The organism is Acidovorax sp. 210-6 (assembly GCF_010020825.1).
GTDB classification, from domain to species: domain Bacteria; phylum Pseudomonadota; class Gammaproteobacteria; order Burkholderiales; family Burkholderiaceae_C; genus Simplicispira; species Simplicispira sedimenti.
On the sequence record NZ_JAACJE010000001.1, the window covers coordinates 1751760 to 1863991 of the forward strand.

General features: G+C 64.8%; 104 protein-coding genes, 4 tRNA genes, 1 pseudogene and 1 other annotated feature (2 of these 110 cut by a window edge). Of the genes and pseudogenes, 64 read left to right on the forward strand and 45 right to left on the reverse strand.

All coding sequences use genetic code 11. The annotated features are described in order from the left end of the window. The 3 genes from GWK50_RS08045 to GWK50_RS08055 all read left to right on the forward strand — a co-directional run. Positions 1–769: the 3' portion of a DEAD/DEAH box helicase family protein gene (locus GWK50_RS08045; protein WP_162016021.1), read on the forward strand. The gene continues 1685 nt to the left of window position 1, outside the view; only the last 769 of its 2454 coding nucleotides appear in the window; its start codon lies beyond the left edge, outside the window; it ends in the stop codon at positions 767–769. Between the two features lie 89 nt (positions 770–858). Further along, positions 859–2337, forward strand: a complete 1479-nt coding sequence (locus tag GWK50_RS08050) for a class I SAM-dependent DNA methyltransferase (RefSeq protein WP_162016022.1) — start codon at positions 859–861, stop codon at positions 2335–2337. 11 nt (positions 2338–2348) lie between these two features. Then, positions 2349–4073, forward strand: a complete 1725-nt coding sequence (locus tag GWK50_RS08055) for a restriction endonuclease subunit S (RefSeq protein WP_162016023.1) — start codon at positions 2349–2351, stop codon at positions 4071–4073. A 12-nt stretch (positions 4074–4085) separates the two neighbouring features. On the opposite strand, the gene GWK50_RS08060 is transcribed toward GWK50_RS08055, so the two are convergent. Further along, on the reverse strand, positions 4086–4655 hold the full coding sequence (locus GWK50_RS08060; RefSeq protein WP_162016024.1) for a hypothetical protein: 570 nt from the start codon (positions 4653–4655) through the stop codon (positions 4086–4088). 79 nt (positions 4656–4734) lie between these two features. Between GWK50_RS08060 and GWK50_RS08065 the strand changes: the two genes are divergently transcribed. Both GWK50_RS08065 and GWK50_RS08070 read left to right on the forward strand, forming a co-directional pair. Beyond that, a complete protein-coding gene (locus GWK50_RS08065; protein ID WP_162016025.1) occupies positions 4735–6174 on the forward strand; it encodes a hypothetical protein in 1440 nt (479 codons plus the stop codon). Between the two features lie 9 nt (positions 6175–6183). Then, positions 6184–6627, forward strand: a complete 444-nt coding sequence (locus GWK50_RS08070) for a terminase small subunit (protein WP_162016026.1) — start codon at positions 6184–6186, stop codon at positions 6625–6627. Positions 6628–6642: 15 nt separating this feature from the next. On the opposite strand, the gene GWK50_RS08075 is transcribed toward GWK50_RS08070, so the two are convergent. The 8 genes from GWK50_RS08075 to GWK50_RS08110 all read right to left on the reverse strand — a co-directional run bounded on the left by GWK50_RS08075 (position 6643) and on the right by GWK50_RS08110 (position 12285). Further along, positions 6643–8241, reverse strand: coding sequence for a YfjI family protein (locus tag GWK50_RS08075; RefSeq protein ID WP_162016027.1), 1599 nt, complete (start codon positions 8239–8241; stop codon positions 6643–6645). Between the two features lie 6 nt (positions 8242–8247). After that, positions 8248–8796, reverse strand: a complete 549-nt coding sequence (locus tag GWK50_RS08080) for a bifunctional DNA primase/polymerase (protein ID WP_162016028.1) — start codon at positions 8794–8796, stop codon at positions 8248–8250. Further along, positions 8789–9088, reverse strand: coding sequence for a CHC2 zinc finger domain-containing protein (locus GWK50_RS08085; protein WP_162016029.1), 300 nt, complete (start codon positions 9086–9088; stop codon positions 8789–8791). The genes GWK50_RS08080 and GWK50_RS08085 overlap by 8 nt, the downstream gene beginning before the upstream one ends. A gap of 10 nt (positions 9089–9098) precedes the next feature. Continuing rightward, complete coding sequence (locus GWK50_RS08090) at positions 9099–9335, reverse strand: hypothetical protein (RefSeq protein WP_162016030.1); 237 nt, start codon at positions 9333–9335, stop codon at positions 9099–9101. A 387-nt stretch (positions 9336–9722) separates the two neighbouring features. Further along, positions 9723–10280 (reverse strand): hypothetical protein, encoded by a 558-nt coding sequence (locus GWK50_RS08095; RefSeq protein ID WP_162016031.1) that lies wholly within the window; start codon positions 10278–10280, stop codon positions 9723–9725. 12 nt (positions 10281–10292) lie between these two features. Beyond that, positions 10293–10580 carry a NadS family protein gene (gene nadS, locus GWK50_RS08100; RefSeq protein WP_162016032.1) on the reverse strand — a complete coding sequence of 96 codons (288 nt, stop codon included), beginning with the start codon at positions 10578–10580 and terminating at the stop codon, positions 10293–10295. Continuing rightward, entirely contained in the window at positions 10577–10924 is a 348-nt protein-coding gene (locus tag GWK50_RS08105) for a type II toxin-antitoxin system RelE/ParE family toxin (protein WP_162016033.1), read from the reverse strand. Before GWK50_RS08105 ends, nadS begins: the two co-directional genes overlap by 4 nt. A 23-nt stretch (positions 10925–10947) precedes the next feature. Beyond that, entirely contained in the window at positions 10948–12285 is a 1338-nt protein-coding gene (locus GWK50_RS08110; protein WP_162016034.1) for an integrase family protein, read from the reverse strand. Positions 12286–12425: 140 nt separating this feature from the next. Between GWK50_RS08110 and GWK50_RS08115 the strand changes: the two genes are divergently transcribed. Together GWK50_RS08115 and pcaF are read left to right on the forward strand one after the other, a co-directional pair. Further along, positions 12426–12496: transfer RNA gene (locus GWK50_RS08115), tRNA-Ser, on the forward strand. Positions 12497–12697: 201 nt separating this feature from the next. Next, complete coding sequence (gene pcaF, locus GWK50_RS08120; protein WP_162016035.1) at positions 12698–13900, forward strand: 3-oxoadipyl-CoA thiolase; 1203 nt, start codon at positions 12698–12700, stop codon at positions 13898–13900. 105 nt (positions 13901–14005) lie between these two features. Here pcaF and GWK50_RS08125 read toward each other — a convergent pair whose 3' ends face one another. Next, positions 14006–14812, reverse strand: coding sequence for an alpha/beta hydrolase (locus GWK50_RS08125; RefSeq protein WP_162016036.1), 807 nt, complete (start codon positions 14810–14812; stop codon positions 14006–14008). Beyond that, positions 14790–15800, reverse strand: a complete 1011-nt coding sequence (locus GWK50_RS08130; protein ID WP_242455464.1) for a M14 family zinc carboxypeptidase — start codon at positions 15798–15800, stop codon at positions 14790–14792. The genes GWK50_RS08125 and GWK50_RS08130 overlap by 23 nt, the downstream gene beginning before the upstream one ends. 177 nt (positions 15801–15977) lie before the next feature. On the opposite strand from GWK50_RS08130, the gene GWK50_RS20025 reads away from it, so the two are divergent. The 3 genes from GWK50_RS20025 (at position 15978) to GWK50_RS08140 (ending at position 17367) form a co-directional block, all read left to right on the forward strand. Then, positions 15978–16112, forward strand: coding sequence for a hypothetical protein (locus GWK50_RS20025; protein WP_277950293.1), 135 nt, complete (start codon positions 15978–15980; stop codon positions 16110–16112). Positions 16113–16189: 77 nt separating this feature from the next. Continuing rightward, positions 16190–16873, forward strand: a complete 684-nt coding sequence (locus tag GWK50_RS08135) for a transglutaminase family protein (protein ID WP_162016038.1) — start codon at positions 16190–16192, stop codon at positions 16871–16873. Further along, a complete protein-coding gene (locus tag GWK50_RS08140) occupies positions 16870–17367 on the forward strand; it encodes a PaaI family thioesterase (protein WP_242455330.1) in 498 nt (165 codons plus the stop codon). The genes GWK50_RS08135 and GWK50_RS08140 overlap by 4 nt, the downstream gene beginning before the upstream one ends. A gap of 17 nt (positions 17368–17384) precedes the next feature. On the opposite strand, the gene GWK50_RS08155 is transcribed toward GWK50_RS08140, so the two are convergent. From GWK50_RS08155 to GWK50_RS08190, 8 genes are all read right to left on the reverse strand, one after another. Beyond that, positions 17385–21074: a DNA methyltransferase gene (locus tag GWK50_RS08155; RefSeq protein WP_242455331.1), complete on the reverse strand. Its 3690-nt coding sequence runs from the start codon at positions 21072–21074 to the stop codon at positions 17385–17387. Positions 21075–21238: 164 nt separating this feature from the next. Beyond that, positions 21239–21436 carry an AbrB/MazE/SpoVT family DNA-binding domain-containing protein gene (locus tag GWK50_RS08160; protein ID WP_162016039.1) on the reverse strand — a complete coding sequence of 66 codons (198 nt, stop codon included), beginning with the start codon at positions 21434–21436 and terminating at the stop codon, positions 21239–21241. Between the two features lie 98 nt (positions 21437–21534). After that, a complete protein-coding gene (locus GWK50_RS08165; protein WP_162016040.1) occupies positions 21535–21750 on the reverse strand; it encodes a YjfB family protein in 216 nt (71 codons plus the stop codon). Positions 21751–21865: 115 nt separating this feature from the next. Further along, positions 21866–22468: a YigZ family protein gene (locus GWK50_RS08170; RefSeq protein ID WP_162016041.1), complete on the reverse strand. Its 603-nt coding sequence runs from the start codon at positions 22466–22468 to the stop codon at positions 21866–21868. Positions 22469–22503: 35 nt separating this feature from the next. Further along, positions 22504–23856, reverse strand: a complete 1353-nt coding sequence (locus GWK50_RS08175; RefSeq protein ID WP_162016042.1) for a phospholipase — start codon at positions 23854–23856, stop codon at positions 22504–22506. 16 nt (positions 23857–23872) lie between these two features. Continuing rightward, positions 23873–25435, reverse strand: a complete 1563-nt coding sequence (locus GWK50_RS08180) for an FGGY-family carbohydrate kinase (RefSeq protein WP_162016043.1) — start codon at positions 25433–25435, stop codon at positions 23873–23875. A 57-nt stretch (positions 25436–25492) separates the two neighbouring features. Beyond that, positions 25493–27103, reverse strand: a complete 1611-nt coding sequence (locus tag GWK50_RS08185; RefSeq protein ID WP_162016044.1) for a glycerol-3-phosphate dehydrogenase/oxidase — start codon at positions 27101–27103, stop codon at positions 25493–25495. Beyond that, positions 27091–28707, reverse strand: coding sequence for an FAD-binding oxidoreductase (locus tag GWK50_RS08190; RefSeq protein ID WP_162016045.1), 1617 nt, complete (start codon positions 28705–28707; stop codon positions 27091–27093). Before GWK50_RS08190 ends, GWK50_RS08185 begins: the two co-directional genes overlap by 13 nt. Positions 28708–28766: 59 nt before the next feature. Between GWK50_RS08190 and GWK50_RS08195 the strand changes: the two genes are divergently transcribed. From GWK50_RS08195 to GWK50_RS08205, 3 genes are all read left to right on the forward strand, one after another. Next, positions 28767–29795, forward strand: a complete 1029-nt coding sequence (locus tag GWK50_RS08195) for an AraC family transcriptional regulator (RefSeq protein ID WP_162016046.1) — start codon at positions 28767–28769, stop codon at positions 29793–29795. Positions 29796–29902: 107 nt separating this feature from the next. Next, positions 29903–30823, forward strand: coding sequence for a restriction endonuclease (locus GWK50_RS08200; RefSeq protein WP_162016047.1), 921 nt, complete (start codon positions 29903–29905; stop codon positions 30821–30823). Positions 30824–30996: 173 nt separating this feature from the next. Then, positions 30997–31635, forward strand: coding sequence for an N-acetyltransferase (locus GWK50_RS08205; RefSeq protein ID WP_197904991.1), 639 nt, complete (start codon positions 30997–30999; stop codon positions 31633–31635). Positions 31636–31652: 17 nt separating this feature from the next. On the opposite strand, the gene GWK50_RS08210 is transcribed toward GWK50_RS08205, so the two are convergent. Then, on the reverse strand, positions 31653–32249 hold the full coding sequence (locus tag GWK50_RS08210; RefSeq protein ID WP_162016048.1) for a DUF502 domain-containing protein: 597 nt from the start codon (positions 32247–32249) through the stop codon (positions 31653–31655). Between the two features lie 150 nt (positions 32250–32399). Between GWK50_RS08210 and GWK50_RS08215 the strand changes: the two genes are divergently transcribed. From GWK50_RS08215 to GWK50_RS08230, 4 genes are all read left to right on the forward strand, one after another. Beyond that, positions 32400–34805, forward strand: a complete 2406-nt coding sequence (locus GWK50_RS08215) for a YgiQ family radical SAM protein (RefSeq protein ID WP_162016049.1) — start codon at positions 32400–32402, stop codon at positions 34803–34805. A gap of 263 nt (positions 34806–35068) precedes the next feature. Further along, positions 35069–36991, forward strand: coding sequence for a PrkA family serine protein kinase (locus GWK50_RS08220; RefSeq protein WP_162016050.1), 1923 nt, complete (start codon positions 35069–35071; stop codon positions 36989–36991). Between the two features lie 190 nt (positions 36992–37181). Beyond that, positions 37182–38447 (forward strand): YeaH/YhbH family protein, encoded by a 1266-nt coding sequence (locus GWK50_RS08225; protein ID WP_162016051.1) that lies wholly within the window; start codon positions 37182–37184, stop codon positions 38445–38447. After that, positions 38444–40072 carry a SpoVR family protein gene (locus GWK50_RS08230; protein WP_162016052.1) on the forward strand — a complete coding sequence of 543 codons (1629 nt, stop codon included), beginning with the start codon at positions 38444–38446 and terminating at the stop codon, positions 40070–40072. Before GWK50_RS08225 ends, GWK50_RS08230 begins: the two co-directional genes overlap by 4 nt. A 154-nt stretch (positions 40073–40226) precedes the next feature. Here GWK50_RS08230 and merR read toward each other — a convergent pair whose 3' ends face one another. Next, positions 40227–40682, reverse strand: a complete 456-nt coding sequence (gene merR / locus GWK50_RS08235; protein WP_162016053.1) for an Hg(II)-responsive transcriptional regulator — start codon at positions 40680–40682, stop codon at positions 40227–40229. 71 nt (positions 40683–40753) lie between these two features. On the opposite strand from merR, the gene merT reads away from it, so the two are divergent. The 3 genes from merT (at position 40754) to merA (ending at position 43176) form a co-directional block, all read left to right on the forward strand. Continuing rightward, positions 40754–41104, forward strand: a complete 351-nt coding sequence (gene merT / locus GWK50_RS08240) for a mercuric ion transporter MerT (RefSeq protein ID WP_162016054.1) — start codon at positions 40754–40756, stop codon at positions 41102–41104. Between the two features lie 15 nt (positions 41105–41119). Next, the gene (gene merP / locus GWK50_RS08245; RefSeq protein ID WP_162016055.1) at positions 41120–41419 is read left to right on the forward strand and encodes a mercury resistance system periplasmic binding protein MerP; all 300 of its coding nucleotides are present in this window, start codon (positions 41120–41122) and stop codon (positions 41417–41419) included. Positions 41420–41490: 71 nt separating this feature from the next. Next, complete coding sequence (gene merA, locus GWK50_RS08250; RefSeq protein ID WP_162016056.1) at positions 41491–43176, forward strand: mercury(II) reductase; 1686 nt, start codon at positions 41491–41493, stop codon at positions 43174–43176. Positions 43177–43202: 26 nt separating this feature from the next. Here merA and GWK50_RS08255 read toward each other — a convergent pair whose 3' ends face one another. Next, complete coding sequence (locus GWK50_RS08255) at positions 43203–44102, reverse strand: CaiB/BaiF CoA-transferase family protein (protein ID WP_162016057.1); 900 nt, start codon at positions 44100–44102, stop codon at positions 43203–43205. A gap of 123 nt (positions 44103–44225) precedes the next feature. After that, a complete protein-coding gene (locus tag GWK50_RS08260) occupies positions 44226–45422 on the reverse strand; it encodes an amino acid aminotransferase (RefSeq protein WP_162016058.1) in 1197 nt (398 codons plus the stop codon). A gap of 102 nt (positions 45423–45524) precedes the next feature. Between GWK50_RS08260 and uvrB the strand changes: the two genes are divergently transcribed. The 11 genes from uvrB (at position 45525) to GWK50_RS08315 (ending at position 54262) form a co-directional block, all read left to right on the forward strand. Continuing rightward, positions 45525–47624 carry an excinuclease ABC subunit UvrB gene (gene uvrB / locus GWK50_RS08265; protein WP_162016059.1) on the forward strand — a complete coding sequence of 700 codons (2100 nt, stop codon included), beginning with the start codon at positions 45525–45527 and terminating at the stop codon, positions 47622–47624. A 228-nt stretch (positions 47625–47852) separates the two neighbouring features. After that, complete coding sequence (gene iscR, locus GWK50_RS08270) at positions 47853–48389, forward strand: Fe-S cluster assembly transcriptional regulator IscR (protein ID WP_162016060.1); 537 nt, start codon at positions 47853–47855, stop codon at positions 48387–48389. A gap of 116 nt (positions 48390–48505) precedes the next feature. Continuing rightward, the gene (locus GWK50_RS08275; protein WP_162016061.1) at positions 48506–49726 is read left to right on the forward strand and encodes an IscS subfamily cysteine desulfurase; all 1221 of its coding nucleotides are present in this window, start codon (positions 48506–48508) and stop codon (positions 49724–49726) included. 39 nt (positions 49727–49765) lie between these two features. Continuing rightward, complete coding sequence (gene iscU / locus GWK50_RS08280; RefSeq protein WP_162016062.1) at positions 49766–50164, forward strand: Fe-S cluster assembly scaffold IscU; 399 nt, start codon at positions 49766–49768, stop codon at positions 50162–50164. 6 nt (positions 50165–50170) lie between these two features. Continuing rightward, a complete protein-coding gene (iscA, locus tag GWK50_RS08285; protein ID WP_162016063.1) occupies positions 50171–50494 on the forward strand; it encodes an iron-sulfur cluster assembly protein IscA in 324 nt (107 codons plus the stop codon). A gap of 18 nt (positions 50495–50512) precedes the next feature. Further along, positions 50513–51031, forward strand: coding sequence for a Fe-S protein assembly co-chaperone HscB (hscB, locus tag GWK50_RS08290; protein ID WP_162016064.1), 519 nt, complete (start codon positions 50513–50515; stop codon positions 51029–51031). Positions 51032–51099: 68 nt separating this feature from the next. Beyond that, positions 51100–52962, forward strand: a complete 1863-nt coding sequence (hscA, locus tag GWK50_RS08295; RefSeq protein ID WP_162016065.1) for a Fe-S protein assembly chaperone HscA — start codon at positions 51100–51102, stop codon at positions 52960–52962. Between the two features lie 24 nt (positions 52963–52986). Next, positions 52987–53325, forward strand: coding sequence for an ISC system 2Fe-2S type ferredoxin (gene fdx, locus GWK50_RS08300; RefSeq protein WP_162016066.1), 339 nt, complete (start codon positions 52987–52989; stop codon positions 53323–53325). Continuing rightward, positions 53325–54038 (forward strand): DNA polymerase III subunit epsilon, encoded by a 714-nt coding sequence (gene dnaQ / locus GWK50_RS08305; RefSeq protein WP_162016067.1) that lies wholly within the window; start codon positions 53325–53327, stop codon positions 54036–54038. Before fdx ends, dnaQ begins: the two co-directional genes overlap by 1 nt. A gap of 37 nt (positions 54039–54075) precedes the next feature. Next, positions 54076–54150 (forward strand) — tRNA-Val (locus tag GWK50_RS08310). A gap of 37 nt (positions 54151–54187) precedes the next feature. Next, a tRNA-Val gene (locus GWK50_RS08315) sits at positions 54188–54262 on the forward strand. Between the two features lie 239 nt (positions 54263–54501). On the opposite strand, the gene GWK50_RS08320 is transcribed toward GWK50_RS08315, so the two are convergent. The 4 genes from GWK50_RS08320 to GWK50_RS08335 form a co-directional block, all read right to left on the reverse strand. Next, positions 54502–54591: transfer RNA gene (locus GWK50_RS08320), tRNA-Ser, on the reverse strand. A gap of 102 nt (positions 54592–54693) precedes the next feature. Beyond that, a complete protein-coding gene (locus tag GWK50_RS08325; RefSeq protein ID WP_162016068.1) occupies positions 54694–55917 on the reverse strand; it encodes a diguanylate cyclase in 1224 nt (407 codons plus the stop codon). 86 nt (positions 55918–56003) lie between these two features. Then, the gene (locus GWK50_RS08330) at positions 56004–56918 is read right to left on the reverse strand and encodes a stomatin-like protein (RefSeq protein WP_162016069.1); all 915 of its coding nucleotides are present in this window, start codon (positions 56916–56918) and stop codon (positions 56004–56006) included. Between the two features lie 43 nt (positions 56919–56961). Further along, positions 56962–57387, reverse strand: coding sequence for an NfeD family protein (locus GWK50_RS08335; RefSeq protein WP_162016070.1), 426 nt, complete (start codon positions 57385–57387; stop codon positions 56962–56964). Between the two features lie 142 nt (positions 57388–57529). Here GWK50_RS08335 and GWK50_RS08340 point away from each other — a divergent pair, with 142 nt between their 5' ends. Next, positions 57530–59899: an arginine/lysine/ornithine decarboxylase gene (locus GWK50_RS08340; RefSeq protein ID WP_162016071.1), complete on the forward strand. Its 2370-nt coding sequence runs from the start codon at positions 57530–57532 to the stop codon at positions 59897–59899. 117 nt (positions 59900–60016) lie between these two features. On the opposite strand, the gene GWK50_RS08345 is transcribed toward GWK50_RS08340, so the two are convergent. Together GWK50_RS08345 and fabI are read right to left on the reverse strand one after the other, a co-directional pair. Continuing rightward, positions 60017–60925 (reverse strand): DNA ligase, encoded by a 909-nt coding sequence (locus GWK50_RS08345; RefSeq protein WP_162016072.1) that lies wholly within the window; start codon positions 60923–60925, stop codon positions 60017–60019. Between the two features lie 20 nt (positions 60926–60945). After that, positions 60946–61746, reverse strand: a complete 801-nt coding sequence (gene fabI / locus GWK50_RS08350) for an enoyl-ACP reductase FabI (protein ID WP_162016073.1) — start codon at positions 61744–61746, stop codon at positions 60946–60948. A 101-nt stretch (positions 61747–61847) separates the two neighbouring features. Between fabI and GWK50_RS08355 the strand changes: the two genes are divergently transcribed. Genes GWK50_RS08355 through GWK50_RS08375 form a run of 5 tightly spaced genes read left to right on the forward strand, consistent with a single transcriptional unit; the run spans position 61848 to position 68265 of the window. Further along, positions 61848–63644 carry an extracellular solute-binding protein gene (locus tag GWK50_RS08355; RefSeq protein ID WP_162016074.1) on the forward strand — a complete coding sequence of 599 codons (1797 nt, stop codon included), beginning with the start codon at positions 61848–61850 and terminating at the stop codon, positions 63642–63644. Between the two features lie 57 nt (positions 63645–63701). Beyond that, positions 63702–64547 carry a GIY-YIG nuclease family protein gene (locus tag GWK50_RS08360; protein ID WP_162016075.1) on the forward strand — a complete coding sequence of 282 codons (846 nt, stop codon included), beginning with the start codon at positions 63702–63704 and terminating at the stop codon, positions 64545–64547. 4 nt (positions 64548–64551) lie between these two features. After that, on the forward strand, positions 64552–65586 hold the full coding sequence (locus tag GWK50_RS08365; protein WP_162016076.1) for an ABC transporter permease subunit: 1035 nt from the start codon (positions 64552–64554) through the stop codon (positions 65584–65586). Positions 65587–65599: 13 nt separating this feature from the next. After that, on the forward strand, positions 65600–66652 hold the full coding sequence (locus tag GWK50_RS08370) for an ABC transporter permease (protein ID WP_162016077.1): 1053 nt from the start codon (positions 65600–65602) through the stop codon (positions 66650–66652). After that, positions 66649–68265 carry a dipeptide ABC transporter ATP-binding protein gene (locus GWK50_RS08375; protein ID WP_162016078.1) on the forward strand — a complete coding sequence of 539 codons (1617 nt, stop codon included), beginning with the start codon at positions 66649–66651 and terminating at the stop codon, positions 68263–68265. Before GWK50_RS08370 ends, GWK50_RS08375 begins: the two co-directional genes overlap by 4 nt. Before the next feature lies 1 nt (position 68266). On the opposite strand, the gene GWK50_RS08380 is transcribed toward GWK50_RS08375, so the two are convergent. Then, positions 68267–70876: a cation-translocating P-type ATPase gene (locus GWK50_RS08380; RefSeq protein ID WP_197904992.1), complete on the reverse strand. Its 2610-nt coding sequence runs from the start codon at positions 70874–70876 to the stop codon at positions 68267–68269. 163 nt (positions 70877–71039) lie between these two features. Between GWK50_RS08380 and GWK50_RS08385 the strand changes: the two genes are divergently transcribed. The 13 genes from GWK50_RS08385 to typA all read left to right on the forward strand — a co-directional run bounded on the left by GWK50_RS08385 (position 71040) and on the right by typA (position 84583). Beyond that, entirely contained in the window at positions 71040–71378 is a 339-nt protein-coding gene (locus tag GWK50_RS08385; RefSeq protein ID WP_162016079.1) for a helix-turn-helix domain-containing protein, read from the forward strand. Beyond that, positions 71375–71803 (forward strand): DUF2703 domain-containing protein, encoded by a 429-nt coding sequence (locus GWK50_RS08390; protein WP_162016080.1) that lies wholly within the window; start codon positions 71375–71377, stop codon positions 71801–71803. Before GWK50_RS08385 ends, GWK50_RS08390 begins: the two co-directional genes overlap by 4 nt. Next, positions 71803–72303 (forward strand): arsenate reductase ArsC, encoded by a 501-nt coding sequence (locus GWK50_RS08395; RefSeq protein WP_162018059.1) that lies wholly within the window; start codon positions 71803–71805, stop codon positions 72301–72303. The genes GWK50_RS08390 and GWK50_RS08395 overlap by 1 nt, the downstream gene beginning before the upstream one ends. Before the next feature lie 14 nt (positions 72304–72317). Continuing rightward, complete coding sequence (arsD, locus tag GWK50_RS08400; RefSeq protein WP_162016081.1) at positions 72318–72683, forward strand: arsenite efflux transporter metallochaperone ArsD; 366 nt, start codon at positions 72318–72320, stop codon at positions 72681–72683. A gap of 46 nt (positions 72684–72729) precedes the next feature. Beyond that, positions 72730–74508 carry an arsenical pump-driving ATPase gene (arsA, locus tag GWK50_RS08405; protein ID WP_162016082.1) on the forward strand — a complete coding sequence of 593 codons (1779 nt, stop codon included), beginning with the start codon at positions 72730–72732 and terminating at the stop codon, positions 74506–74508. 1 nt (position 74509) lies between these two features. Next, complete coding sequence (gene arsB / locus GWK50_RS08410) at positions 74510–75526, forward strand: ACR3 family arsenite efflux transporter (protein ID WP_162016083.1); 1017 nt, start codon at positions 74510–74512, stop codon at positions 75524–75526. A gap of 68 nt (positions 75527–75594) precedes the next feature. Further along, positions 75595–76005 (forward strand): thioredoxin family protein, encoded by a 411-nt coding sequence (locus GWK50_RS08415; protein ID WP_162016084.1) that lies wholly within the window; start codon positions 75595–75597, stop codon positions 76003–76005. Positions 76006–76174: 169 nt separating this feature from the next. Next, complete coding sequence (gene rimP, locus GWK50_RS08420) at positions 76175–76756, forward strand: ribosome maturation factor RimP (RefSeq protein WP_162016085.1); 582 nt, start codon at positions 76175–76177, stop codon at positions 76754–76756. An 83-nt stretch (positions 76757–76839) separates the two neighbouring features. Continuing rightward, a complete protein-coding gene (nusA, locus tag GWK50_RS08425) occupies positions 76840–78324 on the forward strand; it encodes a transcription termination factor NusA (protein WP_162016086.1) in 1485 nt (494 codons plus the stop codon). A gap of 24 nt (positions 78325–78348) precedes the next feature. After that, complete coding sequence (infB, locus tag GWK50_RS08430) at positions 78349–81222, forward strand: translation initiation factor IF-2 (protein ID WP_162016087.1); 2874 nt, start codon at positions 78349–78351, stop codon at positions 81220–81222. Positions 81223–81390: 168 nt separating this feature from the next. Beyond that, complete coding sequence (gene rbfA / locus GWK50_RS08435) at positions 81391–81768, forward strand: 30S ribosome-binding factor RbfA (protein ID WP_162016088.1); 378 nt, start codon at positions 81391–81393, stop codon at positions 81766–81768. 2 nt (positions 81769–81770) lie between these two features. Further along, positions 81771–82763 carry a tRNA pseudouridine(55) synthase TruB gene (gene truB / locus GWK50_RS08440; RefSeq protein ID WP_162016089.1) on the forward strand — a complete coding sequence of 331 codons (993 nt, stop codon included), beginning with the start codon at positions 81771–81773 and terminating at the stop codon, positions 82761–82763. Further along, positions 82760–84583, forward strand: a complete 1824-nt coding sequence (gene typA / locus GWK50_RS08445; protein WP_162016090.1) for a translational GTPase TypA — start codon at positions 82760–82762, stop codon at positions 84581–84583. Before truB ends, typA begins: the two co-directional genes overlap by 4 nt. 33 nt (positions 84584–84616) lie before the next feature. Here typA and GWK50_RS08450 read toward each other — a convergent pair whose 3' ends face one another. Beyond that, complete coding sequence (locus tag GWK50_RS08450) at positions 84617–85579, reverse strand: IS110 family transposase (protein ID WP_162016091.1); 963 nt, start codon at positions 85577–85579, stop codon at positions 84617–84619. A 388-nt stretch (positions 85580–85967) separates the two neighbouring features. Between GWK50_RS08450 and GWK50_RS08455 the strand changes: the two genes are divergently transcribed. Next, positions 85968–86864: a DMT family transporter gene (locus GWK50_RS08455; protein ID WP_162016092.1), complete on the forward strand. Its 897-nt coding sequence runs from the start codon at positions 85968–85970 to the stop codon at positions 86862–86864. Continuing rightward, on the forward strand, positions 86861–87952 hold the full coding sequence (locus GWK50_RS08460) for an enoyl-CoA hydratase/isomerase family protein (protein WP_162016093.1): 1092 nt from the start codon (positions 86861–86863) through the stop codon (positions 87950–87952). The genes GWK50_RS08455 and GWK50_RS08460 overlap by 4 nt, the downstream gene beginning before the upstream one ends. A gap of 6 nt (positions 87953–87958) precedes the next feature. Here GWK50_RS08460 and GWK50_RS08465 read toward each other — a convergent pair whose 3' ends face one another. The 4 genes from GWK50_RS08465 to smpB all read right to left on the reverse strand — a co-directional run bounded on the left by GWK50_RS08465 (position 87959) and on the right by smpB (position 90239). Next, entirely contained in the window at positions 87959–88753 is a 795-nt protein-coding gene (locus tag GWK50_RS08465; RefSeq protein ID WP_162016094.1) for an anti-sigma factor, read from the reverse strand. A 13-nt stretch (positions 88754–88766) separates the two neighbouring features. Continuing rightward, positions 88767–89276: an RNA polymerase sigma factor gene (locus tag GWK50_RS08470; protein ID WP_162016095.1), complete on the reverse strand. Its 510-nt coding sequence runs from the start codon at positions 89274–89276 to the stop codon at positions 88767–88769. 17 nt (positions 89277–89293) lie between these two features. Continuing rightward, positions 89294–89659 carry a hypothetical protein gene (locus GWK50_RS08475; protein WP_162016096.1) on the reverse strand — a complete coding sequence of 122 codons (366 nt, stop codon included), beginning with the start codon at positions 89657–89659 and terminating at the stop codon, positions 89294–89296. Positions 89660–89765: 106 nt separating this feature from the next. Further along, a complete protein-coding gene (gene smpB / locus GWK50_RS08480) occupies positions 89766–90239 on the reverse strand; it encodes an SsrA-binding protein SmpB (protein ID WP_162016097.1) in 474 nt (157 codons plus the stop codon). 118 nt (positions 90240–90357) lie between these two features. Here smpB and GWK50_RS08485 point away from each other — a divergent pair, with 118 nt between their 5' ends. Continuing rightward, on the forward strand, positions 90358–90798 hold the full coding sequence (locus GWK50_RS08485; RefSeq protein WP_162016098.1) for a type II toxin-antitoxin system RatA family toxin: 441 nt from the start codon (positions 90358–90360) through the stop codon (positions 90796–90798). Further along, positions 90791–91138 (forward strand): RnfH family protein, encoded by a 348-nt coding sequence (locus GWK50_RS08490; protein WP_162016099.1) that lies wholly within the window; start codon positions 90791–90793, stop codon positions 91136–91138. Before GWK50_RS08485 ends, GWK50_RS08490 begins: the two co-directional genes overlap by 8 nt. A gap of 3 nt (positions 91139–91141) precedes the next feature. Here the strand turns inward: GWK50_RS08490 and GWK50_RS08495 are convergent, their stop codons facing one another. Further along, complete coding sequence (locus tag GWK50_RS08495) at positions 91142–91645, reverse strand: DUF4124 domain-containing protein (protein WP_162016100.1); 504 nt, start codon at positions 91643–91645, stop codon at positions 91142–91144. 78 nt (positions 91646–91723) lie between these two features. Here GWK50_RS08495 and guaB point away from each other — a divergent pair, with 78 nt between their 5' ends. Both guaB and guaA read left to right on the forward strand, forming a co-directional pair. Further along, complete coding sequence (guaB, locus tag GWK50_RS08500; protein WP_162016101.1) at positions 91724–93199, forward strand: IMP dehydrogenase; 1476 nt, start codon at positions 91724–91726, stop codon at positions 93197–93199. 77 nt (positions 93200–93276) lie between these two features. Continuing rightward, on the forward strand, positions 93277–94893 hold the full coding sequence (guaA, locus tag GWK50_RS08505; RefSeq protein ID WP_162016102.1) for a glutamine-hydrolyzing GMP synthase: 1617 nt from the start codon (positions 93277–93279) through the stop codon (positions 94891–94893). Between the two features lie 24 nt (positions 94894–94917). Here the strand turns inward: guaA and GWK50_RS08510 are convergent, their stop codons facing one another. Continuing rightward, positions 94918–95778, reverse strand: a complete 861-nt coding sequence (locus GWK50_RS08510) for a hypothetical protein (protein ID WP_162016103.1) — start codon at positions 95776–95778, stop codon at positions 94918–94920. 239 nt (positions 95779–96017) lie between these two features. Between GWK50_RS08510 and GWK50_RS08515 the strand changes: the two genes are divergently transcribed. Further along, positions 96018–97706: a long-chain fatty acid--CoA ligase gene (locus tag GWK50_RS08515; RefSeq protein ID WP_162016104.1), complete on the forward strand. Its 1689-nt coding sequence runs from the start codon at positions 96018–96020 to the stop codon at positions 97704–97706. A gap of 86 nt (positions 97707–97792) precedes the next feature. Here GWK50_RS08515 and GWK50_RS08520 read toward each other — a convergent pair whose 3' ends face one another. Continuing rightward, complete coding sequence (locus tag GWK50_RS08520) at positions 97793–98155, reverse strand: PilZ domain-containing protein (RefSeq protein ID WP_162016105.1); 363 nt, start codon at positions 98153–98155, stop codon at positions 97793–97795. Positions 98156–98382: 227 nt separating this feature from the next. On the opposite strand from GWK50_RS08520, the gene GWK50_RS08525 reads away from it, so the two are divergent. Then, a complete protein-coding gene (locus GWK50_RS08525) occupies positions 98383–98820 on the forward strand; it encodes a universal stress protein (protein WP_162016106.1) in 438 nt (145 codons plus the stop codon). Positions 98821–99010: 190 nt separating this feature from the next. Here GWK50_RS08525 and GWK50_RS08530 read toward each other — a convergent pair whose 3' ends face one another. Further along, entirely contained in the window at positions 99011–99769 is a 759-nt protein-coding gene (locus tag GWK50_RS08530) for an SDR family NAD(P)-dependent oxidoreductase (protein ID WP_162016107.1), read from the reverse strand. A 144-nt stretch (positions 99770–99913) separates the two neighbouring features. Here GWK50_RS08530 and GWK50_RS08535 point away from each other — a divergent pair, with 144 nt between their 5' ends. Both GWK50_RS08535 and GWK50_RS08540 read left to right on the forward strand, forming a co-directional pair. Beyond that, on the forward strand, positions 99914–101095 hold the full coding sequence (locus tag GWK50_RS08535) for a DUF917 family protein (protein WP_162016108.1): 1182 nt from the start codon (positions 99914–99916) through the stop codon (positions 101093–101095). Between the two features lie 15 nt (positions 101096–101110). Beyond that, complete coding sequence (locus GWK50_RS08540; RefSeq protein ID WP_162016109.1) at positions 101111–102121, forward strand: sensor domain-containing diguanylate cyclase; 1011 nt, start codon at positions 101111–101113, stop codon at positions 102119–102121. On the opposite strand, the gene GWK50_RS08545 is transcribed toward GWK50_RS08540, so the two are convergent. The 3 genes from GWK50_RS08545 to GWK50_RS08555 form a co-directional block, all read right to left on the reverse strand. Further along, a complete protein-coding gene (locus GWK50_RS08545; RefSeq protein WP_162016110.1) occupies positions 102099–102779 on the reverse strand; it encodes an RluA family pseudouridine synthase in 681 nt (226 codons plus the stop codon). The genes GWK50_RS08540 and GWK50_RS08545 overlap by 23 nt on opposite strands. After that, entirely contained in the window at positions 102766–104757 is a 1992-nt protein-coding gene (locus tag GWK50_RS08550; protein ID WP_242455465.1) for a PAS domain-containing sensor histidine kinase, read from the reverse strand. Before GWK50_RS08550 ends, GWK50_RS08545 begins: the two co-directional genes overlap by 14 nt. A gap of 223 nt (positions 104758–104980) precedes the next feature. Continuing rightward, complete coding sequence (locus GWK50_RS08555) at positions 104981–105382, reverse strand: FKBP-type peptidyl-prolyl cis-trans isomerase (RefSeq protein ID WP_162016112.1); 402 nt, start codon at positions 105380–105382, stop codon at positions 104981–104983. Positions 105383–106065: 683 nt separating this feature from the next. Here GWK50_RS08555 and GWK50_RS08560 point away from each other — a divergent pair. The 3 genes and pseudogenes from GWK50_RS08560 to GWK50_RS08570 form a co-directional block, all read left to right on the forward strand. Further along, positions 106066–106593, forward strand: a pseudogene (locus GWK50_RS08560) (IS110 family transposase); the annotation flags it as partial. 56 nt (positions 106594–106649) lie between these two features. Further along, positions 106650–107884, forward strand: a protein-coding gene (locus GWK50_RS08565) for an IS3 family transposase (RefSeq protein ID WP_162014894.1) whose coding sequence is annotated in 2 segments (ribosomal slippage) — positions 106650–106938 and positions 106938–107884 — 1236 coding nt in all. Because the reading frame shifts where the segments join, the coding sequence is not laid out codon by codon here. Beyond that, positions 106928–107044: a sequence feature (AL1L pseudoknot), on the forward strand. Its footprint overlaps the gene before it by 117 nt. Next, on the forward strand, positions 107799–108362 hold the full coding sequence (locus GWK50_RS08570) for an IS110 family transposase (RefSeq protein WP_242455332.1): 564 nt from the start codon (positions 107799–107801) through the stop codon (positions 108360–108362). The genes GWK50_RS08565 and GWK50_RS08570 overlap by 86 nt, the downstream gene beginning before the upstream one ends. A gap of 401 nt (positions 108363–108763) precedes the next feature. On the opposite strand, the gene GWK50_RS08575 is transcribed toward GWK50_RS08570, so the two are convergent. Both GWK50_RS08575 and GWK50_RS08580 read right to left on the reverse strand, forming a co-directional pair. Further along, positions 108764–109102: a DUF1010 domain-containing protein gene (locus tag GWK50_RS08575; RefSeq protein WP_162016113.1), complete on the reverse strand. Its 339-nt coding sequence runs from the start codon at positions 109100–109102 to the stop codon at positions 108764–108766. A gap of 79 nt (positions 109103–109181) precedes the next feature. Further along, complete coding sequence (locus GWK50_RS08580; RefSeq protein WP_162016114.1) at positions 109182–109934, reverse strand: hypothetical protein; 753 nt, start codon at positions 109932–109934, stop codon at positions 109182–109184. A 203-nt stretch (positions 109935–110137) separates the two neighbouring features. Here GWK50_RS08580 and GWK50_RS08585 point away from each other — a divergent pair, with 203 nt between their 5' ends. Next, entirely contained in the window at positions 110138–111121 is a 984-nt protein-coding gene (locus GWK50_RS08585; RefSeq protein WP_162018060.1) for an integron integrase, read from the forward strand. A gap of 70 nt (positions 111122–111191) precedes the next feature. Here GWK50_RS08585 and gcvP read toward each other — a convergent pair whose 3' ends face one another. Then, positions 111192–112232, reverse strand: partial view of an aminomethyl-transferring glycine dehydrogenase gene (gcvP, locus tag GWK50_RS08590; RefSeq protein WP_162016115.1) — the final stretch only. 1854 nt of this gene lie beyond the right edge of the window; only the last 1041 of its 2895 coding nucleotides appear in the window; the start codon falls outside the window, past its right edge; the stop codon is at positions 111192–111194.

Sequence of the window (112232 nt, forward strand, 5' to 3'; positions counted from 1 at the left end):
CAAGCGCGCCACGGAGCTGTTCGCCGACAAGGACTTCGATGGCGAGCCGGTGCAGGTCTATGAACCCCAGCCCGGCGATCCGGTCCAGCCGCCGGAGCCGCCCCCTGCGCCACTGCACCCTGCCGACGACCCCTCCGCACTGGAGCCCACCGATCCGCTGGGCCCCCTCGTTACAGGGCCTAGCGGTGACGAGCCCAAGAAATACATCGTCGGCGGCCAAGTCACCGTGGCCGTGGCCCGCGAGCGCGTGCAGTACCTCAACGCCCAGGGCAAGCTGGTGACGGAGAGCCTGCGCGACTACACCCGCATCAACCTGCTGAAAAAATACGACTCGCTCGACCGGTTCCTGCAAACCTGGCAGCAGGCCGACCGCAAGGCCGCTTTGCTGCAAGAACTCGAAGGGCAGGGCGTGCTGCTCGACGCTCTGGCCGATGAAGTGGGCAAGGACCTCGATCCGTTCGACCTGCTGCTGCACGTCGCCTACAACCAGCCCCCGATCACCCGCCGCGAGCGCGCCCAGCGCGTCAAAAAGCGCAACGCGTTCACCCAGTACGGCCCCGTGGCCCGCAAGGTGCTCGACTCCCTGCTCGACAAATACGCCGACGAAGGCATCACCACCATCGAGAGCAACGAAGTCTTCAAGCTCCAGCCCTTCACCGACCTGGGCAGCCCCGTGGAGCTGGTGCGCAGCTTTGGCGGCCGTCCGCAGTACCTGAGTGCGCTCCAGGCGCTGCAGCAGGAGCTGTACGCTACGCACCCGGCCACCTGAGCATGCGCCGCTGAGTACTCTGTTTTTGATAGCTGCTAGCGCTTATCCATCAAGCGCTAGAGCCCGTTTTTGTCTGAAGCCTGCATTCCATGTCCAACCTCACCCCCGTCATCAAATCCATCCAAGACATCATGCGCCAGGACAGCGGCGTCGATGGCGACGCCCAGCGCATCAGCCAGCTCACCTGGCTGCTGTTCCTCAAGGTGTTTGACGCGCTGGAAGAAGAACTCGAACTCACCCGCGACGACTACCAAAGCCCCATGGCCGAGCACCTGCGCTGGCGCCACTGGGCGGCCGATGCCGAGGGCATGACCGGCGACGCCCTGCTCGACTTTGTGGACAAGCAGCTCTTCCCCGCCCTCAAGGGCCTGAGCGCCGACCCACAACGCAACCCGCGCGGCTACGTGGTGCGCGGCGTGTTTGAAGACGCCTACAACTACATGAAAAGCGGCCACCTGCTGCGCCAAGTGGTCAACAAACTCAACGCCATCGACTTCAACCGCCAGGCCGAACGCCACCAGTTCAACGACCTGTACGAAAAGATCCTGCGCGACCTGCAAAGCGCAGGCAACGCGGGCGAGTTCTACACCCCCCGCGCCGTCACCCAGTTCATGGTGGACATGGCCAACCCCCAGCTGGGCGAAAGCGTCATGGACCCGGCCACCGGCACCGGCGGCTTCCTCGTCTGCGCCATCGAGCACCTGCGCAAACAGGTGCACAACGCAGAGCAAGAGGCCGTGCTGCAAAACAGCATCCGCGGGGTAGAGAAAAAGCAGCTCCCGCACATGCTGTGCGTTACCAACCTGCTGCTGCACGGCATTGAAGTGCCCAGCCAGATCGTGCACGACAACACCCTGGCCCGCCCCCTGCGCGACTACACCGCGGCAGACCGCGTCAACGTCATCCTCACCAACCCGCCCTTTGGCGGCGTGGAAGAGCCCGGCATTGAGCAAGGCTTCCCCGCCGACGTGCGCACCAAGGAAACCGCCGACCTCTTCCTCGTGCTCATCCAGCACCTGCTCAAACCCGGTGGCCGCGCCGCCGTGGTGCTGCCCGATGGCTTTTTGTTTGGCGAAGGCGTCAAGGCCCGCATCAAAGAACAACTGCTGCAGCACTGCAACCTGCACACCATCGTGCGCCTGCCCAACGGCGTCTTTGCGCCCTACACCGGCATCAAAACCAACCTGCTGTTCTTCACCAAAGGCCAGCCCACCCAGCACATCTGGTACTACGAGCACCCCTACCCCCAGGGCGTCAAAACCTACAACAAGACCAAGCCCATCCGCATCGACGAGTTCGACGCCGAGAAAGCCTGGTGGGGCACCGAGGCCGACGGCTTTGCCGCCCGCGTGGAAAACGAACGGGCCTGGAAGGTCGGCATCGACCAGATCAAGGCCGCCGGCTACAACCTGGACCAGAAGAACCCCCACATTGGCGAACAGCAAAGCCACGACCCCGACGTGCTGCTGGCCGACTACGCCCGCCTGCAGGCCGAAGCCCAGGCCCTGCGCGACGAGTTGAAAGGCATCCTCGCCCAGTCTTTGACAAAAAAAGCCGCTAGCGCTTGAGGGATAAGCGCATGCTGCTATCAAATATGGAGCTACTCGCCACCGCCCCCGGTGGCGTCGCCAAACTGCGCGAACTCATCCTCACCCTGGCCGTGCAAGGCAAGCTGGTGCCGCAAGACCCGGCCGATGAACCGGCGGGCGTGCTGCTGCAGAAGATTCGGGCGGAGAAGGATCGGTTGATCGCTGAAGGCAAGATCAAGCGGGACAAGCCGTTGGCGGAGATTGGGGAGGAGGAAAAGCCGTTTGAGTTGCCGCAGGGGTGGGAGTGGGTGCCACTCGGCGAAGTCGTTGAGATCATCAGGGGCATCACCTTTCCAGCGAGTGAAAAGACAAAAGAGAAAGCGCCAGGACGAATCGCTTGTCTGCGCACTGCCAACGTTCAAGAGCAGATTGAGTGGGACGACTTGCTTTTTATTGGGGAGTCATTTGTCGGGCGCGAAGATCAACGGCTTCAAATCCACGACATCGTGATGTCGATGGCCAACAGTCGCGAGTTGGTTGGTAAGGTCGCTCTTGTTGAGCATATTCCGCATGAAGCGGCGACCTTTGGAGGGTTTCTTGGCGTACTGCGCCCCTGGTTCCTAGAGCCTCGCTTTGTGATGGCGCTCCTGCGTACGCCGTATGCACGAGCTTCGCTGATAGACAGCGCAAGTCAGACAACCAACATCGCAAACGTTTCGCTTGGCAAGTTGCGTCCCTTGGCATTCCCGCTCCCACCCCTCGCCGAACAATCCCGCATCGTCACCCGCGTCGAAGCCCTCATGCGCCTGTGCGATGCGCTGGAGGCCAAGGGCCAGCTGGAGGCCGCGCAGCACGCCCAACTGGTCAGCACCCTGCTGGGCACGCTCACCGCCAGCACCACGCCCGAAGAGCTGGCCGCCCACTGGCAGCGCGTGGCCCAGCACTTCGACCTGCTGCTGGACCGCCCCGAAGCCATCGACGCCCTGGAGCAAACCCTGCTGCAACTGGCCGTGCGCGGCCTGCTCGTGCCCCAAGACCCCGCCGACGAACCCGCCAGCGCCCTGCTGCAACGCATCCGCGCTGAAAAAGACCACCTCATCGCCACCGGCGAGATCAAGCGTGACAAACCCCTGCCGCCCATCACCGACGAGGAAAAGCCGTTTGAGTTGCCGGTGGGGTGGGAGTGGGTGCGGATCAATGACCTAGCGGAAGTCCAAGGGGGAATTCAAAAGACTCAATTGCGAACTCCCGTAAAGCAGCACTTTCCTTACCTGCGTGTCGCCAACGTGCAGAGGGATGCTCTGCGGCTGGAGGAAATCGAGCGCTTTGAATTGACTATGGAAGAGTTGGAACGCTGGCGACTCGTCGCTGGGGATCTTCTAATCGTTGAAGGGAATGGCAGTGCGGAGGAAATTGGGCGGTGCGCTGTATGGACCGGTGCCATTGACCCCTGCGTTTACCAGAACCACCTCATCAGGGTGCGCTGCTTTCAGCAGGAGTGCATGGCATTCATCAAGCTCTTTTTGAATGCGCCTAGCGGTGCGGAAGAGATGAAGCGGCTTGCGATCACAACCAGCGGGCTATACAACCTCAGTGTTGGCAAGATTCGAAACTACGCTGTGCCGATGCCTCCGCTCGCCGAACAATCCCGCATCGTCACCCGCGTCACCGCCCTGCGCCGCCTGTGCGCCGACCTGCGCCAGCGCCTGGCCGAACGCCAGTCCGTGCAGGCCCGTCTGGCCGAGGCGCTGGTGGGGCAGGCAGGGAGTACGTAGAGCGTTCACACCCTAGGGCGCGCGCTCCAGGCAGCGCACCATGACGTGCTCGTCGGCGATTTTCAGGCACTGCTCCACGGTGCGTGGCTTGCTCGGTTTGGGCGGGGGCTTTTTCGCTGTTTTCGCAGCGGCGGGTGGCGCAGTGGGCTTGGCGGCCTGGGCGGCTGCCGGGGGCGCCGTGGCCTGAACGGGCTGTGCCGGGGTGGCAGGCGTCCAGAACTTGATGGCTAAAAACCCGGCCACGACCACGACCACGACCACCAGGGCGTTTTTCAAGAATTGGTTGCAGGCCTTGTCCCAACGCGCCTGGGCTTCCTCGGCCGCAATGCGGGCCAGACGCCGCCGCTCCAGTTCTTCGGGGCTGCGTGGCAGCGGGGTCTTGGCGATGTTCCAGGAGATGTACAGGGCGAGCGCAACGGCCAGCAAGTCCACTCCCACAAAGGCGGGGTTGCCAGTCAGCAGCCCCAGGGTGGCCGCAACGATGGCTGCGGCGACGATAGCGGCTTTGTTGCGCGTTGTCTCTGCCACCACCACCACGGCAACAGCAGGCAATGCGGCGATGAGGAATACCACGAGCGACATGCAGGGCCTGGGCGTTGGGTTTCAGGGGTTAAAGTGCAATGCATTATTTCAAAATGCAACAACATCCTATGGAGACGGCATGGCGAGTGCGTTTTCAGAAGCCAGGCGCCTGGCAGGCAAGGCGTTGAAGACCAGCAGTGATGCGTTGCGCACGCTGGCCGAGCAGGGGCAGGCCCACCGCCAGGACGTGGCCAAGTTGACCGGTGATGCGGTGGACCGGGCGGGCAAGGCCTTCCAGTGGGCGGGCAGAGCGGGTGCCGACGCAGCCACGGCGGCGGCCAAGGGTTTGGGCGGCGCGCAGGTGGCCGGCGCTTCGGGTCGCTCCAAGGCGGCGGCGGTGCGTGCCGGTGCATTGCTGGCGGGTGCAGCCGGTGCAGCGGGTAAGGCCGTGGCTTGGGCCGGAGAGAAGGCCCAGGCAGGCGCACCTGCCGTGGGTCAGGCGGCGGCGGGGGTGGTGTCTGGGGTGATCAGTACGGCATCGAATGTGCTGGATGCGCTGGCCATTCGTGAGCAGGAGCTGGAGCAGTTGCAGGTGCGCTTGCGGCGGGCGGGCAGCAAACTGCAGGCCAGCGCGCGCTTCAAGCAGGAGGCGATTGCCCGCGCGGTGCGGACGAGCAGCAAGGCACGCTTGCTGGATTTACTGGCGGTGGGCGGCGTGAGCCTGGGCGCGATGGTGGCCCACCCGGCACTGGTGCCGGCCGAGGTCGAGCGTGCCTTTGCGCTGGCCTACCCTGGCCTGGCGGCCAAGGGGATGAGCTTTGTCGATGCGGTGCAAGACAAGACAAGCGCAGAGTTGCTGGGCCTGGTCAATGGCGTCAAGGGCAAGCTGTTTGAGCTGGACCTGGTGACGCACCTGAACGATGGTGGACTGCCTGCGGGCTTGAAGGCGGCCTTGGCTCCATCGGCGACGCAGCCGGGGTATGACCTGCTGGTGACGGACCCGAGTGGCGCGGTGGTAGATCTGCTGCAGGCCAAGGCGACGGATTCGGTGGCGTATGTGCAGCAGGCGTTGCAGCGTTACCCCGATATTGACGTGATGACAACCACCGAGGTGCATGCACGCCTGCTGGCGCTGGGGGCGGGCGACCGGGTGACTGATTCGGGCATTAACGAGGCGGCGTTGCAGCACAAGATCGAAGCCGCAGCGGGCATGGCCGACCCTGGGAATGCGGTGGACTGGCTGCCGGGCAGTGCCAGCGTGGCTTTGATTGCGTTATCGGCGTTGGTGGATCGCTCCGTCAGCCTGGAGCAGCGCAGCGCGCAGGCGGGCGAGCGGATGGCGGCCGTGGGCGTGACCGGGGCTGCCGGCAAGGCCGCGCTGATGGCCACTGGGTACTGGTGGCTGGGCCTGGCGGCGGGGATGGGGTCGAAATTTCTGGCCGACCACGGCGGCACCAAGCGCGAGCGGCTGGAGGCTCTGCGCCGCGCAGTGACACTTGCGGAGCGGCAAGCTGCTGCAACAAGGCCTGCCGTCATACCGGCTTTGAAAAGACTGCCTAAAAATCAGTCAATTGATTAAAATTTGGGCATGCTGCATGCCCCTACGCTATCGGACCGCCAGGTGCGGTTTGTTGCCGAGTACTTGGTTGATGCCAATGGCACCCAGGCCGCCATCCGGGCCGGGTATGGCGCCGCCGGTGCCCGCGTGGCTGCGCACCGCCTGCTAACGAATGTAGCCATTTGCAGCGCCATAGAAGCCCGCCAGCGCGCCGATGGCGAGCGGCTGGGGGTGCGGCGCCAGGATGTGCTCAAAGGCCTGCTGGAGGCCGTTTACATGGCCCGGGATCAGGCGAACCCGGCAGCCATGGTGGCAGGGTTGCGGGAGATCGGAAAGCTGATGGGGCTCTACGCGCCTGAGCGGGTGAAAGTGGCGGCGGATGCCGGGCAGGCGGCTGAATTGCGGCGGCTGGAGGCTATGAGCGATGGGGAGCTGGCCGCCCTGATGACGCAAGACGCAGCCAAGATCCCATAGCTTGGTGGTGTGTTTTTAGGCGGATTTTTTCTTTCTGCTTTTTGTCGGTTTTGTCAGTACGGTTGCCGCGTCTGCGGGTGTGAAGATCACCGGATTGATGGCGTATGTCTGCAGGGGAGGGCGGCCTGCGGCGCGTTTAGGCAGAGGATTGCCGCGTATCCAGTTCGCGTGCTCCAGTTCCTTGCATGCCCCCTTGACCTCCATGGGGTCGGTCAGGCCAGACCAGCCCTTGCGTTCAATATCGCGGGTGCTGAAGCCCTCCAGCAGGGTGCCTGACTGCAGTTTCTTGCTCAGGAGCAGCGCCGCGCGGCCCTGGCGGTTGGTGGTGATGGCGTAAACCCGCCGCGCGTGCGCCTCAAGATATTCGGCATAGGCCAGGGCTCGGTTCAGGCTGTCTTGCTGCACATTCTTGCCGCTGGGTATGCGGCCAGCGGCCATGCCTACGAGGTGGTCGATCAACGCCAATGCCGGTACGAGCTTTTTGTACTTGGCCAAGTGTTCAGCCATGAGTGGCGCTTCTTCCTTCTGCACCCGTCCCTCGTTGGTCAGCAGCCACTGGTAGAAGTGCGGTTGCACCCGGCTGTCGAACTGGAAGAAGGGGATTTCGCTCGCCTGCCCCTGCTGCGGATGGAGGGTGTCGATGTGGTGCGCTAGGGTGTCTGTGATGCCGTCGATCACGCGTTGTGCATTGAAATCTGGTGCGTCATCGACGATGCTGGTGATCTCGACCGGATCGGGGTACACCATGATCTGCAGGCGCTGCATGAAGCCGTCGTTGCCAAAGCTGTGCTGAGTCTGTGACAGGAACTCCTCCAGCTTGTCGGGCTGAATGCCGCCCAGGATGGATACCGCGAAGCGCGGAATGTAGATGACCCCACGCCCTACACGGTCCACGCGGTGGCTTTGCAGGCCGTTCCACGCGGTCAGGTAGCCTTGCCGCTCGCCTTCGCGTCCGGCGCGGTCAAAGCCCGCCAGCAGGCTGGTGAGCTCGTCATGGTTGACCAGGCAGCCACGTGGGTTGCCCGAGAGCATGATGCCCAGGGCCTCGAAGGTGCAGTCGTTGGTGTAGTAGCGTTTGCACACCGGTTCGTCGGGCGGTGGGCCGGGGTGTGTGGCAGGCTTTCCATGGCTGCCCTTGAGCTGTTTTTTGTAGTTTTCCAGAGCGGCTTTGTGCTGGTCCATCGCGATGCTGTGTTGCAGTCGCGCGCTGGCGTAGTCTTGCTGGGCAGCATGGTCAAGACTGAAGAGAGGTTTCATCGCCTGACTGAGTGCAGGGGACTTCTTGCTGCCCGGTGGCCCCACGACTGCACCCCAGAGGTTGGGGATTTCCGTCCAGTTGTCCTTCTGTTTGGGCCGTATGGCACAGCCGGTGCCAATGACCGAGCCCAGCATGACGATAGCGCTTGCTGCAACGTAGTCGATGGGGCACTGCAGCCGGCGCGCGATGTCACTGACCCAGGGCCAGAGTTCGAGTGGCAACATGCTGGGCGCCAACGCCGGTACGGGCGGGAGCTTGTGGCCCAGGGGGTCGGGTTGACCCCACGCGGTCATGGCCTCGTTCTGCGCCATGCCGAGGAGCTGGTGGATGGAGGAAGGGACGTCGATGATCTTCATGGTCTCTCAGGAGATGAATGTGTAGGGCTGGCGGGTATCGGGGTGGATGCTGGGAGGCAGGACGACGTTCTTGCCGGTGGAGAGCAGTTCAATCAGCCATGCAGGGCGTGCGCCTTGAAGGCCTGCGGGACATAGCTTCCCGTCCGGGTCGATCGACACATCAGATTGGCGCAGCGTGGTCGCAGCAGATGCCGGGGAACCGCCCAGTGGGAAGGCGAGGAAGCGGTGCCTTCCCACGCCGGAGCCGGAGATGACGTCAAATTCCTTGCTGCCCAGCATGGCCGCTGCGGCGCAGTAGGCTTCTTCGGCAAAGGTGGGACCGCCGCGCACGTCCACGTCAAGCACGCAGATTTCACGGCCGTTGACGATGCTCCATTTGCCGGGCCTGAACCCGACGTTGTAGCCCACGCGGTAGCTCTTTTTCAGCTCCTCAACAGGCATTACGGGAGCTTCGGCCCATCCGTCGCTGATGGGGCGCTTTTCTCCGGGCACCAGCCAATGGATGGCAAAGCCCAGTTTGCGCAGGCGCACGGCTTCCTTGAGCATGTCAGCCATAGTGCTCCTCCAGGTATTCGCGCGCTTCGCGGTACTCAAGCCCGAGATGGGCACCGACAAAACTGACGATATTCGAGCCATGTGCGCCGCAACTGGACGAGTGGCACTTGTACCAACCCGTCTCCAGATTGACGCACAACGAGGGGTTGTGGTCATCGTGAAATGGGCAGCAGGCCCAGCCAAAGCCGTTGCTGTACTCACGCAGGTCGGGCAGCAGATCGTCAAAAACCAGGGCAGGTTCGGGCAACTCGCGGTGCTGTGGCTTACGCGAATAGGTAGATTTTTTGCGCATGACGACCTCTTCACTGCACCTGGGTCAGACCGTAGGCCTGAGCCTCGGCTTCCATGGTGTCTTCGATCTTGGCGAGGGTGTCAGGCGGCAGACCATCGCCCTGGCGCAGCGGGGCGCTGCAGTGCTTGCACAGCACATAGGACAGCGCTGCATGAGGGCGCACCAGATACAGGCACAGATGGCGCGTGTGCTTCACCCGCGCGCCGCATGCGGCGCAATGGGTCATCGCGGTGGGGTAGGTGGTCATTGCGCGCCCTCCACCAAGCGACGGATGTCGGATACGCGCCATGCCAGGCGGCCATTGATGCGCAAAGGGCGGAGGGGACCGCTCTCACGGCAGGCCCAGAGGCGGAGGGTCTGCTCGGCGCGATGGAGGTGGCGTGCCGCCTCAGGGGTGGGGAGGGTTGTGCGTGGCTCTTGGGCCAGCGGGGTCAAAGAAGGTTGTTGAACCATCTCGAATTCCTTGCGGAAAGTGAAGATGGTTCCTGATTCTTGTCATTGGCCAGAAATGGCCTAACCCGGCGTTTCGGCGGGTGTTGGTGGGTATTGCGCTCTGTTGCGGCCGGGGCAACTGCGGAAAATTCCGGGCAAATCTGGACAAATGCGGGCGGTCTTGCCGAAAAGGAATGATTCCTTACGTTGGGAAAAAGCTTTGCGGCTGGATGCCAGATGCTCCCGAGGTAGTGAGCTTGCCATTTTTCTCAGCCCAATCCATTGCCAAGGCCTCATTCCAGAAGCCGTGATTTCCAGTATGGGCAACGCTCAATCCGTTTGTCCCCGCTCGCTTCAGGTCTTCTTGAATCGTGGGCCATGCCCGTTCATGACGCTTGACCAGCACCGTTTTTTTCACAAGATTTTCTGGCTTGGGTGCGTGCAGCGATCTGTCTAGGTTATCGGCGAGCACGGCGTAGCCGTGAGCTCTCAACCATTGGCGAGCGCTGTCAGTGTTGACGACGGTGTTTTTCGTCGGCGGGAACTCCTCATATTTGCCGGGCTGGAGGGTGCCTGCATGAATGCCCGAGATGAGCTGATCTAGCTCGGTGCTCAGGTCGAGAGCATCGCCGTCGCGGCCTACAACATCACCCATTGCCCATGCTCTGGGGTCTACCCCGTTCATCAAAGCCGCCAATTGCCAAATGGCGAGTGTGTCAAATTGGCGCCAATCGGGGAAGTTGGGGAGGATTCCAGACATGGTGAATCTTGCTTACACAGCCAATGCCTCGATCACCGCTCGCGGGTTGTGCTGAATCACATTCAGTAGAACCAGTGAGGCGCCATGCGGCTTGCGGTCTCCGCGCTCCCAGTGGCGCAGGGTGGCGGTGGAGAAGCCGAACTTGGCGGCAAACTCTTCCTGGGTCATGTCCACCTGGGCGCGCAGGGCCTTTACATCCACCGGGCGGGGGCGATGCACGCGTACGCCCCGGCCGCGCCCCTCCGCATGGGCGATGGCTTCCTGCAAGCCTTGTTTGATGCTGTCGAATGTGGTGCTCATTTCGTCCGTCCTTTCCTCTTCCAGAGACCGACCAGCAATTCGGTCAGCTCTGACAACTCATTGCGCTCGGCCTTGCTCAGGTTGGCCTTGTCGCCCTTGGCGAACAGGGTCAGCAGGTATAGCGGCATCTGCTCGTCGTAGTAGTAATAGATGACGCGTACGCCGCCGCTCTTGCCGTGGTCACCCCGGCGCCAGCGCAGTTTGCGCACACCGCCCGTGCCTTCCATCAGGTCGCCGGCCTTGGGGTGCAGGGCCAGATAGCGGATCAAATCCTGCCGCTCGGTGAGGCTCAGCAGCTTGTCGGCCGTGCGGATGAACTCAGGCAGCTCGGCGACGGTTTGCATGGGTTTGAGTGTAATCCATTGGATCAGTTCCGTGGGCTTTCATGGGCACTGGGAGCAGGTAGGTGAGGGATGCCTGCCTGTTCCAGTATCCAGGCTTCGATGCGTTCGTGGTGTACACGCAGCATGTCGAGTGGCCGGACGCGGTAATGCTTTTCGGCCGTGGCGCTGGGCTTGTGGCCCTGAATTTGTGCGACCACGCCCGCGGGAACCTCCAGCCATTCCGACAGGGTGCCAAAGCTGCGCCTCAGGCCGTGCAAGGTCAAATGTTCTATGCCGGCCGCCTGGCAGGCCTGCTCGTGTGCGCGGTGGGGCTTGCTCATGGGCTGAGGTTCTGAGCCGGGTGGGGGCTGCCTGCCGGGGAAGACCCACGGGCTGTGCACGGGGAGTTGGCTCAGCAGTGCCTTGACGTGGGGGGTGAGAGGAATTTGCCTTTCGCCCTCCACCTTGTCCCGGATCGTCAGGCGGTTCCAGCGGAAGTCGATATCTCTGCGCTGCAGCGTCAACACCTCGTTGGGGCGCGCGCCGGTCAGCAGCAGCACTTGGAGATAGGCGCTCTGAATGGGGTTGGACAATGCACGCACAGCGTCGAACCAGGGCCTGAGTTGCTCACGCAGCAGGGCATCGTCTTTCGTGCGCGCCTTGCCCAAGGATTCGCGGGTGGTGCGGGTCTTGGCGGGATTGTTGGCGGCAACGATGGAGGCGTAGGCCGGTTGCTCCGCGCACCATGACAAAAAGGCCTTAAGGAGGCGCCAGGCCAGTCTGGCCACGGTGGGGCGCAGGGCTGCCTCATGTGCGGCCCATTCCTCAATCACCTGGGGGGAGAGGGCGCTGAGACGCATGTCCAGTAGCCTGTGCAGGGGGCCGGCAATGGTGACGCCACGGCCACGGGTACCGCGCTGTGCTACCTGTCCACCAGCCTGGCTGAGGCGAATATGGTCTGCATAGTGTCTTTCACCCCAGTGGGGGCGGCGCGCTTGCAGGTAGGCAGCCCAGGCATCGGCAGCGAGTATGGCGGCCTGTCTTTCGTTTTCCGCCTTGGCGCGGGCTTCTTCCTTCGCGGCAGCCTGTGCCGCGATGGCGTCGCGCTTGAGCTGTCGGGGGTCCATGCCCTGGTCGATCAGGCGCTGGAACTCCCGTGCCTTGCCGCGTGCCTGTTCAATGGACCAGTCTGCAGGGCGGCCGATGGTCAGGCGTACGGTGCGGCCCTGGTAGAGGCCCTGAAATATGTAGGTGGGTTTGCCTGAGGGCGTGGCTCGCAGTCCCAGTCCCTTGGCTACGGTATCCCAGAGGAACGCCTGGGGGCGGTCGTCGGGGCAGGTGAATGATTGGACTCGCCCAGCGGTGAAGGATACTTTGGCCATGCTCTGTTTCTCTTACATCGACAGCCGATGTAACGGCGAATGTAAGAGAAATTTTAGAACATTCACGAATTTTGATCATCAAAAATCAACGAGCTTATTTATAAGCTATTGATCTTAAAAGGTAATTATTCGTGGCTCGAGAGTGGTTGGTGGGTAAGTATTCGGACTTTTAATCCGTTGGTCGCGTGTTCGAGTCACGCACGACCCACCAAACTGCATAAGGAAACCCCGCTATCAAATCGGTAGCGGGGTTTTTTATTTTTTGTTGCTTGTATGCAAGCTGCAGGCACTGTGCCCAAATACAGCGCCAGCAGGAGAAAATCCGCCAAGGCGGGGGGCTGTTGGGCTTATGGATGTCACTGTCTTGCTCCACCAAGGCAAACCGCCCAACACCATCCAAACAGAAGCTGCCATGACCCACGCCTTCATCTGCGACGCCATTCGCACCCCCATCGGCCGCTACGGCGGCGCGCTCAGCAGCGTGCGCACCGACGACCTGGCCGCCATCCCCCTGCGCGCCCTCATGGCGCGCAACCCCCATGTGGATTGGGAGGGCATCACCGACGTGCTCTACGGCTGCGCCAACCAGGCCGGCGAAGACAACCGCAACGTCGCCCACATGGCCAGCCTGCTCGCGGGCCTGCCCCTGGAAGTGCCCGGCGCCACCATCAACCGCCTGTGCGGCTCCGGCCTGGACGCCGTGGGCACGGCCGCGCGTGCCATCAAGGCCGGCGAGGCCGGGTTGATGATCGCCGGTGGCGTGGAAAGCATGAGCCGCGCCCCCTTCGTCATGCCCAAGGCGGAAAGCGCCTTCAGCCGCAGCAACGCCGTCTATGACACAACAATAGGCTGGCGCTTCATCAACAAGCTGATGAAGGAAAAATACGGCGTGGACTCCATGCCCGAGACCGCCGAGAACGTCGCCCAGGAGTTCGAGATCGAACGCGAAGCCCAGGACCGCATGGCCCTGGCCAGCCAGCTCAAGGCCGTCGCCGCCCAGAAGGCCGGCCACCTGGCCCGTGAAATCACCCCCGTCACCATCCCCCAGAAGAAAGGGGACGCCATCGTCGTGAGCCAGGACGAGCACCCGCGCGAGACCAGTCTCGAGGCCCTGGCCAAGCTCAAGGGCGTGGTACGGCCCGATGGCACGGTGACGGCAGGCAATGCCAGCGGCGTGAACGACGGCGCCTGCGCCCTGCTGCTGGCCAATGAGGCCAGCGCCGCCAGGAACGGCCTCACGCCCAAAGCCCGCATCGTTGGCATGGCCACGGCCGGCGTGGCCCCGCGCATCATGGGCATCGGCCCGGCACCGGCCACGCAGAAAGTGCTGGCGCAGACCGGCCTGAGCCTGGAGCAGATCGACGTCATCGAACTCAACGAAGCCTTCGCTGCGCAGGGCCTGGCGGTGCTGCGCCTGCTGGGCCTGCAGGACGACGACGCACGCGTCAACGCCTGGGGCGGCGCCATTGCGCTGGGCCACCCGCTGGGGGCCTCGGGCGCGCGCCTGGCGACCACGGCCGTCAACCGCCTGCACGCCACGGGCGGGCGCTACGCGCTGTGCACCATGTGCATTGGCGTGGGGCAGGGTATTGCTGTCATCTTGGAGCGGGTCTGAACCAGGCCCACAAGAGCATGTACACAAGGCGATGAGCAGACGCTGTGGCCTTGCTCATGTACCTTCGCCCCGTCTGGACGCACAGTTCCAGCACTGAAGTCAACATCACCCGCCCGTTGCTTCCAGCACCTGTTGCACCACCCATTGCGGATCGTCCAGCGGCAGGTCGTGGCCTGCGTGGGGGTGTTCCACCAGCGCGCAGCGCCAGGCGCGCGCCAGGGCGCGCGAGCATGCGCAGCGCACCAGCCGGTCGTGCGTGCTGGCCAGCAGCAGCGTGGGCACGGGCGGCGGCGTAGGCGGGGCGCGGTAGCGGGCTGCGGCGGCCAGTTGGCGCAGCACATTGGCGGCGCGCACCGGGCGCTGTTGGCGCGCCAGCACCCACTGGGGCAGCACCTCGGCATGGGCGGCGGGGTGGTTGCTGGTCATGCGCAGCACGGTGGTTTCGATCTGCAGCGGCGTGTGCGGCCACAGCAGCAGGCGGGCCAGCGTGGGCCAGTGCTGCGGCTGCATGCGGTGGTGCACCGGGCTGAACGGGCGCATGCTGGTGTTGATGAGCACGCAGCCCGCCACCTCTTCGGGTGCGCTGTGGGCCCATGCCGTGGCCACCATGGCGCCCAGCGACATGGCCAGCAGATGCACCGGCCCGCGCACACCCTGCGCGGCCAGCGCCTGGCGGCAGGCCTGCGCCATGGCGGGCACCGACCAGGGCGATGCCTGCGCGTGCAGGTGGCCGTTGCCGGGCAGGTCCAGCGTAAAGATGCGGTCGTGCGGCAGGGCCTGTGCCAGCAGCGGCACAAAGCGGCCCCAGTGCGTGGCCTCGCGCGTCAGGCCGCGCAGCAGCACCCAGGTGCGGGGGGGGCGGGTGGCCGCAGCCTCCGTCGGGGGGGCTTCAGTACCAGGCGTCCAGGGCATGGCGGTGGTGGTGTTGGCGTGCCTCGCCCTGGGGCAGCCACTGGCTGTGGCTGGCGGCGGCGCGGGTCAGAAAGTCCAGCAGGCCCAGGTGGCGGCGCAGCACACGCTGGTGGCGGTGGGTGATGAGCGGGTTGAAGATGCCGTTGCGCGAGAACAGTTGCTGCGGGTTCTTCTTGATCCACAGCCACGAGCCCATCTCCAGCGTCAGCGGCAGAAACACCGTGCCGCTTTGCTGGCAGGCCTGCAGGTACAGGTGGTCCCACAGGTCGCCATGCGCCAGGTACTGTGCGCTTTGCGGCTCGATCACGTAGGGGTGCTGGCTGTGTGCCTGCAAAAAAATGTGCTGCAGCGCGTGCACTTCGGCCAGGTGCGCCATGGGTTCGCGCGTGTGGGCGTAGGGAAACCACAGCCGATCCGTCACGCCAAAGCCCGAATGGCAGTCCAGCGCCAGGCTGAAGGGGCGCCCCAGCAACTCGGTCTGCACCACGCTGCACAGTGCCTGGCTCTCGGCCTCCATGGGGTCGCCCAGGCGGCCCCGGTACCAGGGCAGGCCGCTGCTCAGGCGCTGGCCGCCCACCAAAAAAGGCACGCGGTCCCTGGCGTCCACCGGGGCATTGCGCATCAGGTCGATGCCGCGCGGGTTGGCCCTTGTGGCGGCCCACATGCCGCCGGGGTTGACGATGGGCATGAACACCAGGCGTACCCGTTCCAGCAGGTGCTGCAAGGTGCTGTCCCACGGCAGGCGGTGCAGCACGCTTTGCAGGAAGGCAATCACCACCTGCGCACCAATGCGCTCCAGCCCGTGCACGCCACCAAAAAAGCCTGCCGCCGGGGCGCCGGGGTCGGTGCTGCCCAGGCCGATGGCATACACCGGAAACGCGGGCGCCTGCGGCAGTGCCACGTGGCAGACCTGCTGCACATGCAGGTGCTGCGCGTGCTGGGCCAGCAGGCGTTCCAGGGCGTCGAGTTCCGGCAGGTCGCGGGGCAGCACGGTGGCAGTGGGGCAGGTGGTCAGACGGGTGGCAGTGCAACGGCCCAGCATAGCGCCGCAGCCTGCGCCGACAAGGCCTGTGTTGTGGGCGGGTGCAGGGCTGGGGGTATGTCGCGCTGCTGTCATACAGGCACGCTACGGTGGCGGTTCCCATCGCCTTGATTGGAGAGCACCATGCAAGCACACCACCGCCGCACCCGATCGCGTGGCCTTTGGCCCCTGTTGCTTCTGGCCGCCGCGCTGGCTGGCGGCTTGATGGAGTTGCTGGCGCTGCAGCGCTCGCGCCTGCTGCATGGCCGGTTGCGGTGATTCGCACAGTCACCCATGCGACATTCCTTGCGCAACCGCATGTAACACCGCTGACTGCGGTTTGCTAAGGTGCGGGCATGCCCCACCGCCCCGCACGCCCCCAGCACCTGCAGCCCACCCCCAGCATCGACAGCGACCACCCCGCCGTGCAGGCCTTTGCCTGGCAGCACGCCCAGGGGCAGGACGAGCGCGAACGCGCCGTGGCCCTGTACCTGGCGGTGCGCGACGGCTTTCGGTACGACCCCTACCGCATCGACCTCTCGCCCAGCGGCATGCGCGCCAGCACCGTGCTGGCGCAGGGCCACGGCTGGTGTGTGCCCAAGGCCGTGCTGCTCACCGCCGCCTGCCGCGCGGCGGGCATACCGGCGCGGCTGGGCTTTGCCGACGTGCGCAACCACCTGAGCACCGAGCGCATGCGCCAGACCATGCAGACCGACCTGTTCATCTGGCACGGCTACACCGACCTGTGGCTGGGCGGGCGCTGGGTCAAGGCCACACCGGCCTTCAACATCGAGCTGTGCGAGCGCTTTGGCCTGCTGCCGCTGGAGTTTGATGGCCGCACCGACTCCCTCTACCACCCCTACGACCGCGCGGGCCAGCGCCACATGGAATACGTGCACCAGCGCGGCACCTTCGACGACCTGCCGCTGGACGCCATGGTGCAGGACTTTGCCCGCGTCTATGGCCCCGGCCTGAGCGACAGCGCCGCGCTGCAGGGCGCCAGTTTTCAAGACGACGTACAACAGGAGACCGGCGCATGACTGCCCCCACCACGCCCACCGCCGCGCATTCCATGGCCCAGTCTCTCGCGCACCCTGCGGCAGACGTTCCGCCCGGCTTTGTGCCCTTTCCCGCGGGCGGCAACTTCATGCACATCAACGGCCCGCTGTACCTGCTGCACCAGGGGGAGGTGGTCAAATTCGGCATGCGCGTGCAGGAGCGCCACATCAACCCCATGGGCAACCTGCACGGCGGCATGATGGCCAGCTTTTGCGACATGCTGCTGCCCCTGTCCGTGCACTACCAGGACGCCGCCCTGGCCCAGCGCTTCTTGCCGACCATCAGTCTTCAGATCGACTACCTCGCCCCGTCTCCCCTGGGCTGCTGGCTGGAGGGCACGGCCCAGCTCCTGCGCGCCACACGCTCCATGGTCTTTGCGCAAGGCCTGGTCACCGCCGACGGCGTGCCCTGCGCCCGCGCCAGCGGCGTGTTCAAGCTGGGGCCGCAGCGCCCGCAGGAAAGTACCGCGCCCTGAGGCGGTGCTGGCTGGGCTCAGCGCCAGGCCGTACCCTGGGGCGTAAGTACGGGCTGCGCGCGGCCCAGGGCTTCCAGGGTTTGCAGCAGCGTGGGCAGGCCTTTCTTCCAGGGGCCCCGGCCCTTGAAGCGCGCCTCGATGGCGGGCAGGGTCAGCGGCGCGGCGCTGGCGGCCAGCACAGCGGCCACGGCGCGCACCTGTTCGGGCAAGGTGGCGGGCCAGGGCTGGGCTGCGGGTTGCTCTGCTTTTGATAGCGGTCTTTCAATATCAAAATCAGGCTCTGGCGCTTGCTGGACTTGCGCTAGATGCTCTTGAATTTGTAGCGAATTTTGCGGATTTTGAAAGGCCGGGCGCAGCCAGCGCACGCGGCCCTGGGCTTCTTCCTGGGCGCGCTGGGCGTTGAGCTGCACCAGGTGGGCCAGGATGTCGTCGGTGCTGGCCGCGGCGGGCAGGCCGTAGGCTTGCAGAACGGCGGCGTCCAGTTCGTCGTGCAGTTCGCGCAGCACACCCACCAGGCCCTGGGTGTGGATGGCTTTTTCCTTCGGTGTCAGCGGGCGGCCTTCGCGCAGGGCTTGCAGGACGTTGTACAGGCCTGTCAGCGTGAGTGGCGTGGTGGTTTGGGGTGGCGCTGTGGGTGTGGCTGTGGCTGTGGCTGTGGCTGTGGCTGTGGCTGTGGCTGTGGCTGTGGCTGTGGCTGTGGCTGTGGCGGGTAGTGCCGGGGCAGGCGGGGTCTGCGGGGCGCTCATACGCGCTTCGCTTGCGAAATCGCGCCCCGCAGACCCCACCTGCCCCAGCACGCGCTTGCGGTGTGCGTCGATGTGCTCGGCCAGATGGGCGATGCGCTCGCGCAGTTGCGGGGTCAGGCCGGTGTCTTCGGCGGGGAAGGGGAATGCCTCAAAACAGCGGGTTTTGACATACACCGGGTCATTGCCTACACCCAGCCACGAACCCGCTGCCAAAGCCCATTCAATGTGCAACTGGCTGGACAGCACGCCCAGGCTGTAGGCGTCGTCCAGAGCGATGGCCACCAGCTTGTTGTCCGGCAGGATGCTGGCATCCAAGAACTGGAAAGTGCGGTGTTTGCTGGTTTCCACCGTGGCGATATAGCGGCCCAGGCCAGCGAGTTGTTTGCGTAGTTTTGGATTAGTTTCGCCAAACAACCACCAGTTCTTTCGGCGGCTCTCGCGGTTGTTCTGGTCGCGTTCGGGTTTGACCTTTTCCAGCAACCACTGGTAAGCCGCCGGGTATTGCTCGCGCATTTGTTCGGCGCTCAGGCCAAAGGCATCAATAACCATCACGCCACGCGGCTTGTCGGTCAGGTCACGTCCATTGCGGTAAGGGCGCACGAGGGCGGGGGCGTTCAAGTGGGCCGCCTCTTCGGCTGTGACGATAAAGCCCGCACCGAAAAGCTGTACGCCCCGGTTGCCAAGGTTCTGATTGGCCTGCAATGCCTGCGCTGCTGCCACGTTGGCACCCACGCTCAGGTCGGCATGGATGAGGCCGGGGCGTTCGGCCAGGGTTACGGCCACTTCGCCATGCTCGCCGGGCTGCTCATCCGTTACCGTGAGCACTTGCCCTTCGCCCGCGTCGGGTGCCAGCACCGTCATGGCAATGCGCACAGCGGCACCGTTGGCGCTGTCCACCCAGGGGTGATCGGGAATGGCCATCTTCAAGTGCGTGCCTTGATCCAGCGCGGCCTGCACCACGCGCCGGTTGAAGGTTTGGCGCAGGCTGTTGGTGGTAATCAGCCCCATGCGCTGCGCCTGCCCGCTGGCCACCTGCTGGGCGGCGTGGTGCCACCAGAACATCACAAAGTCGGCGCTCTCGGGCACTTCGGGCCAGGCGTCGCGCAGGGCTTGTACGTAGCCATCGCCCAGGGCAGCGCGCATGCTGGCGGCGCCAATAAACGGCGGGTTCCCCACAATGAAATCCGCTTGCGGCCAGTCGGCCTTGCGGGCGCCGATGTAGCGCCACTGGGGTACCTGGGCTGCCTCGTCGGGGACGGGTTCGCCGGTCACGGGGTGGGGTTGGTAGCTGCGGCCGTCCCAGCGGCTGAGCAGGCGGCCGGCGTCGTCATACGCCAGTTCCTGCGCGTCCCAGGCGAGCACGGCGTCGCGGCATTCGATGTTGCCGTAGTTGTGCACCACGGGCGTGGCCACGCTGGCATGGCCGCGGGTGCGGATGTGCCATTGCAGGTAGCCAATCCACAGCACGAGTTCGGCCAGGGCGGCGGCGCGTTCGTTCAGTTCGATGCCGCGCAGTTGCTGCAGCGTCACGGTTTCGCCTTCAAAGCCCAGGCGGCCCTGCAGGTGTTCGTGGGTGGTGCCCAGCTCCTGCAGTTGGTTGATGACTTCGCCCTCCAGGCGCTTGAGGTGCTCCAGCGTCACGTATAGGAAGTTGGCGCTGCCGCAGGCGGGGTCCAGCACGCGCACGGTGCACAGCCGGTGGTGAAAGCGCAGCACTTCGGCGCGGGCGGCTTCGAGCTTGGCTTGCTGGGCCTTGCCTTCCAGCTCGGCGGCTTCGCGGGCCAGCACCAGGGCGGCGGCGCGGGCGTATTCCCATTCCTGGCGCAGTGGGGCGATCACGGTGGGTTGCACCAGGCGCTCCACGTAGGCGCGGGGCGTGTAGTGCGCGCCCAGGGCGTGGCGTTCGGTGGGGTCCAGGGCGCGTTCGAGCAGGGTGCCGAAGATGGCGGGTTCCACTTCGCGCCAGTTGGCGCGGGCGGCTTGGATGAGCAGGTCGATTTGCTCTTCGCTGAGCAGCAGGCTGTAGTGCACGTGCTCTGCGCCCTTGAAGAGTTTGCCGTTGAAGTGCAGCACGTTCTTGGCCAGCGCGGCGCAAAAGCCGCCCCGGTCCATGTCGGCCCACAAAATGCGCAGCATGTGTTGCAGTGCCACGGGGTCGCCCCGGTGGGTTTGCAGCAGGCCCTGGAAAGCGCCTTTGGGCAGCAGTTCCACGTCTTCGGCAAACATGGAGAACAGGCAGCGGGTGAGGTAGGCTGCTACGATTTCAGGAGCTGCTTGCGCTTGTGTAACGGGCGCTGGAGCCATATTTGGCATCAAACCCAGGCTGGCTTCGAGCGACTGCGAAAGGCGCGCCAGCAGCGCGGCCACGTCGCGCGTGACCTGGGCGCTGATGCGTGCGGGGTTCAGGCTGTCGGGGTCGCACCAGATGCGGCGCAGGCGCTCGCGCACTTCGGGCCGGGCCAGGTCGGCCAGCAGCAGGCGGTGGCTGCGCGGGTCGGGGTAGGGGGTGTAGGTGGCGCCGCTCTGGCTGAATTCGGCATAGACCTCGATGACGTTGCCCACGTCCACCACCAGCACAAAGGGCGGGCGGCCTTCGGTGGCGGGCAGGGCGCGGGCGTAGCCCTCGGCCTGGCTGCGGGCGCGCAGCAGGCCGTCGTCAAAGCCTTTGGTGTGGGTGGGGGTCTTGAACTTTTTGGCCTCCAGCACAAAGTGGCCGCGCCGGTAGCAGTCAATGCGCCCAGGGCTGGTGCTGCCGTCGCCATGCGCAAAGGTGATGGGCCGCTCGAACATGTAGCTCTGCTCGGGCGTGGGGTGGGGCTTGTCCACACCCAACAGCTCGCACAGGTCGATCACAAAGCTCTGCGCGCTGGCCAGTTCACTGGCGGTGCTGCCGCTCCAGCGGGCGATGAAGGCATGCGCTGCGGTGGTGGCAGCGTCGGTGTTGGTGGTGCTCTCTCCCATGCGCTGGATGATAGCGGGGTAGGGGTCGTGCTGAGGTGCCTGTCAGGTGCGGAGCTGGGTATGGGGGCGCAGCATTGGTAGGGCTCGCGGCGTGTGTTGGCAGCAATCGTGAGTTATTTCGACCCGTCAGGATGCTTGGCCAATGAGCGCGAAGTTTCGCTGCCTTAGGGTGCGAATTCATCGTCTGCAGGGCTGGTTGCGTCTGAAGTCGGTGCAAAGGGCGAAAGCAGCAAACCATCGGCAGATGTGGTCAGGAACATCGTGTCGCCTACTTTCAGATTCATGCGCGCCAGCGCCTCATCAGGCAGGATGATGCCTACGGAGTCCCCGAGGGGAATGGGGGCGGTTTTGAAGGTGTTCATGGCAAATGCAGAGCGTGGTGCTGCGTTTGTAAAGCCAGGCGGCTATTTTGCCAACGGAAGTTCTGCGTCAGGCGCAGTGCCCCCAGCGGTGGGGCTGTTCAGGCAAAGGTATTGACCTGCGTGCCCAGCGTGCCCGAGGTGGCAAGCTGGGGCTGGGGCATGGACTGCACCATGGTGTCGAGCATGGTGGCGGCGGCGGTTTCCTGCAGGTCCAGCGCTTTTTTCAGCATGGCGATGTTGACGGCGTCCGACTGCTTGGCGCTGGCCAGGTGGGTGGCGGTTTGGATGATGGCATTGGAGAGGGCGACGTCCATGGCAGGGCTCCAGGGGTGCAACAGCTAGTGCAGTGTTTCACTCTGAAAGTACCAATCAGAGTGAAACACCGCACTAGGTATCGGCAGACGGCCCGCTTTTCTGAAGCGAAATCGCTCAGGCGGCAATGCCGGGGGCGTCTTGCCAGCCCACGCGGCCCTGGCCCTGGTCGTTGATGCGCTGCACAAAGGCTGCGGCCTGGGCTGCGGGCAGGCGCAGGTGCAGGGTGACGAGCTGGCCGTGTTGCACCTCCAGCAGCTCGGCATGGGCGGCGTCGATCTCGCGGCGCAGCAGGCCTTCCAGGGCGTAGGGCACGAGGCATTGCAGGTGGGTCATGCGTTGCAGCGGCACCTTGGTGGCGGTGAGCAGGGCCTGGGCCACGGTGTCGGTGTAGGCGCGCACCAGGCCGCCCGCGCCCAGCTTGACGCCGCCAAAGTACCGCACCACGGTGGCCAGCACGCCTTCGAGGTCCTGGTGGCGCAGCACGTCGAGCATGGGGCGGCCGGCGGTGCCGCCGGGTTCGCCGTCGTCCACGGCGGCAGACTGACCGCCCGCGAGCAGCGCCCAGCAGATGTGGGCGGCGCCAGGGTGTTCTTTCCACAGCGCATCGACATGCGCCTGGGCGCTGGCGCGGTCGGGCATGGGTTGCACGCAGCCGATGAAGCGGCTTTTCTTGATGATGAGTTCGCTGTGCGCGGGGGCGGCCAGGGTGTGGGGCATGGGGGCAGTAGCTTACCCCCACTGCGGCATGGCGATCAGCGTGTGTCAGTGCTGGCCAGGATGCCGCGCACCATGTTGCGGCTGTGCGCGCCAAAGTTGCGCATCAGCGTGGCGATGGTGGACTCCAGCACCTGGCGCTGCGCTTCGCCCTGGCTGGCGACTTCGGCCACCAGGTCGATGGCCTTGGCGTGCACGCCGAAGTCGAAGCTGGGGTCGTTGACGTAGCCGGGCTGCACGCTGGCCAGCATTTGCTCGGTCACGGTGGGGCCCAGGGTGTGGGCCTGCTGGGCGACGGTGTGGCGGACGTAGGTTTCGCTCCAGGCGGGATGGCTCGCGTCGGTGCTGGTGTCGCGCAGCGCCTGGTCCACGCTGCCGCTCTGGCGGGCCTGGGCGCTGGCCTGGATCATCTGGCTCTCATAGCGTTCCAGCACGAAGTGGCGGTTGGACAGCAGGATGACCATGTCGTTCTTGGCGCCGGGCATGCCCAGCATGGCCAGCAGGTTGATGCCGATGAGCCGCGCAGACGAGAATCCCGGCGCCAGGCTGGCATGGTAGGGCTGGGTCAGGTCCTGCAGGTAGTGCAGCGCCAGCCCGGCAAAGCGCCAGCCCCAATAGGGGTGCCCGGTGCGAAATGCCAGTTCCGACAGCCCTGCGTACTGGTGGATGCGCAGCATCGGGTAGGTGCGCTTGAGAAAGCCCGCCGCCATGTAGATGACCGGAGCCTCGTGGTAGTAGCCCATGTGAAAGGGCGCCTGGGTGGAGAAGTCCAGGTTGGGGTTGCCGAAGGGAATCTTGCCGAAGCCGTAGCCTGGGCCCCAGTCGGAGGGGCTGTCTTCCCACAGGTTCAGGTCCATGCCGTAATCGGGCTCGTCGCTGGCCGATGCCAGCACGGCCAGGGGCGCCACCATCTCGCCTGCGCGCAGCGCCACGAAGTGGTGGCCGCCGCCGTCCTTGTCGCGCGCGGGCAGGGCGCTGACGAGGTCGTGCGCCATGCGTTCGGCCTGCGGCGGCGCGGCCCAGGGGTCGGGTTGCACGTACAGCGCAAACCGGCTTTGGGGCGAGATGCGCAGCGCCGTCAGAAAGGCTTTGCGCAGGGCCTGCGGCCCCTGGGCGGCCACGGCGGGATCGAAACGCAGCGCCGTGGGCAACGGCGGGTAGGTGGCGATGTGCTGCTGGGCCCAGGCGTCCTGTGCGCTCAGCAGTTGCGCAAGGGGCTGGGCTTGCGCGGCCAAAAAGGCTTCGAGCGGCTCGGCCGCCACGGGCGCGGCCTGGGCCACCTGGGGCATGGATTCAAAGGCTCGGTAGCTGGCCAGGGCGTGGTTGCTCCAGGCCCAGGCGGGGCTGGTGGCGCTCAGGGTGAGCAGGGCGGTGACAAGCAGGCGTTTCATGGCGGTGCCTTGGTGTTCAATCGTGTGAAGGGTAGCCGGTGATGGCGCGGATGTCCCGGTACAGGGGCTGTAACCTTTCATACATGCGGCAATAGACGCGGCGGTAGAGCTGCTCGTAGGTGCGGGCATGCTCGGGCTCGGGCAAAAAGACCTGGCCGATGCGCGTCATCGCGCGCACGGCGGTGGCGAAGTCGGCATGCAACCCCAGGCCCACGCTGGCGATGATGGCCGCGCCCAGGCCGCTGGTCTCATACAGGTGCGGGCGCTCGCTGGGCAGGTTGAAGACGTTGGCGGTGATCTGCATGGCCGCGTCGCTCTGCGAGCCGCCGCCCGAGACGCGCACGCGCTCAATGGCCGCGCCGCCGCGCTTTTCGATGCGCTCCTTGGCCTCGTGCAGCGCGTAGGCCAGGCCTTCGAGGATGGCGCGGTACAGGTGGGCGCGCGTGTGCACGTCGCCAAAGCCGATGATGGCGCCCTTGGCCTCGGGGCCGGGCACCTTGATGCCGGGGTTCCAGAAGGGCTGCAGCATCAGGCCCTGCGCACCCGGCGGCACGGCGTTCACCAACTCGTCGAACAGGCTCTCGGGCGGCACGCCGCGCTCTCGCGCCAGCCGCTCCTCGTGCTGGCCAAACTGCTCCTTGAACCAGCTCACCATCCAGAAGCCGCGCGTGATCTGTACCTCGGTGTTGTAGTGCCCCGGCACCGCCGCCTGGTAGGGCGGGATGAAGGGCGTGGCCTCCAGGTAGCGCGGCGTGGTGGTGTTGATGGTGGCGGCCGTGCCGTAGGACAGGCAGGCGATCTCGGGCGTCAGACACCCGGCGCCGATGACCTCGCAGGCCTTGTCGGCCGCGCCCGCCACGACGGGCAGGCCGGCGGGGATGCCGGTGTCCTGCGCGGCCTGGGGCGTGATGGTGCCGATCACCGTGCCCGGTTGCACCAGCTCGGGCAGCATGGAGGGGCGCACGGGCAGGGCGTGCCACTTCCAGTCGTGCGGCGGCGCCCAGCGGCCTTTTTTGTAATCAAAGGGCACATAGCCGACCTGCGAGGCCACCGAATCGACCATGCGCCCCGCCAGGCGCCAGTGCAGGTAGCCCGAGAGCAGCAAAAACTTGTCGGTGCGCGCCCACAGTTCGGGCTGGTGCTGTGCGATCCAGTTGGCCTCGGCCTCGCGCTGGAAGTGCCGCACCGTGTCGCGCATGCCGATGGCGGCAAAGGCGGCCTCCCACCACCAGGGCAGGCGCGGGGCCAGCTCGGCGCGGCGCTGGTCCAGCCAGATCATGGAGGGGCGCAGCGGCCGCCCGTCGGCCCCCAGCGACACCGTGGTGCCACGCTGCGTGGTGACGACCACGCCGGCAATCGCCTCCTTGGGCACCGCCGTGCTGGCCCACAGGCGCTGACAGGCCTGGCACAGCGTTTGCCAGAAGGCCTCGGGGTCGTTCTCCATCCAGCCGGGCTGGGGCGACTGGTAGGTGGTGATGGGCACCTGCGCCTTGTCCACCAGGTTGCCGTGCAGGTCGAACAGCAGGGCGCGCACGCTCTGGGTGCCGTTGTCTATGGCCAGCAGGTAGGGCTGGGTCATGGCGTCTCCTGGAATGTGCTATTGGTTTGATAGCTGCTTGCGCTTGCTGGGTAAGCGCTAGAGGCCTATTCTTCTTGAATCCGGTAATTGGTAATGCGTGTGGATCAGCTCGCGGTAGCGGGCGATTTCCGCCTCCCAGCGCGCATCGCTCCAGCCCAGGTGCGGCGCGCACAGCGCGCGGATGCGCGGCAGGTGTTCCAGCGCGCCCTGCGCCAGCAGAATGCCCAGCCGAGTGCGGCGCAGCAGCAGGTCGTCCAGGTGCTCCACGGCCTCGTGGCGAGCGGCCAGGGGCAGCTCGATCCACAGCGTCTGCGTGCCGGGAATGCACTCCAGGTCGTCGCTGTTTGCACTGGCGCACAGGTTGGCGGCCAGGCTTCCGTAGCGCGCCTGCAGGCGCTGGCGCACGGCGGGGCTCCAGCGTGGGTCCAGCGGGCTGGCGGGGGTGAACAAGGGCGCATCGCTGCGCGCAAACGGCTGGCCCACATGCGGCGCGGCCAGGGCCAGCGCGTCCTGCGCCATGAGGCGGAAGGTGGTCAGTTTGCCGCCCGTCAGCGTGATGAGGCCCGCTTCGTCGCGCACCACATGGTCGCGCGTGGCTTTCGAGGCGTCCTTCTGGCCGTCGTCGAGCACCGGGCGCACGCCTGCGTAGCAGGCGACCACGTCCGCTGGGCGCAGGTGCGTGGCGGGGAACTGGTCGTTCACGGCGTCCAGCAGATAGTCCACCTCGGCGGCCGTGATGCGCGCCTCGGCGTCGAGCGGTTCGCGGTGGTCCAGGTCGGTGGTGCCGATCAGCGTGGCGCCTTCCCACGGGTAGAGGAAGACCGGGCGCCCGTCCTGCGGGTGCATGAAGCTGATGCTCTGCGCCACCGGCAGGCGCCAGAAGGGCACGACCAGATGGCTGCCGCGCAATGGGCGCAGCAGGGGCCGGGCGCCCGTGCCGGTGCGCAGCCGGTCGGCCCAGGCGCCCGTGGCATTGACCACGCAGCGCGCGCGCACGGTGTAGCGCTGCCCCTCCAGGGCATCCTGCAGCTCCAGGCCCGCCACACGGCCTTGTTCGAGCCGCAATCCGCTCGCCGCCATGTAGTTGAGGGTGGTGGCGCCGAGCCGCCGCGCCTCTTGCAGCACACGCAGCACCAGGCGCGCGTCGTCGGTCTTGGCGTCCTGGAAGACCAGCGCGCCGCGCAGGCCAGGCGGCGCCAGGCCGGGCGCGAGCATCTGCGTGGTGGCCAGGTCGGCGTGGAAGTGGCTGCGCTGTCCGGCCATCAGGTCGTACAGCGCCAGGCCGGTCTGCATCAGCCAGCGCCCCGGCTTGCGGCCCGCGCAGTCGGCGAACAGAAAGCTCTGCGGCTCCACCAGGCCGGGCGCTTCCTGCAGCAGGCGATTGCGCTCGCGCACCGAATGCAGGGTGGTTTTGAGGTCGCCTTCCTTCAGGTAGCGCAGCCCGCCGTGCACCAGTTTGGATGAACGGCTCGACGTGCCCCAGGCAAAGTCGCGCTGCTCCACCAGCAGCACGCGCCAGCCCTGCGCGGCGGCCTGCTGCGCCACGCCGGCGCCGGTGATGCCGCCGCCAATGACGGCCAGGTCCCATTCCTGCGCGGTGAGCCGTGCCAGCGCCTGGGCGCGCGGCGGAATTGAGCCGGGTGGGAGTGCGCCGTTCAGTCCCTCCATGGCCCGCCATCCTGCAAAAGCTTGCCGGGGTTCATGATGCCGTGCGGGTCGAACTGGCGGCACAGCCCGGCCAGCGTTGCCATGCCCAGCGGGCCTTTCTCCTGTGCCAGGTGCGCGGCGTGGTCGCGCCCCACGCCGTGCTGGTGGCTCACGGTGCCGCCGTGCGCGGCAATCTGTGCGGCCACGGCTTTTTTGAGCGCCTGCCAGCGCGCAAAGTTGGGTTCAAAGCCACCGGCTGCGGTGGGCCACACGTACTGCGAATAGATGCTGCTGCCCTGCGGGTACACATGCGAGAGGTGGGTGAAGGCGTGTACGGGCGTGCCGAAGGGCGAGAAGGCATCGCGCGCGGCCTGTTCCATGGCCAGCATCAGCGGCTTGACCTGGGGCCAGTCCACGGCGGTCTCGATGGTGTCCACGCTGTAGCCCAGCTCCCACAGGGTGTTGCGCAGGTAGGGGCCCTTGAAGCGGTTGGCCGCCCATTTGCTGCCCATGGCTGGGCCGATGTACACCGCGCCATGCCGCGCAAGCAGCTTGCGCGCGGCGCGCAGGGTGTGGCGCGCGGTGGCGGGGGCGGCGGTCACGCCCAGGGTCAGCAGGCATTTGCCCTGGCCGCAGCCGCGCCAGCCCAGGTAGCGCTCCAGCAGCGCAATCTGTCGCTCATGGCCTGCCAGGCGCAGGTTGGTCTCGGTTTCGATGCCGTTGGACAGCCGCAGCATGGACAGCGGCAGGCGCTCTTGCACCAGCGCGCGCACGGCGGCCTCGGCGGCGTCCCAGCCGGGCAGGAAGAGGGCGTGAAAGCTCTCGTGCCCCGGCAGGGGCGAGACGCGCACGGTGGCCTCGGTCAGCACGCCCAAGCGCCCTTCGGAGCCGAGCACGATCTCGCGCAGGTCCGGCCCGGCGCTGGAGGCGGGCAGGGTGGGCAGGGCGAGCGTGCCCACGGGCGTCTCCATGCGGCCGCCGGCAAAAAGCTGTTCGATACGCCCGTAACGCAGCGACTGCTGGCCGCTGGAGCGCGTGACCACCCAGCCGCCCACGGTGGAGTATTCGAACGACTGCGGAAAATGCCCCAGCGTGTAGCCCTGGGCGCGCAACTGCGATTCGACCAGCGGCCCGGGCGTGCCCGCACCGAAGGTGGCGAGCTGGCTGGTCTTGTCCAGGTGCAGCAGGCGGTTCAGGCGCCCCAGGTGCAGGGACAGCACGGGCTGCTCGCCCGCAGGGCAGTCCAGGTGGCCCGACACGCTGGTGCCGCCCGCAAACGGAATCACCACCCAGCGCTGCGCGTGCGCCAGGTCCAGCAGGGTGCGCACCTGCTCGCCCGATTCCACGAAGGCCACGCCATCGGGCACCGGCGGCAGGTGGCCCAGTCGCTTGCGAATCCAGTCGGCATAGCTCTCGCCCCAGGCCACGGGGAGGCGCGCCTCGGGGCTGCGGTCGATCAAGGGGTGCTCGGGCAGGCGCGAGGGCGGGATGCGCGCCAGCAGGTCCTCGCGGCGCGCGTCCTGCCCGGGGTGGCCCGGGCCGAGCCGCTCGGCCAGCATGGCACGGGCGCCTTCGCCCAGGTTCATCGCGGTGGCGTCGTCGCCCCAGCCGTTCCAGCGTCGCATGACATACTCCCAACAATGGGCGCTACTGTAGGGATGGGGCGCCCGTTTGCCATTTCGCAATGCCGCCAACCGATTGTTCCATCACGCCAAACACGCCTGCGCCCCGGGTCGTGGCCCCCTATGCGCGCACGCTGTGGGACGCTGCGCACGCCGAGGGCGTTCCCGCCGCCGCCCTGGCGCAAGCCCTGGGCCACGACGCGCCGGGCGAGGACGACATGCCCGTTGCCACCTACCTCGCCCTGCTGCAGCAGGCGCTGGCACACGCCGGGCCGGGCTTTGGCTGGCGCCTCGGCAGCAGTGTCAAGCCCACCACCTACGGCGTCAATGGCATCCTGCTGCTGGCCTGCCCCACGCTGGGCGAAGCGCTGGCGCAGGTGCTGCGCTTCGAGTCGCTGGTGCACGACCTGGGGCGCTCGTCCTTTGCGCGGCAGGGCGACACGGTGGAGTACGCCTGGGCCAACCACTGGCCCGACCACCCGGCCGCCGCCGCGCTGGCCGAGTCGGTGTTTGCGGGCATCCAGACCTGTGCGCAGTGGCTGGTGGGCCAGCCGATCGCGGGTTTTGAGCTGGAATTCATGCACTACCGCGACGAGGCCACGGCCCAGGTCATCGCTCAGGCCAGCGGCGCGCGCGTGCGCTGGGGCTGCGCGGCGCACCGTGCCTTGTTCCCGGCGGCGCTGCTCGATTGGCCCATCCCGCAGGCCAACAAGGCCCTGCTTCCGCTCTTGCAGCGCCATGCCGACGAACTGCTGCAGGCGCGCCACCCGCGCGACACCGGCATCGTGGCCCAGGTGCGCCAGCGCATCTCGGCCCGGCTGGGGCAGGGCGCCGTCAAGCTGGCCGACGTGGCCGACGACCTGCACCTGTCCACCCGCACCCTGCAGCGCCGCCTGATGGATGCGGGCGTAGCCTTCCAGACCCTGCTGGACGCCACACGCCACGAACTGGCCTGCCACTACCTGGCCCATTCGGACATGCCCATCACCGAGGTGGGCTACCTGCTGGGCTATCAGGAGCCATCGGCCTTCCACCATGCCTTCAAGCAGTGGCAGGGGGTCGGGCCGGGGCAGTACCGGGGGCGGCGGTAGGGCAACGTGCGGCGGCCATGGTTGCCTTCCACACCCACCTTTCAGATGTTGTCAAAGGCATGGGCCAAAATAGTCGAAACGCCGCATCAACAACAGGAGGGGGAGCCATGGCTAGACGCAATAAACACAGTCTACTGGAAGACGTTCTGGACTTGCTTGCCATGCTCCCTTGGTGGGTCTGTGTGGTGCTCGCTGCGGTCAGCTATTTTCTATTGCACCGCCTGGCAATCCCCATCCAGGTCTCAGATGCTCAGGGCCAAGGGGGAGCAATGGTAGGCGTCATGATGCAAAAGGCCGTGATCCATGGTCTGGCAAACGCCGGTCAGTACATCGTGCCGCTGCTTTGCCTGGCAGCGGCTGCCCTCTCCGCTTGGCGACGCAAACAACGTCAAACCTTGGTTGCGGACGTGGCACAAGCGCGCGATGCCAATGCCTTGGACGGGATGAATTGGCGGGAATTTGAGCTGCTGGTCGGTGAGGCTTACCGTCAGCAGGGCTACCGCGTGTCAGAAATCGGTGGAGGTGGCTCTGATGGAGGCGTTGATCTCGTCCTTGTCAAAGACTCTGAGAAGTTTTTCGTGCAGTGCAAACAGTGGAAGGCCTACAAGGTGGGCGTCACCATCGTGCGCGAACTCTACGGCGTCATGGCAGCCAAAGGTGCCACGGGCGGCTTTGTTGTGACCTCGGGGCGGTTTACGGCAGATGCAATAGCCTTCGCCCAGGGACGGAACATCGAACTCATTGGCGGTCCGCAGCTCTTCGAGATGATTCAACGGGTACGGAGCGTGCAGGGCCAATCTGCGGCCGCACAACAGAAAGTTCCCAGCGGGATGGGCGCGTTGGAAGCCCGACCAAGATCCGCAACCACCGAACCAAAGGTCACTGCCAAAGCAGCATCTCAACCTGAATGCCCACGCTGTGGCGCTGCTATGGCACTGCGCACCGTCAGACAGGGTGCCAATGCGGGCAACACGTTCTGGGGTTGCTCAACCTTCCCCAAATGCCGGGGTACGGCGGCGGCGGGCTAGCTTGAGTTGAATACCCGATGCGCTTCTTCCACGTTTGCACCGAATAAGCCATGGTCAATGCTCGTTGGTACTGCTGAGGTTTTTACGCTTTTGGCTTCCCTGACTATGCAAATACGCCCGTCCACCGCTGCAAGGACATGCCAGGTCACAAATGAGAACAAAGGTGCGACGCCGTGAACATTTCCATCAGACCTGAAACCCCGGCCGACCACCCCGCCGTCGAGGTGCTGACGCGCGAAACGTTCTGGAACCTGTACCGGCCCGGTTGCGATGAGCATTACCTCGTCCACGTGATGCGAAGCCACGCGGACTTTCTGCCCGCACTGGCCTTTGTGGCCGAGGTGGAAGGGCAGATCGTCGGCAGCATCCTGTACACACGTTCCTGGGTCGTCAACGAGCTGGGTGAGAAGGTGGAGACCGCCACTTTCGGGCCCTTGTGCGTGCACCCGGCCTGGCAGCGGCGGGGTGTGGGCACGGCGCTGATCGAGCACACCAAGGCGCTGGTGGTGCAGCAGGGGTATCCCGCCATTCTGATCCTTGGCGATCCGCACAACTACTGCAGGCATGGATTCAGGACGGGCAAGGACCTGGGGGTGGGCAGCCTGGACGGCAAGTTTCCCCTGGGGTTGCTGGTGCTGGAGTTGCGCCCCGGTTTTTTTGCAGGCCACCAGTGGAAGCTGCACACCAGCGCGGTGTACGAGTTCGATCCGGCCCTGGTGGATGCCTACGACGCCCGCTTTCCGGCCAGGGAAAAGAAGCACCAGCCCTCGCAGGAGCTGTTTTCCATGCTGGTGCGGTCGGTGGTGGAGTAGGGGGCGCACCCCCGGGGCTATTCGGCCTTGCCCTTGCCTGAAGCCATGAACGCGATCAAGGCCATGCGCATGGCTTCTTCCACGGACATGTCCAGCGGCGTCGTCCAGCTGCGTGGAACAAACACCGTGTAACCACCGATCATGTAGCCCATGGGCAGGTAGACCGCGACGCGGTCGTCCAGCGCGCTGAGGCCTTTGGGAAGGCCTTGCATGCTCTGGCGCGTGATCAGGCCGACGGTGCTCAGCTCGGAACCGGGCATGGTGAGCAGCACCACCTGCTGGGTGTCCTGCGCATGCGGCGCGAAGTAGTCGGCGAAGTTCTTCAACGACGAATAGATGCTCTTGACCACTGGCAGGTTGGTGAACGGCAGTTCCACCCATGAAAACAGGCGCGGGGCACTGGGCAGCGAGATCAGCACGCCCAGCCCCAGGATCAGCAGGGCGCCCAGGGCGATGCCCAGCCCCGGAAGGTAGAAGTCCCCCGTCACCGGCCTCAGCAGCGCCATGGCCGAGCGCTCGGCCCAGGTAACAAAGAGGATGAGCGCATAGACAGTCAGCGCCACCGGCAGAAAGGCGATGAGCCCACGGAAGAAGTACTGGGAAAGACGTTTCATGGCGGCGGCGTTGCGGCAGGGACCGCGCCAGCATAGCAGTGCGGTTGCCGGTTCTGGCAGGCGCCCTGTAGCCCCTTGAACGACAGGTGATTGGGTTACCCTCTTAAAATCTTGCACCCCCCGATTGGCCCGTCAGATGGCCGCACCCCCATGAACGCCTACGTTGACGTCTCTTTCTTCCCGCGCGCGGCCAAGCCGATCACCAGCTACAAGCCCTATTGGGCCAAGCGCTTTGGCACGGCGCCGTTCTTGCCCATGAGCCGGGCGGAGATGGAGCAACTGGGCTGGGACAGCTGCGACGTGGTGCTGGTGACGGGCGATGCCTACGTGGACCATCCCAGCTTCGGCATGGCCGTGATTGGGCGCGTGCTGGAGTCGCAGGGGTTTCGCGTGGGCATCATCTCGCAGCCCGACTGGCAGAGCGCCGAGGCCTTCAAGGTGCTGGGTAAGCCCAACCTGTTCTGGGGCGTGACGGCGGGGAACATGGATTCCATGATCAACCGCTACACGGCCGACCGCAAGATCCGCAGTGACGACGCCTACACCCCCGGCGCCGAGGCCGGGCGCCGCCCGGATCGCGCGGCCATTGTCTATAGCCAGCGCTGCCGCGAGGCCTTCAAGGACGTGCCTATCGTGCTGGGCGGCATGGAGGGGTCGTTGCGCCGCATCGCGCACTACGACTACTGGAGCGACAAGGTGCGCCGCTCCATGGTGGTGGACGCCAAGTGCGACCTGCTGCTGTACGGCAACGCCGAGCGCGCGCTCATCGAGATTGCCCACCGCCTGGCGCGCCGCGAGCCGGTGGAGCGCATCACCGACGTGCGCGGCACGGCCTTCATCCGCCGCCCGGGCGATCCCAGCACCGAGGGCTGGTTCGAGCTGGATTCGACCGAGGTGGACCAGCCCGGACCGGTGGAGGCGCACATCAACCCCTACCAGACCACCAGCGAGCAGGCCGCCAGCCAGGGGGCCAGCTGTGGCGCGCAGAGTACTACTGTTTCGATAGCTGATGGCGCTTTACCAGCGGGCGTTGCAGGCCAAAATGGCTCTGAAAAATCAGGACTGGAAGACAACACCAAGCCGCTGACTTTTGTGCCCAACCCGGCCTTGGAAGCCAAGCGCAAGCGCCCGCCGCAGGAGCGCACCGTCATTCGCCTTCCCAGCTACGAGCAGGTGCGCAGCGACGCGGTGCTCTACGCCCATGCCAGCCGTGTGCTGCACCTGGAAACCAACCCCGGCAACGCCCGTGCACTGGTGCAGGCGCACGGCGAGGGCAGCACGGCGCGTGATGTGTGGATCAACCCGCCGCCCGTGCCGCTGACCACGCCGGAGATGGACTTCATCTTCGACCTGCCCTACGCGCGCAGCCCGCACCCGCGCTACGCCGACGAGAACGGCCGCCACGACGGCGCGACCAAGATCCCCGCGTGGGAGATGATCCGCTTCTCCATCAACATCATGCGCGGCTGCTTCGGCGGCTGCACCTTCTGCTCCATCACCGAGCACGAGGGGCGCATCATCCAGAGCCGTTCGGAAGAGTCCATCATCCGCGAGATCGAGGACGTGCGCGACAAGGTGCAAGGCTTTACTGGCACCATCTCCGACCTGGGCGGCCCCACGGCCAACATGTACCGCCTGGGCTGCCGCACGCCCGAGATCGAGGCCGCCTGCCGCAAGCCCAGCTGCGTCTATCCCGGCATCTGCCAGAACCTCACCACCAACCACGACCCGCTCATCAAGATCTACCGGCGCGGCCGCGCCATCAAGGGCGTGAAGAAAATCCTCATCGGCTCGGGCCTGCGCTACGACCTGGCGCTGGAGTCGCCCGAGTACATCAAGGAACTGGTGCAGCACCATGTGGGCGGCTACCTCAAGATCGCGCCCGAGCACACCGAGGCCGGCCCGCTGACCAAGATGATGAAGCCCGGCATCGGCAACTACGACCGATTCAAGACGCTGTTCGAGAAATTCACAGCGGAGGCGGGCAAGAAGCAGTTCCTCATTCCGTACTTCATCGCGGCCCACCCCGGCACCAGCGACGAGGACATGATGAACCTCGCGATCTGGCTCAAGAAGAATGGCTTTCGCGCCGACCAGGTGCAGACCTTCTACCCCAGCCCCATGGCCTCGGCCACGGCCATGTACCACACCAACCTCAACACGCTCAAGGGCATCCACCGCGACGAGCGGGCCGAGCGCGTGGACGTGGTGCGCGGCGAGAAGCGGCGCCGCCTGCACAAGGCCTTTCTGCGCTACCACGACCCGGCCAATTGGCCGCTGTTGCGCGAGGCCCTCAAGGCCATGGGCCGCGCCGACCTGATCGGCAACGGCAAGCACCACCTGATCCCCACCTACCAACCCGCGGTGGGCAAGTGTGGTGGCAAGCAGGACAAGGCCAAGTACATCGTCATTCCGACCATGCGACCGGACCCGCTCAACCGCCAGCCTGTGCAGCCCGAGCCGGGCCAAATCCTGACCCAGCACACCGGCCTGCCGCCGCGTGCAGGCATCCAGGGTAAACCGCCAGGCAAGAAGCGTCCGGTCGGCAAGCGCTGAGAGGCTGCGGCACCACGCGTGCCGCAGTCTGACCGAGCCCGACCGTGGCGGCCGCATGCGCGGCTCTGTCGGGGGCAAACGTGCAGTATGCCGTGTTCCGGTCCTGTGGGTGAAGGCCTGAAAAATAGCGTTGCCAACACCCCCTATTACCCTGTTCAAAGCCACAGCATGGTGCTACAACGGCCTCAAGCCGATAGCCCGATGCTTTGCAACTTTGCGGCGTGGTCTGAGTCCATCAGAGCGTGCTGTCACAGGAGGCCACTATGGATGCCATCAGCAGTTTCACCGCACGCTACGCCCGTTCGCGTGAAGAGGAAATGTCGATCGACGAGTACCTCGCCGAGTGCAAGCGTGATCCCATGGCGTACGCCACGGCCGCCCAGCGCATGTTGGCTGCCATTGGCGAGCCCGAGATGGTGGACACGCGCAACGACCCGCGCCTGTCGCGCATCTTTGCCAACAAGGTCATCAAGCGCTACCCGGCCTTTGCCGAGTTCTACGGCATGGAAGACTCCATTGAGCAGGTGGTGAGCTTCTTCCGCCATGCTGCGCAGGGGCTGGAGGAGCGCAAGCAGATCCTCTACCTGCTGGGGCCCGTGGGCGGCGGCAAGAGCTCGATTGCCGAGCGGCTCAAGTACCTGATGCAGAAGGTACCGTTCTATGCGCTCAAGGGCTCGCCAGTGAACGAATCTCCGCTCGGGCTGTTCGATGCGGTAGAGGACGGCCCGGTGCTCGAAGAGCAGTTTGGCATTCCGCGCCGCTACCTGCAGCGCGTGCTCTCGCCCTGGGCGGTCAAGCGGCTTGAAGAGTATGGCGGCGATATCCGCCAGTTCCGCGTGGTCAAGCGCTACCCCAGCATCTTGAAGCAGGTGGGCATTGCCAAGACCGAGCCCGGTGACGAGAACAACCAGGACATCTCCAGCCTGGTGGGCAAGGTGGACATCCGCAAGCTCGAGAGCTTTGCCCAGGACGACACCGACGCCTACAGCTACAGCGGCGGCCTGTGCCTGGCCAACCAGGGCCTGCTGGAGTTTGTGGAGATGTTCAAGGCGCCCATCAAGGTGCTGCATCCGCTGCTCACCGCCACGCAGGAGGGCAACTACAAGGGCACCGAGGGCTTTGGCGCCATCCCGTTCGACGGTGTGGTGCTGGCGCACAGCAACGAAAGCGAGTGGAAGGCCTTCCGCAACAACAAGAACAACGAGGCCTTCCTGGACCGCATCTACATCGTCAAGGTGCCGTACTGCCTGCGCGTGAGCGAGGAAACGCGCATCTACGAAAAGCTGATCCGCGAATCCTCGCTGGGCAACGCGGTGTGTGCGCCGGGCACGCTCAAGATGATGGCGCAGTTCGCCATCCTCACGCGCCTGAAGGAGCCCGAGAACTCCAGCATCTTCAGCAAGATGCAGGTGTACGACGGCGAGAGCCTCAAAGACACCGACCCGCGCGCCAAGAGCTACCAGGAGTACCGCGACTACGCCGGGGTGGACGAGGGCATGACGGGCATTTCCACCCGCTTCGCGTTCAAGATCCTGTCCAAGGTGTTCAACTTCGACAGTGTCGAGGTGGCGGCCAACCCGGTGCACCTGATGTACGTGCTGGAGCAGCAGATCGAGCGCGAGCAGTTCCCAGGCGAGCTGGAGACCAAGTACACCGGCTACATCAAGGAATACCTCTCGCCGCGCTATGCCGAGTTCATTGGCAAGGAAATCCAGACGGCCTACCTGGAGAGCTACAGCGAGTACGGTCAGAACATCTTCGACCGCTACGTCACCTACGCGGACTATTGGATCCAGGACAACGAGTACCGCGACACCGATACCGGCGAGGTGTTCGACCGGGGCGCGCTCAACGCGGAGCTGGAGAAGATCGAGAAGCCCGCAGGCATTGCCAACCCCAAGGACTTCCGCAACGAGATCGTCAACTTTGTGCTGCGGGCGCGCGCCAACAACCAGGGCAAGAACCCGAGCTGGACCAGCTACGAAAAGCTGCGCCTGGTGATCGAGAAGAAGATGTTCTCCAACACCGAGGAGCTGCTCCCGGTGATCAGCTTCAACGCCAAGGCCAGTGCCGAGGAGGCCAAGAAGCACGAGGACTTTGTCACCCGCATGGTGGCCAAGGGCTACACGCCCAAGCAGGTGCGGCTGTTGTGTGAGTGGTACCTGCGTGTGCGCAAAAGTAGCTGATATGAAACAACCCCCTGAGTCGCTTCGCGCCTTCCCCCTTCTCTCACGCTGCGCGTGGGAAGGGGGACGCAGCCAGCGCACGCCAGCGAAGTGCCGCCTTTGCTGCGGCTTGGCGGCCCTTGCGCGGCTGCCCGCACTGGGGTCGCGCCCGTGCCGTGGCTGGGGGGCTGGTTCGTTCGGGGGCTGACGCATGGCACTCCAAATCATCGACCGCAGACTCGCAGGCAAGAACAAATCGGTGGGCAACCGCGAGCGCTTTGTTCGTCGCTACAAGGAGCAGATCGCCGACGCTGTGCGACGCGCCGTCTCGCAGCGCGACATCCGCAACATCGAGGGTGCGGAGAGCATCACCATCCCCCGCAAGGACATCAGTGAACCGGTGTTCCACCATGGCCAGGGCGGTATCCGCGACACGGTGCACCCCGGCAACACCGACCATGTGCGCGGCGACCGCATCCAGCGCCCGCAGGGCGGCCAGGGCAGCGGCTCGCAGGCCAGCGACAGCGGCGAGGGAGAGGACGACTTCACCTTCACGCTGACCAAGGAAGAGTTCATGCAGCTCTTCTTTGAAGACCTGGCCCTGCCGCACCTGCTGCGCACCCACATTGGCGACAACCCGCAGTGGAAGAGCCGCCGCGCGGGCTACAGCCAGGACGGTACGCCCAACAACCTGGCCGTGGTGCGCACCATGCGCGGCGCTTTGGGTCGGCGCATTGCACTGACCAACGCACCGCAGCGCGAACTGCAGGCGCTGCAGGACGAGCTTGATGCCCTGCTGGCGCAGGACGACGGCACCAGCGAGGCCGTAGCCCAGTTGCAATGCAAGATCCTCCAGCTGCGCGAGCGCATCGGCAAGGTGCCGTACCTGGACCCCATCGACCTGCGCTTTCGGGCACGCGCCAGGGTGCCCGTGCCCAACAGCCAGGCCGTGATGTTTTGCGTGATGGACGTGTCCGGCTCCATGGACCAGGCGCGCAAGGACCTGGCCAAACGGTTTTTCATCCTGCTGTACCTGTTCCTCACCCGGCACTACGACAAGATCGACATCGTCTTCATCCGCCACCACACCCAGGCTGCCGAGGTGAATGAAGATCAGTTTTTCCACTCGACGGAGAGCGGTGGCACGGTGGTGAGCAGCGCGCTGGTGCTGCTGGAGCAGATCATCCGTGCGCGCTACCCTGTGGAGGACTGGAACATCTACGTCGCCCAGGCCAGCGACGGCGACAACTTCAGCAACGACAGCGGCAACTGCCGCAACCTGCTGGCTGAAAAGATCCTGCCGCTGGTGCGCTACTTTGCCTACGTGCAGGTGGCCGAGGAAGAGCAGAACCTCTGGGATGAATACAGCCAGTTGCTCCCCTGGTTTGCCCACTTTGCCATGCGCAAGGTGTCCGACCCGAGCGAGATCTACCCGGTCTTCCGTGACCTCTTCAAGAAAGAAGGGGTGCAGGTATGAACATGACCCAATACCCCGTGCTGGAGCGCCGCCAGGGCGACAACCCCTGGAAGGCTGCCACCGTGGGCGAGCGCCGCCACCGCGTGGTGCCTGAGGCGCCGTTGCCCCCAGGGCAACGCCCCATGCAGCCGCTGCCCGACCCCAGTGACTGGACGTTTGAGCTGATCGAGCGCTACCACAGCGCCATTGCCGCCACGGCCGAGCGCTTCGGGCTGGACACCTACCCCAACCAGCTGGAGATCATCACCGCCGAGCAGATGATGGACGCCTATTCCAGCGTGGGCATGCCCGTGAACTACCGGCACTGGAGCTACGGCAAGGAGTTTCTGGCCACCGAGCGGCGCTACCGGCGCGGGCACATGGGGCTGGCGTATGAAATCGTCATCAACTCCAACCCCTGCATCAGTTACCTCATGGAAGAAAACACCACCGCCATGCAGGCGCTGGTGATCGCCCATGCGGCCTATGGGCACAACAGCTTCTTCAAGGGCAATTACCTGTTCCGCATGTGGACAGACGCGTCCAGCATCATCGACTACCTGGTCTATGCCAAGGACTTCATCGCCCAGTGCGAGGAGCGCCATGGCCTGGAGACGGTGGAGCAATTCCTGGACTCTTGCCACGCGCTGTCCAACTTCGGGGTGGACCGCTACCGCCGTCCCTCCAAGAAGAGCTTGGCACGGGAGCGCCAGGAGCGCGCCCAGCGCGAAGCCTACGCGCAGCAGCAGGTCAACGAGCTGTGGCGCACCCTGCCTGTGCGCCCCGGCAAGGAGCCACTGGCCCTGCAGGCCGAGCGCTTCCCGGCCGAGCCGCAGGAAAACATCCTGTACTTCATCGAAAAGAACGCCCCCCTGCTGGAGCCCTGGCAGCGCGAGGTGGTGCGCATCGTGCGCAAGATCGCGCAGTACTTCTACCCGCAGCGCCAGACGCAGGTCATGAACGAGGGCTGGGCCACCTTCTGGCATTACACCCTGCTCAACACCTTGTACGACGAGGGCTATCTGACCGATGGCGTCATGCTCGAATGGCTGGGCTCGCACACCAACGTGGTGTTCCAGCCCCCCGTGGGGCATCGCGCCTACAGCGGCATCAATCCCTACGCCCTGGGCTTCGCCATGTACCGCGACATCCAGCGCATCTGCCAGAACCCCACCGCGGAAGACCGGCGCTGGTTCCCCGACATCGCGGGTACCCCCTGGCTGCCCGCGCTCGACCATGCCATGCGCAACTTCAAGGACGAGAGCTTCGTTGGCCAGTACCTGAGCCCACACCTGATGCGCGAGATGCGCCTGTTCGCCCTGCATGACGACGCCAGCCAGGACGAACTGGTGGTCAGCGAGATCCACGACGAGAACGGCTACCGCAACCTGCGCCAGATCCTGTCGCAGCAATACGACCTGGGCACGCGCGAGCCCAATATCCAGGTGTGGAACGTGAACCTGCGCGGCGACCGCAGCCTGACCCTGCGCCACACCCAGTACCAGGGCCGCCCCCTGGCCGAAGACACGCAGGAGGTGCTCAAGCATGTGGCGCGTCTGTGGGGCTTTGGCGTGCAGATCGAGAGCGTGGATGGCTATGGCAACCACCCCATCCTGCTGCACTCGGTGCCGGCGCCTTCCGCGTGAGAGCGGCGGCGCCACCGATTCATTGAAGCATTTTTGGCATCTGGCGCTTGTTGGATAAGCGCTAGTAGCTATTAAAACAATAGCATTTCAGGCCGCAATACAACCACCGCCAGCCCCGTGCCGTGCAGCAAAATGGTCCCCACAGCAAAGCATGCTAAGGCGTAGTCGCCTCGTGACCACTCCGTAGCGCCATCGTAAGGTTCGTTTTGCCTTGCAGTGACGTAATCAGTGGGCAGGAAACCTTTCCCTGGTGCGCATGGCAGGCGCACACCAGATCAGACAGCACGGCCTCCATGCGCGCTAGGTCGGCCAACTTCTCGCGCACGTCCTTGAGCTTGTGCTCGGCCAGGCTGCTGGCTTCCTCGCAATGGGTGCCATCCTCCAGCCGCAGCAGCTCAGCGATTTCACCCAAACTGAAGCCCAGCCGCTGCGCTGACTTCACGAACCGCACCCGCGTTACATCTGCCTCGCTATAGCGGCGGATGCTGCCCTGGGGCTTGTCCGGCTCCGGCAGCAAATCCTTGCGCTGATAGAACCGGATGGTCTCCACATTGACCCCGGCCGCCTGGGCGAAAACGCCAATGGTCAGATGCTCCCGATTGTTTTTCATATCGCTTGACTCCGTACATAACTACGGAGATAAGCTTAAGCCATTCCATCCAGATTCGAAAGGACACGCGTATGTCTGAACCACCAAACGGGAGCGGCGCGCTCTTCACCGGGGGGCTGTCCGCCATCCTCGCCTCGGCCTGCTGCCTGGGGCCGCTGGTCTTGGTGGCCCTGGGGTTCAGCGGTGCTTGGATCGGTAACTTGACGGTGCTGGAACCCTATCGCCCTATCTTTATCAGCGTGTCACTGGTGGCGCTGTTCTTCGCCTGGCGGCACATTTACCGGCCAGCGCAAGCCTGCAAACCGGGTGAGGTCTGCGCGACTCCCCCAGTGCGAGCTGGTTACAAGCGCATTTTTTTGGTCGTGGCCGTGCTGGTTCTGGTCGCGCTCGGATTTCCCTACGTCATGCCATTTTTCTATTGATCGCCGGAGTTCCTCATGAAAACGCAAGTCTCAAAGCAAGCCAAAAAACTGTTGGCCTCCCTCGTCCTCGCTACCGTTTTTGCCCCCGTGTGGGCCGCAACCCAGACCGTCACGCTGTCCGTACCGGGCATGACCTGCTCCGCTTGTCCGATCACCGTCAAGAAGGCGATTTCCAAGGTCGAAGGCGTCAGCAAAGTTGACGTGAGCTTCGAGCCACGCGAAGCCGTTGTCACCTTCGATGATGCCAAGACCAGCGTGCAGAAGCTGATCAAGGCCACCGGGGACGCGGGCTATCCGTCCAGCGTCAAGCAGTGAGTCACTGGAAACGGCACCGCGGCACATCTGACGCCATTGCCTGGTGCCACAAACGATAAAGGATCTTTCGCATGACCCATTTAAGAATCACCGGCATGACTTGCGCCTCGTGCGCAGCGCACGTCAAGGACGCGCTGGAAAAAGTGCCCGGCGTGCAGTCGGCGCTGGTGTCCTATCCAAAGGGTATGGCGCAACTCGCCATCGAGGTGGGCACGTCATCGGATGCGCTGACTGCCGCCGTGGCCGGGCTGGGTTATCAGGCATCGTTTGCCGATGCGCCACCGCTGGACAACCGCGCCGGACTGCTCGACAAGGTACGTGGCTGGATGGGTGCCGCCGATCAACCCCGTGGCAGCGAACGCCCGTTGCAAGTCGCCGTGATCGGCAGCGGTGGAGCCGCGATGGCGGCAGCGCTGAAGGCCGTCGAGCAAGGCGCGCACGTCACGCTGATCGAGCGCGGCACCATCGGCGGCACCTGCGTCAACGTCGGTTGCGTGCCGTCCAAGATCATGATTCGCGCCGCCCACATCGCCCATTTGCGCCGGGAAAGCCCGTTCGATGGCGGTATCGCGGCGACGGTGCCTGCGCTGGACCGCCGCAAACTACTGGCCCAGCAGCAGGCCCGCGTTGATGAACTGCGCCATGCCAAGTACGAAGGCATCCTGGACGGCAATCCGGCCATCACCATGCTGCTCGGTGCAGCGCGTTTCAAGGACAGCCAGAGCCTTGTCGTCCATTTGAACGCGGGGGGCGAGCGCGTCGTGGTGTTCGATCGCTGTCTGGTTGCCACGGGCGCCAGTCCGGCCGTGCCGCCGATTCCGGGCTTGAAGGATTCCCCCTACTGGACTTCGACCGAGGCCCTGGTCAGCGAAACCATTCCCGAACGCCTGGCCGTGATCGGCTCCTCGGTGGTGGCGCTGGAACTGGCGCAAGCCTTCGCCCGGCTGGGTAGCCAGGTCACGATCCTGGCGCGCAGCACGCTGTTCTTCCGCGAAGACCCGGCCATCGGCGAGGCGGTCACGGCCGCCTTCCGTGCCGAAGGCATCACGGTACTGGAGCACACGCAAGCCAGCCAGGTCGCGCATGGGGATGGCGAATTCGTGCTGACCACCGGGCATGGTGAGCTGCGCGCCGACAAGTTGCTGGTCGCTACCGGACGGACACCGAACACGCACAGCCTGGCACTGGACGCGGCAGGGGTCGCCGTCAATGCACAGGGCGCCATCGTCATCGACCAGCGCATGCGCACCAGTACGCCGCATATTTATGCGGCCGGCGACTGCACTGACCAGCCGCAATTCGTCTATGTGGCAGCGGCCGCCGGCACCCGTGCGGCCATCAACATGACCGGCGGCGACGCCGCCCTGGACCTGACCGCGATGCCTGCCGTGGTGTTTACCGACCCGCAGGTCGCCACTGTGGGCTACAGCGCGGCGCAAGCGCATCACGATGGGATCGAGACCGACAGCCGACTGCTGACGCTGGACAACGTGCCGCGTGCGCTAGCCAATTTCGACACACGCGGCTTTATTAAGCTGGTCATTGAGGAAGGTAGCGGACGGCTCATCGGCGTGCAGGCAGTGGCCCCGGAAGCGGGCGAGCTGATCCAGACGGCGGCCCTGGCCATTCGCCACCGCATGACGGCGCAGGAACTGGCAGACCAGTTGTTCCCCTACCTAACGATGGTTGAGGGCTTGAAGCTTGCGGCGCAGACATTCAACAAGGATGTGAAGCAGCTTTCCTGCTGCGCCGGGTGAGAACAAGAAGGCGTTCAATGGTGGGTTCAGTGCAGCGCGTGCAGCGGGATGTCGCGCGCTTGCGCCAGCGCCGTCAGTTGCTCGCGGGTCTGGCCCTGCAGGAAGCGGGCGATGGCCGCGTGCGTAGCCGGGTCGCGCAGGTGCTCCATGTCGCCCCGGGCTGGCAGACCCGCGGCCTCGCACAGGCGGGCGGCAAAATGCGGCTCCAGCGCAGCCACGGCCACGCGGCCATCCCGGCAGGGGTAGATGCGGTAGCCCGCGTGCGCGCCGCCCACATCGCCCTGCGGGGTGGTCAGGCCCCAGTGCAGCGGCAGGGCCAGCCACTGTGCGGCCTCGGCCAGGCCCACTTCGATGCACACCCCAGCACCTTGCTGGCTGCGCGCCAGCAGGGCCTGCAGCACAGCCTCGCTGGCCACCAGTGCGCCCGCCATGTCGGCGAACAGGGTGGGCGGCGGCGCCTGCAGGCCTGCCAGCAACCCGGCTTCGGCCTGGTAGGTGAGGTCGTGGCCGGGTTCCTCGGCACGCTCGCCCAGCGCACCGACGATGCGTACCAGCGACAGCCGCGGGTAGCGCACCTGCAGCACTTCCCAGCCCAGCCCCAGCTTGGCCAGGGCCGAGGGGCGGAAGGACGTGATCAGCACATCGGTGCGCGCCAGTTCCGCGTGCAGTGCAGCCTGGCCCTCTTCGGTCTTGAGGTGGGCGTGCAGCACGCGCACGCCTTGGTGCAGGTCGGCATAGGCGGTGGGGCTGTAGATGCCCATGGGGTCGGCGCTGGCATGGCCCGGCGCAGGGGGCGGCTCCAGCTTGGTGCACTCGGCGCCCATGCGCGCGCAGCGCAGCAGGGCGGCAGGGCCAGGCAGGTTGAGCGCCAGGCTCAGGACGCGGGAGCCTTGCAGGGGCGTGGGGTGGGCAGCAGTGTGGGGCATGATTGCTATAAATATAATAGCTACTGGCGCTTGATGGACGGGCGCTGGAGCCGAATTTTGCTCAAAAAAAAGCCGCCCGCAGGCGGCTCGGGGTTGGCGCCATGGTAGCGCTGGGTGGCCGTGTTACACCACCTTGGCAATGGCCTGGCAGACGTAGTCGATGTTCTTGCTGTTGAGCGCGGCCACGCACATGCGGCCGGTGTCGGTGCCGTACACGCCGAACTCGCTGCGCAGGCGCACCATCTGGTCCTTGGACAGGCCCGAGTAGCTGAACATGCCGATCTGGGTGGTGATGAAGGACATGTCCTGCTGCACGCCGACGGCCTTGAGGCCATCCACCAGCTTCTGGCGCATGGCCTTGATGCGCACGCGCATCTCGCCCAGTTCCTTTTCCCACAGGGCGCGCAGTTCGGGGTTGCCCAGCACCGCGGCCACCACGGCGCCGCCGTGCGTGGGAGGGTTGGAGTAGTTGGTGCGGATCACGACCTTGAGCTGGCTCAGCACGCGGTCAGCTTCTTCCTTGTTCGATGCCACCACCGACAGGGCGCCCACGCGCTCGCCGTACAGGCTGAAGCTCTTGGAGAACGAGGTCGAAACAAAGAGGTTGAGCCCGGCGGCCACGAACTTGCCGACCACGGCGCCGTCTTCCTGGATGCCATGGCCAAAGCCCTGGTAGGCCATGTCCAGGAACGCGGTCAGGCCCTTGGCCTTGACGGCGGCGATCACCTGGTCCCACTGCGCAGCCGTCAGGTCGTAGCCCGTGGGGTTGTGGCAGCAGGCGTGCAGCACGACGATGGTGCCGGGCGTGGCGGCGTTCAGGTCGGCCAGCATGCCGTCGAAGTTGACCGAGCGCGTGGCGGCGTCGTAGTAGCGGTAGCTGCCCACTTCAAAGCCTGCGTTCTGGAAGATGGCGCGGTGGTTTTCCCAGCTCGGGTCGGAGATCAGCACCTTGGCCTGGGGGCTGATCTTCTTGAGGAAGTCGGCGCCGATCTTGAGGCCACCGGTGCCGCCAATGGCCTGCACCGTGGACACGCGGCCTGACTTCACCACATCGGAGTCGGCGCCGAACACCAGGGCCTTGACGGCGTTGTCGTAGGCCGCAATGCCGTCGATGGGCAGGTAGCCGCGCGGTGCGGCCTTGTCCATCAGGGCTTTTTCGGCGGCTTGCACGCAGGCCAGCAGCGGCAGCTTGCCGTTGTCGTCGAAGTACACGCCCACGCCCAGGTTGACCTTGTTGGGGTTGGTGTCGGCGTTGTATTGCTCGTTGAGACCCAGGATGGGGTCGCGGGGGGCCATTTCGACGGCGGAGAACAGAGACATGGAAAGTGTCCTTGGAGGGTAGAGGTGGCGGGCAAACCCCGGCTGCGGTAGGCTTTGGGGTTAACCCGAGATTTTAGCGGCCCGCGCAGGTCGTATCGCACCATGTCCACGCAAGAGACTCCCGCCGAGCCCGCCAAGGGGCAGTTTGTCCAGTTTCCCGGCTCGCCTTTCGAGCTGTACCAGCCGTACCCGCCTGCAGGCGACCAGCCCGGCGCCATCGATCAATTGGTGGAGGGCGTGATCGAGGGCGAGGTGTTCCAGACACTGCTGGGCGTGACCGGTTCGGGCAAGACCTTCACCATGGCCAACGTGATTGCCCGCCTGGGGCGGCCGGCCATCGTGTTCGCGCCCAACAAGACGCTGGCGGCCCAACTCTACAGCGAGTTCCGCGAATTCTTTCCGAAGAACGCGGTGGAATACTTCGTAAGCTATTACGACTATTACCAGCCCGAGGCCTATGTGCCGCAGCGCGATCTGTTCATCGAGAAGGACAGCGCCGTCAACGAGCACATCGAGCAGATGCGCCTGTCGTGCACCAAAAGCCTGCTGGAGCGCCGCGACGTGGTGATCGTGGCAACGGTGTCGGCCATCTACGGCATTGGCAACCCCGAGAGCTATCACCGCATGGTGATGACACTGCGCGCGGGCGACAAGCTGGGCCAGCGCGATGCCATTGCACAGCTCGTGCGCATGCAGTACCAGCGCAACGACATGGACTTTGCGCGCGGCAATTTCCGCGTGCGCGGCGACACCATCGACGTGTTCCCTGCCGAACACTCGGAGCTGGCCCTGCGCATCGAACTGTTCGACGACGAGATCGAGAGCCTGCAACTGTTTGACCCGCTGACGGGCCGCGTGCGCCAGAGTATTCCGCGCTTCACCGTGTACCCCAGCAGCCACTACGTCACGCCGCGCGATCAGGTGCTGCTGGCGGTCGAATCCATCAAGGCCGAGTTGGCAGAGAGACTGAAGCAACTGCTGGCCGACGGCAAGCTCGTGGAGGCCCAACGCCTGGAGCAGCGCACGCGCTTTGACCTGGAGATGCTCAGCGAAGTGGGGCACTGCAAGGGCATCGAGAACTACTCGCGCCACCTGTCGGGCAGCCAGCCGGGCGAAGCACCCAGCACGCTGACCGACTATTTGCCACGCGATGCGATCATGTTCCTGGACGAGAGCCACCAGATGATTGGCCAGCTCAACGCCATGTACAACGGCGACCGCCAGCGCAAGACCACGCTGGTGGAATACGGCTTTCGGCTGCCCAGCGCGCTGGACAACCGGCCGCTCAAGTTCGAGGAGTTCGAGCAGCGCATGCGCCAGGTGGTGTTCGTCTCGGCCACGCCGGCCGACTACGAGAAGCAGCACGCAGGCCAGGTGGTGGAGCAAGTGGTTCGGCCCACGGGCCTGGTGGACCCCGAGGTGGAGGTGCGCCCTGCCACCCATCAGGTGGACGATGTGCTGCAGGAGATCCGCATTCGCAGCGAGCGGCGCGAGCGCGTGCTTGTGACCACGCTGACCAAGCGCATGGCCGAGCAGCTCACCGACTACCTCACCGACAACGGTGTGAAGGTGCGTTACCTGCATTCCGATGTGGACACGGTGGAGCGCGTGGAAATCATCCGCGACTTGCGCCTGGGCGCATTCGACGTGCTGGTGGGCATCAACCTGCTGCGCGAGGGCCTGGACATCCCCGAGGTGTCGCTGGTGGCCATTCTGGATGCGGACAAGGAGGGCTTTTTGCGTTCCGAACGCAGCCTGATCCAGACCATCGGCCGCGCGGCGCGCAACCTCTCAGGCAAGGCGATTCTGTACGCCGACCGGGTGACCGACTCCATGGCGCGGGCCATCGGCGAAACCGAGCGCCGGCGCGCCAGGCAGATTGCCTTCAACGCCGAGCATGGCATCACACCGCGCAGCATCGTCAAGCAGGTGCGCGACCTGATCGATGGGGTGTACAGCGAGAAGGCCGGCAAGGACGCCGAGCGCCTGGAGCAGGAGGCGCTGCAGCGCGCGCGCGTGGAGGACATGTCCGAGAAAGACATTGCCCGCGAGATCAAGCGCCTGGAGAAGCAGATGCTGGAACACGCGCGCAACCTCGAATTCGAGCAGGCGGCGCGCGTGCGCGACCAGTTGGCGCGCCTCAAGGACCAGGCGTTTGGTGCCCATGGGCAGGACAATGTCCCCAGGCTTGCTGAGGAATAACAGGGTATTGCAACTTTTGCGACGAATTGCGACCAAAGAGTTTACTTACCCGACCAAAATAATCTGGAATCTGGTACAATTTGCCACACAAACAGAACAAAACCCACGCAAATGAAGGGTCTGCCAATCCGCGGGGCGGGGCAGAAAAAAGGGCGGAGACGGGACCTGCAGGCCATGAACCTTGCGGGCAATTCATGAACCAACAAGCCACACAACAAGGAGCTTGCGATGCGTCTCACCACCAAAGGCCGTTTTGCGGTCACCGCCATGATCGACCTGGCCCTGCGCCAGAACAATGGGCCTGTCACCCTGGCCGCCATCAGCCAACGCCAGCGTATTTCGCTGTCGTACCTGGAACAGCTCTTTGGCAAGCTGCGCCGCCATGAACTGGTCGAGTCCACCCGGGGCCCGGGGGGCGGCTACACCTTGGCGCGCAAGGCGGCTGAAATCACCATTGCCGACATCATCGTCTCGGTCGATGAGCCCATTGACGCCACCCAGTGCGGCGGCAAGGAAAACTGCGGTGGCGATGGCAGCCGCTGCATGACCCACGACCTGTGGGCCACCCTCAACCAGCGTGTGGTCGAGTTTTTGGACTCTGTCACGTTGCAAAAGCTGGTGGACGACCAACTGGCCCGCGGCCTGCAGGTGGAAGACAAGCCGGCAGCGCGCCGTGCCATCTCCACCACGCCGGTGGTCAAACCCATCCGCGTCAACGCGCCCAATTCCGTGTTTGCCCTGGGCAACGTTTTCGCCAAATCCTGATTGACCTGCAGGCCGGATGAAGGCCCCCACGGCCATCAGGGTCGTGCGTGCCTTTGCCTGCGGCAGACTGCACTAGCGTCGAGAATTGCCAGCCAGAACCCCACACTGAGCCAGCCATGGACATGACACCGCACTTTCCCATCTATCTTGACTATGGCGCTACCACGCCGGTCGATCCGCGCGTAGCGGACGCCATGATCCCCTGGTTGCGCGAGCATTTCGGCAACCCCGCATCGCGCAGCCACGCCTGGGGCTGGGAGGCGGAGGAGGCCGTCGAGAAGGCTCGCACCCAGGTGGCCGACCTGATCGGCGCCGACCCGCGCGAGATCGTCTGGACCAGCGGTGCCACCGAATCCAACAACCTCGCCATCAAGGGCGCGGGCCATTTCTACCAAGGCAAGGGCAAGCACCTCGTCACCGTCAAGACCGAGCACAAGGCTGTGCTCGACACCATGCGCGAGATGGAGCGCCAAGGCTTTGAGGTTACCTACCTCGAAGTGCAGGAAAACGGTCTGCTTGACCTGGATGCCTTCAAGGCGGCCCTGCGTCCGGACACGATTCTGGTCAGCGTCATGTTCGTGAACAACGAGATCGGCGTGATCCAGGACATTCCCGCCATCGGCGCGATGTGCCGTGAGAAGGGCATCCTCCTCCACGTGGATGCAGCCCAGGCCACCGGCAAGGTGGAGATTGACCTCAAGACCCTGCCTGTCGATTTGATGAGCCTGGCCTCGCACAAGACCTACGGGCCCAAGGGCATTGGTGCCTTGTACGTGCGCCGCAAGCCGCGCGTGCGCCTGGAGGCGCAAATGCACGGTGGTGGCCATGAGCGCGGCATGCGTTCGGGCACGCTGCCCACCCACCAGATCGTGGGCATGGGCGAGGCCTTCCGCCTGGCGCGCGAGGAAATGGCGCAAGACCTGGCCAAGGCCCGTGCGCTGCAAAAGCGCCTGCTGGACGGGCTGAGCGACCTCGAGCAGGTGTTCGTCAATGGCGACCTGACGCGTCGTGTGCCGCACAACCTGAACATGAGCTTCAACTACGTTGAGGGCGAGTCGCTGATCATGGGCATCAAGGGCCTGGCGGTGTCGTCGGGTTCTGCCTGCACATCGGCCAGTCTGGAGCCCAGCTATGTGCTGCGCGCCCTGGGCCGCAGCGACGAGCTTGCCCACAGCAGCCTGCGCATGACCATTGGCCGTTTCACCACCGAGGAAGAGATCGACTACGCGATTGCCACCATCCGCGAGAACGTGGCCAAGCTGCGCGAGTTGAGCCCCCTGTGGGAGATGTACCAGGACGGCGTGGATCTCAATTCCATCCAGTGGGCTGCCCATTGAGGCCGCACCCCACCGCAACCCATCGATGAGGTAAACACCATGGCTTACTCCGAAAAAGTGATTGACCATTACGAGCACCCGCGCAATGTGGGCTCGTTCGACAAGGGCGACGACAGCGTGGGCACCGGCATGGTCGGTGCGCCTGCCTGCGGCGACGTGATGAAGCTGCAGATCAAGGTCAACCCCGAGACGGGCGTGATCGAGGACGCGCGCTTCAAGACCTACGGATGTGGCTCGGCCATCGCCTCGTCGTCGCTGGTGACCGAATGGGTCAAGGGCAAGACGCTGGACGAGGCCGCGGCGCTCAAGAACAGCCAGATCGCTGAAGAGCTGGCGCTTCCGCCGGTCAAGATCCACTGCTCCATCCTGGCCGAAGACGCCATCAAGGCAGCTGTCAACGACTACCGCACCAAACACGCCAGCACCACGGCGGCATGAGACACCATGGCCATCACAATGACTGAAGCGGCAGCCCGGCATGTCAGCCGTTACCTGTCGCGCAGGGGCAAGGGACTGGGCGTGCGCTTGGGTGTCAAGACCAGCGGCTGCTCGGGCCTGGCCTACAAGCTCGAGTATGTGGACGAAGCCGAGCCCGGAGACATCGTTTTTGAGCAGCATGGCGTCAAACTGCTGATCGACCCCAAGAGCCTGGCCTACATCGACGGCACGGAACTCGACTTCGTCCGCGAAGGCTTGAACGAGGGCTTTCGCTTCAGCAACCCCAACGAGCGCGACCGCTGCGGCTGCGGCGAGAGCTTCCGGGTCTGAGCGGCTGCGGGCTTTGATGTGAACCTGCAGTCGGACGATTTCACGCTGTTTGGCCTGCCCCGGCGCTTTGCGCAGGAGCGGGCCGACATTGATGCGCGCTGGAAGGATCTGCAGCGCCAGGCGCACCCCGATCGCCACGCCCAGCATGGCACGGCGGCGCAGCGCGTGGCCATGCAGTGGTCAGTGCGCATCAATGAAGCCTACCAGCGCCTCAAGGACCCGCTCAAGCGCGCTGCCTATCTGTGCGAACTGGGCGGTGCCCCCATTGGTGCCGAGGACAACACGGCCATGCCTGCCGCCTTTCTGATGCAGCAGATGGAGTGGCGCGAAGCGCTGGACGAGGCGCAAGGCGCGAGCGACATCGACGCCCTGGATGCCCAGGTGCGTGCGGCCCGCCAGCAGGCCCTGGCACGCTGCGGCGAACTTCTGGACGGTGCGCAGGACTACGCTGCGGCCGCAGCCCAGGTGCGGGCGCTGATGTTCATCGAGCGTTTTGCGCGCGACATCGATCGCCGCCTGGAACAACTGGGACAATAGCGCCCGCATCCATCCGCCGACTGCCATCTGACCAGTGCAGCGGCTTTTCACAGAATTACCAAGCACTCATGGCGCTGCTGCAGATTTCCGAACCCGGCCAATCGGCCGATCCCCACCAGCGTCGCATTGCCGTGGGCATAGACCTGGGCACCACGCACTCGCTGGTCGCTGCCGTGCGCCATGGCATGGCCGAATGCCTGCCCGACGAAGAGGGCCGGGTGCTGTTGCCCTCGGTGGTGCGGTACCTTGCCGGAGGCGGGCGGCAGATCGGTCACAGTGCTGTGCAATTGCAGGAGCAGGACGCAGCCAACACCATTGCATCGGCCAAACGCCTGATGGGGCGGGGGCGAGGCGACATCGCCGGTGCGCAGCAACTGCCCTACGCCTTGGTGGATTCCGAGCACGGCGGCATGGTGGGCATCGCCACGGCGGACGGCATCAAGTCGCCTGTGGAAGTCAGCGCCGAAATCCTGGCCAAGCTGCGCCAGCGCGCCGAAGATACCTTCAACGAAGACCTGTACGGCGCGGTCATCACCGTGCCGGCCTACTTTGACGATGCCCAGCGCCAGGCCACCAAGGACGCCGCACAACTTGCGGGCCTGAACCTGCTGCGTCTCATCAATGAGCCCACGGCAGCGGCCATAGCCTACGGGCTGGACAACGCCAGCGAAGGCATTTACGCCGTGTACGACCTGGGTGGAGGCACGTTCGACATTTCCATCCTGCGGCTCGCGCAGGGCGTGTTCGAGGTGCTCGCCACCGGAGGTGACTCCGCCCTGGGCGGTGACGACTACGATGCCGCGCTCGCGCAATGGGTGCTGGCCCAGCAGGGCGTGCAGGTGCAGTCTGCGGCCGACAAGGCCGCTGTGCGTGCGGCAGCACGCGCCTGCAAGGAAGCGTTGAGTGCTACTGAAATAGTAGCGTTCAGCGCAGAATTGGTGGGCGCTAGCGTTCAATTTAATGTTAAAAAATCAGATTTTGAAGCTGTGACGGCACCGTTGACCGCGCGCTCCATGGCCGCGGTACGCCGCACCTTGCGCGACGCTGGCCTGCAACCCGACGAAGTGCAAGGTGTGGTCATGGTGGGCGGCTCCACACGCATGCCGCAGGTGCGCCAGGCGGTGGCGCAGTTCTTTGGCCGCGAGCCGCTGATCAACCTCAATCCCGACGAGGTAGTGGCCTTGGGCGCTGCCATCCAGGCCAACCAGTTGGCGGGCAACAATGCCAATGGCGACCTGCTGCTGCTGGACGTGATCCCGCTGTCGCTGGGCATAGAAACCATGGGCGGGCTGGTGGAGCGCATCGTCTCGCGCAACGAAACCATTCCCACGGCCAAGGCACAGGATTTCACCACCTACAAGGACGGGCAGACCGCCATGGCCATCCATGTGCTGCAGGGCGAGCGCGACCTGGTGCAGGACTGCCGCAGTCTGGCCCGCTTTGAGCTGCGCGGCATTCCTCCCATGGCAGCCGGTGCAGCGCGCATCCGCGTCACCTTCACCATCGATGCCGACGGCTTGCTCAACGTGAGCGCAAAGGAGCAGACCAGTGGCGTGGAAGCGCGTGTGGACGTCAAGCCCAGCTACGGCCTGAGCGACGAGCAGATCGCACGCATGCTGCAAGAGAGCTTTGCCACCGCCCAGCAAGACATCCAGGCCCGAGCGCTGGCCGAGGCGCGCGTGGAGGCCGACCGCATGCTGCTGGCCACGCAAAGCGCGCTGGACGCTGATGGCGACCTGCTCAGCGACGACGAGCGCACCCATATCGATGCGCTCATGCAAGCCTTGCGCCTGCAAGCTGCAGTGGCCGACGCCCCGGCCCTGGAGGCCGCAACCCAGGCCCTGGCCAAGGGCACCGAGGCCTTTGCCGCGCAGCGCATGAACCGCGGCATCCGCAAGGCCCTGGCGGGCCAGAATGTGCGGACCCTGTAAAAAAACTTGATCGTTCCACGCGCCATGCCCGTCATCAAAATCCTGCCCCACGCCGAGTACTGCCCCCAGGGCGCTGAAATCACCGCTCCGGCCGGAACCTCCATCTGCGAGGCTTTGCTCGACAACCACATCGCCATCGAGCACGCATGCGACATGAGCTGCGCCTGCACCACCTGCCACGTGATCGTGCGTGAGGGCTATGCCTCACTCAACGAGGCGGAAGAAGAGGAAGAAGACTTGCTCGATCGCGCCTGGGGCCTGGAGCCGCAATCGCGCCTGTCGTGCCAGGCCATCCTGGCGCAGCAGAACGTGACCATCGAGATCCCCAAGTACACCATCAACCACGCCAAGGAAAACCACTGATGGCGCGGCAGGTTGTCTTCGATACCGAAACCACGGGCCTGTCGGCCGAGAACGGCGACCGCATCCTGGAGATAGGGTGCGTGGAGTTGCTGCACCGCAAGCTCACCGGGCGAAGGCTGCACCTGTACATCAACCCGGAGCGCGAGAGCGAAGAGGGCGCCCTGCGCGTGCACGGCCTGACCACCGAGTTCCTCAGCGACAAGCCCAAGTTCGCGGAAGTGGCCGACCAGATTCTGGACTTCATGCGCGATGCGGAAATCATCATCCACAACGCTGCGTTCGACGTCGGCTTCATCAATAAGGAGCTGGAGCGGCTGAATCTGCCCCCACTGGCCAGCCATGTGGCGGGCATTGTCGATACGCTGGCGCTGGCCAAGGAAATGTTCCCCGGCAAGCGCAACTCGCTCGATGCACTGTGCGACCGCCTGGGCGTGGACAACTCGGCCCGCACCTTGCATGGCGCACTGCTTGATGCCGAGCTGCTCGCCGATGTGTACATCTGCCTCACGCGTGGGCAGGACGCGCTGCTCATCGCCGACGATGCCGGCGACACAGGCGGCGGCCCCAGGGCGGCCAGCATCGACCTGAGTGGTCTGCATCTGCCCGTGCTGCAGGCCAATGATCAGGAGCTGGCAGCGCACGAAGCCCTGCTGGCGCAGCTCGACAAGGAGAGCAAAGGCAAAACAGTGTGGCGCAAGCTGCAAACCGCCTGAAAGCTGTGCCATAATAGCGGGCTGTCGCAACGACAACGGGTGATTAGCTCAGCGGTAGAGCACTGCCTTCACACGGCAGGGGTCACATGTTCGATCCATGTATCACCCACCAGCGTTTCGTGGCATTGCTCACTTCGAGCAGTGCCAATGGGTGATTAGCTCAGCGGTAGAGCACTGCCTTCACACGGCAGGGGTCACATGTTCGATCCATGTATCACCCACCAATTTGCGTTTGCATGCAAGGGCCTGAGAGAAATCTCAGGCCCTTTGTCATTTCAGCTATCAAAGGATTGGCACTTCAGTGCAACTGCAATTGGCGGGGGGGCGGGCTTCGAGCGCTTGGTCAGTTGGGATGTGGGTCCAGGCGCATGTCTGATGTGGTGGCCCAAAGAGAGGTGTGATGCGCCAAAGGCATGGCATACAAAGCAAAAAGCGCCCCGAGAGGCGCTTTTTGCTTGCTTATTGGCGGAGAGGGCGGGATTCGAACCCGCGGTGGGGATTAGCCCACACACGCTTTCCAGGCGTGCGACTTAAACCGCTCATCCACCTCTCCTAAGCCCTCCATTATAGCCGATGATGGAGGTGATTCCTTGGGAAGTGAAGGCAAGGGGAAAAATCTTTTGGATAGAGCGCCTGCGCCGTCGAGGCAGATCGCTCAAGGTGCGGGCGTGTTGGTCTTGTGGGTCGTCGATGGATGGTGCGCTGACGCCAGGGTCTCCAGTTCCACGGGGGCAACCACGGTTCTGTTGCGCCCCATGTGCTTGGCCTGGTACAGAGCGCGGTCGGTCTGGCGCAAGAGGGTGTCCAGCGCAAGGGTCTTGCCTGCGGGCATGCAGGCGAGGCCCATGCTTGCTGTGACAGGGGCTCCAATGCTGGCAATGGGTGTGTCGGCCAGCTTTTGCCGCAGCTTGTTGGCCAGGTGCAGGGCGTCTGCGGCAGAGGTGTCTGGCAGGAGCAACATGAACTCTTCACCGCCAAAGCGGGCGATTCGGTCGGTCTGGCGCACGGCATGTGTCATCAACTCCGCCACGTTCCGTAGCACATCGTCCCCGGCGGGGTGACCGAATCTGTCGTTGATGGTCTTGAAGTGATCGAGATCGATCATCAGAAGCGACAACGCACTGTGGTTGCGCCGGGTGCGTGCCAGTTCTTCCTCTGCCAGCCGAACAAACTCTCTGCGGTTGAGCAGGCCGGTCAGGGGGTCCCGTGTCGCCAGGGTCTCCAGTTCAGCGCGTTGGCGTTCCAGTTGCTGGTTGGATTCCTCCAGCGCCCGCTGCAGCAGTTCTGCCTGAACATAGCGTCGCCACAGCAGGATGCTCACAAGCAGGGACAGGGCGCTGGCTGAGGCGGCATTCATGCGGTTGGTGGCGAGCAGCGCCGCGTTGTCTGTAGTCCAGCCCAGTGCCAAGGCCAATGCGCACCATCCGAGCGCCAGGATCACCAGCGTCGAAAGCGGGCGCAGCAGGAACACGATGGAGATGCCCACCGCTGCATTGATGAAGGCATTGATGTTCGTACTGATGGCCTGGTCCATCAGGGTCAGTGCTACCGCCCAGGCCAGGATCAGCACGGAAACGCCTTCCGGCAGGAACTTGAGTGCCAGCCGTGGAGCCGCATTTTTTTGTGCGTACCAGGTGAGCAGCCCTGCTGCCGACATGACGACGGCCATGGCTCCATGGGCTGCAGTGATCTGGCTTGCCCAGGTGCTGCGTTGTGCATCATCAAAACGCAGCAGCGCAAAGACCAGCACATGCAGCAGGTTCAGGGCCACCACGGCCCAGGAGGCCACACCGAGCACCTGCAGGTTGCGCCGGTATGCGGCGTCCTGCACCAGCAGGTCTTCAGCGGCCCAGCGCCGCAGCGTATCGGAAAAGAGCATGGGTTCCGATCATTCGGGTCGGCCTTGCACCGGCATTACATGGAGCAGGGCATGGTGTCATCGCCCATTCGGCACGCGGGTCTGGCTCAGGAGGGTTTCTGTGTCTGCACCATCTTCATCGCCGACCCGATCAGCGCAGACACCTCGGTCATATTGCTCGGCACGATGAGGGTGGTGGTGGCGTCTGCGGCCACTTTGCCGTAGGCATCCACGGCCTTTTCGGCGACCTTGAGCTGCACGGCTTGTTCGCCACCGGGTTGGCGGATGGCTGCGGCCACGCGTTCGATGGCCTGGGCGGTGGCCTCGGCCACGGCCTTGATGGACTCGGCCTCGCCTTGGGCGTTGTTGATGACAGCCTGCTTTTCCCCTTCCGAGCGGGCGATGAAGGCCTCACGCTCACCGGTGGCGATGTTGATCTGTTCTTGTCGGCGGCCTTCCGAGGCTGCAATCAGTGCGCGCTTTTCGCGCTCGGCCGTGATCTGGGCCTGCATGGAACGCAGGATTTCGGCGGGTGGCGTCAGGTCCTTGATCTCGTAGCGCAGCACCTTGACGCCCCAGTTGAGCGCGGCTTCGTCGATGGCCGACACCACCTGGGCGTTGATCATGTCGCGCTCCTCGAAGGTCTTGTCGAGCTCCAGCTTGCCGATCACACTGCGCAGCGAGGTTTGCGCCAGTTGCGTGACGGCCATGATGTAGTTGCTGGAGCCGTAGCTGGCGCGCATGGGGTCGGTCACCTGGAAGTACAGGATGCCGTCCACCTGCAATTGCGTGTTGTCGCGCGTGATGCAGACCTGGCTGGGAACGTCCAGTGGAATTTCCTTGAGGCTGTGTTTGTAGGCCACGCGCTCGATGAAGGGAATCAGAAAGTTCAGCCCGGGCGTGAGCGTGCCCGCGTACTTGCCCAGGCGCTCCTTGACCCAGGCGTTCTGCTGGGGCACGACCTTGACGGACTGGATGATGAAGATGACGACAATCACGAAAAAGACGGCAGCGACTTCCATGGGGAGGGCCTTTCGTTGGTGCGGTAGCTGAAGAAGAGAAAACTCAATCCGGGTCCACCAGCAGGCGGTTGCCCACCAGTTCGGCCACGCGGTGCTTGCCGGTACTGGGGGTCACGCCAGGGCGGTGGATGGCAGTCCAGGTGGTGCCGCGGTACTTGACGGTGGCAGTGCCATCGCTGTTCCACTGGTCGATGACGATGGTTTCACCCACGTCCAGGTTCACGCTGCGCTCTGCGCGGGCCGACGGGTCGCCGGGGCGGCGCTTCTTGGCATGGTTCCAGGCCACGACGGCACCTCCGCCGACCAAGGCCGCGCAGACCAGTTGCACGGCCACACCAGCGCCCAAATGGGCCGCCACGGCCCCGGCGGCCATTCCCAGGGCCAGCAGCAGCAGATAGAAGGTGCCAGTCACCAGTTCCACCGCCACGGCCACACCGGCCAGTACCCACCAGAGAGTGGATTCCTCCATGACGCGCTCCTCAGCATGATTTGTTTGTAGTGCGCCACATTCTGGGACAAAAAAATGGCGATTCAAAGGCGCGACAGGCTTATTCCTTACACTTCGCGCCTGTTTTTCTTTTTTGGCCGGGCAGATTGCACGGAGGCTGCGCATGAAGTTTCGTTTTCCCATCATCATCATCGACGAGGATTACCGTTCCGAGAACACTTCGGGGCTGGGCATCCGTGCGCTGGCGCAGGCCATCGAGGCCGAGGGTTTTGAAGTGCTCGGGGTCACCAGCTACGGCGACCTGAGCCAGTTTGCACAGCAACAAAGCCGCGCCAGCGCGTTCATCCTGTCGATCGACGACGAGGAGTTCTCCCTGGGTCCGGATCTCGACCCCGCCGTGCTGAGCCTGCGCACCTTCATCCAGGAAGTGCGCCGCAAGAATGCCGACGTGCCCATCTACGTGCATGGCGAAACGAAAACCAGCCGCCACCTGCCCAACGACATCCTGCGTGAGCTGCATGGCTTCATCCACATGTTCGAGGACACCCCCGAATTCGTGGCGCGCCACATCATCCGCGAGGCCAAGAGCTACCTCGAAGGCGTGCAGCCGCCGTTCTTCAAGGCATTGCTCGACTATGCGGAAGACGGTTCGTACTCCTGGCACTGCCCCGGCCATTCCGGCGGCGTGGCCTTCCTGAAAAGCCCCGTGGGCCAGATGTACCACCAGTTCTACGGCGAGAACATGCTGCGTGCCGACGTCTGCAACGCCGTGGAGGAACTGGGCCAGCTGCTCGACCACAACGGCGCCATCGGCGAGAGCGAGCGCAACGCGGCGCGCATCTTCAATGCCGACCATTGCTTCTTCGTGACCAACGGCACATCCACCAGCAACAAGATGGTGTGGCACCACACCGTGGCCCCCGGCGACGTGGTGGTGGTGGACCGCAACTGCCACAAGTCCATCCTGCACAGCATCATCATGACCGGGGCCATCCCCGTGTTCATGAAGCCCACGCGCAACCACTTCGGCATCATCGGCCCGATTCCGCAGAGCGAATTCGAGCCCGCCACCATCCAGGCCAAGATCAAGGCCAACCCGCTGCTCAAGGGCGTGGACGCCAAGAAGGTCAAGCCGCGCGTGCTCACGCTCACCCAGTCCACCTACGACGGCGTGCTCTACAACACCGAGACCATCAAGGGCATGCTCGACGGCTACGTGGACAACCTGCATTTCGACGAGGCCTGGCTGCCGCACGCAGCCTTCCACCCGTTCTACGGCACCTACCATGCCATGGGCAAGAAGCGCACGCGCCCGAAGTATTCGGTGACGTACGCCACGCAGTCCATCCACAAGCTGCTGGCGGGCATCAGCCAAGCCAGCCATGTGCTGGTGCAGGACTCGCAGACCACCAAGCTGGACCACCACCTCTTCAACGAGGCGTACCTGATGCACACCAGCACCAGCCCGCAGTACAGCATCATCGCCAGCTGCGACGTGGCGGCCGCCATGATGGAGCCGCCCGGCGGCACCGCGCTGGTGGAGGAGAGTCTGCTCGAAGCCCTGGACTTCCGTCGCGCCATGCGCCAGGTGGAGGAGGACTTTGGCAAGAACGACTGGTGGTTCAAGGTCTGGGGCCCCGAAAAGCTGGCCGACGAAGGCGTGGGCCGGGCCGAGGACTGGATCATCCGCAGCGACGGCAAGGGCCGCAAGAACGGCAGCAAGTGGCACGGCTTCGGCCAGTTGGCCGATGGCTTCAACATGCTGGACCCGATCAAGTCCACCATCGTCACGCCGGGCCTGAACCTCGACGGCAAGTTCGACAAGACCGGCATTCCGGCGTCCATCGTCACCAAGTACCTCGCCGAGCATGGCGTGGTGGTGGAGAAGACGGGCCTCTACAGCTTCTTCATCATGTTCACCATCGGCATCACCAAGGGCCGCTGGAACACGCTGCTGACGGCGCTGCAGCAGTTCAAGGACGACTACGAGAAGAACCAGCCCATGTGGCGCATCCTTCCCGAGTTCTGCCAGCAGCACAAGCGCTACGAGCGCATGGGCCTGCGCGACCTGTGCCAGCATGTGCACGAGATGTACGCCAAATACGACATCGCCCGCCTGACGACCGAGATGTACCTCTCGGACCTCACGCCCGCCATGAAGCCGTCGGACGCCTACGCGCACATCGCGCACCGCCAGACCGAGCGCGTGGAGATCGACCACCTCGAAGGCCGCATCACCGTGGGTCTGGTCACGCCGTACCCGCCCGGCATTCCGCTCTTGATTCCCGGCGAAGTGTTCAACAAGAAGATCGTGGACTACCTCAAGTTCGCGCGCGAGTTCGCCAAGCTGTGCCCTGGCTTCGAGACCGACATCCACGGTCTGGTCGAGGTGGAAGACGAGAACGGCCAGGTGCGCTACTACGCGGACTGCGTGGCCGAAGGCAAGTCCACCCGCAAGAACCCCAAGCCGCTGACCACGGCGGAGAACATGGTCCAGGTGGGTGACGACGGGCCCTACGGGCGCAACGTCTGACGCACGCGGCGGGCTTTCGCGCTGAGGCAGGCATTCCGGCGGGATGCCTGCCTTTTTTTACGAAAAAATGGGCTGAAACGTCCGTCCTGCAAGCGCAAGCAGCTATGAAATCAGTAGCTATTGGTCCAGTGGTGGCCAGTCTTCACGCACCCGCAGGTAGCTGGCGAAGCGCGGCAGCCCGCCATCGTGCGTGCCCCGGAAGCGGTAGGTGACCCAGGCGCCCACGGGCGGCGGGTGGTCGCGGTCGGCATCGCTGAAACCCGCCCCCAGCCGGAAGCGCTGGCCCGTGGGCATCTCCACCCACAGCGCGCCCATGCGGCCCGCGTGGCGGCCCTTGCCAGGCAGGTGGGCGAGCACGCGCGCCTCGGCGTCCTCGTGTTCCTTGAGCTTGAGCAGGTCGTCGCTGCGTCCCGCGCGGTAGAGCGAGGCGCCCCGGTGCAGCATGAGCCCCTCGCCGCCTGCGCGCACGGTGCGCCGCAGCAGGGCCTGCAAGGCCGAATCCGTGGCCACGCGCCGCTGCGGCACGGCCTGCACCCAGGACTGGCCCAGGCTGGCTACCACGGCTTGCAGGGCAATCAAGCGTTCGTCGAAAGTGCCTCCGTGCGCGGGCAGGTCGAACACCATGAAGCGCATCTGCCGCCAGGCCGCGTCGTCGGGTTGCTGCTGGCGTGTGGTGGACTGGGCCTGCGCAAAACGCCCGCGCCCGGCCCAGAGTTCGCCGTCCATCGGCGTCTCGGGCCAGCCGGCGGTGAACCAGGCCGGGGCCGCCACGGTGGCGCCGCCGCGCGTGCGCAGGGCACGGCCGTCCCAGAAGCCGCGCACGCCATCGTATTTCTCGCTCACCCAGTAGTCCTGCAGCGGCAGGCCGGGTCGGTACACTTGCGCCAGCAGCAGTGCCGGGGCGTCCGCCGCCAGGGCGTGGCCGGGCAGGGCGGCCAGCGCCAACAGGGCCAGGCAGGCCCTGCGGTGAAGAGTGCTATTGAAAATGTAGCTAACAGCGCTTGATGGATAAGCTCTGGGAGCCATTTTTTCTAAAGTCTTGCGGGTCAGACCTGGTCGGCGGACAGGCCCGCCGTCTGGCTGAAGCCGCCGTCCACGTAGGTGATTTCGGCGGTGACGCCCGAGGCCAGGTCGGACAGCAGGAAGGCTGCCACGTTGCCCACATCCTCGATGGTCACGTTGCGGCGCAGGGGCGAGGCGTCGGCCACGCGCGACAGCAGCTTGCCGAAGTCCTTGATACCGCTGGCGGCCAGCGTCTTGATGGGGCCGGCGCTGATGCCGTTGGCGCGGATGGTGCGGCCGTCCGCCGTGCGGCCTACGGCCTCGGCGAGGTAGCGCACGCTGGCCTCCAGGCTGGCCTTGGCCAGGCCCATGGTGTTGTAGTTGGGGATGGAGCGCAGCGCGCCCAGGTACGACAGCGTCAGCAGCGAGGACTTGTCGTTCAGGTAGGGCAGGGCGGCCTTGGCCATGGCGGGGAAGCTGTAGGCGCTGATGTCGTGCGCGATGCGGAAGCCTTCGCGCGACAGGCCGTCGAGGAAGTTGCCGGCGATGGCCTCGCGCGGCGCGAAGCCGATGCTGTGCACGAAGCCGTCAAACGTGCCCCAGGCCTCTCCCAGACCCTTGAACATGGCCTCGATCTGCGCGTCGTCGCCCACGTCGCAGTCGAACACCAGTGTCGAGTTGAACTCGGCGGCGAACTCGGTGATGCGGTCCTTGAAGCGCTCACCGACGTAGCTGAAGGCCAGCTCGGCGCCCTGCGCGTGGCAGGCCTTGGCGATGCCGTAGGCGATGGAGCGGTTGGACAGAACGCCCGTGATGAGCAGCTTCTTGCCGGTCAGAAAACCCATTGTTGTTCTCCTGGGGAATGCGGGGAAATGGCGGCGCCGTGGCGGGGGGAAATACCCGCAGCCTGCCTTGGCGCGCCGCCAGCGTAGTGCAGAATTGTCGCATGCGGTTTTGGCTGACTTTTCTGCTGATGGTGTGCGTGGCCCCGGCCTGGGCGGCCCATGCCTATGCGCTGTGGGGCGATCCTCGTTACCCGGCCGGGTTCGCGCATTTTGCGTATGTGAACCCGCAGGCGCCCAAGGGCGGCGAGTTGCGGCTGGTGAGCAATCTGCGCACCTCCACCTTCGACAAGTACAACCCATTCACCATCAAGGGCAGCGCGCCGGCCTACCTCTCGTCGCTGATGTTCGACTCGCTGCTGGTGGGCTCGCTCGACGAGACGGCCACGGGCTACGGCCTGCTGGCCGAGGATGTGCAGGTGGCGCAGGATGGCCTCTCGGCTACCTTCCGGCTGCGGCCCGAGGCGCGCTTCCACAATGGCAAGCCGGTACTGGCCGCTGACGTGAAGCACAGCTACGACACCCTGGTGGGCCCGCACACCTCGCCCGCCTACAAGACCCTGTTGATCGACGTGGCCGGCGTGGACGTGCTGGGCGAACGCACCGTGCGCTACCGCTTCCACAAGCCCAACCGCGAGCTGCCGCTGACCGTGGGCGGCCTGCCGGTGTTCAGCCGCGACTGGGGCGTGGAGAACGGCCAGGCCAAGCCCTTCGACCAGGTGGTGATGGACCTTCCCATCGGCAGCGGTCCTTATCGTGTAGGCCCGGTGCGCTTCGGCAAGGACATCACTTACGTGCGCGACCCGGACTACTGGGCCAGGGATCTGAACGTGCGCAAGGGCACGGCCAACTTTGACCGCATCACCGTCAAGATCTACAAGGACGCCACGGCGCGGCTCGAAGCGCTCAAGGCGGGCGAGTTCGACCTCATGCGATTTTTCAGCGCGGGCGACTGGGCGCGCCGCGTCAACGGTCGCAAGTTCGACACGGGCGAGCTGGTCAAGGGCGAGTTCGCGCACAAGCTGCCCTCGGGCTACCAGAGCTACGTGCTCAACACGCGCCGCCCCTTCTTGCAGGACGTGCGCGTGCGCGAGGCCCTGGGCCTGGCGCTGGACTACGAGTGGATGAACCGGCAGATGTTCTACGGCGCCTACCAGCGCGTCAACGGCCTGTTTGGCAACACCGCGTGCGAGACGCGCGGCACGCCATCCCCCGAGGAGCTGGCGCTGATGGAGCCGCTTCGCCAACACATCCCGGCGGCGGCTTTCGGCCCCATGACGGTGCCGCCGCGCACCGATGGCGATTCCTCCCTGCGCGCCAACCTGCGCCGCGCGCAGCAGCTGTTGAAAGAGGCGGGCTGGGAAGTGCGTGATGGCGCCTTGCGCAACGCCCAGGGCCAGGCCATGGTGCTCGAATACATGGACAGCAACGAGGGCGGCGTGCGCGTGGTCACGCCGTGGATGCGCAGCCTGGAAAAGCTGGGCATCACCTTGCGCTTCCGCGCGGTGGACTTCGCCCTGTACCAGCAGCGCCTGCAGAAGTTCGACTTCGACATCACCTCCATGGCCTTCCAGGGCACGCACAACCCGGGCCAGGAATATGCCGACCTGTTCGGCAGCCAGGCCGCCGACACCGAAGATTCGGGCAACTTCGCCGGCGTGAAGAACCCCGCCGTGGACGCGCTGATCGCGGCCATGACTGCGGCCAAGACCGAGGCGCAACTGCTGCCCGCCTGCCACGCGCTGGAGCGCGTCATCGCCCACAGCCACTACCTGATTCCGCAATGGACTGCCGGCACCCACCGCATGGCTTACAACGCCTGGCGCCTGGCACGGCCCGAGGCGCTGCCGCCGTATTCCAATGGCGAGGGCTGGGCGATTGATACGTGGTGGGCAAAATAAAAGCAGCCTTATCCGCCCATGAACTTCGTACGATTGAACTCAATTTGAGCGCCCTTTATGCCTAGTGCGACGATCAAGATCTTCCTTCCCCATGGCGATCCCAAACGACTCAGAACAGCTGAGATTTCCAATTGGTCGGGCAAGGCTGTGGCGGGTCCACGGACTGAGCTTGATCAGCTGGTCGTGCGCGAGGAAGCAGACAACGTAGGCATATATTTTCTAACTGGACTTGACCCGATGTCCGGTGTGCCAGCCGTCTATATCGGTGAAGCGGAGTCCGTCAAAGAGCGACTGAAGCAACATTTGGACAAAGACTTTTGGAATCAAGTCGTGTTCTTTACGAGCAAGGACGAGAACCTCACCAAGGCGCACATTCGGTTTCTGGAAGGCAGGGTGATCGAACTTGCCAGGAAAGCTGGCCGAGCGAATCTCACGAATTCGCAGTCCACCAACTCACGGTTGCCAGAATCAGATCGTGCAGATATGGAGATCTTTCTTCAGAAAATCGAGCAGTTGTTGCCAGCACTCGGTGTGGAGGTATTGGTGCCTATCGCGGCTAAGCCTGAGTCGGCTGATGAGTCGCGTTTGCTTTACTGCGAGATCGTTGGCTTACGTGCGACAGGTCATTTGACACCTAACGGGATCGTCGTCCTCAAGGGGTCTCAAGCGGTGTTGAATCTGCGGCCATCTGCCGAGAGTTACCCTTGGGTTGTGAATGCGCGGGAGCAGTTAAGGCTGAACGGAGTGCTGAGCGAGGCGGAGGACCATTTGGTGTTCACCGCTGATCATGAGTTTTCCAGCCCTAGCGCGGCGGCAGCTGTTGTTCATGGTGGTACCGCCAACGGCAGGACAGCTTGGAAGGATGCTCAGGGTCGAACGCTGAAAGAACTGGAAGCGAGCTAGTCACATGTTCGCCTACATCCTCAAGCGCATCCTGCTTATGCTGCCCACCCTGCTGGGCGTGCTGCTGCTGACCTTCGTGGTGATTCAGTTCGTGCCGGGCGGCCCGGTGGAGCAGTACATGGCCGAGGCCAAGGCCGGCGCGGGCGTGGGCGGCGGTGCCGAAGGCGGGGGCCTGAGCTATCGGGGCGCGCAGGGCGTGGACCCCAAGCGCCTGGAGCAGATCAAGGCGCTCTACGGCTTCGACAAGCCCGCGCACGAGCGCTTCCTGCAGATGCTGGGCCAGTTCGCGCGCTTCGACCTGGGCAAGAGCTTCTTCCAGAACAAGGACGTATGGCAGCTCGTGGTGGAGAAACTCCCCGTCTCCATCAGCCTGGGGCTGTGGACCTTCTTCATCAGCTACCTCGTGGCCGTGCCCTTGGGCGTGGCCAAGGCGGTGCGCGCGGGCTCGCGCTTCGACCTGGTGACCACGCTGCTCATCCTGGTGGGCTATGCCATTCCGGGCTTTGTGCTCGGCGTGGCTCTGCTGGTCATCTTTGGCGGGCAACTGCAGTGGTTCCCGCTGCGCGGGTTGACGTCCTCCAACTGGGAGGAGCTGTCCTGGGGCGCGCGCATCGTGGACTACCTGTGGCACATCACCCTGCCCATCACGGCCATGGTGCTCGGCAGCTTTGCCGTCACGGCCATGCTGACCAAGAACGCCTTTTTGGAGGAGATCCGCAAGCAGTACGTGCTGACGGCGCGCGCCAAGGGCCTCTCGGAGCGCCAGGTGCTCTGGAAGCATGTGTTCCGTAATGCACTCATTCCCATCATCACCGGCTTTCCGGCCGCCTTCATCGGTGCGTTCTTCGCAGGCTCGCTGCTCATCGAAACACTGTTCTCGCTCGACGGCCTGGGCCTGCTGAGCTATGAGAGCGTGATCCGGCGCGACTACCCCGTGGTGCTGGGCACGCTCTACCTGTTCACGCTGATCGGGCTGGTGACCAAGCTGATCTCCGACCTGTGCTACGTGTGGGTGGACCCGCGCGTGAAGTTTGATTGAGTCATTCCACGGCATGCGCACCGCTTCTTCTTCGCCATCGCCCTCGCTCTCTCCCTCCCGCCGCGCCTGGCTGCGCTTCAAGCGCAACCGCCTGGGTTACTGGAGCCTGCTCGTCTTCTGCGCGCTGGTGCTGGTGAGCCTGTGCGCCGAGCTGGTCAGCAACGACCGGCCGCTCATCGTGCGCTACGAGGGGCAGACCTACTTTCCCATGCTCAAGGACTACCCCGAGAAGACCTTTGGCGGCGACTTCGAAACGCCGACCGACTACCTAGACCCCTTCATCCGCGAGCGCATTACCGCGGGCAGCAACTGGGCGCTGTACACCCTCAACCGCTACGGCCCGAACACGCTCAACTACTTCGCCAAGGCGCCCAACCCCTCGGCGCCCACGCCGGAAAACTGGCTGGGCACCGACGACCGGGGGCGCGATCTGCTGGCACAGCTCATCTACGGCTTCCGCGTGAGTGTGCTGTTCGCGCTGGCGCTCACCGTGACGGGCGTGGCGCTGGGCGTGCTCACCGGGGCCATCCAGGGCTTCTTTGGCGGCAAGACGGACCTGGCCTTCCAGCGCTTCATTGAGATCTGGGGCTCCATGCCCGAGCTGTACCTGCTCATCATCTTCAGCGCGGTGTTCGCGCCCAGCATTGCGCTGCTGCTGATTCTGCTGAGCCTGTTCGGCTGGATGGGCCTCTCGGACTACGTGCGCGCCGAATTCCTGCGCAACCGCCAGCTTGACTATGTGAAGGCCGCGCGCGCCCTGGGCGTGGGCAATGCGCAGATCATCTGGCGCCACATCCTGCCCAACAGCCTCACGCCGGTGGTCACCTTCCTGCCGTTCCGCATGAGCGCGGCCATCCTGGCGCTGACCTCGCTCGACTTCCTGGGCCTGGGCGTGCCGCCGGGCACGCCCAGCCTGGGCGAACTGCTCTCGCAGGGCAAGAACAGCATCGACGCCTGGTGGATCTCGCTGTCCACCTTTGGCGTGCTGGTGGTCACGCTGCTGCTGCTGACCTTCATGGGCGATGCGCTGCGCGATGCGCTCGACCCCCGAAAGGCGGACAAATGACCGGCGAAGCCATCAACGCGCTGCTCCAGGTGCGCGACCTCTCCGTGCGCTTCGGTGCCAAGGAGGTGGTGCGCGGCGTGGGCTTCGACATCGCGTCCGGCGAGAAGCTGGCGCTGGTGGGCGAATCCGGCTCGGGCAAGACCATCACCGCGCTCAGCCTGCTGCGCCTGGCGGGTGAGGCCAAAATCAGTGGCCAGGCCATGCTGCGCGGGCGCGACCTGCTCTCGTTATCGGAGCGCGAAATGCGCGGCGTGCGCGGCGGCGAGATCGCCATGGTGTTCCAGGAGCCCATGACGGCGCTGAACCCGCTCATGACCATCGGCCAGCAGATTGCCGAGGTTTTGGAGCTGAAGAAGGCTCTGACGCCCGCAGAATCTGCGCAAGCAGCTATTGAATTGCTAGCAAAAACCGGCATTCCCGAGCCCGAACGGCGTGCGGGCAGCTTTCCGCACCAGCTCAGCGGCGGCCAGCGCCAGCGCGCCATGATCGCCATGGCCCTGGCGAGCGAGCCCGCGCTGCTGCTGGCCGACGAGCCCACGACGGCGCTCGACGTCACGCTGCGCGGCCAGATTCTCGATCTTCTGTCCGAGCTGCAGCGCAGCAGCGGCATGGCCGTGCTGCTCATCACCCATGACCTGAATCTGGTGCGCCGCTTCGCCGACCGCGTGGCCGTGATGGAGCAGGGCGTGCTGGTGGAGCAGGGCAGCGTCGCCGATGTCTTCCGCGCGCCGCAGCACCCCTACACCCAGCGCCTCATCGCCAGCCAGCCCCGGCGCGATGTGGTGGAAGGCGCGCTACCCGAAGGCACCGCCCCCGTGGTCCAGGCGCAGCACCTGCGCGTGGTCTATCCCACGCCGCTGCCCGGCATCGGGGGCTGGTTCAGGAAGGGCGAATTCGTCGCCGTGCAGGGGGCCACGCTGCAACTGCCACCGGGCCGCACGCTGGGCGTGGTGGGGGAATCGGGCTCGGGCAAGTCCACGCTGGCGCAGGCCATCCTGGGCCTGCTGCCGCACGGCGGCGAACTGGCGGTGGCCGGGCAGGGCTGGCAGCAGCCCGCCACGCGCAACACGCCGGCCAACCAGCGGCTGCGCCGCCAGGTGCAGGTGGTGTTCCAGGATCCGTTCTCCTCGCTCTCGCCGCGCCTGACGGTGGAAGAGATCGTGGGCGAGGGCCTCAAGGTGCACGAGCCTGCGCTGGATGGGACAGAACGCCGTGGGCGTGTCGAAGCCGCATTGGCCGAGGTGGGGCTGACCGAGGCGCAGTTCCCCGGCCTGCTGGCGCGCTATCCGCATGAATTCTCGGGGGGGCAGCGCCAGCGCCTGGCGGTGGCGCGCGCGCTCATCGTGCAGCCGCGCGTGCTGGTGCTCGACGAGCCCACCAGCGCGCTCGATGTCACCATCCAGCAGCAGGTGCTGGGGTTGCTGCAGCGGCTGCAAAAGGATAAGGGCCTGAGCTACCTGCTCATCACGCACGACGTGGATGTGATCCGCGCCATGGCGCACGAGGTGCTGGTGATGAAGGATGGCACAGTGGTGGAGCAGGGCAGTGTGGGCCAGGTGCTCGACGCGCCACAGCACCCCTACACCCAGCGGCTGGTCGCGGCCGCCGCGTAGTTCATCCCCCGTTTTGCCGCAGCGTGGGGGCGCTGCGCCAGCGCTGCTGCACCTGGCGCACAGCTTCCAGCCACACCAGGCACAGCGCCACCAGGCCGACGCCCGTCGCCAGCCCTGGCATGCCTGGCAGGGCCAGGCCCATCAGGTCACGCAGCACGGGGACGCCAAGGACCGCAGCCAGCAGCAGCGCCATGGCGGCGGCCATGCGCCATAGCCAGGGGTTGGGGTCGGTCACACCCATCAGTGCCGGGCGCGACAGGTCGCGGTTGGCCAGGATCAGCAGCATTACGCCCAATACCAGGGTGCTGAACACCACGGCGCGGCCTTGTGCGCCGCTCCAGCCCTGGGCCACCAGCCAGGCCTGCCCGCCCAGCAGCACAGCGGCCATGCCCAGGCCCTGCAGCACGGAGGAGAGCAGGGGGCCAGCGGCGAAGGGCGAATCCGACACCGGGCGGGGCGGGCGTTCCATGGTGTCGCTGTCCTCGGGTTCGGCCTCGAACACGATGGAGCAGGCCGGGTCGATCAGCAGTTCCATCAGCACGATATGCACCGGCAGCAGCAGCACCGGCCAGTGCAGCAGCGTGGGCACGAGCGCCAGCGCGATGATGGGCACATGCACGGCGAATACAAAGCGTGTGGCTTTGCGCACGTTGTCGTCGATGCGCCGCCCCTGGCGGATGGCGGCCACGATGCGCGCGAAGCTGTCGTCCAGCAGCACCAGCGCGGAAGCCTCGCGTGCCACATCGGTACCGCGCTCGCCCATGGCGATGCCCACGTCGGCGGCCTTGAGCGCGGGGGCGTCGTTCACGCCGTCGCCGGTCATGGCCACCACTTCGCCGCTGGCGCGCAGCAGTTGCACCAGGCGCAGCTTGTGCTGGGGCTTGAGACGCGCGCACAGGTCCACATGGCGCAGCCGCTTGGCAAGGGCCGCATCGTCCAGCGCCTCCAGCTCCGCGCCGGTGATGACCTCGGGGCGGTCTGACAGGCCCACCTGCTGGGCGATGGTGCGGGCCGTGGCCGGGTGGTCGCCGGTCATCATGACCACGCGCACGCCGGCACGCCGGCATTCGGCCAGCGCGGCGGGCACCTCGGGGCGGGGCGGGTCGGCCAGCGCCACGAGGCCGAGGAAATCAAAGTCGAAGTCGTGCTGGCTGGTCGGCCAGGGCGGGCTCTGATCGGGCGCCAGCGCCGGGCCCCGCCAGCGTCCCCGCGCCACGCCGAGCACGCGCAGGCCGCGTTCGGCCATGGCCTCGACCTGGCGACGAATCGCGTCCAGCCGCGCGGCATCGAGATGGCACAGGTCGGCCACGGCTTCGGGCGCGCCTTTGGTGGCCAGCAGGTGCACGTCGGGCTCGTCGCTGGCGAACACGCGCGTCATGGCCAGGATCTCGCCCGAGAGGGCGTACTCGAATTCGGGCTCGCGCCCATCGTGCACATGCTCGGTGCCTTCCAGCCACTGGTGGCCGAAATGCTGAATGGCCTTTTCCATGGGATCGAACGGGTCGCCCGGCGTGGCCAGCATGGCGAATTCGGCCAGCCGGTGGAATTCCTCCGGCAGATGGCTGGCACCTTCGGGGCGGAAATGCTGCTCGGGCGTGGCCAGCTCGGCCACGGCCATGCGGTTGAGGGTGAGCGTGCCCGTCTTGTCCACGGCCAGCACGGTGATGGCGCCCAGCGCCTCGACGGCGGTGACGCGCCGCGTCAGCACCTTCTGGTGCGCAATGCGCCAGGCGCCCAGCGCCAGAAACACGGTCAGGATGACCGGAATCTCCTCGGGCAGGATGGCCATGGCCAGGGCGATGCCTGAGAGCAGGCTCTCCAGCAGGGGGCGGCCGTTCCACCACCAGCCCAGTAGCACCTGGGCCAGCGCCAGCACCACGGCACCGATGCCAAGGTTGCGCACCAGCCGGCGCGATCCTTCCTGCAGCGCCGAGGACGGCTCGGTGGTGGCCGCCAGGTCGGCGCCGATGCGCCCCACGGCCGTCCGGGCGCCGGTGGCGCACACCCGTGCCACGCCCACGCCCCGCGTGACCACGGTGCTGGCGAACAGGCCTGGCGTGCCGTCACCGCCCGGTGCCAGGGCCGCGTCTGGCTGGCCGTTGGGCGCCATGGGCAGCTTGGCCACGGGCACGGCTTCGCCGGTGAGCAGGGATTCGTCCACTTCGAGCTGGCCGTCAATCAGCAGGGCGTCGGCGGCGATGCGGTCGCCCTCGTGCAGCACCATCAGGTCGCCGCGCACTACGTCGCGCCCGGCGATGCGCTGCTCCTGGCCATCGCGGATGACCAGGGCGCGCGGTGCCGACAGGTCGCGCAAGGATTCGAGCGCGCGCTGGGTCTTGCGCTCCTGTGCCAGCGTGATGCCGATGACCACGAACACGAAGCCCAGCAGGAACAGGGCCTCGCCCCGGTCGCCCAGGGCCAGATAGATGCCGCCTGCGGCCAGCAGCATCAGGAACATGGGCTCGGTGACCACGTCCCGCACGATGGCCAGCGTGGACTTGGGTGTGCTGGACGGCAGCAGATTGCTCCCTTCGGTGGCCAGGCGTTGCTGTGCTTGGGCAGAGCTGAGTCCGTGAAAGCGCTCGGAAACGGGGGCTGTGGAATCGGGCACGGTGTGGAACAGGGCTGTGTGCCTGGGAAGTGTAGGCCGATCGGGTGCCGGGCAGGGCGTTTCTCTGGGCTGGGAACTCGCTGCCTCAGACCCTTTTCGGCGGGAGCATTGGGGATTGCCTTTTATTATTGCAATGTTTCAATAAGTATTGAATAATCAAAGCATGGAAAAAGAGACAGCCATCATCGTCTTCGAGTCGCTCGCTTCCAGCGTGCGTCTGGATGTGTTCCGCTTGCTGGTCCGGCATGCCCCCGATGGGCTGGTGGCGGGTGAGATCGCGGCAGCACTCGGATTGCCCGCGACCAACCTGTCGTTTCATCTCAAGGCGCTCACGCAAGCGGGCCTGCTGTCGGTGACGCAGGAAGGGCGCTTCCAGCGCTACCGCGCCCACATGGCGCTCATGGGGGAGCTGGTGGCCTATCTCACTGCCGAATGCTGTGGCGGTCACCCCGAGGCTTGCCTGGGCCCGCATGCGGTTGCTGCCTGTACGGATTGCCCATGAAAGAACTCGCCATCACCTGGCAGCGGTTGATTGATTCCACGGGCTCCACCTGCCCGCGCTGTGCCGGAACGCATCAGCAAGTGCAGCAGGCCGTGGACCGCTTGCGCGCGGCCCTGGAGCCGCTCGGCGTGCGACCGGTGCTGGAAACGCGCGAGATCGATCCCGCCACGTTCCTGCAACAGCCCGACCAGTCCAACCGCATCTGGGTGGGTGGCCGTCCGCTGGAAGACTGGCTGGGCGCACGCAGTGGCAGCAGCCAGTGCTGCGATGCGTGCGGCGATGCGGAGTGCCGCACGCTGGAAATCGATGGCACCAGCCATGAAGTGGTCCCCGAGGCGCTGCTGGTGCGCGCGGGCCTGATTGCCGCCAGCCAGCTTTTCGATCCTACCCTGTCCAGCCCAGAACCCGCCCGAGGCCACCCGTGATGCTGAATGTTCTGTTTCTCTGTACCCACAACTCTGCCCGCAGCATCCTGTCCGAGGCTTTGCTCAACCACCTGGACCGCCGATCCCCCGCACGGCGCTTCCAGGCCTGGTCGGCCGGCAGCAGTCCGCGTCCAGGGCAACAACCCCACCCGCTGGCGCTCGAAGTCCTGCAAAGCGCGGGCATTTCCATCGAGGGGCTGCGCAGCAAGAGCTGGGATGAATTCGCCACGCCCGGCGCACCGCACATGGACCTGATCATCACCGTGTGCGACAACGCGGCGGGCGAGGTGTGCCCCATCTGGCCTGGCCATCCGGCCACGGCGCACTGGGGCTATGCCGATCCTTCCGCAGGCGATGCGCCAGACGATGTCAAGCGCCAGGCGTTCCGCCACACGCTGCATGAGATCGGCCAGCGGCTGGAGCTGTTGCTGAGCCTGCCGCCGGAAAAATTGCACAAAAGCCTGCTGCAGGATGCGGCACGCAGTCTCTCGTCCCATTGAAACCAGGAGTACCCATGAGCACCATCCAGATTTTCGACCCGGCCCTGTGCTGCAGCAGCGGCGTGTGCGGCACCGATGTGGACCAGAACCTCGTCAACTTCTCGGCCGATGCCGACTGGGCGCGCCAGAACGGCGCCCAGCTGGAGCGCTTCAACCTCGCGCAGCAGCCCATGGCCTTCGCGGAGAGCGCGCCGGTCAAGGCTTTCCTGGAGCGCGCAGGGCAGGAGGCGCTGCCGCTCACGCTGGTGGACGGCCAGATCGTGCTGGCGGGCCGCTACCCCTCGCGCGCCGACCTGGCGCGCTGGGCTGGCCTGGCCGCGCCTGCCGCCGCCAAGGCCGAGAGTGCCGGCAACTGCTGTTCGGGTGGTTGCTGCGGCTGAGCGCCGCGTGCTTGTCTCCGCTCTCGTCACTTCACCCCACGCTGCCATGCATTTTCTCGACCAAGCTCCGCGCTTTCTTTTCTTTACCGGCAAGGGAGGCGTGGGCAAGACCTCGCTCGCCTGCGCCACCGCGCTGCACCTGGTGGCGCAAGGGCGGCGCGTGCTGCTGGTGAGCACCGATCCGGCCTCCAACGTCGGGCAGGTGTTCGGCATCGCGATTGGCAACCACATCACGCCCGTGCCGGAGGTGCCGGGCCTGGCGGCGCTGGAGATCGACCCGCAGGCCGCCGCACAGGGCTACCGCGACCGCATCGTCGGCCCGGTGCGCGGCGTGCTGCCGGATGCGGTGGTCAAGGACATCGAGGAGCAGCTGTCAGGCGCCTGCACCACCGAGATCGCCGCCTTTGACGAATTCACCGCGCTGCTGACCGACACGGCGCTCCATGCGCAGTACGAGCACATCCTGTTCGACACCGCACCCACCGGCCACACCATCCGGCTGCTGCAGTTGCCCGGTGCCTGGAGCGGCTTCCTGGAGGCCGGCAAGGGCGATGCCTCGTGCCTGGGGCCGCTGGCCGGGCTGGAGAAGCAGCGCGAGCGCTACCAGGCCGCCGTGGAGGCGCTGGCCGACCCTGCCCATACCCGGCTGGTGCTGGTGGCGCGTGCCCAGCCCGCCACGCTGCGCGAGGCCGCGCGCACCCACGCCGAGCTGGCCGCCATCGGCCTGCGCCAGCAGTGCTTGGTCGTCAACGGCGTGCTGCCCTTGGCGGAAGCCGAGCACGATCCGCTGGCCGCGGCCGTGTGCCGGCGCGAGCGGGCGGCGCTGGCCGCCCTGCCCGAAGGCCTGCGCGCGCTGCCGCTGGACCAGGTGCCGCTCAAGCCCTTCAATCTGGTGGGCATTGATGCCCTGCGCCAGTTGCTCGATGCGGCCCCGGCCACCGCAGGCGAGGCCCCCGGTGAGAGCCTGCCCCTGCTGCAGGCGCCCAGCCTGTCCCGGCTGGTGGACGAAATCGCCCAGGATGGCCATGGGCTGGTGATGGTCATGGGCAAGGGCGGCGTGGGCAAGACCACGCTGGCCGCCGCCGTGGCCGTGGAGTTGGCGCACCGGGGGCACGAGGTGCATCTGACCACCTCCGACCCGGCGGCGCACCTCCAGGAAACGCTGGCGGGATCGCTGGAGCATTTGAGCGTGAGCCGCATCGATCCGCACGAGGTCACGGAGCGCTACCGCCAGCAGGTGCTGGCCAGCAAGGGCGCCGGGCTCGATGCGGCGGGCCGTGCGCTGCTCGAAGAAGACCTTCGCTCGCCCTGCACGGAAGAGATCGCGGTGTTCCAGGCTTTCTCGCGCGTGATCCGCGAGGCGGGCCGCAAATTCGTGGTGATGGACACCGCGCCCACCGGCCACACGCTGCTGCTGCTCGACGCCACCGGCGCCTACCACCGCGACATCGTGCGCCAGATGGGCGACAAGGGCCTGCACTTCACCACGCCCATGATGCAGTTGCAGGACCCGAAGCAGACCAAGGTGCTCATCGCCACGCTGGCCGAGACCACGCCAGTGCTCGAAGCCGCCAATCTGCAGGCCGACCTGCGCCGCGCGGGCATCGAACCCTGGGCCTGGGTGGTGAACAACAGCGTGGCAGCGGCCCGCGTCACCTCACCGCTGCTGCGCCAGCGCGCCCGCAACGAGCTGCGCGAGATCGAGGCCGTGGCCGCGCACCACGCCGCGCGCCACGCCGTGGTGCCGCTGCTCAGCGAGGAGCCCGTGGGCGTGCCGCGCCTGCTGCAACTGGCGGGCGCTGCGCTGTCAACCACGGGGGCATGACATGGGGCTGTTCGAGCGATATCTGACCGTTTGGGTGGGCCTGGGCATCCTGGCGGGCGTGGGCCTGGGGCTGCTGGTACCGGGCGCCTTCCAGGCCATCGCCGGGCTGGAGGTGGCGCATGTCAACCTGGTGGTGGCCGTGTTCATCTGGGTGATGATCTACCCGATGATGATCCAGATCGACTGGAGCGCGGTCAAGGACGTGGGCCAGAAGCCGCGCGGGCTGCTGCTCACACTGGTGGTCAACTGGCTCATCAAGCCATTCACCATGGCGGCGCTGGGCGTGTTGTTCTTTCAATACCTGTTCGCGCCCTGGGTCGATGCGCGGTCGGCCAGCGAATACATCGCCGGCATGATCCTGCTGGGCGTGGCACCGTGCACGGCCATGGTGTTCGTCTGGAGCCAACTGGTGAAGGGCGACGCCAACTACACGCTGGTGCAGGTGTCCATCAACGACCTCATCATGGTGGTGGCCTTCGCGCCCATCGCCGCCTTCCTGCTGGGCGTGACCAACGTGACCGTGCCCTGGGAGACGCTGGTGCTCTCCACCGTGCTTTACGTCGTTCTGCCGCTGGCGGCGGGCATGGCCACGCGGCACGCGTTGCAACGGCGCTCCAACCAGGCCGTGGCCGACTTCGTGGCGCGGCTCAAGCCCTGGTCCATCGTCGGGCTGATCGCCACCGTGGTGCTGCTGTTCGGCTTCCAGGCGGGCACCATCGTGGCCCAGCCGCTGGTGATCGGTCTGATCGCCGTTCCGCTGATTGTGCAGAGCTATGGCATTTTTGCCATAGCTCTGGTGGCGGCACGCTGGCTCAAGTTGCCACACAACGTGGCCGGGCCGGCCTGCCTGATTGGCACCTCGAACTTCTTCGAGCTCGCCGTGGCGGTGGCAATCTCGCTGTTCGGCCTGAACTCGGGCGCGGCGCTGGCCACCGTGGTGGGCGTGCTGGTGGAGGTGCCGGTGATGCTGTCATTGGTGGCGCTGGTCAACCGCACGCGGCACTGGTTTGAGGGGTGATGGTGCCGTTACCATCACAGCCTTGAACGCCGTTGCGGCGTGCCGTTGATTTGCAAGGTTTCTTCTCTATGTCCCCTCAGGCCTGTTCGCCTGCCCCTGCTCCCCCAGACGCCGATTCCGACGCTTGGGTGGTCTGCCTGTGTGCCCAGTGGTGCGGCACCTGCCGGGACTACCGCGCCGTCATTGATACCCTGGCGCGGCAGTTTCCCTGGGCGCGTTTTGTCTGGCTGGACATCGAAGATGAGGCCGACGTCGCTGGCGACTATGACGTGGAGACCTTCCCAACCCTGCTGCTGGCCGACGCGGCAGGGGTGCGCTTCCTGGGGGCCTTGCTGCCACAGGCGGCAGTGCTGGAGCGCATGTTGCAGCGCTGGCAGGACGACCCGCCGCCGTTGCTGCGGGACGCTTCGGCCATGGCCTTGATGGAGCGGATTCGCCAAGCGTATGCCGTGGGCGGGTTGAGTAGGGTGTTTGCTTGACAAAAAAGGGCCGCTCTGTCTTGCGAATCAAGGCTTTGCAGGTTACAATGCGGGCCTCACGACCAAACGGGCGGGTACCAACCGCCCGTTTTTTTTGGTCGTTTGCTTTTGGAGCTCGAAGCCTCTGAGGGGTTATCGGGTTTTTTGTTTTTGCGGTAATTGAATACCAGTGGCACTACAGCAGATCGTCGAGCAAACCGTCAGCGGCCTGGGTTACGACCTGGTCGAGATCGAACGCGCCCAGGGTGGCACCCTGCGTATCACCATCGACTGGCCGTGGCAGCCGCCGACGGAGGGCGAGGCTGCTGTGCCTCCACAGTTCATTACCGTCGAAGACTGCGAAAAAGTGACGCGCCAGCTCCAGTTTGCGCTGGAGGTCGATGGCGTGGACTACAAGCGCCTGGAGGTCTCCTCCCCCGGCATCGACCGGCCTTTGCGCCATGAGCAGGATTACCAGCGTTTCGAGGGCGAGGTGATCGACATCACCCTCAAGGCGCCCATGGGGGCGGCTGCGGCGGGCCAGGTGAGCCCCTTGCGCAAGAAGTTTCGTGGCCGACTGTCGCGGGCCGAGGCGGGCGGCTGGCAGATCGTCTGGAGCGATGAGCCCGCCGCCAAGCCGGGCCAGAAGATCAGCAAGAAGCGTGCACCCGCACCGCTGCAGGTGTTGGGGTTCACGCTGGACGAGTTGCGTGAGGCGCGTTTGGCGCCGATTGTGGATTTCAAGGGAAGGGGCGCTGCGTCCGGGCTCTGACCGGGCCGGCTTGCCGGATATGGATGAGGGGTCTGCCGCCTGGCGCGGGCTCTGCGGGTGATTAAGAACAGGAGAGTCGTGGCATGAATCGCGAATTGTTGATGTTGGTGGAAGCCATTTCGCGCGAGAAGAACGTCGAGCGCGATGTGGTTCTGGGTGCGGTCGAGGCCGCCCTGGCCCAGGCGACAAAGAAGCTGTACGAGGGCGAGGTTGACATCCGCGTGTCTGTGGATCGCGACAGTGGCAACTACGAAACCTTCCGCCGCTGGCTGGTGGTGCCCGACGATGCTGGCCTGCAAAACCCCGACGCCGAAGAAATGCTCATGGACGCGCAAGACCGCGTTCCCGGCATCCAGGTGGGGGAGTACATCGAAGAGCCGGTCGAATCCGTGCCGATTGGCCGCATTGGCGCCATGGCGGCCAAGCAGGTCATCCTGCAGAAAATCCGCGACGCCGAGCGCGAAATGCTGCTCAACGACTTCATGTCGCGTGGCGAAAAGATCTTCACCGGCACCGTCAAGCGCATGGACAAGGGCGACCTCATTGTCGAATCCGGTCGTGTCGAGGGTCGTCTGCGCCGCTCTGAAATGATCCCCAAGGAAAACCTGCGCACCGGCGACCGCGTGCGCGCCATGATCATGGAGGTGGATCTGACGCTGCGCGGCGCGCCCATCATCCTCTCGCGTTCGGCGCCCGAGTTCATGATCGAGCTGTTCCGCCATGAGGTGCCCGAGATCGAGCAGGGCCTGCTGGAGATCAAGAGCTGCGCCCGCGACCCCGGTAGCCGTGCCAAGATTGCCGTGCTCTCGCACGACCGCCGTGTGGACCCCATCGGCACTTGCGTGGGGGTGCGTGGCACGCGCGTCAACGCCGTGACCAACGAGCTGGCCGGTGAGCGCGTGGACATCGTGCTGTGGTCTGAGGACCCGGCGCAGTTCGTCATCGGCGCTCTGGCACCGGCCAATGTGCAGTCCATCGTGGTGGACGAGGAAAAGCACGCCATGGACGTGGTGGTGGACGAGGAAAACCTGGCCATCGCCATTGGCCGGGGCGGCCAGAACGTGCGTCTGGCGTCCGACCTGACCGGTTGGAAGATCAACATCATGGACGCCGCCGAGTCTGCGCAGAAGCACGCCAACGAAACCGAAGCGGCACGTCGTCTGTTCATGGAAAAGCTCGATGTGGATCAGGAGATTGCCGACATCCTGATCGAGGAAGGTTTCACCAGCCTCGAAGAAGTGGCCTATGTGCCGCTGCAGGAAATGCTGGAGATCGAGAGTTTCGACGAGGAAACCGTCAACGAGCTGCGTGCCCGTGCCAAGGACGTGCTGCTCACCATGGAAATCGCCCGCGAGGACAGCGTCGAGAGTGTGTCGCAAGACCTGCGCGACCTCGAAGGCATGACCCCCGAACTCATTGCCAAGCTGGCTGATGGTGGAGTGCACACCCGTGACGAACTGGCCGATTTGGCCATCGATGAACTGACCGAACTGACCGGACAGTCCGAGGAAGAAGCCAAGGCCTTGATCATGAAGGCGCGTGAACACTGGTTCACGGGGCAAGAGTAAGGGTCAGGGAGGAACAGAGCCAATATGTCGAGTAACACCGTCGCAGAGTTCGCCAGCGAACTCAAGAAAACCCCTGAAGTCCTGCTCGAACAGCTCAAGTCGGCAGGCGTGGTCAAGTCGTCGCCCGCAGATGCGCTGACCGAGGCAGACAAGCAAAAGCTGCTCGCCCACCTGCAGGCCAGCCATGGCGTGGCCCAGGGTGACCGCAAGAAGATCACGCTGGTCACCAAGTCCACCACCGAGATCAAGCAGGCCGATGCCACCGGCAAGGCGCGCACCATCCAGGTGGAAGTGCGCAAGAAGCGCACTTTCGTCAAGCGCGATGAGGCCGCCGAGGCCGCCCAGGCCCCGGTGCCAGAGGCCAAGCCCGAGCAGCCCGATCCTGAACAGGCCGAACTGGCACGGCGTGAAGAAGAGGCCCGCCACCAGGCCGAGCTGATCCGCCGCCAGGAAGAAGAGCTTGCAGCCCAGCGCCTGGAGCGTGAGGATCGCGAGCGCCGTGAACGCGAGGCCGCCGAGCGCGCTGCCGCCTATGCTGCCGAAGAAGCGGCCAAGAAGGCACAGGCATCTGCCGCCAAGCAGGAAGCCACGCGAGAACAAGAGCAGGAAGCTGCTGCGCGCGCTGCCGCACAGGCTGAGGCGCGTGCCAAGGCAGACGCTGAAGCCAAGGCCCGTGCCGCGGATGAGTCGGCACGTGCCAAGGATCTGGAGGAGCGCCGTCGCAAGGCGCTGGAGGAGGCTGCGGCCATCCGTTCCATGATGTCCACGCCCGCCAAGGTGCTGGTGGCCAAGAAGCCCGAGGAACCCAAGCCCGCTGCCCGTGCGGCTGCAGCCGAGCCCAAGAAGGGCACCCTGCACAAGCCTGCCAACACCCCGGCCGCGGGCGCAGGTCGCACCGCAGGTGGTGCAGCGACGGCTGGTGCTGGTGCTGGCGCAGGTGGCAAAGAAGTCAAATCCGCCAAGCTGTCTTCCAGCTGGGCCGGCGAGCCTGGCAAAAAGAAAGAGATCAAAACCCGTGGTGACACCACTGGTGGTTCTGCCCGTGGCAGCGCCTGGCGCGCAGGTGGCCCCAAGGGCGGCGGTCGGCGCGGCGATCGGGATCGTTCGCACGACATGGGCCAGGCCGCTGTGGCCGAAGTGCGCACCCTGGAAGTGCACGTGCCCGAGACCATCACGGTGGCCGAGCTGGCACACAAGATGTCCATCAAGGCGTCCGAGGTCATCAAGCAGCTCATGAAGCTGGGCCAGATGGCCACCATCAACCAGCCCCTGGACCAGGACACGGCCATGATCGTGGTCGAAGAACTGGGCCACAAGGCTGTGGTGGCGGCGCTGGACGATCCGGAAGCCTTTACCGACGAGGAATCGGCAATGCAGGACGCCGAGGTGCTGCCTCGTGCGCCCGTGGTCACCGTCATGGGCCACGTGGACCACGGCAAGACCTCGCTGCTGGACTACATCCGTCGCACCAAGGTCGCTTCGGGCGAGGCAGGTGGCATCACGCAGCACATTGGCGCGTACCACGTGGATACGCCGCGCGGCATGGTGACCTTCCTGGATACCCCCGGCCACGAAGCCTTTACGGCCATGCGTGCGCGCGGTGCACAGGCCACCGACATTGTGATCCTGGTGGTGGCAGCCGACGACGGTGTCATGCCCCAGACCAAGGAAGCCATCAAGCACGCCAAGGCTGCCAAGGTGCCCATGGTTGTTGCCATCACCAAGGCCGACAAGCCCGATGCCAACCCGGACCGCGTGAAGCAGGAACTGGTGGCAGTGGAGGTGGTGCCCGAAGAATACGGTGGCGATTCGCCTTTTGTTCCCGTGTCCTCCAAGACCGGCATGGGCATCGATGAACTGCTGGAGCAGGTGCTGTTGCAGGCCGAAGTGCTGGAACTCAAGGCGCCGGTGGAAGCCACCGCCAAGGGTCTCGTCATCGAAGCCCAGCTCGACAAGGGCCGCGGCCCTGTGGCCACGGTGCTGGTGCAGTCCGGTACGCTGAAGGTGGGCGACGTGGTGCTGGCAGGCCAGACCTACGGCCGTGTGCGCGCCATGCTGGATGAAAACGGCCGTACCTCCAAGACAGCCGGGCCTTCCATTCCGGTGGAAATCCAGGGCCTGTCCGATGTGCCCCAGGCGGGTGACGAGTTCATGGTCATGCTGGACGAGCGCCGTGCGCGTGAAATTGCCACCTACCGTGCTGGCAAGTTCCGCAACACCAAGCTGGCCAAGCAGCAGGCCGCGAAGCTGGAGAACGTGTTCTCCGAAATGACGGCGGGCGAAGTGCAAACCTTGCCCATCATCATCAAGGCCGACGTGCAGGGTTCGCAGGAAGCGCTGGCCGCCTCGCTGCTGAAGCTCTCCAACGAGGAAATCAAGGTCCAGCTCGTGTATGCGGGCGTCGGCGGCATCAGCGAAAGCGACATCAACCTTGCCATCGCATCCAAGGCCATCGTCATCGGCTTCAACGTGCGTGCCGACGCTGGCGCGCGCAAGACGGCCGAGACCAATGGTGTGGACATCCACTACTACAACATCATCTATGACGCAGTGGATGAGTTGAAGGCGGCCATGTCCGGCATGCTGGCGCCTGAGCAACGCGAAGAAGCCCTGGGTACTGCGGAAATCCGCACCGTGTTCGTGGCTTCCAAGATCGGCACGGTGGCGGGTTCCTACATCACCTCCGGCCAGGTCACGCGCAACTGCAAGTTCCGTCTGCTGCGCGACAACGTGGTGGTGTACACGGGCGATGTGGAGTCGGTGCGCCGCCTCAAGGACGACGTCAAGGAAGTCAAGGAAGGCTTCGAGTGCGGTATCAAGCTCAAGAACTACAACGACATCAAGGAAGGTGATCAGCTGGAGTTCTTCGAGATCAAGGAAATCGCACGGACTCTATGAGACACCCCCTGAGTCGCTTTGCGCCTTCCCCCTCTCTCGCCACGCTGCGCGTGGCGGGAGGGGGACGCCCCCAGCGCTGCGGGGCGGCCCTTGCGCGGGGGCGCTGGCCTGCGCCGCGTGAGAATTACGCACTGCTGGCACAGCTGCAGCCTGCGATGGAATACTGATATGGCCGCGAAGAAACCTGCTACGCCGAACCGCGCCTTCAAGGTCGCCGACCAGATCCAGCGCGATCTGACGGAGCTGATTGCGCGCGAGTTGAAGGACCCGCGCGTGGGCATGGTCACGCTGCAGGGTGTGGAAGTCACGCCCGACTATGCACATGCCAAGGTGTTTTTCAGCGTGCTGGTGGGCGACCCTGCGGTGACGCAGGAGGCGCTCAACCATGCGGCTGGGCATTTGCGCAATGGCCTGTTCAAGCGCCTGCACATCCATACGGTGCCCACGTTGCACTTCGTGTACGACCGCACGCAGGAGCGAGCGGCCGACATGAACGCACTGATCGCCAAGGCGGTCTCCTCGCGGGCCAAAGACGCGGAAGAATGACCATGGACGCGCCGCGCACGAGGGTCGTCCGGCGCCCCGTGCACGGGGTGCTGCTGATCGACAAGCCACTGGGCATGACCAGCAACCAGGCCTTGCAAAAGGCCAAATGGTTGCTGCGTGCCGAGAAGGCGGGCCACACCGGCACGCTCGACCCATTGGCCAGTGGTGTGCTGCCGCTGTGCTTTGGTGCGGCCACCAAGTTCAGCCAGCTCCAGCTCGAGGCCGACAAGACCTACGAGGCCGTGGCCTTGCTGGGCGTGACCACCACCACCGGCGACGCCGAGGGCGAGTTGCTGGAGCGGCGCACGGTGGATCCGGCACAGCTCACCCCCGAGCGGTTGGAGCAGGTGCGCCTGCAGTTCACCGGGCCCATCCGCCAGGTGCCGCCTATGCACAGCGCGCTCAAGAAGGACGGCAAGGCCTTGTACGAGTATGCGCGTGCGGGCATTGCCGTAGAGCGCGCGCCGCGTGATGTGACCATTCATGCATTGAATCTGGCTCTGACGCAAGACAGTAAAGCGCAAGCAGCTATCAAAATGATAGTGAAATGCAGCAAAGGTACCTACATCCGCACCCTCGGCGAGGACATCGGTGCCGCGCTGGGTTGCGGTGCGCACCTTACTTTCCTGCGCCGCATCGAGACCGGTGGCATTGGCGTGGAGCGTTGCACCACGCTGGAGCAACTGGAGGCGCTGGACGACAGCGCGCGCCTGGCCTGCCTGGAGCCGCCCGAAGCGCTGCTGGCCGGACATGTGCAGGTCACGCTCGACAACGACAATGCGGGCCGGTTTCTCTCCGGCATGCGCCGCCGGGGGCCTTGGCCTGATGCACCGGCGGTGGCCGTGTTCGGTGACCGTCCCAGGGCCCTGCTCGGTGTCGGCCATGTCGCAGGCGGCGAGCTGGTGCCCGACCGGCTGCTGAGTCCGCTGGAAATTCAACAAATTTTGGAAGGCACGCCGCGCCCACAAGCCAGCGGCATATTGGAAAAACTATGAGCAAACAAATCCGCAACATCGCCATCATCGCCCACGTGGACCATGGCAAGACCACCATGGTGGACCAGCTGCTGCGCCAGTCCGGCACCTTCGCCGAGCACGAAAAGGTGGTCGATACCGTGATGGACAACAACGCCATCGAGCGCGAGCGCGGCATCACCATCCTGGCCAAGAACTGCGCCGTGAGCTGGGAAGGCACGCACATCAACATCGTGGACACCCCTGGCCACGCGGACTTTGGCGGCGAAGTGGAGCGAGCCCTGTCCATGGTGGACAGCGTGGTGCTGCTGATCGACGCCCAGGAAGGCCCCATGCCCCAGACGCGTTTCGTCACCAAGAAGGCGCTGGCTCTGGGCCTGCGCCCCATCCTGGTGGTGAACAAGGTGGACAAGCCCGGCGCCAACCCCGACAAGGTGGTGAATGCCGCATTCGACCTGTTCGACAAGCTCGGTGCCACCGATGAGCAGCTCGACTTCCCCGTGGTGTATGCCTCGGGTATCAACGGCTGGACTTCGCTGGAAGAAGGCGCGCCGGGCGAGCAGTGGGGCCCTGACATGTCGGCCCTGTTCAACACCATCCTCAAGCATGTGCCGCCGAATTCCGGCGACCCGGCCGCTCCCCTGCAGCTGCAGATTTCGGCGCTGGACTACTCCAGCTTCGTGGGCCGCATCGGCGTGGGCCGTATCAGCCAGGGCACCCTCAAGCCCGGCCAGGACGTGCTGGTCATGGAAGGCCCGAATGGCAAGTCCGTCAAGGGCCGTGTGAACCAGGTGCTGACCTTCCAGGGCCTGGACCGCATGCAAACCCCGCAGGCGGGCCCTGGCGACATCGTGCTGATCAACGGCATTGAAGACATTGGTATCGGCGTGACCGTGACCGATCCTGCCAACCCGGCGCCTCTGCCCATGCTCAAGGTGGACGAACCCACCCTGATCATGAATTTCTGCGTCAACACCTCGCCGCTGGCCGGCCGTGAAGGCAAGTACGTGACCAGCCGCCAGATCTGGGACCGCCTGCAGAAGGAATTGCAGCACAACGTGGCGCTGCGGGTGAAGGAAACCGATGAAGACGGCATTTTCGAAGTGGCCGGCCGGGGTGAACTGCACCTGACCATCCTGCTGGAGAACATGCGCCGTGAAGGTTACGAGCTGGCGGTGTCCAAGCCCCGCGTGGTCTTCAGGGACATCGATGGCGTCAAGCATGAACCCATCGAACTCGTGACCGCCGACATCGAAGAGCAGCACCAGGGCGGCGTGATGCAGGCCCTGGGCGAGCGCAAGGGCGAGCTGGTGAACATGGAGCCGGACGGCCGTGGCCGCGTGCGCCTGGAATACCGCATTCCGGCGCGTGGCCTGATCGGTTTCTCCAACGAATTCCTGAACCTGACGCGGGGTTCGGGCCTGATCTCCAACATCTTCGACGGTTACGAGCCGCACAAGGGCGAGATCGGCGGCCGCAAGAACGGCGTGCTGATCTCCATGGACGATGGTGAAATCTTCACCTACGCCCTGGGCAAGCTGGACGACCGTGGCCGCATGTTCGTGCGCGCCAATGATCCGGTGTACGAGGGCATGATCGTCGGCATCCACAGCCGCGACAACGACCTGGTGGTGAACGCCACGCGAACCAAGCAGCTCACCAACTTCCGCGTGAGCGGCAAGGAAGACGCGATCAAGATCACGCCTCCGATCGATCTCACGCTGGAATACGGTGTGGAATTCATCGAGGACGACGAACTGGTCGAAATCACGCCCAAGAGCGTGCGCCTGCGCAAGCGCTACCTCAAGGAGCATGAGCGCAAGCGCGCCAGCCGAGAGTAATGTGGACAACCCCCTGAGTAACCGTCTTCAAAGTCAAGCACGATGAAGCGACGGGTCCCAAGGTTTGCCGGTTCTGACCATTGCGTTGAGCGTGGTCAGCAGCTTGCGCATGCATGCCACCAAGGCGACCTTGGGCAGTTTGCCCGCAGCCCTCAAACGCTCGTAGAACGCCCGGATGACCGGGTTGTAGCGCGCTGCAGTCAGCGTGGCCATGTACAGCACACGCCGTATCTCAAAGCGCCCACCCTGCACCCTGCGTCGCCCCTTCCTGTTACCCGAGTCATTGGCCACGGGCGCCACGCCCGCCAGGGCGGCGATCTCGCGGCGGTTGAGCCTGCCCAACTCGGGCAACTGAGCAATCAGCGTTGCGCTGGCCACCGGGCCGATGCCGTTGGTCGATTGCAGCAGCCCATCGAGCTCACCGAAGTGCTCGCGCACATGGCCCACCATCTGCCTCTCCAGATCATCGAGCTGTGCCTTGATCGCTGCCACGATGGCCTCGATGCTGGGGTGCAACTTACGGGGCGTAATTTGCAGCCGCTGGCGCTCGGAATTGAGCATGGTCAGCAACTGGCGCCTGCGCGTGACCAGGGCGGCGAGCCACTGCTGGCGCTCATCGGCTACAGGGCGAAGAAAGCGTGCCAGGTCATCGCGGCGCATCAGCACCGCAGCCAACTCGGCCAGCATGCGGGCATCCACCGCATCGGTCTTGGCCAGACGGCCCATGCTCCTGGCAAAGTCGCGTGCATGGCGCGGATTGACCACCGCCACGTGCAAGCCCACGGCCTGCAGTGCGCACGCCAGAGCCGCCTCGTAACCTCCGGTGGCCTCCATCACCACCAGGCCCACATCCATGGACTGCAAGGCAGCAGCCAGCGCACAGTGGCCATCAACATCGTTGGCAAACCGCTGGAAATCGCTGTGGGTGCCCAGTACACAGACATCGACGTGTGCCTTGGCCACGTCGATACCTACCGTCACTGATAAAGCAGACATGATCTTCAACTCCCATGCTTGTACATGCGCGCTCAATGGTGGCGCGCGTAACCGTTCGGGCTCAATGAAGACCAGCGCGGTGGCCGTGCGTTCTGTACTCAGGGACGGGCTCGAACACCCCAGGCGCTACCAAACTGCACGGGCCGGTCTGGCTACCTTTACGGCAGTCAAACTTTACCGCGACGGTCTGGATGGAAGATACAAGGCACTGCGTGCCTTCCCCCTTCTCGCGCAAAGCTGCGCATTGCGGGAAGGGGGACGCCGCCAGTGCGGCGGGGCGGCCCTTGCACGGCGGCCCTGGGCAGGGCAGCGCCCCAGGCTTGCTGCGTGGGTTGTGCGGGGGGCGGCTGTCGTTGGTTAAAGCGTCGAGCGTTGCAAGCAATTCGCGATGAATACCCCTTCTTTTCCAAACCAAGGGCTGACCCATACCCGCGCCGTATGGCTCATGGTGGCGGTCACGCTGATGTGGTCGATTGCCGGGGTGGTCACGCGGCACCTGGAGCATGCGCGCAGTTTCGAGGTGACGTTCTGGCGCAGCCTGTTCACGGTGCTGGCGCTGCTGGTCATCCTGCCTGCGGTGCAAGGCCGTGCGGCACTGACCACGTTGCGGGGCGGGAGCCGGGCGCTGTGGCTGTCGGGACTGTGCTGGAGCGTGATGTTCACTGCCTTCATGGTGGCCATCACGCTGATGCCTGTGGCCAACGTACTGGTGACCATGGCTGTCGGCCCCTTGCTCACCGCGCTGTTTGCCTGGGTCTTCATCGGCCACCACATTGCGCCGCGCACCTGGGGCGCCATCGTGATGGCGGGGCTGGGTATCGGCTGGATGTATGGCTCGCAGATGGCGGGGCTGCCTGTGGTGGGCACGCTGGTGGCCTTGTGCGTGCCGGTGGCCGCGGCCGTGAACTGGACGGTGGTGCAACATGCGCAGCAGCACGGCCATGCGGTCAACCTCATGCCTGCCGTGCTGATTGGTGCGGTGCTGTCGTCGCTGGCCACCTTGCCACTGGCCTGGCCGCTGCAGGCCACCGGGCATGACCTGGCCTTGCTGGCCCTGTTGGGGGTGGTGCAACTGGCCATTCCCTGCGTGTTGGCTGTGCGCTGCGGTCAGGTGCTCAAGGCACCGGAGCTGGCCTTGCTGGGCCTGCTGGAAGTGATCTTTGGCATTCTGCTGGCCTGGGTGGGCGCCGGGGAGCGTCCGGCCCAGGCGGTGCTGATAGGCGGTGCGCTGGTGATTGGCGCGCTGGTGTTCAATGAGCTCTTGGCTTGGAAGGAAGAAAAATGATGGAGATGCATGGTGAAGTGCTGGCCCAGGTACGTGGGCAGGTGGGGCTGATCACGCTCAACCGCCCCAAGGCGCTGAACGCGCTGTCGCTGGGCATGGTGCGCGACCTGATGACGGTGCTGCTGGCCTGGCAACAAGACCCTGCCGTGCTGGCCGTGGCCATCCGGGGCAGTAACAAGGAGGGCCCGTTTGGCGCTTTCTGTGCGGGCGGCGACATCCGCTTTCTGCACCAGGCGGGCAGCACGGGCAACCCGGAGATCGAGGACTTCTTCACCGAGGAGTACGCGCTCAACCACCTGATCCACAACTACACCAAGCCCTACATCGCCTTCATGGATGGCATCGTCATGGGCGGCGGCATGGGCATCAGCCAGGGCGCCAGCCTGCGCCTGGTGACCGAACGCACCAAGATGGCCATGCCCGAGACGGCCATCGGCCTGTTCCCCGACGTGGGCGGCGGCTACTTCCTCTCGCGCTGCCCCGGCCACGTGGGTGAATGGCTGGCGCTCACGGGCGACACCATCGGCGCGGGGGATGCCATTGCCTTCGGCCTGGCCGACGGCTGCCTGCCCCTGGACGCGCAGGCCACCGTGTGGGAGGCACTGGGCGCGCAAACCTTTGCCGATGGCGCCGCCGTACAGGCTTTCGTTGCTGCAAAAATGATAGCTGCTGACGCCCAATTGAAGGGCGTTAGAGGCGATATTGATCAATATTTTTCTCTGAGTGGCGTTCCCGCCATCGTGGCTGCCCTGGAGGCTGCCAACAGCGAGTGGGCACGTGCCACGGCGGCCACGCTGCGCAAGCGCTCACCGCTGATGCTTCACGTGGTGCTGGAGCAGATCCGCCGTGCGCGTGGCATGGACCTGGCGTCCGACCTGCGCATGGAGCGCGACATGGTGCGCCACTGCTTCTTCCTGCGCCCTGGCGCCAGCGAAACCGTGGAGGGCATCCGTGCCCTGGCCGTGGACAAGGACCACAGCCCGCGCTGGAACCCCGCGCGCATCGAGGACGTGTCGCCGGAATTGGTGGCCTCGTTCTTCGTGAGCCCCTGGCCGGCGCACGCCCATCCGCTGGCCGCGCTGCGCTGAGACGGCTCAAAGCTGCTGGTGCACGGCGGTGGCCAGCGCCAGCAGGGCGTCGCGCCCCAGCGACCCACTGAGCGCGTAGCCGAAGCCCTGATCCAGCCAGTAAAAGGCAGGCACCGGGCCATCGGCATACAGGCGGAATGCCGTTTCGTCTGCGCCCGCACCGTTGAGCGCACCCAGGTAGAGCGTGATGCGCAGTCCCGCCGCATTCTGGTACATGAACTGCGCGCGTGCGCCGCTCTCGCCGGGCAGGAGCCGCCCACCCACGAGTTCAAAGCCCTGCGGAGTGAGCACAGGCAGTTTCAGAGGACGGCCCAAGCGCTTGGACAGCCATTGCACCAGGTGCTCCTGCTGCGCGGCATCCACCTCCACCGGATGGCGCTGTTCGGGCTGGTAGACGGCGTGCGCCACGGCGGCCTGCTGCGCAAAGCGCTGTTCGCTGGCCATGGGCAGGGGTGCGGAAGTTGCCTGGCCAGACCACTGGCCGTGCAGCGTCCATCCGAGGCCAAAGGCCAGCAGCACTGAGGCCGCCATCCCGCCCCAGCGCCAGAGCTGTGTCTGCCGGTCTTGCAGGGCTTGCAGCCGGTTGGCCGCTGTGAGCAAGACGTCGGGCAGCGGCTCGGTGGCGATGGATGCATACAAGCTCTGCAGTTGTGCGCGCTGTGCTGCCCAGTGCGCCACACGCTCGGCCTGGTCCGCACCGAGTTGGGCTCGAACGGCCTGTGCGCGCTCGGGTGAAAGCTGCCCATCCGCCAGGGCGTGCAGGTCGTTCTCGTCGAAGGGGCGCTGAGGACTATCGAACATGGTGGTCAGGGTGTCATTTGAGGCGGCGCAGGACAGGTTTCTGGGTCGGCGCGGCGGGGGATTGCTCCATCAGCTCGCGCAGGCGGGCTCGGGCGCGTGCCAGACGCGACATCACCGTGCCCACCGGGATCTGCAATACGCGCGCCGCATCGGCGTAGGACATGTCCTCGAGCGCCACCAGCAACAACACGGTGCGCTGATCGGCGGGCAGGCGCTGCAGGCATCGCTCCAGATCCAGCGCACTGTCCGCATCGTGAGTGGGGGCCTGGAGCCCCTCGTGCAGCGTGTCGATATCCACCACCTGCAAGGGCGGGCTGCCCCGCAGCTGGTTGAGGTAGAGATGGTGCATCAGCGTGAACAGCCAGGCGCGCAGGTTGCTACCAGAACGCCAGAGCAACCACTTGCGGCATGCCCGCTCCAGGGTGTCCTGCACCAGATCGTCAGCGGCCCAAGCGTCACCCGTGAGCACGCGCGCGTAGCGCCGCAGGGCGGGCACGTGGTCGATGATCCGCTGGCGATCCATGGCGCGCGCAACGGCCTTCAGGGCTTGGCGGCGCGCCAGACCTGGTTCACACCTTCGCCGGTTTTGTCGCCCGGCTTGGTGTCCTTGATCCAGTAGTACAGCGGCTTGCCCTTGTAGGCAAGCTGCATGCTGCCGTCATCGCGGGTGACCACGCTGTAATCGCCACTCGGTGCAGCACCCTCTGCCGTGAGCGGCGGCCAGTTGGTGGCGCAAGGGCCGTTGCAGACGGACTTGCCGCTGCCCGCCATGTCGCGATCGAAGGTGTAGAGCGTCATGCCATTGGGGCCGACCAGAACGCCGTTTTGTACCTTGACCTGGGCCGGGGGCATGGACTGGCATCCGGCCAGCACCAGGGCAGCCATCATGAAACCGAGTTTTTTCATCGTGTATCTCCGGTAGGGTGCCGGCCGCGCGGTATGGCGGCCATGCATGCGGATGAACACCGGGCCGGCCCGGTTTATTCCATGGTCCGGCAAAAAAACTGGGCCGTCAGCGGTTGCGGCTCTTCATGGCCCGCTCGACCTCGCGCTTGCCTTCGCGGTCCTTGATGGTGTCGCGCTTGTCGTGCTCGGCCTTGCCCTTGGCCAGGGCGATTTCGCACTTCACGAAGCCGTTTTTCCAGTGCAGGTTCAGCGGCACCAGGGTGTAGCCCTTTTGTTCGACCTTGCCGATCAGGCGGCGGATCTCGTCCTTCTTGAGCAGCAGCTTGCGTGTGCGTGCGGCTTCCGGGTTCACGTGGGTGGACGCGGTTCTCAGAGGGTTGATCTGGCAGCCGATCAGGAACAGCTCGCCATCCTTGATGACCACATAGCCATCGGTGATCTGCACCTTGCCTTCGCGCAGGGCCTTGACTTCCCAACCCTGCAGGACCACACCTGCCTCGTGGCGTTCCTCGAAGAAATAATTGAAGGCCGCTTTCTTGTTGTCGGCAATGCGGGACTGGGTTTCGGGTTTCTTGGCCATTGCGCTTTCATGGCGGTGATCGCCGGGAGATCGAGCGCCTCCCTACAATTGCGGTCATCGCGCAGACAGCATTCTAGTTTCGCCGGCTCGCCCCCTTGGGCGCGGTCGGCAGTGCCCCATGAAAACCGTTCAAAAATCCGTCCTGATCTGGTACAGCCCGCAAGAGATGTTCGACCTGGTTACATCCGTGCAGCAGTACCCCCAGTTTCTGCCCTGGTGCGACCATACCCGTGTGCTGGAACAGGACGACAACGGCATGCTGGCCGAGGTGGGTATTGCGCTCAGCGGTATTCGGCACAGCTTTGTCACGCGCAACCTCCACGAGCCCGGTCGTCGTGTGCAGATGCAGTTGGTCAAGGGGCCGTTTTCGCGCCTGGATGGAGACTGGCACTTCCACACCGTGGGCGACGGCAGCCAGCGGGCCGCGCGGGTGGAACTGCTGCTCAACTACGGCTTCGATAGCGTCACCCTGTCCAAGGTGGTGGGACCGGTGTTCGACCGCATTGCGGCCAGCATGGTCGATGCCTTTGTCAAGCGCGCCGAGCAGGTGTATGGCTGAAGCGCAGGCGTTGCCACGCCTGCATATCACGGTGGCCCATGCCAGCCAGCCAGGGCAGGTGAAGCTGTGGGAGTTGGCGCTGCCAATGGGCGCCACCGTGGCCGATGCACTGACGCATTGCCGCGCCCATGGTGCGTTGGCCGCGGAGCCTGTGGCGATGGGAATCTGGGGCCACTTGGTGACGCATGCCACCGTGTTGCAGGACGGCGACCGGCTGGAGCTGTACCGGTCCCTGACGGTGGACCCCAAGCTGGCCAGGCGCCAGCGCTTTGCCAGCCAGGGCGCACGCGCCGCAGGCCTGTTTGCGCGGCGCCGCCCCGGGGGCAAACAGGGCTATTGATGCTCAGCGCTTGCAGTCGCTGTCGATGATGGCCTGGGCACGCTTGAGTTCGGCGTTGCGCGCGGCCTCGTCCATGAAAATGAGTTCGCCCTGCGCATTGGCCTGACGCAAGGGCTTGCCTGAGTCGATGGTGGCCTTGGCGGCCTTGGCGCGCTCGCAGTTTTCGGCACGTACCTTGGCGCGCTTGTCGTCTTCGGCCTTTTTCTTGGCGGCTTCCTCGGCTTCGGCCTGGGCTTTGCGCTTTTCCAGTTCCTTGTCCTTGCCCGCGGCGGCCGCGCTGGCTGCCGCTGCTGGAGCCGATGCCGGTTCGCTGGCGGCAACCACCGGTGCGGCAACGGCTGCGCCCATGCGGGGTTGCTTCAGGACTTTGCTGTCCGGCACATCGGTGGGCGGCGGCCGGTCGCTGAAAATCTTGCGTCCGTCCTTGTCAATCCATTGCCACTGGGCCATGGCGCTGGCCGATGCAAGGCAGAGCGCTGCCAGCAGGAGAGGGGGGTGCAGTTTCATGCATCCGAGTGTATCGCCCACTGGGCCCCGATGGGAGGCGGTTTCAGACGGGTACAATTCTCCTTTTGGAGCTTTCTCATGCGCCTACTTGGAAAAGCGCTCACCTTCGACGATGTGTTGCTGGTGCCGGCGTACTCCCAGGTCCTGCCCAAGGACACGTCCCTCGCGACGAAACTCTCCCGCAACATCCAGTTGAACCTGCCGCTCGTGTCCGCCGCCATGGACACCGTCACCGAGGCACGGCTGGCCATCGCCATCGCCCAGGAGGGCGGCATCGGCATCATCCACAAGAACCTCACGGCGCAGGAACAGGCCGCCCACGTGGCCAAGGTCAAGCGCTACGAGTCGGGCGTGCTGCGCGACCCGGTGGTCATCACCCCCGAGCACACGGTGCTGCAGGTGCTGCAACTGTCCGAGCAGCTGGGCATTTCGGGCTTTCCGGTGTGCGACGGCGGCAAGGTGGTCGGTATCGTCACCGGCCGCGACCTGCGTTTTGAGACCCGCTATGACGTCAAGGTCCACCAGATCATGACGCCGCGCGAAAAGCTCATCACCGTCAACGAAAACGAACACACCACGCCCGCGCAGGCCAAGGCGCTGCTCAACAAGCACAAGCTCGAGCGCATCCTGGTCGTCAACGACGCCTTCGAACTCAAGGGCCTGATCACGGTGAAGGACATCACCAAGCAGACCAGTTTCCCCAATGCCGCACGCGATGCCTCTGGCCGCCTGCGCGTGGGTGCCGCTGTGGGTGTGGGCGAGGGCACGGAAGAGCGTGTCGAGGCGCTCGTCAAGGCGGGTGTCGATGCCATCGTGGTGGACACCGCGCATGGTCATAGCAAGGGCGTGATCGATCGCGTGCGCTGGGTCAAGAAGAACTATCCGCAGGTGGATGTGATCGGCGGCAACATCGCCACCGGCGCAGCCGCGCTGGCGCTGGTCGAGGCCGGTGCCGATGCGGTCAAGGTCGGCATCGGCCCTGGTTCCATCTGCACCACGCGCATCGTGGCGGGTGTGGGGGTGCCCCAGATCATGGCCATCGACAGCGTGGCCACGGCGCTCAAGGGGACGGGTGTGCCCCTGATTGCCGATGGCGGCGTCCGCTACTCGGGCGACATTGCCAAGGCCCTGGCCGCTGGTGCTGGCACCGTGATGATGGGCGGCATGTTTGCCGGCACCGAAGAAGCGCCCGGTGAGGTCATCCTGTTCCAGGGCCGCAGCTACAAGAGCTACCGCGGCATGGGCTCCATCGGCGCCATGCAGCAGGGCAGTGCCGACCGCTACTTCCAGGAATCGAGCACCGGCAACCCCAATGCCGACAAGCTGGTGCCCGAGGGTATCGAAGGCCGCGTGCCCTACAAGGGCTCCATGGTTTCCATCGTGTACCAAATGGCAGGTGGCGTGCGTGCTGCCATGGGCTACTGCGGATGCGCCACCATTGACGAGATGAACACCAAGGCCGAGTTCGTCGAAATCACCACGGCGGGCATTCGTGAGAGCCACGTGCACGACGTGCAGATCACCAAGGAAGCCCCCAACTACCGCGCCGACTGATCACCGGATGCTATTATTTTGATAGCCCCTAGCGCTTGTCCAGCAAGCGTCAGGGGCTAATTTCATTCTTAACTGTCATGCAACACCAGAAAATCCTCATCCTCGACTTTGGTTCGCAAGTCACCCAGCTCATCGCGCGTCGTGTGCGCGAGGCCCACGTGTACTGCGAGGTGCACCCCTGCGATGTGACGGACGAATGGGTGCGTGACTATGCCAAGGACGGCCAGCTCAAGGGCGTGATCCTCTCGGGCAGCCACGCCAGTGTGTACGAGGTGGACGACAAGGCTCCCGATGCCGTGTTTGCGCTGGGCGTGCCTGTGCTGGGCATTTGCTACGGCATGCAGACCATGGCACAGCAACTTGGCGGCAAGGTGGAGGCCGGCCATACCCGCGAGTTCGGTTACGCCGAAGTCCGCGCACGCGGCCATACGGCCCTGCTGAAGGACATCGCCGACTTCACCACGGCCGAAGGCCACGGCATGCTCAAGGTCTGGATGAGCCACGGCGACAAGGTCACCGAGCTGCCACCGGGCTTCAAGCTCATGGCCAGCACCGACAGCTGCCCCATTGCCGGCATGGCCGACGAGGCACGGCGCTTCTACGCGGTGCAATTCCACCCCGAGGTCACACACACGGTGCAGGGCAGGGCGCTGCTGGAGCGTTTTGTGCTGGACATCTGTGGTACGCGCGCCGACTGGATCATGCGCGACCACATCGAGGAAGCGGTGCAGAAGATCCGTGAGCAGGTGGGTCATGAGGAAGTCATTCTGGGTCTGTCCGGTGGCGTGGATTCGTCCGTGGCGGCTGCGCTGATCCACCGTGCCATTGGCGATCAGCTCACTTGCGTGTTCGTGGACCATGGCCTGCTGCGCCTGAACGAGGGCGACATGGTCATGGACATGTTTGAAGGCAAGCTGCACGCCAAAGTCATCCGCGTGGACGCCAGTGACTTGTTCCTGGGCAAGCTCTCGGGTGTCAGCGAGCCCGAACAAAAGCGCAAGATCATCGGCGGCCTGTTCGTCGATGTGTTCAAGCAGGAAGCCGCCAAGCTCAAGGCCGGTGGCGCCGGCCACAAGGGGGCGACCTTCCTGGCACAGGGAACCATCTACCCTGACGTGATCGAATCGGGCGGCGCCAAGAGCAAGAAAGCCGTCACCATCAAGAGCCATCACAACGTGGGCGGCCTGCCCGAGCAATTGGGTCTCAAGCTCTTGGAGCCCCTGCGCGACCTGTTCAAGGACGAAGTGCGCGAACTGGGCGTGGCCCTGGGTCTGCCCCCCGAGATGGTGTATCGTCATCCCTTCCCCGGCCCTGGCCTGGGCGTGCGCATCCTGGGTGAGGTGAAAAAAGAATACGCCGACCTGCTGCGCCGTGCCGACGCGATCTTCATCGAGGAACTGCGCAACTTCAAGGACGAAGCTACGGGTAAGACCTGGTACGACCTCACCAGCCAAGCCTTCACCGTGTTCCTGCCGGTCAAGAGCGTGGGTGTCATGGGTGACGGCCGCACCTACGACTACGTGGTGGCCCTGCGCGCCGTGCAGACCAGCGACTTCATGACCGCCGACTGGGCTGAACTGCCTTATGCGTTGCTCAAGAAGGTGTCGGGCCGCATCATCAACGAAGTCCGCGGCATCAACCGCGTAACGTACGACGTGAGCAGCAAGCCGCCAGCGACGATCGAGTGGGAGTGAACCTGTGGAACGGTGAAGAGGGCTTTACGCCTCTTCGCCGGTGATGGGGTCGTAGCTTCGGCCATCGAAGTCGATGATGCGACCGGTTGCGGTGTCGTACTTGGCCAGGCGGTAGCTGTCCGCGCCTTTTCCATCCAATCCGATGAACGTGGCTTGGGCATACATTGTGCGGTTGTTGCTTTCGATGGTTCCGGTGGCAGTCCATCTGTGGTTGGTCAGCCATTCCGGGTCGCTGATGCCCTCGGTATTGCCTTCCATGCGCTTTTTCAGCAGGGTGGGATCCATGTTGAATCCTTCTGCGGCCAGCAGTTGATGGGGGTTTTTCCTGTAATGTGCAGCCGTTTCCGTGTCCATTTTGGACAAATCGGACTTCACCAGTGTTGATCCATCGGTCGGAAACTTGGACAGGTTGCCATTTCGAATGGATTCATAGTCCACGGCGTACTGCGGATTGTTTTTGAAGAACATGTAGCGGCCGAATGCTTCGTTGTCACCGCCGCTCAGAGCGAGCGTAATCATTCGGATGTAGTCAGGCGGGGTGTAGTCCTTGGCAAAAGTGTCGCCCAGCCCTTTTTCCCACGCTTTGAACTCCTGGAAGTTGCCAAAAGGCGCCTTCACTGAGGCGGCAGAGGCACTGGTGGTGGACGTACTCTCAGTCGGGGACGCGCGCTCAGCTGTGGTCTGTAACTGCGTACGTGTGGCACTTGCAGTGTTTGCCGACTGCGCCGATGCCGTGAGTTCCGTCAGGTTGGTTTGCAGAATCTTGAGGAAAGACTGGGCATCCGTTCCTGCGCTTTGGGCGCTTCGCTCCACGGCTTTGTTGGCGACGGCGCTGCTGACGCCCAAGGACTGCAACAGGGAGGTGGCTTGGGATACATCAAGCATGTTCTGACTCCTTTTTCGGCGGGAGGTGGATGTAGTCTCGGGAGACGCGATTCATCCCATCAACCCGTTGGCCGATGTTCGCTTGTTCTGGCTTGGCAGAAAGGGGCCATGAACGGGTCGAAAGCTCCTCTCATCGGCGGATTGCTGCGTTGACACCCAAGTGACATCCCACAGGTGAAAACCCCCGATGGCCGGGTTCTGGGGCTCCATAGACTGCGAAAGCAGCAAAGGAGTTGTCCATGAATTCGCATCATCGCTTCTGGCCTCGCAGGCTTCCTCATGCCATCGTTCCTCCGCAGACCTCGCTGTGGGACAACCTGGCCATCAGCGCAAGGCGCTATCCCGACAAGGCAGCGCTGGTGTTTTTTGGGCGTACCGTCAGCTATCGGGCGCTGGAGATGGCGGCGCAGCGCATGGCCGCGTTTCTGCATCGGCTGGGTGTGCGCAAGGGGGACAGGGTGCTGCTGTGCATGCAGAACTGTCCGCAACTGGTGCTGGCCCACTTTGCGATCTTGAGGGCCAATGCGGTGGTGGTGCCGGTCAACCCCATGAACCGTGCCGAGGAGCTCAAGCACTACATCACCGATCCCCAGGCGCTGGTGGCCATCACCACAGCAGATTTGGCGCCTGAGCTGGCCAAGGCCAGCAACGCACTGGCATCCGCCCAGCGCCTTCGGCACTTGCTGGTCACCGAGTTCACAGAGGCTTTTGATGCAGATGCTGCGGGTGTCGATGCACCGCCTGCGTCCTGGAACGATTGGCTGTGTACCTGCCATGGACTGCCGGAACTGGAGGGCGGCGAGGTGCATGGCTGGCAGCAGGCCTTGGCGTGCTCAGACCCTGTGCCAGATCTTCTGGTGGGCCCCGATGACCTGGCGGTGCTGCCCTACACCAGCGGCACCACGGGGCTTCCCAAGGGATGCATGCACCCGCATCGCACGCTGATGCACAACGCCGTGGCCAGCAGTCTGTGGGGCAATGCGACGTCCGAGAACGTGACCCTTGCCGTGGTGCCCATGTTCCACATCACTGGCATGGTCAGCATGATGCACGCCACCATCTACAGCGGCGGCACACTGGTCATCATGCCGCGCTGGGATCGCGAACTGGCAGGGCGGTTGATTTCGCGCTGGAAGGTCACCTCCTGGACCAACATTCCCACCATGGTCATCGATTTGATGGCCAGCCCAAACTTTGCGCAATTCGACCTCTCCAGCCTCAACTACATTGGTGGAGGCGGTGCTGCCATGCCCCAGGCCGTGGCCCAGCGCCTGCTGGACCAGTTTGGTTTGCGCTATGCCGAAGGCTATGGTCTGACCGAGACCGCTGCACCGTCGCACAGCAACCCGCCAGACCAGCCCAAACAGCAATGCCTGGGTATTCCCTTCATGGGCACCGATGCGCGTGTGGTCGATCCCGACACCCTGCAAGAGATGCCCGTGGGCGAGCAGGGTGAGATCCTGATCCACGGCCCCCAGGTGTTTGATGGCTATTGGAGCCGTCCCGAGGCCACCGAAGCTGTGTTCGTGGAGTTGGACGGCAAGCGCTTCTTTCGCACCGGAGACCTGGGCAAGGTGGATGCGGACGGTTACTTCTTTATCACCGACCGCCTCAAGCGCATGATCAACGCCTCAGGCTTCAAGGTCTGGCCCGCAGAGGTGGAGTCGTTGATGTTTCGGCACCCGGCTATCCAGGAGGCCTGTGTCATCTCCACCAAGGATGACTACCGTGGTGAAAGCGTGAAGGCGGTGGTCGTGCTGCGGCCAGACCATGCGCACACCACCGAGCAGGAAATCATCTCCTGGTGCCGCGAGAACATGGCGGTGTACAAGGTGCCGCGCACCGTGCAGTTTGTGAATGCACTGCCAAAAAGCGGCAGCGGCAAGGTCATGTGGCGTTTGTTGCAGGAACAGGAAGCGGTACGCTGACACGATGGGCCGCGACACGCACAGGGCCGTCATGGCAACGCAATGCAGTGCAGGCGGCTTGCGGCTCCAAGCGCAAGGTGAAATGCTCAAGTGGCCGTGAGTTCGGCCAGGTCGCGGTCGAGCAGATGGGGAGCACCGAGCTGCAGCTCGATCAGTCGGCGCAGATGCGTCACGCTGTCGAGGTCGATCGAGTGGCACAGCAGGCCAGCGCAGCGCCCCTCCACATGCGCCACCTCGGTGGACATGGCAATGTGGTCGTGGGTGCTGGTGAGGGGCACCACCAGTTGGCACAGTGCGCCGGGCTGCAGATCCACCCCGGGCGACAACACCACCAGCGCACCCTTGAGCGAGAGGTCCAGCACATGCACACTGAAGCAGCCGTCGCCGGTGGTCAGTTGGGCGGGGGCATCAAAGGTGACGCGGATGAAATGGCGACGTTCGTGGGGCATGGCGCTTTACCCGTGGGTGATGGATCAACTGTTGCATGCTACACCCGAGCAGGCCGATGGGTGCTGGGGTTTGCGCGTGCTTCATGGCTTGGCACGCGGCCCCATGAATCTGCCTTCTAAACGCTTGTCGTGGGGAGGGCAGGCGCTACACTGAGGTTCAAGCCACCGCACTCTGGTGTCAAGCACGGTCAGGTGTGCGGAGCCGATCAACGTTCAAGGAGAAACACATGTTCAAGCACATTCTGGTTCCTGTCGATGGTTCGCCCACTTCCATGATGGCTGTGTCCAAGGCTGCTGGACTTGCCAAGGCCTTTGGCAGTGCCGTGACCATTTTGTACGTGATTGATCCGTACCCCTTTACGGGCGTGGGCGCCGATTTTGCCTATGGCCAGGCACAGTACCTCAGCGCCGCCACGGCGGAGGCCAATGCTGCGCTGGACGCCGCCAAGAAGGCCATGCTGGATGCAGGCGTCGACGCTTCCACAGTGGTGGGCGAGGGCCATGCCGTGCAAGAAGGCATTTCCCGTGCGCAGGAGACCACGGGCGCCGACCTGATCGTCATGGGCTCGCATGGCCGTCGGGGGATCGAGAAGCTGGTGCTGGGCAGCGTCACCCAGCGCGTGCTGGGCGTTGTGCACATCCCCGTGCTGGTGGTGCGCGACTGATCGTCACGCCGACGAGCTCCGGTCCCTTGGGGCGGGCATCCAATACAAAAGCAAAGGCCCCGCGATGCGGGGCCTTTGTGTTTGTGAAACCAAGCGAAAATAAAAGGTCAAAATGGCCTCTGGCGCTTTATGGTAAAGCGCAAGCAGCTATAAAAACAATAGCAATCGACGGGTTGGGGCGTGGCGGTCTTCAGGCCTCGCGCACATCGGCCACGGGCTGGGTGCCAAAGTCGGGGCGCTCCAGCCAGGCCAGCACGCGGGCCGCCGCATCGGGTGCGCTGCTGAGCATGCCGCTGCTTTGCAGTTGGGCAAAGTTCTGCACATCCGGAAAGGCCTCCGGCGCCGCGGAACGCAGCTGCACCTGCATGTCGGTGTCGATGACGCCGGGCGCCAGCGAGCACACCTTGGCGCCCTGCGGCTTGCGGGCTTCGTCCAGCGCCATGCAGCGGGTGAAATGGTCCATGCCCGCCTTGGCGGCGCAATAGGCGGCCTGCGACGCCATGGGCCGCCGCCCCAGGCCGGAGGAGATGTTCAGCACCTTGCGCGGAACGCCCCAGTCCTCGGTAGCACCCAGAAAGGCTGCGCACAGCAGCATCGGCGCTTCCAGCCCCACGCGCAGCGCCATGGCCAGGTCTGCCGGAACGCTGGCAGACAGCGGGGCGATGGGGGGGATCACACCCGCGTTGTTGATGAGCGTGGCGCTGGCAAACATGCCGGCTGGAGCGCGTTGCAGCCATGCACGCAGGCGCTCGGCCGCCTGTTCGGGCTGTGCCAGGTCTTGGTCCCACTGCTCCAGGGTGCAGCCCAGGGTGGCGGCTTCCTGGGGCAGCGTGGCGTGGGCGGTGCGCGAGATGCACAGCAGGGTGTGGCCGGGGCGCAGCATCTGCCGCGCCATGGCCAGGCCCATGCCGCGCGAGGCGCCTGTCAGGATGGTGAGGTGTTGGGGCATGGCCGAATGTTATCTGCCCTGTGGGGAAGGTAAGCATGCGGGTTTTACTGAGCCTGGTGCCTACCAAATGTCGGTTAGTCTTGGCAGCCTGGCGGCACAGTGATACAACGCAATGCCGCACCGGCCATCACCGGAGGGAGCGCCATGGGCATTCATGCATACGGGCTGGAAGATTTCGAGGCCATCGCGGCCGGCGCTGCCGTGCTGGCCAGCGGTGGTGGCGGCAGCTACGGCGATGCTCGGGCCATCCTCCAGGAGCTGGGGCAGCAGGGGTGGGGTGGCACCGTCCAGGTGCGCGACTATGACGGCGTGACCAATGCCTGTGTGCTGGCCATCATGGGGTCGCCCGATGCGGCCGAGCGCCTGACGCTGGCGGCCATAGAGAACTCCATCCGCAACTCCGTTCGGTTGCTGGAGGTCGGTACCGGCGCCGCGCTGGGGTGTTTCATCCCGGTGGAAATCGGCCCGGTCAACTCCCTGGTACCCCTGATTGGCGCGGTCATGTCGCAAGGCGCGGTCTGGGTGGTGGACGGTGACGGTGCAGGGCGCGCGGTACCGCAGTTGCCCCAGACCACTTTCACGGGCACACCGCTGCTGGCGCCTTGTCCGTGTGCCTTGGCCAGCGATGCCGATCAAACCCGTGCCGTGGAGTCGGCGTTGCTCCATGCCCCCACAGCGGCGCAGGTGGAGTCCTTGGCAGGCGGCGTGGTGGGGGGCTTTGGCGGGTATTCGGGGATTGCCATGTGGCCTTCCAATGCGGGCAATGGCCATGCCCTGACGGGCAGCTATATCGCTGGAACCCTGGAGCAGGTGCGCGCCCTGGGGCGTTTTCTGCTGGCGGCGTCCAACCCGCCGCCGACATCCGAAGTGGCGGCGATGATTGCGCTGGTCACGGGGCGTTCGGCCAGCGCTGTCGTGACGAACTTCTACATGACGGAGGTGACGCAGTCCACATCCAGCGCGTCGCTCGACTCGGGCATCATCCGCCTGGACAACACCATCGATCCCGAGCACAGCACGCAGACGCACTACCTCTACAACCTGAACGAGAACCTCATCATGTATTCGGCGGCAAGCTCCATGCCGGACGTCGTCGCGCCCGACTCCATTTGCTACTACTCAGAAAGCACGGGGCGGGGCTTTTCCAACGCCAGCGACGACCTGGCAGAGTACTTCAACGCTGCCACGGGCAAGAGCACGGGCAAGACGGTCAGTGTCATCCAGGTGCGTGCGGCCGAGAAGCTGTGCGGCACCCCTGGCGTGCTGGCGTCGTTTGCGGCGCTGCTGCGCAACCTGGGTTATGCGGGGGCGCTGCCTTCGGTTTGAGAACAGGTTCTGGCCATGAGCGACGCAGACCTGAACAAGGAACGGCTGGAGCTGGCCCTGGAGGCGGCCGGCCTGGACCTGTGGGAAAACAACCTGCTGACCGGAGAGGTGACGCGCAAGGCCAGCAAGACCTTCGAGGAGCTGGGCTTCACCGAGGAGGAGATCGTCGCCGACGTGCAGGGCATTTACGGCCTGTTCCATCCGGACGACCTGCCACGCGTCCAGAAGGCGGTGGAGGATCATCTCTCGGGCCGCACAGCCCAGTACCGGTGTGAGTTCCGGCTGCGCTCCAAGCAGGGTGAATGGATCTGGTTTGCCAACTACGGCCGCATCATGGACGGCAGGAGTGCATCGCCTGGCCAGCGGCTGATTGGCGTGACCTTCAATATCGACGACCGCAAACGCCAGGAGGACGAGATCGCCCAGATCAACCGCCAACTGGTGGAGCAGAACGCCTTGCTGCAGCAGCTCAACACCACGCTGCGTCTGCTCGCTGCCAACGACTCGCTGACGGGTCTGTCCAACCGCCGCACCCTCATGGAGCTGGGCGAGAGCGAATGCCGGCGCGCCGAGCGCTTCGGGCACCCGCTGTCCGTCATGGTGGTGGACATCGACCTGTTCAAGAACGTCAACGATGTCTGGGGGCATCTTGCGGGCGACCGTGTGATCTGCGCGGTGGCCGATGCCTGCGCTGCGCGCACACGCGCCGGGATCGACACGGTGGCACGTTTCGGCGGTGAGGAATTCGTGCTGGTGCTGCCCGAGACCGACCGCGCCAGCGCACTGCACCTGGCGGAGTCGTTGCGCCATGTGGTGGCATCGCAGTCGGTGGTGGTCAACGACGAGGGCGCAACCACATCGGTCACCGTCAGCATCGGTGTGGCCACACTGGTCTGGGGGATGGGTCTGACGTTCGAGCAGTTGGTCAACAAGGCCGACAAGGCGCTCTACCAAGCCAAGGAGACGGGGCGCAACAACGTGCAGTGCTGTGCGGATGTGTGGTTCAGAACGGAGCGGGTGAAGTGAATTCCACCCACTGGCCTGTGCCAGGGTGTTCAAACGCCAGCCACTGCGCGTGCAGCAGCAGGCGCGCCGCACGGGCCTGCAGGGCGGTGCTGGCGTACAGCGCATCGCCCAGGATGGGGTGGCCCAGGGCAGCCAGGTGTACGCGCAACTGGTGGGTGCGGCCGGTCAGGGGTTCGAGCTCCACCCGGCTGCTGTCGGTGGCAGCGTCGTAGCCCAGCGAGCGCCAGCGCGTCTGGCTGGGCTTGCCCCGATGGGGGTCGATGGTGCGCAGCGGGCGGCGTTCCCAGTCGGCGGCGATGGGCAGGTCGATGGTGGACCATGCACCATCCGGGGCTTGCGCCAGGGCGCCAGCCACCACGGCGAGGTAGCGTTTGTGCACCTGGCGCAGCTCAAACGCACGGCCCAGGCGACGTTGCGCCTCGGGGTTGCGGGCCATGAGCACCAGGCCGGAGGTGGCCTGGTCCAGCCGGTGCACCACCAGCGCATCAGCCCACTGTGCCTGCGCACGGCGGCTCAGGCAGTCTTGCTTGTCGGGCCCGCGCCCCGGCACGCACAGCAGTCCGGGCGGCTTGGCCAGCACCAGCAGGTGCGAATCTTCATGCAGGCATTGCAGTCCAGTGGCAGCGCCGGGGGCGCGGTCCGGTTCACTCTGCGGCATGGATCAGCCGGTCCACGGTGTCGCACAGTTCCTGCACATCGTTGGGTTTGTGGATCAGGGCGCGAGCGCCTGCGGCCAGGGCCGCCTGCTCGATCTCTGCCGTGACATAGCCCGACGCCAGCGCCACCGGCAGGTCGGGCCGGACCTCGCGCACCGCCTGCAGCAGCTCCACACCGCTGTAGCCGGGCATGTTGTAGTCGGTTACCAGCAGGTGCACGTCTTGCGGCGCCGCGCGCAGGGCCTGCAGGGCGGCCATCGGATCGGTGTAGCCGCTGGTGCGGTAGCCTCGGCGGCGCAACAGGCGCTCCACCAGAAAGACCAGGGCCTGGTCATCGTCCACGTACATCACATGCTGCTGCGCCGGAGGCGCCAGCGGTGCGGTGACCGCAGGGGCAGGTTCCGTCGCGGTCGGTGCTGCGGCACCCTCGGCCTGGGCCGGGAAATACAGCGTGAAGCAACTGCCCTGGCCGGGCGTGCTGTGCACATCCACGGCCCCTGCGTGGGTGCGCATCACGCCATGCACCACCGCCAGCCCCAGGCCCGTGCCCTGGCCCACAGGCTTGGTGGTGAAAAAGGGTTCGAACACGCGCTGCAGAGTGGCCGCGTCCATGCCGGGGCCGTTGTCGTGCACGCTGATGGCCACGTAGTCGCCTGCGGGCAGGCCCAGGCGGTCGCACAGCGCCGTGTCAGGGCGCAGGGGCAGGGCGTCCACGCGCACCGTGCCCTTGGCGGTGCCGATGGCATGGATGGCGTTGGTGCACAGGTTCAACAAGGCCTGCTCCACCTGGGTGGCATCGGCCAGCACCGTGGGCAGGTGGGGCGCAATGTGGATCTGCAAGGCCACGGTGGGCGGCATCGTCACGCGCAGCAGGCGCTCGGTGTCGTGCAGGGCTTCGGCCAGGTCCACGGCGTTCAGGCGTGGCGGCTCGTTGCGACTGAAGGTGAGGATCTGGCGCACCAGATCGCGTGCCCGGCGCCCAGCCTTCTGGATTTCGCGCAGGCTCACCATGGCGCCGGACTCGGGCGTGCAGTCGGCCATGGCCAGCTCCACGTTGCCCAGAATGGCGCCCAGGATGTTGTTGAAATCGTGCGCAATGCCCCCGGCCATGGTGCCCACGGCCTGCATCTTGTGCGACTCGCGCAGCTGCGCCTCCAGCTCGGTGCGCTGGGCCTCGGCACGCTTGCGGCTAGTCAGGTCGCGGGCAAACACGGTGGTGCTCAGGCCGTCGGCATGGTGCTCGAAAGACACGCTCACCTCCACCGAAAGCTCCTTGCCCGCAGCGGTGCGCGCCGTCATCTCGCCCAGCACCGCCTGGGTGGTGAGCTGGCCAAAACCCAGCGCCTGCGCCGCGTCGGGCAAAAAACGCTCGAGCCTGCTGCCCAGTGCATCGCTGGCGCTGCACTGGAACAGCACCGCTGCCGTGGGGTTGAACACGGTGATGCGCTGGTGCTGGTCCACGCACACGATGGCGTCCAGCGCCGAATTGATGACTGCTTCCAGGCGCTTCTCGCTGGCGCGCAGTTGCTCGTTGCGCTCCTGCAGTGCGCTGCGCTCGGCCAGCAGCGGGCCCTGGTCGATGACGGCGCACAGGTACTGGTGCTGTGGGGTCTCGCCCTCGTGCCCCAGCGTGATGAAAGCAATGTGCAGGTCACCCGTGATGCGCACCTGCTCGCCCTGGGCAAATACCACCTCGGTGGCCAGGGCCTGGCCCTGTTGGCGCGCCTCGGCAAAGGCCAGGCGCACGCGCTCGGCATCGTGCGCCGACACAAAGGGCATCAGCGCGGTCAGGGGGCGATCGCGCTCCGTGGGCTGGAACGAGCGGTGTGCCATGGCATTGGCCTGCACCACCATGTCGTGCTCGTCCAGCACCATCAGCGACAGGGGCACGCTGGCAAACAGCGCCTCAAAGCGCTCGGAGGCACGCTCGGCCGAGGCTTGGCTGTACTGCAAGACCTTGTTCTGCGCCTCCAGCTCCATCTGGTAAGCGCGCAGTTCGGCAATCAAGGCGGCCAGGGGGGCTTCGTCGGGCGTCGATGTGACCGCCTGGGCCTGCAGGGCCAGAGCCTGGCCCTCCGGCAGGGAGCCGGGGGACTGTGTCTGCAGCAGAAAGGACAGATCGGGAAGGGCCATGGACTGCGCGCAAGTGTAAGCCCGCCAGGGCCGCCCAGGCGGCTGTGTGGGCGTGCAAGTCCCTGGCGATTCAGCGCCGCACGGCCAGCAGCTCGAGTTCGAAGTGCAGCGTGGCGTTGGGCGGGATCACGCCGCCCGCGCCGCGCTCGCCGTAGGCAATGGCGGGTGGGCAGGTCAGCTTGGCCTTGCCACCGGGCTTCATGCGTTGTACGCCCTCGGTCCAGCAGGGAATCACACGGTTGAGGGGAAACTCGGTGGGCTCGCCGCGCTTGTAGGAGCTGTCGAACTCCTTGCCGTCGAGCAGGGTGCCTTTGTAGTGGACCTTGACGGTGTCGGTGGCTTTGGGCGCATCGCCCGTGCCCTCCTTGAGGGACTCATACACCAGACCGCTGGCCGTGGTCACAGGGGCCGACTGCGCCAGCGCCACAGGGGCCAGGGCCAGCGAAGAAAGCAGGGCGAACAGAACGCGCATGAAGAAAGCTCCGGAAAAAACAAAGGCCCGATGGTAGGGCCTGTGGGGAGCGCAGGGGAGACAGCGGCAGGTCGGCAGTGCTGCCCAAGGCAACTCAACGCTTCCAAAACGATAGCTGCTGGCGCTTGCTGTGCAAGGGCTAGAGGGCAAAAAGACCAAAAACCGACGAAAAGCCACCAGGCGAAGCCCAGAGGAACGGCAAACCCAGCGCTGCACAGCGCTTGAACAATGGAATGCCGTTTGAAAAAGCATAGCCTTGAATAAAGCTGTTTTTCTGCGGTGCTAACGGCCCAGGTAAGCCGCCCGCCGTAGGCGGGTCGGCTTGAGTGCAGAGTTAGGCACGATTGCTAAAGAAGCCATGAAACAGCCTGAAGAAATAACCAGCCAAAGATAAAGAATAACGGTATGACAAGAAGCGCGAAGACGAAAAATTCAAGCGCCATACGTTTCCATTGTTCGTGCTGTCCAACTTTAAGTCGAACAGCAATCTTGAAGGCAATAGAGCTAACCAACTCTTGAACAAGCAAAACGAAGGATTCGGTTATCACGTTTTTGCAGGCTAACGAATGAAAGGGACTTCCCCGTCCCGAGTGATCCGCGCAGCTGCGGGGTACGGCATCAAAGTGCCACGATGGGAAGTTCGATCTCTCATCAATTCACTCGTTTTTTGGAAGGGGAAGTCCATGTCTGCCATTGTCACCATCGGCATCGATCTCGCCAAGAACGTCTTTGCCGTACATGGCGTGAACGCCACAGGCCAGCCTGCGCTGGTGCGCCCCAGCGTTCCGCGCGCCAAGCTGCTTGAACTCTTTGCCTCACTGCCGCCTTGCCTGATCGGCATGGAAGCTTGCTCAGGTGCCCACCACTGGGCGCGTGAGTTTCAACGCTTTGGCCATACCGTGCGCCTGATGGCGCCCAAGTTCGTGATCCCCTACCGCCTCTCGGGCAAGCGCGGCAAGAACGATGCCGCAGACGCCGCCGCCATCTGCGAAGCCGTCACCCGGCCTAACATGCGTTTCGTACCCGTCAAGAGCATCGAGCAACAAGGCCAGTTGCTGGTGCACCGCGCCCGCCAGGGCTTTGTGGAACAGCGCACCGCCACGCTCAACCGCATCCGGGGCCTGCTATCTGAGCTGGGCATCGTGTTGCCGCTCAAGGCCGCCGTGGTGCGCCGCGAAGCCTTGGCCCGCCTGGAAGATTTGCCCGGCTGGGCCAACTGAACCGCCCCGGGTTTTGAGGAGGCTCCAACACTTGAGAAGATGGAGCTATGAACAAGTCACCGAAGTTCTCCCCGGAAGTGCGCGAGCGCGCCGTGCGCATGGTGCAGGAGCACCGAGCCGACTACCCGTCGCTGTGGGCAGCGATTGAATCGATTGCCCCCAAGATTGGCTGCGTGCCACAGACCTTGAACGACTGGGTCAAGAAGGCCGAGGTCGACAGCGGCCAGCGCCCCGGCACCACCACCTCGGATGCGCAGCGCATCAAGGAACTGGAGCGTGAGGTCAAAGAATTGCGCCGGGCCAACGACATCCTGAAGACGGCCAGCGCGTTTTTCGCGCAGGCGGAGCTCGACCGCCGACTCAAGTCGTGAAGGCCTACATCGACCGCCACCGTGATGACTACGGGGTCGAGCCCATCTGCCGGGCGCTGCAGATGGCCCCGTCGTGTTACTGGCGCCACGCAGCCCGGCAACGCAACGCGCAACTGCGCAGTGCACGCGCCCAGCGTGACGAGGGTTTGAAGGCCGACATTCAGCGCGTGTGGCACGCCAACTGGCAGGTCTACGGAGCCGACAAGGTCTGGCTGCAGATGAACCGCGAGGGCATCGTGGTGGCGCGCTGCACGGTCGAGCGTCTGATGCGTGCCATGGGCTTGCAAGGGGCACGCCGTGGCAGGGCGGTGCGCACCACCACGCCGGATACCTCGGCCCCGTGCCCGCTGGACCACGTCAACCGGCACTTCCATGCCAGCCGTCCCAACGAGCTATGGGTGTCGGACTTCACCTATGTCTCCACCTGGCAAGGCTGGTTGTATGTGGCCTTTGTGGTGGATGTGTACGCTCGGCGCATCGTGGGCTGGCGCGTCAGTCGCAGCATGCAGACGGACTTCGTGCTCGATGCCCTGGAGCAGGCTCTGTACGAACGCCAGCCAGCGGCCCATGTCTTGACGCACCATTCCGACAGGGGCAGTCAGTACGTCAGCATCCGCTACACCGAACGCTTGGACCAGGCGGGCATACAACCTTCGGTGGGCAGCAGGGGAGACAGCTATGACAACGCGCTGGCCGAGACCATCAACGGTCTGTACAAGGCCGAGTTGATTCACCGCCGGGGACCTTGGAAGACCAGGGAATCCGTGGAACTGGCCACCCTGCAATGGGTGCACTGGTTCAACCACGTCCGACTGCTCACGCCGATTGGGGGCATCCCTCCGGCAGAAGCTGAGGCAAACTACTGGAGGCAACTCGCCGCCAGCGACACCTCGACAAAGGTGTCAACTTAAACCAACCGGCCTCCTCGATACCCGGGGCGGTTCAAACACCGTGATCGGCGATCTGCTGAGCGAGGTGTCGCGGCTGGATGAGCGCATCGCGCAGTACGACCAGCACATCAAGACCATGGCCCGCCAGAGCACCGAGGCCCAGCGCCTGATGCAGCTCTCGGGTATCGGCGAGACCACGGCCACCGCACTCCTGAGCACGATCGGCAACGGGCGCGACTTTAAGTGCGGACGCCAGTTGTGCGCCTGGCTGGGGTTGGTGCCCGGGCAGTACAGCTCGGGCGGCAAGCAGCGCCTGGGCCGCATCACCAAGGCGGGTGACCCGTACTTGCGCAGCCTGCTGGTGCTCGGTGCACGAGCGGTGCTCGTGGCCGCCAAGAACAAGACCGACCCCATCAGCCGCTGGGCAGTGAGTCTGGCGCAGCGGCGGGGCTACTGGAAGGCCATCGTGGCCATTGCCGCGAAGAACGCCCGCATGTGATGGGCCGTGCTCAGCAAGGGTGAAGACTTCCACCTGCCCGCCTGAGCACCCGAATCCGGCGCCAAAAACCACAGAAACAGGGAGGCATTGATTCGATTTTCTTCACTGCGTGCAACCAGCAACATCGATGAGTCAAGGTTGGACCTGCGCGGGGCGTGACCGATTAACTCAAGGAGATCAGGGCCATCGGCCACAGCAAGGCGATGGCCATACTCGGCTAACGAATGGGTCCCCCGCGCGCGTCTTTCATCAGGGTCCGCTGCAACGAGCAGCTTCAATGACCGTTTGTAGTTTCGCTGTCCGCATCCCTTGCTCACACCGCAACGAAGCACTGGCGCAGAAGGTGAAAAGAATCAGGTCAATTCAAAAATGCATTCCGTGATCCATCGCTGCGCGATGCATCACGGTGGGGAAAGCGTTTGACTTTTGGGGAGAAGCCCTTGTAGGACAAGGTAAGCGGCCCGTCTTTGACGGGTCCGCTTGACTGCCGGGTTAGACCCGAAGGCCCAAAGGGCGGGCACTGAATTGACGACGGGCGCGGCCCGGGAAAAAGCACGGAGCCACGGAAGTGGCGCAATGCTGCAAGAACGATAGTTACTAGCGCTTGCTGCACAAGCGCTGGAGGCCAAAAAGGCTAGCAACAGAGGAGGCGAATGCAGGCGAAGCCCAACGCAGCGCGAGAACCCCCAAGGAGAAACCTTTGAGAAAGGGGAAGCACTGGAATAAACGCCGGCCTGCATGAAGTGGAATATGAAGGGACTAAGGAATAAGTTCAGTCGCCGCCGTAGGCGGGCGGCTGCGACGGTAGGTTAGAAAAAATCACTGGAACTCTTTTACGGTGCCGTCCGCAAACAATATTTTCTTCGTGTTAAATTGAATTTTTATGTTTTGCAAGTCTTCGTTTCTTAGTCTCTTGTGCTTGTCAATAAATTGGTTGTAATTTATTTGGCCTGCCCATTCTAGATTGGAATTCATCGCCACTGGATCATTTATAGCTATGTTGGCTGAGAGAATTATGTTATCGAGCAAGTCGGTAAATACGATATTCCCATCAAAGGCCCGAATATCGCCATTTGTAAGATTTCTAAAATTTATGGTGAACGTAATCGCATCGTCCAACCCTATTCTGTAATTGGCTTCTTGGAATCCCTTTTTCTCAAGATTCACGGATAGCGGGGGTGGCACCTTTGGTTTTGCTACAGGTGGCGTAACCTTCTTTCGTTCGGGCTGTGTAGGGCTTAGGGCTGTACTAAAGCCTTTTGTGATGCCTTCTGCCGCCACCTGGAAGGTTTGACGTAGTTCATATTTAATATGTTCGCGACCAGCAAAATATCCAATAACCAAACCTATAAAAATTGGAATAGCCCATGGCGGGATATTAAATCGTTTGCTGGCAGTCTCGTGGAGCTCGCTATCCTCTACTGAGGATGTGGTTTTCCTGGGTGAGGTTGATATTGGCGCAGTAGTGCTAGGCGGACGATACTTGTTGTAAACAATACCGCAGTTAGGACATTCATATTCAGGTGCTTTATCTGTAGGTTTTCTCTCATAAGAGCATTTTGGGCACTTCATATATTCCCCCTGAGGTATTTGATCTAACTAGAATTAGACGATAGCCATCGTAAGCTAGTTGGTCTGCCAAAACAAGATGTATCGATTGGTACACAGGGATAGTACCGAGATGATGATGTTTAGGCAAACCTAAAATTTTCCGGATGACATAGTCTTCAGATTATCCTGCACCCGCTGCACCCGCTGCACCTGCCGCGTCGGGGATCGCGCCAGCGCCCAAGCTGCTGGATCGTTTGCGTGATCATCTGCGCACGCGCCATTACAGCATTCGCACCGAGACGGCTTATGTCGATTGGGCGCGGCGCTTTATCCTGTTTCACGGCAAGCGCCATCCGCAAGAGATGGGCGCTGTGGAGGTGGAAGCTTTTTTGACGCATCTGGCGGTGCAGCGCCAGGTGTCTGCATCAACCCAGAACCAGGCCAAGGCTGCGATTTTGTATCTGTATAAACAGGTGCTGGGTGTGGATTTGCCTTGGTTGGACGGTGTGGTGCAGGCGAAGGCGCCCAGGCGCCTGCCGGTGGTGCTGACGGCCACCGAGGTGCGTACGTTGTTGTTGCACATGCAGGGCACGACCGGGCTGATTGCGCAGTTGCTGTATGGCACGGGTATGCGCTTGCTCGAAGCCCTGCGCCTGCGCGTCAAGGATGTGGAATTTGCCCGGCGCGAAATTGTGATTCGAGAAGGCAAAGGCAACAAAGACCGCATCACCGTGCTGCCCGAAAACCTGATCCAGCCTTTGCAGCAGCAATTGCAAAAGGCGCGGGCGCTGCACGAAAAGGATATCGAGGCGGGTTTTGGCCGTGTGCATTTGCCGCATGCACTGGCGGTGAAGTACGCCAACGCAGATCGCAGCTGGGCCTGGCAATGGGTGTTTCCGTCGCCGGTGCGCTCCGTTGATCCGCGCCCCGATGCGGTGACGGGCGCTTTGCTGGAGCGGCGCCACCATGTGTACCCGGAGTCGGTGCAGCGCGCGGTGCGCGAGGCAGCCCGGCTGGCGCAGATCGACAAGCCGGTCAGTCCGCATGTGCTGCGCCATTCCTTTCCCACGCATTTGCTGCAGGCGGGCTACGACATCCGTACGGTGCAGGAGCTGCTGGGCCATGCCGATGTGAGCACCACCATGGTTTACACGCATGTGCTCAACAAGGGCGGGCGCGGGGTGCTCAGCCCGCTTGATGCCCTGTAAAGCACAAAGGCCCGTCACCGGGCCTTTGTTTTCATCAAGCAGCGCCACCCCGGCGCTGCATCAGCGCGCTTTACGCCAGCTCGCTCACCGGCACGCAGCTGCAGAACAGGTTGCGGTCGCCGTACACGTTGTCCACGCGGCCCACGGGGGACCAGTATTTGTTGCTGCGCAGGGCGGCCACGGGGTAGGCGGCGGCCTCGCGGGTGTAAGGGCGGGCCCACTCGCTGGCCAGCAGGCTCTCGGCCGTGTGCGGTGCGTTTTTCAGCGGGTTGTTGTCCTGCGGCCAGGCGCCGGTTTCCACCTGGCGGATTTCCTCGCGGATGGCGATCATCGCGTCGATGAAGCGGTCGATCTCGAACAGCGTCTCGCTCTCGGTGGGCTCGACCATCAGCGTGTTGGCCACGGGGAAGCTCAGGGTGGGGGCGTGGAAGCCGTAGTCGATCAGGCGCTTGGCCACGTCCTCGGCCATCACGCCGCTGGTCTCCTTGAGTTGGCGCAGGTCGAGGATGCACTCGTGCGCCACATGGCCGTTGCTTGACGCGTACAGCGTGGGGTAGTGGTCCTTGAGGCGCGCGCTGATGTAGTTGGCGCTGAGGATGGCCACCTCGGTGGCGGCCTGCAGGCCCTCGGCGCCCATCATGCGGATGTACATCCAGCTGATCGGCAGCACAGCGGCGTTGCCCAGCGGCGCTGCAGAAACGGCGCCCACCGTGGCGGACTGACCGGCCGTGGCATGGCCGGGCAGGTAGGGCACCAGGTCTTCCACCACGCACACGGGGCCCACGCCGGGGCCGCCGCCGCCGTGTGGGATGCAGAAGGTCTTGTGCAGGTTCAGGTGGCTCACGTCGCCGCCAAATTCGCCGGGGGCGGCCACGCCGACCAGGGCGTTCATGTTGGCGCCGTCCACGTACACGCGGCCGCCATGCTGGTGCACGAGCTGGCACAGTTCCTTGACCTGCGTCTCGAACACGCCATGCGTACTGGGGTAGGTGATCATCACGCAGGCCAGATTCTGGCTGTGCTGTTCGCACTTGGCCTGCAGGTCGGCCATGTCCACGTTGCCGTTTTCGTCGCACTTGGTCACCACCACCTGCATGCCCACCATCTGGGC

Excerpts from the sequence above, each read along its gene's own strand:
- GWK50_RS08050 (WP_162016022.1), top strand. The coding sequence starts at position 859 with ATGTCCAACCTCACCCCCGTCATCAAATCCATCCAAGACATCATGCGC.
- GWK50_RS08055 (WP_162016023.1), top strand. The coding sequence starts at position 2,349 with ATGCTGCTATCAAATATGGAGCTACTCGCCACCGCCCCCGGTGGCGTC.
- GWK50_RS08060 (WP_162016024.1), bottom strand. The coding sequence starts at position 4,655 with ATGTCGCTCGTGGTATTCCTCATCGCCGCATTGCCTGCTGTTGCCGTG.
- GWK50_RS08065 (WP_162016025.1), top strand. The coding sequence starts at position 4,735 with ATGGCGAGTGCGTTTTCAGAAGCCAGGCGCCTGGCAGGCAAGGCGTTG.
- GWK50_RS08070 (WP_162016026.1), top strand. The coding sequence starts at position 6,184 with ATGCTGCATGCCCCTACGCTATCGGACCGCCAGGTGCGGTTTGTTGCC.
- GWK50_RS08075 (WP_162016027.1), bottom strand. The coding sequence starts at position 8,241 with ATGAAGATCATCGACGTCCCTTCCTCCATCCACCAGCTCCTCGGCATG.
- GWK50_RS08080 (WP_162016028.1), bottom strand. The coding sequence starts at position 8,796 with ATGGCTGACATGCTCAAGGAAGCCGTGCGCCTGCGCAAACTGGGCTTT.
- GWK50_RS08085 (WP_162016029.1), bottom strand. The coding sequence starts at position 9,088 with ATGCGCAAAAAATCTACCTATTCGCGTAAGCCACAGCACCGCGAGTTG.
- GWK50_RS08090 (WP_162016030.1), bottom strand. The coding sequence starts at position 9,335 with ATGACCACCTACCCCACCGCGATGACCCATTGCGCCGCATGCGGCGCG.
- GWK50_RS08095 (WP_162016031.1), bottom strand. The coding sequence starts at position 10,280 with ATGTCTGGAATCCTCCCCAACTTCCCCGATTGGCGCCAATTTGACACA.
- nadS (WP_162016032.1), bottom strand. The coding sequence starts at position 10,580 with ATGAGCACCACATTCGACAGCATCAAACAAGGCTTGCAGGAAGCCATC.
- GWK50_RS08105 (WP_162016033.1), bottom strand. The coding sequence starts at position 10,924 with ATGCAAACCGTCGCCGAGCTGCCTGAGTTCATCCGCACGGCCGACAAG.
- GWK50_RS08110 (WP_162016034.1), bottom strand. The coding sequence starts at position 12,285 with ATGGCCAAAGTATCCTTCACCGCTGGGCGAGTCCAATCATTCACCTGC.
- pcaF (WP_162016035.1), top strand. The coding sequence starts at position 12,698 with ATGACCCACGCCTTCATCTGCGACGCCATTCGCACCCCCATCGGCCGC.
- GWK50_RS08125 (WP_162016036.1), bottom strand. The coding sequence starts at position 14,812 with ATGCCCTGGACGCCTGGTACTGAAGCCCCCCCGACGGAGGCTGCGGCC.
- GWK50_RS20025 (WP_277950293.1), top strand. The coding sequence starts at position 15,978 with ATGCAAGCACACCACCGCCGCACCCGATCGCGTGGCCTTTGGCCCCTG.
- GWK50_RS08135 (WP_162016038.1), top strand. The coding sequence starts at position 16,190 with ATGCCCCACCGCCCCGCACGCCCCCAGCACCTGCAGCCCACCCCCAGC.
- GWK50_RS08140 (WP_242455330.1), top strand. The coding sequence starts at position 16,870 with ATGACTGCCCCCACCACGCCCACCGCCGCGCATTCCATGGCCCAGTCT.
- GWK50_RS08155 (WP_242455331.1), bottom strand. The coding sequence starts at position 21,074 with ATGGGAGAGAGCACCACCAACACCGACGCTGCCACCACCGCAGCGCAT.
- GWK50_RS08160 (WP_162016039.1), bottom strand. The coding sequence starts at position 21,436 with ATGAACACCTTCAAAACCGCCCCCATTCCCCTCGGGGACTCCGTAGGC.
- GWK50_RS08165 (WP_162016040.1), bottom strand. The coding sequence starts at position 21,750 with ATGGACGTCGCCCTCTCCAATGCCATCATCCAAACCGCCACCCACCTG.
- GWK50_RS08170 (WP_162016041.1), bottom strand. The coding sequence starts at position 22,468 with ATGCCCCACACCCTGGCCGCCCCCGCGCACAGCGAACTCATCATCAAG.
- GWK50_RS08175 (WP_162016042.1), bottom strand. The coding sequence starts at position 23,856 with ATGAAACGCCTGCTTGTCACCGCCCTGCTCACCCTGAGCGCCACCAGC.
- GWK50_RS08180 (WP_162016043.1), bottom strand. The coding sequence starts at position 25,435 with ATGACCCAGCCCTACCTGCTGGCCATAGACAACGGCACCCAGAGCGTG.
- GWK50_RS08185 (WP_162016044.1), bottom strand. The coding sequence starts at position 27,103 with ATGGAGGGACTGAACGGCGCACTCCCACCCGGCTCAATTCCGCCGCGC.
- GWK50_RS08190 (WP_162016045.1), bottom strand. The coding sequence starts at position 28,707 with ATGCGACGCTGGAACGGCTGGGGCGACGACGCCACCGCGATGAACCTG.
- GWK50_RS08195 (WP_162016046.1), top strand. The coding sequence starts at position 28,767 with ATGCCGCCAACCGATTGTTCCATCACGCCAAACACGCCTGCGCCCCGG.
- GWK50_RS08200 (WP_162016047.1), top strand. The coding sequence starts at position 29,903 with ATGGCTAGACGCAATAAACACAGTCTACTGGAAGACGTTCTGGACTTG.
- GWK50_RS08210 (WP_162016048.1), bottom strand. The coding sequence starts at position 32,249 with ATGAAACGTCTTTCCCAGTACTTCTTCCGTGGGCTCATCGCCTTTCTG.
- GWK50_RS08215 (WP_162016049.1), top strand. The coding sequence starts at position 32,400 with ATGAACGCCTACGTTGACGTCTCTTTCTTCCCGCGCGCGGCCAAGCCG.
- GWK50_RS08220 (WP_162016050.1), top strand. The coding sequence starts at position 35,069 with ATGGATGCCATCAGCAGTTTCACCGCACGCTACGCCCGTTCGCGTGAA.
- GWK50_RS08225 (WP_162016051.1), top strand. The coding sequence starts at position 37,182 with ATGGCACTCCAAATCATCGACCGCAGACTCGCAGGCAAGAACAAATCG.
- GWK50_RS08230 (WP_162016052.1), top strand. The coding sequence starts at position 38,444 with ATGAACATGACCCAATACCCCGTGCTGGAGCGCCGCCAGGGCGACAAC.
- merR (WP_162016053.1), bottom strand. The coding sequence starts at position 40,682 with ATGAAAAACAATCGGGAGCATCTGACCATTGGCGTTTTCGCCCAGGCG.
- merT (WP_162016054.1), top strand. The coding sequence starts at position 40,754 with ATGTCTGAACCACCAAACGGGAGCGGCGCGCTCTTCACCGGGGGGCTG.
- merP (WP_162016055.1), top strand. The coding sequence starts at position 41,120 with ATGAAAACGCAAGTCTCAAAGCAAGCCAAAAAACTGTTGGCCTCCCTC.
- merA (WP_162016056.1), top strand. The coding sequence starts at position 41,491 with ATGACCCATTTAAGAATCACCGGCATGACTTGCGCCTCGTGCGCAGCG.
- GWK50_RS08255 (WP_162016057.1), bottom strand. The coding sequence starts at position 44,102 with ATGCCCCACACTGCTGCCCACCCCACGCCCCTGCAAGGCTCCCGCGTC.
- GWK50_RS08260 (WP_162016058.1), bottom strand. The coding sequence starts at position 45,422 with ATGTCTCTGTTCTCCGCCGTCGAAATGGCCCCCCGCGACCCCATCCTG.
- uvrB (WP_162016059.1), top strand. The coding sequence starts at position 45,525 with ATGTCCACGCAAGAGACTCCCGCCGAGCCCGCCAAGGGGCAGTTTGTC.
- iscR (WP_162016060.1), top strand. The coding sequence starts at position 47,853 with ATGCGTCTCACCACCAAAGGCCGTTTTGCGGTCACCGCCATGATCGAC.
- GWK50_RS08275 (WP_162016061.1), top strand. The coding sequence starts at position 48,506 with ATGGACATGACACCGCACTTTCCCATCTATCTTGACTATGGCGCTACC.
- iscU (WP_162016062.1), top strand. The coding sequence starts at position 49,766 with ATGGCTTACTCCGAAAAAGTGATTGACCATTACGAGCACCCGCGCAAT.
- iscA (WP_162016063.1), top strand. The coding sequence starts at position 50,171 with ATGGCCATCACAATGACTGAAGCGGCAGCCCGGCATGTCAGCCGTTAC.
- hscA (WP_162016065.1), top strand. The coding sequence starts at position 51,100 with ATGGCGCTGCTGCAGATTTCCGAACCCGGCCAATCGGCCGATCCCCAC.
- fdx (WP_162016066.1), top strand. The coding sequence starts at position 52,987 with ATGCCCGTCATCAAAATCCTGCCCCACGCCGAGTACTGCCCCCAGGGC.
- dnaQ (WP_162016067.1), top strand. The coding sequence starts at position 53,325 with ATGGCGCGGCAGGTTGTCTTCGATACCGAAACCACGGGCCTGTCGGCC.
- GWK50_RS08325 (WP_162016068.1), bottom strand. The coding sequence starts at position 55,917 with ATGCTCTTTTCCGATACGCTGCGGCGCTGGGCCGCTGAAGACCTGCTG.
- GWK50_RS08330 (WP_162016069.1), bottom strand. The coding sequence starts at position 56,918 with ATGGAAGTCGCTGCCGTCTTTTTCGTGATTGTCGTCATCTTCATCATC.
- GWK50_RS08335 (WP_162016070.1), bottom strand. The coding sequence starts at position 57,387 with ATGGAGGAATCCACTCTCTGGTGGGTACTGGCCGGTGTGGCCGTGGCG.
- GWK50_RS08340 (WP_162016071.1), top strand. The coding sequence starts at position 57,530 with ATGAAGTTTCGTTTTCCCATCATCATCATCGACGAGGATTACCGTTCC.
- GWK50_RS08345 (WP_162016072.1), bottom strand. The coding sequence starts at position 60,925 with ATGGCTCCCAGAGCTTATCCATCAAGCGCTGTTAGCTACATTTTCAAT.
- fabI (WP_162016073.1), bottom strand. The coding sequence starts at position 61,746 with ATGGGTTTTCTGACCGGCAAGAAGCTGCTCATCACGGGCGTTCTGTCC.
- GWK50_RS08355 (WP_162016074.1), top strand. The coding sequence starts at position 61,848 with ATGCGGTTTTGGCTGACTTTTCTGCTGATGGTGTGCGTGGCCCCGGCC.
- GWK50_RS08360 (WP_162016075.1), top strand. The coding sequence starts at position 63,702 with ATGCCTAGTGCGACGATCAAGATCTTCCTTCCCCATGGCGATCCCAAA.
- GWK50_RS08365 (WP_162016076.1), top strand. The coding sequence starts at position 64,552 with ATGTTCGCCTACATCCTCAAGCGCATCCTGCTTATGCTGCCCACCCTG.
- GWK50_RS08370 (WP_162016077.1), top strand. The coding sequence starts at position 65,600 with ATGCGCACCGCTTCTTCTTCGCCATCGCCCTCGCTCTCTCCCTCCCGC.
- GWK50_RS08375 (WP_162016078.1), top strand. The coding sequence starts at position 66,649 with ATGACCGGCGAAGCCATCAACGCGCTGCTCCAGGTGCGCGACCTCTCC.
- GWK50_RS08385 (WP_162016079.1), top strand. The coding sequence starts at position 71,040 with ATGGAAAAAGAGACAGCCATCATCGTCTTCGAGTCGCTCGCTTCCAGC.
- GWK50_RS08390 (WP_162016080.1), top strand. The coding sequence starts at position 71,375 with ATGAAAGAACTCGCCATCACCTGGCAGCGGTTGATTGATTCCACGGGC.
- GWK50_RS08395 (WP_162018059.1), top strand. The coding sequence starts at position 71,803 with ATGCTGAATGTTCTGTTTCTCTGTACCCACAACTCTGCCCGCAGCATC.
- arsD (WP_162016081.1), top strand. The coding sequence starts at position 72,318 with ATGAGCACCATCCAGATTTTCGACCCGGCCCTGTGCTGCAGCAGCGGC.
- arsA (WP_162016082.1), top strand. The coding sequence starts at position 72,730 with ATGCATTTTCTCGACCAAGCTCCGCGCTTTCTTTTCTTTACCGGCAAG.
- arsB (WP_162016083.1), top strand. The coding sequence starts at position 74,510 with ATGGGGCTGTTCGAGCGATATCTGACCGTTTGGGTGGGCCTGGGCATC.
- GWK50_RS08415 (WP_162016084.1), top strand. The coding sequence starts at position 75,595 with ATGTCCCCTCAGGCCTGTTCGCCTGCCCCTGCTCCCCCAGACGCCGAT.
- nusA (WP_162016086.1), top strand. The coding sequence starts at position 76,840 with ATGAATCGCGAATTGTTGATGTTGGTGGAAGCCATTTCGCGCGAGAAG.
- infB (WP_162016087.1), top strand. The coding sequence starts at position 78,349 with ATGTCGAGTAACACCGTCGCAGAGTTCGCCAGCGAACTCAAGAAAACC.
- rbfA (WP_162016088.1), top strand. The coding sequence starts at position 81,391 with ATGGCCGCGAAGAAACCTGCTACGCCGAACCGCGCCTTCAAGGTCGCC.
- truB (WP_162016089.1), top strand. The coding sequence starts at position 81,771 with ATGGACGCGCCGCGCACGAGGGTCGTCCGGCGCCCCGTGCACGGGGTG.
- typA (WP_162016090.1), top strand. The coding sequence starts at position 82,760 with ATGAGCAAACAAATCCGCAACATCGCCATCATCGCCCACGTGGACCAT.
- GWK50_RS08450 (WP_162016091.1), bottom strand. The coding sequence starts at position 85,579 with ATGTCTGCTTTATCAGTGACGGTAGGTATCGACGTGGCCAAGGCACAC.
- GWK50_RS08455 (WP_162016092.1), top strand. The coding sequence starts at position 85,968 with ATGAATACCCCTTCTTTTCCAAACCAAGGGCTGACCCATACCCGCGCC.
- GWK50_RS08460 (WP_162016093.1), top strand. The coding sequence starts at position 86,861 with ATGATGGAGATGCATGGTGAAGTGCTGGCCCAGGTACGTGGGCAGGTG.
- GWK50_RS08465 (WP_162016094.1), bottom strand. The coding sequence starts at position 88,753 with ATGTTCGATAGTCCTCAGCGCCCCTTCGACGAGAACGACCTGCACGCC.
- GWK50_RS08470 (WP_162016095.1), bottom strand. The coding sequence starts at position 89,276 with ATGGATCGCCAGCGGATCATCGACCACGTGCCCGCCCTGCGGCGCTAC.
- GWK50_RS08475 (WP_162016096.1), bottom strand. The coding sequence starts at position 89,659 with ATGAAAAAACTCGGTTTCATGATGGCTGCCCTGGTGCTGGCCGGATGC.
- smpB (WP_162016097.1), bottom strand. The coding sequence starts at position 90,239 with ATGGCCAAGAAACCCGAAACCCAGTCCCGCATTGCCGACAACAAGAAA.
- GWK50_RS08485 (WP_162016098.1), top strand. The coding sequence starts at position 90,358 with ATGAAAACCGTTCAAAAATCCGTCCTGATCTGGTACAGCCCGCAAGAG.
- GWK50_RS08490 (WP_162016099.1), top strand. The coding sequence starts at position 90,791 with ATGGCTGAAGCGCAGGCGTTGCCACGCCTGCATATCACGGTGGCCCAT.
- GWK50_RS08495 (WP_162016100.1), bottom strand. The coding sequence starts at position 91,645 with ATGAAACTGCACCCCCCTCTCCTGCTGGCAGCGCTCTGCCTTGCATCG.
- guaB (WP_162016101.1), top strand. The coding sequence starts at position 91,724 with ATGCGCCTACTTGGAAAAGCGCTCACCTTCGACGATGTGTTGCTGGTG.
- guaA (WP_162016102.1), top strand. The coding sequence starts at position 93,277 with ATGCAACACCAGAAAATCCTCATCCTCGACTTTGGTTCGCAAGTCACC.
- GWK50_RS08510 (WP_162016103.1), bottom strand. The coding sequence starts at position 95,778 with ATGCTTGATGTATCCCAAGCCACCTCCCTGTTGCAGTCCTTGGGCGTC.
- GWK50_RS08515 (WP_162016104.1), top strand. The coding sequence starts at position 96,018 with ATGAATTCGCATCATCGCTTCTGGCCTCGCAGGCTTCCTCATGCCATC.
- GWK50_RS08520 (WP_162016105.1), bottom strand. The coding sequence starts at position 98,155 with ATGCCCCACGAACGTCGCCATTTCATCCGCGTCACCTTTGATGCCCCC.
- GWK50_RS08525 (WP_162016106.1), top strand. The coding sequence starts at position 98,383 with ATGTTCAAGCACATTCTGGTTCCTGTCGATGGTTCGCCCACTTCCATG.
- GWK50_RS08530 (WP_162016107.1), bottom strand. The coding sequence starts at position 99,769 with ATGCCCCAACACCTCACCATCCTGACAGGCGCCTCGCGCGGCATGGGC.
- GWK50_RS08535 (WP_162016108.1), top strand. The coding sequence starts at position 99,914 with ATGGGCATTCATGCATACGGGCTGGAAGATTTCGAGGCCATCGCGGCC.
- GWK50_RS08540 (WP_162016109.1), top strand. The coding sequence starts at position 101,111 with ATGAGCGACGCAGACCTGAACAAGGAACGGCTGGAGCTGGCCCTGGAG.
- GWK50_RS08545 (WP_162016110.1), bottom strand. The coding sequence starts at position 102,779 with ATGCCGCAGAGTGAACCGGACCGCGCCCCCGGCGCTGCCACTGGACTG.
- GWK50_RS08550 (WP_242455465.1), bottom strand. The coding sequence starts at position 104,757 with ATGGAGCTGGAGGCGCAGAACAAGGTCTTGCAGTACAGCCAAGCCTCG.
- GWK50_RS08555 (WP_162016112.1), bottom strand. The coding sequence starts at position 105,382 with ATGCGCGTTCTGTTCGCCCTGCTTTCTTCGCTGGCCCTGGCCCCTGTG.
- GWK50_RS08575 (WP_162016113.1), bottom strand. The coding sequence starts at position 109,102 with ATGCAGGCCGGCGTTTATTCCAGTGCTTCCCCTTTCTCAAAGGTTTCT.
- GWK50_RS08580 (WP_162016114.1), bottom strand. The coding sequence starts at position 109,934 with ATGAAGTGCCCAAAATGCTCTTATGAGAGAAAACCTACAGATAAAGCA.